This is a genomic window from Streptomyces sp. NBC_01428 (assembly GCF_036231965.1).
Lineage (GTDB): Bacteria > Actinomycetota > Actinomycetes > Streptomycetales > Streptomycetaceae > Streptomyces.
In genome coordinates, this window is record NZ_CP109499.1 from 3,715,222 (window position 1) to 3,828,291 (window position 113,070).

Sequence of the window (113,070 nt, forward strand, 5' to 3'; positions counted from 1 at the left end):
TCGGTGCGGGTCATCCCCGGTTCGGGGGGCTCGGTCAGGCCCTCCAGGAAGGAGTCGATCTGCCACTCGGCCAGACGGGCGGTGGTCTGCCCGGTGGAGCGGGCGACCTGGACGGCCATGGCCTCGCTCAGCAGGCCGGCCTCGACGAGACCGGCGAGCCGGCGCAGCGCGAGGACGTCCGCCTCCGTGAGCGCCTTGGCCTGGCCGATGTCGGCGAAGCCCATCGCCCGCCAGAAACGGGACGCCAGCTCCATGGAGACGCCCGCGCTGCGGGCCGCCTGGAACGGGGTGTAGCGCCGCTCGGCGCCCAGGATGAGGCCCTCCAGGCGCAGCGCGAGGGGGTCCTCCTCGGAGTCCGGGTCGGTCGGCGCGTCCACCCGGCCGTTCGCCTCGTGCCGGGCGTCGGACCTGAGCTCGGGCCGTCCGTCGGGCCTGGCCTGCGCGCGCGTGTCGGTGGCGTCGTCCTCGCGGACGCCGCTCACCTCGCCGCGGTGGCCGTCGCCACGGGGGCCGGGATCCTCGCTCGTACGGTCGTCCGGCCGGGCCTCCTGTCCGGTCCCGCCGCTCGCGGCGGCCCGTGCGGAGGTCGCGTCCGTGACCGGCTCGGCGGTACGGCCCGGCTCGCCGTCCGGGGCAGGGTGAGCACCCGTGCCGGAGCCGGTGTCGTCGACGGTCACGCCTGCTGCCCTTCCGATCTGCCGAGGTCAGGTATCGACCGCGCTCAACTCTACGGCAGGTGTGCGCTGGCTCACTCCCGATGGCACGACCTGGCCGGAGCGGGTCCCCGAAGGGGCCGTACGGGCACTTTTCGCACCCCGCGACGAGCCCCGCGCACGCGCCGTACAGCACCGGTGACCCCCGGTACCTCCGACCCCGCGGGGTCGGCGCCCGTGGGCCCCTCGCCCCGCAGCCCTCAGACAGCCCGCAGGTGGATCACGTCGCCCGCGCCGACCGGTTCCTGCACTCCGTCCTCCGTGCCGATGACGATGCGGCCGTCCCCGTCGACGGCGACGGCCTCGCCGACGATCGAGCGGCCGCCGGGCAGCTCGGCGCGGACCACGCGGCCGAGGGTCGCGCAGCCGGCGGCGTACGCCTCCTGGAGACCGGAGGCGGCGGGGTCCCCGGACGCGTCGCGCCAGCGTCGGTACCACTCCTCCAGTGAGCGCAGCACCGCCCGCAGCACGGTGTCGCGGTCGGTGGTCGTCGCGCCCGCCAGCGCCAGCGACCCGGCGCCCGGCACGGGCAACTCCTCCGCGCGGAGCGTGACGTTGATGCCGATGCCGACCACGACCGCGTCGGCGCCCGCGCGCTCGGCGAGGATGCCACCGGCCTTGCGCTCCTCGCCGTCCACGGTGACCAGCAGGTCGTTGGGCCACTTCAGGGCGGTGTCGACTCCGGCCGTGCGGGAGAGAGCGGTGGCGACGGCGACTCCGGTGAGCAGCGGCAGCCAGCCCCAGCGTTCGACGGGGACGCCCGCCGGCTTGAGCACCACGGAGAAGAAGAGGCCGGAGCGGGCGGGCGCCGTCCAGCGGCGGTCCAGCCGGCCGCGACCGGCGTTCTGCTCCTCGGCGACGAGGACCACGCCCTCGTCGGCGTTCCCCTTGACGACGAGACCGGCCAGGTCGGTGTTGGTGGACCCGGTGCGCTGCACGACCTCCACGTCCGTCCACAGGCCGTCGTCGCGGACCAGCGCCCGCCGCAGGGCTGTGCCGTTGAGCGGCGGTCGGCCCAGGTCGGACCAGCGGTTGTCGTGCGCGTCTGAAGCATCTCGCGGCGTCATGCAACCCAGCCTAGGTGTGGTAAACGCCGCACTGCCGAACGGTAGCCACAGCACTACGCTACGGATGAGTAGCAAGTCCCCCTTCTGAGCACCGCCCCTCACGTCCCCTTAGAGCAGGCAGGGAGCCGCATCCCGATGTCCGAGCCGGAAGAGCTGCACCACCCCGACATCCACACCACCGCGGGCAAACTCGCGGACCTGCAGCGCCGCATCCAGGAGGCGACGCACGCCGGCTCGGAGCGCGCCGTCGAAAAGCAGCACGCCAAGGGCAAACTGACGGCCCGTGAGCGCATCGACCTGCTGATGGACGAGGACTCCTTCGTGGAGTTCGACGAGTTCGCCCGGCACCGCTCCACCGACTTCGGCCTGGAGCAGAACCGTCCGTACGGCGACGGCGTCGTCACGGGCTACGGCACGGTCGACGGCCGCCCGGTCGCCGTGTTCTCGCAGGACTTCACCGTCTTCGGCGGTGCCCTCGGCGAGGTCTACGGGCAGAAGATCATGAAGGTCATGGACTTCGCCCTGAAGACCGGCTGTCCGGTCATCGGCATCAACGACTCGGGCGGCGCGCGGATCCAGGAAGGCGTCAGCGCGCTGGGCATGTACGGCGAGATCTTCCGCCGGAACACCCACGCGTCGGGCGTGATTCCGCAGATCAGCCTGGTCGTCGGCCCCTGTGCGGGCGGTGCGGTGTACTCCCCCGCCATCACCGACTTCACGGTCATGGTCGACCAGACCTCGCACATGTTCATCACAGGTCCCGACGTCATCAAGACGGTGACGGGCGAGGACGTCGGCTTCGAGGAACTGGGCGGCGCCCGCACCCACAACGCCGTGTCGGGCGTGGCCCATCACATGGCGGGTGACGAGAAGGACGCCATCGAGTACGTCAAGCAGCTGCTGTCGTACCTGCCGTCCAACAACCTCAGCGAGGCGCCGGCGTTCCCGGAGGAGGCGGACCTCACCCTCACGGACGAGGACCGTGAGCTGGACACCATCGTGCCGGACAGCGCGAACCAGCCGTACGACATGCACACGGTGATCGAACACGTCCTGGACGACGCCGAGTTCTTCGAGACGCAGCCGCTGTTCGCGCCGAACATCCTGACCGGCTTCGGCCGGGTCGAGGGCCGTCCGGTGGGCATCGTCGCGAACCAGCCGATGCAGTTCGCCGGCTGTCTGGACATCGACGCGAGCGAGAAGGCGGCGCGGTTCGTCCGCACCTGCGACGCGTTCAACGTGCCCGTCCTCACGTTCGTGGACGTGCCCGGCTTCCTCCCGGGTGTCGACCAGGAGCACACGGGCATCATCCGGCGCGGCGCCAAGCTGATCTACGCCTACGCGGAGGCGACCGTCCCGCTGATCACGGTCATCACCCGCAAGGCGTTCGGCGGCGCGTACGACGTCATGGGCTCCAAGCACCTGGGCGCCGACCTCAACCTGGCGTGGCCGACCGCGCAGATCGCGGTGATGGGCGCGCAGGGCGCGGTGAACATCCTGCACCGCCGCACGATCGCCGCCGCCGAGGACCAGGACGGCACCCGTGCCCGGCTGATCCAGGAGTACGAGGACGCGCTGCTGAACCCGTACACGGCGGCCGAGCGCGGTTACATCGACGGCGTGATCATGCCGTCGCAGACCCGTGCGCACGTCGTCCGCGGCCTGCGTCAGCTGCGGACGAAGCGGGCATCACTTCCTCCGAAGAAGCACGGCAACATCCCGCTCTAGACCGCCGCACGCCCCGACCCCTGGGAGCAGACATGACGATCAAGGTCGTACGGGGCAATCCGACCCCGGAGGAGCTGGCCGCCACTCTGGCGGTGGTCCGCGCGCGCGCCGCGGCGGCGGCCGCCGAGCCGTCGGGCGCGCCCCGGCCGCGCGACTCCTGGTCCGACCCGGCCCGGGTCGCCGCGCACCGGCTCCCGCAGCCGGGCGCGACGGCCTGGGGGCGGACGTACTGGCCCGGCTAGGGCAGGACAGTCAGAGGACCTTCGCGACGGCGTCGGCCATCACCGCGTACCCGGCGTCGCCCGGGTGCAGGTGGTCGCCGAAGTCGTACGCGGGGTGCAGCCGGTCCGGGTCCGCCGGGTCGGCCAGGGCGCGGTTCAGGTCGACGACCGCGTCCCACTCGCCGTGCGCCGGGTCGCGCATCCACGCGTTGACCTCGTGGGCGACCTTCGCCGCGTGCTCGCCCCAGTGGTCGGAGCCGCCGAAGGGCAGCAGGGTCGCGCCGATCACCCGGAGGCCGCGGGCGCGGGCTCGGTGGATCACCTCGCGATACCCGGCGATGAGTTCGTCGGCCTCGACGACCGGGGCGGGCCGGTAGGTCGGCTGGTCGTCCGTCTCGCTGAAGCCGATGTCGTTGACGCCCTGGAGGACGACGAGGGTGTCCACGCCCGGGTGTCCGAGGACGTCCCGGTCGAGCCGGTGGACGCCCTTCTCGCCGTACCAGGCCGAGTCGTTGAGCAGCAGGTTGCCGCCGATACCGGCGTTCAGGACGGGCCGGCCGGTGCGTTCGGCGAGCCGGTCGGACCAGCGCCGGTCCGCGCCCGGCGTGGAGCCGAAGCCGTCCACGATGGAGTCGCCGAAGAGGGCGACCCCGTCTCCGCGTCCGCCCGCGTCGACCTCGACGGCGGACAGGAAGTACCAGGACTCGGTGGCCTCCGTGAAGCCGTGCCCTTCGACGTCGTGGAGTCGATCCCCGGTACCCCGGTGACTGGTCGCGAAGGCCTGGGCGTGGAAGGTGGCGGGCCCGGTCACTGCGTCGAGGTGCAGGGTGACGGTCACCGACTCCAGCCGCTCCAGGGGCAGTTCGGCGGGATCGCTGAGGAGGTCGGCGCGGGCCGGGACCGCGGCGCCGGCCGCCCCCGCGAAGGTGAGCCGGCGCACCGAGCCCGGCTCGACGGCGGCTCCGCGGGCGGTGCGGGCGACGGTGGCGCCCGCTATGCGCAGGGGCGAGGTGCCGTACGTGTTGGAGAGCCGTACGCGCAGCCGGTCGCCTCCCGCGGTGAGGCGGACGGCCTGGCGCAGCGACTGGCGCCAGAAGCCCTCGCGCGACCAGTTCGGGGTGAAGCCTTCCGCGGGGAGCTGGGGCGGTGCGGTCCAGGCGGTGGTGAACATGACGGTTCCCTCTCCCGAGACACCCAAAGGGGACTGGAGTCCCTTTAGCTAGGACCCCGACCGTATCAGCATCGGCGACACTAAGGGAACTGGAGAACCGTTTACGTGCGGCGTGCGCAAGTTGAGTACGCGTACTCAGGCGCCCGGCGGCGCGGCCGTCGCACGATCGAGGACATGCTGTGGTCCGACCCGGAGAACGAGCCGCCCAAGGAGCTCCGCGACATGCAGACCATGTTGCGGCGCCTGGGGGTTCTCATGGCGCTGGCCATGGTGGTCGCGATGATCGTGCTGGGGGTGCGCTGAACGCTCCGGGGCCGATCAACGGCGGCCGGCGCACGGGCCGATCGGCGCCGATACCCTGAACGGCATGACCGATCAGCCGCGCCGCCGTCTCGTGCTCGCTTCGCAGTCCCCCGCCCGGCTCAACCTGCTGCGGCAGGCCGGACTCGCCCCCGAGGTGATCGTGAGCGGGGTCGACGAGGACGCCGTCACCGCGCCCACCCCCGCCGAACTCGCCCGCGCGCTGGCCGAGGCGAAGGCCTCCGTCGTGGCGGCCCGCCCGGAGGTCCAGGGCGCGCTGGTGATCGGCTGCGACTCGGTGCTGGACCTGGACGGCGAGGCGCTCGGCAAGCCCGCCGACGCCGAGGAGGCGACGGCCCGCTGGAAGGCGATGCGCGGCCGGGCGGGCACGCTCCAGACGGGGCACTGCGTCTGGGACACGGCGAGCAAGCGCTGGGTGTCCGCCACGGCGTCCACGGTCGTCCGCTTCGGCGAGCCGACGGACGCGGAAGTCGCCGCGTACGTCGCGTCGGGCGAACCCCTGTACGTGGCGGGCGCGTTCACGCTCGACGGCCGGTCGGCCCCCTTCATCGAGGGCATCGACGGCGACCACGGCAACGTGATCGGCATCTCGCTGCCGCTGGTGCGCAAGCTGCTCGCCGAACTGGGCGTGGGCATCACGGAGTTGTGGGCACCGTAGGACGAACAGGGGCTCCCCGCCGGGCGGGGAGCCTCCGCTCAGGAGGCCGAGGGAGCGGGCGGCGGGACGACGGTGGTTCCCCCGTCGCCGTGCCTGCTGTCCCCGTGCCCGCCGTCGCCGGCGTCCTTCCCCAGGTCGACGGTCCCTCCCTGGGCGGCACCCTGTCCGGCGCCCTGCCCGGCACCGTCCTCGCGCCGGAGGCCCTCGCCGTCCCCTCCGCCACCGGGCGGTACGGCGTCGACCGGGCCCGCCTCGCGGCGGTCGTACGCCAGGAGGGTGAACACGATCAGGCCGAGCACGACCATCATGAAGACGAAGGCACCCCAGCCGACCAGGCCCACCGTGAAGGCGCCCAGCAGGGCGTGCACCACCGCGGCGCTGATCAGCAGGACACGCCCGACGAGACCGGGCGCGCGGTCGCGTACGCCGACCAGCAGCGCGGACACGGCACACGCCACGAAGTACAGGCCGAAGACCAGGCCGCCGATCTTCGACGAGACCGCCATCGTGTCGGAGTCGAGCCCCGCCAAGGACATGTCCTGACGGTCCACGACCACGCCGAGGAACCAGTTGAGGAGCGCGACGCCGATCGCCTCCGCGAAGAGCACGAGCGCCGTCACCCATGCCACCGGTCTGCGCACCACCGGTCCCACCCACTTCCGCGTGCTGTTACCCCAAGTACGTTCGAGACATCCCGAACGCTACTAACGGGTAAACCTCGGGACAAGGGTTCTGCCGAGGGCAAAGAATCGTTGGGCCATTCGTAGGGACTCCACAAAGAATCGTTGTGGGCCGCAGCACGGAGCCACAGAGACCTTGGCCACATCGGAGGGCTAGGGTTCTGCCAAGGACTCCTGCGTGCTGCGGTGCCACAAGGGATTTCGCGGGTAGGGCGAGCCTCGTATCACGCTCCGTGTGGGCAAGCTCACCACCGGGGACGGGTCGAAACGTCGTGTTGGCTGTCCCTAAACTCGGCTTGTTTCAAGGAGGGAGCCATCGTGCGCAAGGTGCTCATCGCCAACCGTGGCGAAATCGCTGTCCGCGTGGCCCGGGCGTGCCGGGATGCCGGGATCGCGAGCGTTGCCGTGTATGCGGAACCGGACCGGGACGCTCTGCATGTCCGTGCGGCGGACGAGGCGTTCGCGTTGGGCGGTGACACCCCGGCCACCAGTTACCTGGACATCGCCAAGGTGCTGCAGGCCGCCAAGGACTCGGGTGCGGACGCCATCCACCCCGGATACGGATTTCTCTCCGAGAACGCCGAGTTCGCCCAGGCCGTTCTCGACGCGGGTCTGATCTGGATCGGTCCGCCGCCGCAGGCCATCCGCGACCTCGGTGACAAGGTCGCCGCCCGGCACATCGCGCAGCGTGCCGGCGCCCCGCTGGTGGCCGGCACCCCGGACCCGGTGGCGGGCGCCGAGGAGGTCGTCGCGTTCGCCGAGCAGCACGGCCTGCCGATCGCCATCAAGGCCGCCTTCGGTGGTGGCGGGCGCGGCCTGAAGGTCGCCCGCACCCTCGAAGAGGTGCCGGAGCTCTACGAGTCGGCCGTCCGCGAGGCCGTCGCGGCGTTCGGCCGGGGCGAGTGCTTCGTCGAGCGCTACCTCGACAAGCCGCGGCACGTGGAGACGCAGTGCCTGGCCGACACCCACGGCAACGTGGTCGTCGTGTCGACGCGTGACTGCTCCCTCCAGCGCCGCCACCAGAAGCTGGTCGAGGAGGCCCCGGCCCCCTTCCTCTCGGACGCCCAGGTGCAGGAGCTGTACGACTCCTCGAAGGCGATCCTGAAGGAGGCCGGCTACGTCGGCGCGGGAACCGTCGAGTTCCTCGTCGGCCAGGACGGCACGATCTCCTTCCTGGAGGTCAACACCCGTCTCCAGGTGGAGCACCCGGTCACCGAGGAGGTCGCGGGCATCGACCTGGTCCGCGAGATGTTCCGTATCGCCGACGGCGAGGCGCTCGGTTACGGCGACCCCGAACTGCGGGGTCACTCTTTCGAGTTCCGTATCAACGGCGAGGACCCGGGCCGCAACTTCCTTCCGGCGCCCGGTACGGTCACGACCTTCGCTCCTCCGTCGGGCCCCGGTGTCCGGCTGGACGCGGGCGTCGAGTCCGGGTCGGTCATCGGCCCGGCCTGGGACTCCCTGCTCGCCAAGCTGATCGTCACCGGCGCCACCCGTGAGCAGGCGCTCCAGCGGGCCTCGCGCGCGCTCGCCGAGTTCGACGTCGAGGGCATGGCGACGGCGATCCCGTTCCACCGCGCGGTCGTCACGGACCCGGCGTTCGCTCCCGAACTCACCGGCTCCAGCGACCCGTTCACGATCCACACCCGCTGGATCGAGACCGAGTTCGTCAACGAGATCAAGCCGTTCGCCGCTCCGGCCGACGGCGAGACCGACGACGAGCCCGGCCGCGAGACGGTCGTCGTCGAGGTCGGCGGCAAGCGTCTCGAGGTCTCGCTGCCCGTCTCCCTCGGCATGTCCCTGGCCCGTACGGGTCTCGCCGCGGGCGCCAAGCCCAAGCGCCGCGCCGCGAAGAAGTCCGGCCCGGCCGCCTCGGGCGACACGCTCGCCTCTCCGATGCAGGGCACCATCGTGAAGGTGGCCGTCGAGGAGGGCCAGGAGGTCAAGGAGGGCGACCTCGTCGTCGTCCTGGAGGCCATGAAGATGGAGCAGCCGCTGAACGCGCACCGCTCCGGCACCATCAAGGGCCTGCTCGCGGAGGTCGGCTCGTCCATCACCTCCGGTGCCGCGATCTGCGAGATCAAGGACTGACCGACACGGCTCGGGCCACCTGCCCGACCCACTCCACTGCGCCCGGCACCGCACCTGCGGCCCGCCGGGCGCAGTGCGTTGCGCGACACCGCCCCAAGAACGCGGGGTGCCGTCCAGCGGTCCGGGGTTCCTCCAGGGGCGCGGGGAACTGCGCGACCAGCCCCCACCGGCGGGCGGCGACAACCACGACCGGGTGCCGGCCCGGGGCGATGGGGCTCTGACCCCGGGGACCCTCCAGGGGCGCGGGGAACTGCGCGACAAGCCCCCACCGGACGGACACCGGACCAACGGCCGGGAGCCGGGGCGGGGGCGAAGCCCCGGGACACCGGGTACTGCCCGAGCCCACCCGGTCGACGACCAGTGGCATCCTGGGGACCGGCCGGGCGAGGGAGTCGGCCCCGGCGAGAGAGGTCAGATGGCAGCGACGGTGAACGCGACCGCACAGGAGCGAGCCGACACGTCCGACCCCGCCCGGGACCCGAACCCGGCGACGCCACCCACGTACCCGGGGCCGCGCCCCGCCGACTCGGAACCGCCACGCGCCATGCGCGCGGACGCCCGCCGCAACTACGACCGTCTGGTGAAGGAAGCACGAACCACGTTCGCCGAACACGGCACGGACGCGTCCCTGGAGGACGTGGCCCGCAGCGCGGGCGTCGGCATCGGCACGCTCTACCGCCACTTCCCGAACCGGCACGCGCTGCTGAGCGCGGTCTTCGAGGAGGCCGTGAGCGACCTGCTGAGCCGCTCACGCGAGCTGCTGGACGCCCCGCAGCCGTGCACCGCCCTGGTGGACTGGCTGCGCGCGATCGTCACCCACGCGAGTGAGTACCGCGGGCTCGCGCGCGCCCTCATGTCGGCGGCGCGGGACGACGGTTCACATCTGGCCCGGTGCAGCGGCCCGATGCGGGAGGCGGGCAGCGCCCTGCTGCTCCGCGCCCAGGAGTCGGGCGCCGTACGCGACGACGTGTCGATCGGTGACCTCCTCCAGCTGACCAACGCGATCGCGCTGGCGGCGGAGGAAACCCCGGACGACTCCGGACTGGCCGACCGTCTGCTGAATCTGACCCTGCGTGGTCTGCGGCCCTGAGCCGGGCGGGGCGCGAAAGGTGCCCCGCTGTCCGTTCCACGGACCGCCGGCACCGCTCAGCGGCGTCGAAGGTCGGCCACCCGTGCCCTTTCGGCCGGGGGCTGGTCCCCCATTACCGTCGCGCTGCGTAGCTGTGGTCCCGAGCCCGGTACGACCTGGCCGCGGCGCGGGCCCGGGAGGGGTACGTCCCGGCGTTGCTGGCGCCCCGCCGGGTGCGGGTCCCCTCCTGCACCGCCCGATGCCGATGACCCGGCCACCGCGATCTGGACACCCTGATCGGCCAGGGCCTGCAGTTCGGTGGCCGCGCGGTCGTCGTGCGCGGGCGGCTCGTCCGTGACCAGACGGGTGATCAGGTCGGTCGGCACGGTCTGGAACATGGTGTCCGCGCCGAGCTTCGTGTGGTCGGCGAGGACCACGACCTCCGCGGCCGCCTGGACCAGAGCGCGGTCCACGGACGCCGAGAGCATGTTGGACGTGGAGAGCCCGCGCTCCGCGGTCAGACCGCTCCCGGAGAGGAACGCCCGGGAGACGCGCAGCCCTTGGAGGGACTGCTCGGCACCCGATCCGACCAGGGCGTAGTTGGAACCGCGCAGCGTGCCACCGGTCATGACGACCTCGACACGGTTGGCATGGGCCAACGCCTGGGCCACCAGCAGGGAGTTGGTGACGACGGTCAGGCCGGGGATGCGCGCGAGCCGGCGGGCCAGCTCCTGCGTGGTGGTGCCCGCCCCCACCACGATGGCCTCGCCCTCTTCGACGAGACCCGCGGCAAGATCGGCGATGGCCGTCTTCTCGGCGGTCGCGAGATGTGATTTCTGCGGAAAGCCGGACTCTCGCGTGAACCCGCCCGGCAATACCGCACCGCCGTGCCGGCGGTCGAGGAGTCCTTCTGCCTCCAGTGCGCGCACGTCCCGCCGTACGGTCACTTCGGAGGTCTGGACGACGCGGGCGAGCTCACGGAGCGACACGGCCCCATTCGCTCGCACCATTTCGAGGATCAATTGGCGACGTTCTGCAGCGAACACGAAACTGACAGTAACCCCAACGACCGTCTGCTTTCAGCAGTTTGCGCCGAATAACAGAAGTTGTTCGCATGGCAGTGCACGGAGTGGTATACGCGCCTAATCGGTCCGCCTATGCCGCCGGAATGCGCCCCGACTCCCTGTGACCAGCGAAGAGCCGCCCCGCGGGGTCAGCCCTCGCCCGCGGTCTTACGGGTGTGCAACTGACGGGCGACCTCGGCGATCGAGCCCGACAGGGACGGATACACGGTGAAGGCGTTCGCGATCTGTTCGACCGTCAGATTGTTGTCGACCGCGATCGAGATGGGGTGGATCAGTTCCGAGGCCCGCGGGGCGACCACCACACCGCCGACCACGATGCCGGTGCCGGGGCGGCAGAAGATCTTGACGAAGCCGTCGCGGATGCCCTGCATCTTGGCGCGCGGGTTGCGCAGCAGCGGCAGCTTGACGCCCCGGGCGTCGATCTTGCCCGCGTCGACGTCGGCCTGCGTGTAGCCGACCGTGGCGATCTCGGGGTCGGTGAAGACGTTCGAGGACACCGTCTTCAGGTTCAGCGGGGCCACCGCGTCGCCGAGGAAGTGGTACATCGCGATCCGGCCCTGCATGGCGGCGACGGAGGCGAGGGCGAAGACGCCGGTCACGTCACCGGCCGCGTACACGCCGGGGGCGGTGGTGCGCGAGACCTTGTCGGTCCAGATGTGCCCGGAGTCGCGGACCTTGACGCCGGCCTCCTCCAGGCCCATCCCGCTGCTGTTCGGGATGGCGCCGACCGCCATCAGGCAGTGCGTGCCGCTGATCACGCGGCCGTCGGAGAGGGTGACCTCGACGCGGTCGCCGACCCGCTTGGCGGACTCGGCGCGGGAGCGGGCCATCACGTTCATGCCGCGACGGCGGAAGACGTCCTCCAGGACGGCGGCGGCGTCGGGGTCCTCGCCCGGCAGCACGCGGTCGCGGCTGGAGACGAGGGTGACGCGGGAGCCGAGCGCCTGGTAGGCGCCGGCGAACTCGGCGCCGGTGACACCGGAACCGACCACGATGAGCTCCTCGGGCAGCTCGTCGAGGTCGTAGACCTGCGTCCAGTTCAGGATGCGCTCGCCGTCGGGCTGCGCGTCGGGCAGCTCGCGGGGGTGACCGCCGGTGGCGATGAGGACGGCGTCGGCGGTGAGGGTCTCCTCGTTGCCGTCGGCGGCGCGGACGACGACCTTGCGGGAGCCGTCCAGTGCCTGCATGCCCTCCAGCCGGCCGCGACCGCGCAATACGCGGGCGCCGGCCCGGGTCACCGAGGCCGTGATGTCGTGCGACTGGGCGAGCGCGAGGCGCTTCACACGGCGGTTGACCTTGCCGAGGTCCACGCCGACCACCCGGGCCGCCTGCTCCTCGGGCGGGGTGTCGTCGGCGACGATGATGCCCAGCTCCTCGTACGAGGAGTCGAAGGTCGTCATCACCTCGGCCGTGGCGATCAGGGTCTTCGACGGTACGCAGTCGGTGAGCACCGACGCCCCGCCCAGACCGTCGCAGTCGACGACGGTCACCTCCGCGCCGAGTTGCGCTGCCACCAGGGCAGCTTCATATCCGCCGGGTCCGCCACCGATGATCACGATCCGAGTCACGTACTCCATTGTCCCGCACGCTTCAAGGTGCTTCCGCCCAGGGGGTCCCGGAGCGGGCATCCGGGTCACTTTGTTACGCGAGAGACGGACGTTTCGCTGCCGTACCCTCGACCCCATGTCGCTCTACGCCGCGTACGCCGGCAATCTCGACCCGCGGCTCATGACGCGCCGCGCCCCGCATTCGCCGCTGCGCGCCACGGGCTGGCTGAACGGCTGGCGGCTGACGTTCGGCGGCGAGCACATGGGCTGGGAGGGCGCGCTGGCCACGATCGTCGAGGCTCCGCGGTCCCAGGTCTTCGTGGCGCTGTACGACATCGCGCCGCTGGACGAGGACTCCATGGACCGCTGGGAGGGCGTCGGCCTCGACGTCTACCGGCGGATGCGCGTACGGGTGCACACCCTGGAGGGCGAGGAGCCCGCCTGGGTGTACGTACTGAACGGGTACGAGGGGGGACTCCCCTCGGCGCGGTATCTGGGTGAGCTGGCGGACGCCGCCGAGTCCGCCGGAGCGCCGCACGACTACGTCATGGAGATCCGCAAGCGCCCCTGCTGAGCGCGGCCCTCTTCCCCGGCGTCTGTCCGGGGACCGGCGCCACCGCGGGCACTCCCTCCCCTGTTTTCGTCGGAAACGACAAGACAACGATCGCAAGACCGTGAGCTCTGTCATCTACGCGCGTAGGCCCGGACCGGCTACCCTCATGCGCGTGAACGCATCTCTTCTTCCGGACGACATCCAGGGCGACCCTCATGCCGCCGCTGACGCCGCCGCCACGCGCCTGCGCGAGCTGACCGGCGCCGACACCCATGACGTCGCCCTCGTGATGGGCTCCGGCTGGGCTCCGGCCGTGGACGCCCTCGGCACACCCGAGGCCGAGTTCCAGGTCACCGAGCTGCCCGGCTTCCCGGCCCCGGCCGTCGAGGGTCACGGCGGCAAGGTCCGCTCGTACGCGATCGGTGACAAGCGCGCCCTGGTCTTCCTCGGCCGCACCCACTTCTACGAGGGCCGCGGGGTCGCCGCCGTCGCGCACGGCGTCCGTACCGCCGTCGCCGCCGGCTGCAAGACCATCGTGCTGACCAACGGCTGCGGCGGCCTGCGCGAGGGCATGCGCCCCGGCCAGCCCGTGCTGATCAGCGACCACATCAACCTGACGGCCACCTCGCCGATCATCGGCGCGAACTTCGTCGACCTCACCGACCTGTACTCGCCGCGGCTGCGCGCGCTGTGCAAGGAGGTCGACTCCTCGCTCGAAGAGGGCGTCTACGCCCAGTTCCCCGGCCCGCACTACGAGACGCCGGCCGAGATCCGGATGGCCCGGACCATCGGCGCAGACCTGGTGGGCATGTCCACCACCCTCGAAGCCATCGCCGCGCGCGAGGCGGGTGCCGAGGTCCTCGGCATCTCGCTCGTGACCAACCTCGCCGCCGGTATGACGGGCGAGCCCCTCAACCACGAGGAAGTCCTCCAGGCGGGCCGCGACTCGGCCGTGCGCATGGGGGCACTCCTGACCCAGGTGCTGGACCGCCTGTAGGCGGCGGGAGGTCCGTCCCCGGCTCCGGGGGCGGAACGACCGGGCAGACGGAACCGTACGACCGAAGAGAGGTGCACCCGAGGTGCAGGACGAACTCATCGCGCGGGCCAAGGCGTGGCTGGCCGAGGACCCCGACGCGGAGACCCGTGAGGAACTCGCCAAGCTCGTCGACGCCGAGGACGTCACCGAGCTCGCCGCCCGCTTCGCCGGCACCCTGCAGTTCGGCACCGCGGGCCTGCGCGGTGAACTCGGCGCGGGGCCGATGCGGATGAACCGCTCCGTGGTCATCAGGGCGGCGGCGGGACTCGCCGCGTACCTGAAGGCCAAGGGCGAGACCGGCGGGCTCGTCGTGATCGGCTACGACGCCCGGCACAAGTCCGCCGACTTCGCCCGGGACACCGCGGCCGTGATGACCGGCGCCGGCCTGCGCGCCGCCGTCCTGCCCCGGCCGCTGCCCACCCCCGTCCTCGCCTACGCCATACGCCACCTCGGCGCGGTCGCGGGCGTGGAGGTCACCGCCAGCCACAACCCGCCCCGCGACAACGGCTACAAGGTGTACCTGGGCGACGGTTCGCAGATCGTGCCGCCGGCCGACGCGGAGATCGCCGCCGAGATCGACGCGGTGCGGGCGCTCGCCGACGTGCCGCGTCCCGAGTCCGGCTGGGAGATCCTCGACGAGGGCGTCCTGGACGCCTATCTGGCCCGTACGGACGCCGTCCTGACCGCGGGGTCGCCGCGCACCGCGCGCACCGTCTACACGCCGATGCACGGCGTCGGCAAGGAGGTGCTCCTCGCGGCGTTCGCGCGGGCCGGCTTCCCGGAGCCGGTGCTCGTCGCGGAACAGGCCGAACCCGACCCGGACTTCCCGACGGTCGCCTTCCCCAACCCGGAGGAGCCGGGGGCGATGGACCTGGCCTTCGCCCAGGCCCGCGCGAGCGGCCCGGACATCATCGTCGCCAACGACCCGGACGCCGACCGCTGCGCCGTGGCCGTCCCGGCCGGCGGGGACTGGCGGATGCTGCGCGGTGACGAGGTCGGCGCACTGCTCGCCGAGCACCTGGTCCGGCGCGGCGCGCGCGGCACGTTCGCCGAGTCGATCGTCTCCTCCTCGCTGCTCGGCCGGATCGCCGAGGGCGCGGGCCTGCCGTACGAGGAGACCCTCACCGGGTTCAAGTGGATCGCCCGCGTCGAGGGTCTGCGCTACGGCTACGAGGAGGCGCTCGGTTACTGCGTCGACCCCGACGGCGTACGCGACAAGGACGGCATCACCGCCGCCCTGCTCATCACCGAGCTGGCCTCCGAGCTGAAGGAACAGGGCCGGACCCTGCTCGACCTGCTCGACGACCTCGCCGTCACCCACGGACTGCACGCCACCGACCAGCTCTCGGTGCGCGTGGAGGACCTGTCGGTCATCGCGGACGCCATGCGCCGGCTGCGCGAGCAGCCGCCCACCGAGCTGGCGGGCCTCTCGATCACGAAGGCCGAGGACCTGTCCGAGGGCACGGAGCTGCTGCCGCCCACGGACGGGCTGCGCTACACCCTGGACGGCGCCCGGGTCGTCGTCCGCCCGAGCGGCACGGAACCCAAGCTGAAGTGCTACCTGGAGGTCGTGGTGCCCGTCGCCGGTCACGCCGCCCTCCCGGCGGCCCACGCGAGGGCCGCCGACCTGCTCGCCACGATCAAGCGGGACCTGTCGGCGGCGGCCGGCATCTGACAGCGGGGCACCGGCCGGTTCGGGCGCCCGTACGCCGAAGGGGGCGCCGCGTCTCAGGACGCGGCGCCCCCTTCGTGCTGCCCGGAGCAACGGGACGCCGGACGGACGCCCGCCGAGGGACGGCCGGGAGCGGCCCGGCGCCCGGTGGGCTCAGCCGGTGGCGATCAGGATGGCCAGGACGACCGCGCCCGCGATCGCGGGGCCGATCACCTCGTACGCCCAGCGCACCGTGACCTCGCCCTGCGCCTCGGGCTCGTGCGCCCGTGCCTCCGCGAGTCCGCGCAGGTCGTCCATGGCCTGGTCGGTCTGCGACCGGGTCGGCGCGTCGGCGACGGCGCCGCGGCCGAACGGCGACGGACGGCCCATCCCCGCCATGCGCCCCTCGACACCACGGCTCCCGGTGGCGGCCCGCCCCTGGTGCTTGGCGACCTTCTTGCGGGCGCGCAGCGACACCGGCACGGCCCAGAGCTGGTACTTGGTGCCGTCCGTGTCGACGACCTCGTTCGAGTAGGACGAGCGCAGCGAGGCGACCTTGCTCCAGGGCAGCACGATCACGCGGAGCGGGTTGCGGATGCGGAGCCTGTCCTCGTTCGCGTAGACCGCGGGGCGCAGGGTGAAGGCGGCCACCAGCGGGACGACCAGGATCAGCGCGGCGAGAGCCAGCCAGGGGGTGCGGCCGGTTCCGGAGACCAGGGCGTCGACGCCGAGCCAGCCCGCGATGAACAGCAGCAGGGCGCCGCCCGCGATCCCGGCGGGCGACCGGTAGATCCGGTCCTTGGCCTCGGGTCGCGAGGCGTCCGGGAGGGGTGACTGGTGGTCCGGGGTGCTCATGGCCCCGATTGTGCCCGACGAGCGCTGCGCGCTTGAGCTCGGTGGGGTCTCACTATGGTCGCGAACTCTCCTCTCCCCCTTGACGCGCCGGGCGGGTCCACCAGCCGCCCCACCTCGGCGCGGAGGCGTCCCGGCCGGGATCGGAGAGCCGGACGCGTCAGGGTCCCAATACGGCCTCGGGGTGTCCGACGTCACGGCCGCGAGGTGCGTGTGACGGCCCGCGACGGCGGCGGTGCGTCGTCAGGCGTCCGGCGTGTTCCTCCGGGGCACCGCCCGCGCGGGGGCCGCCCCGGCGGCGGCGCTGCGCAGGATGCGCCGGAACGTGGGGCACTCCAGATGGCTCGGGGCCGGGCAGACGGCGGCGTGTCGCAGGGAGTCGCTGAGGACGCCGAGTTCGCGGATCGTCCGGTCCAGTTCGTCGGCCTTGTCGGCGAGCATCCGGCGGTCGATGCGCGGCTGCCCGTCGGGGGCGAACATCCGGCCGATCTCGTCGAGCGAGAAACCGGCGGACCGGCCGAGCGCGATCAGTGCCAGCCGCTCCAGCACGCCGGGGTCGAACTGCCGCCGCAGGCCGCGCCGGCCCGTGGAGGAGATCAACCCCTTCTCCTCGTAGTAGCGCAGGGTGGAGGCGGGCACGGCGGCGCGGCGCGCCACTTCGGCGATGTCCAGGTCCGGCATCCTCTTGACCTCAAGTCGACTTGAAGTAGGACGGTGTCATCTCCCTGCCGTGAGGGCAACCACAGGAGGCGGTCATGGAAGCCAAGGGCAAACCGGACGACGAGCAGGCGGCGCGCTGGAACGGCCCGTCGGGCAACGCCTGGGTCGAGGCCCAGGACGTGGTGGACGCGTTGTACCGGCCGCTGCAGGACCTGCTCGTCGAGGCGGTCCCGGAGGGACGCGGGGGCAGGGTGCTCGACGTCGGCTGCGGCACGGGCGGCACCACGGTGGCCCTCGCGCGGCGGCTGGGGCCCGCGGGGACGTGCGTGGGCGTGGACATCTCCGGGCCGATGCTGGACGCGGCCGGGGCGCGTGCCGAGCGGGAGGACGTACCGGTCTCGTTCGTCCGCGCCGACGCGCAGGACCACGCCTTCGAGGCCGGGGCCTTCGACGCGGTCGTCTCACGCTTCGGGGTGATGTTCTTCGAGGACTCGGTACGGGCCTTCGCGAACCTGCGCCGGGCCGCGCGGGCCGGGGCCGGACTGCGGTTCATCGCCTGGCGCGACATGGAGGAGAACCCGTTCATGACGACGGCCGAACGGGCCGCGGCCCCCCTCCTGCCCGACCTCCCGGCACGGCAGCCCGACGCGCCGGGCCAGTTCGCCTTCGCGGACGCGGACCGGGTCCGCCGGCTGCTGGAGGAGGGCGGCTGGGAGGACATCGACATCCGTCCCGTCGACGCGACCTGCGTGCTCCCCGCCGAGAAGCTGGTGTGGTGGTTCACCCGGTTCGGTCCCGTCGGCACGGCCCTGCGCGCGGTGGACGAGGCGACGCGCGAGCGGGTCGTCGAGACGGTCCGCCCGGCCTTCGCGCCGTTCGTCCAGGGCGACGAGATCCGCTTCACGGCCGCCTGCTGGCAGATCGACGCGAAGGCCCCGGGCGGAGCGCCCGCGATCTGACCCACCCCTCCGAGCCCGGGGCCGCCCCCGCCGGCCGGCGCCCACGGCATCCGGGGCGCCGCCCACGGAACGGGGTTCCCCGCGCGCCGGGGCCCGCGGAACCGGGTTCCCGCGCGCAGGGGCGGCACGGGCCTGCCGCACGGGCAGGCCCGGCAGCGGCCCCGGAGAGGAAGCACTCCCCCGCCGCGCCGCACGCCCCGGCCGCGTCCGCAGAGCCGCCTCCCTGCCAGCGCCGCTTCCCTGCCAGAGCCCCCACCGGCTTCGACGACGGCCCCCACGCGCCCGGCGCTGGCCCTTTCCCGCAGCGGCCCCACCGGCTCAGACGACGCACCCGGCCGCCCCGGGTGACCGTCGCTCCCGATCCCGTCCTCGGGGCTGTACAGCCGCTACGCGCGTAGATATGCTCGTCTGGTGACCATGCCCACCTCTGCACCCGCTGCCCTCGCCGACGTGACCGCGTCCGACAGCACACTGCGCCGCTTCCTCCACGGGCTGCCCGGCGTAGACGCGGTCGGCCTGGAGGCGCGCGCCGCCTCGCTCGGCACCCGTTCCATCAAGACCACCGCGAAGGCGTACGCGATCGACCTCGCCATCTCGATGGTCGACCTGACGACGCTGGAAGGCGCGGACACCCCGGGCAAGGTCCGGGCGCTCGGCGCGAAGGCGGTGCTCCCGGACCCGACGGACCGCACCGCGCCCACCACCGCCGCGGTCTGCGTCTACCCCGACATGGTGGCCGTCGCGAAGGAGGCCGTCGCCGGCTCCGGCGTGCTGGTCGCCTCCGTCGCCACCGCGTTCCCGGCCGGCCGTGCCGCGCTCGACGTGAAGCTGGCCGACGTGCGGGACGCGGTCGCCGCGGGCGCCGACGAGATCGACATGGTCATCGACCGCGGGGCGTTCCTCGCGGGCCACTACATGAAGGTGTACGACGAGATCGTCGCCGTGAAGGAGGCCTCGGGCGCCGCCCGCCTGAAGGTCATCTTCGAGACCGGCGAGCTGTCGACGTACGACAACATCCGCCGCGCGAGCTGGCTCGGCATGCTGGCCGGGGCCGACTTCATCAAGACGTCCACCGGCAAGGTCGCGGTGAACGCGACGCCCTCGAACACGCTGCTCATGCTGGAGGCCGTCCGCGACTTCCGCGCCCAGACCGGGGTGCAGGTCGGCGTGAAGCCGGCCGGCGGCATCCGCACCACCAAGGACGCGGTCAAGTTCCTCGTCCTGGTGAACGAGACGGCGGGCGAGGACTGGCTGGACAACCACTGGTTCCGCTTCGGCGCGTCCTCCCTCCTGAACGACCTGCTGATGCAGCGTCAGAAGCTGGCCACCGGCCGCTACTCCGGCCCCGACTACGTGACGGTGGACTGATCCATCATGGCTTCCGCATTCGAATACGCCCCGGCGCCCGAGTCCCGCTCCGTCGTCGACATCGCCCCGTCCTACGGCCTGTTCATCGACGGTGAGTTCACCGAGGCCGCCGACGGCAAGGTGTTCAAGACCGTCTCCCCCGCCTCCGAGGAGGTCCTCTCCGAGATCGCCCAGGCGGGCGAGGCGGACGTGGACCGCGCGGTGAAGGCCGCCCGCAAGGCGTTCGTGAAGTGGTCGGCGCTGCCGGGCTCCGAGCGCGCCAAGTACCTGTTCCGCATCGCCCGGATCATCCAGGAGCGCAGCCGCGAGCTGGCCGTCCTGGAGACGCTGGACAACGGCAAGCCGATCAAGGAGACCCGCGACGCGGACCTCCCCCTGGTCGCCGCGCACTTCTTCTACTACGCGGGCTGGGCCGACAAGCTCGACCACGCCGGTCTCGGCGCGAACCCGCGCCCGCTGGGCGTCGCCGGCCAGGTCATCCCGTGGAACTTCCCGCTGCTGATGCTGGCGTGGAAGATCGCCCCGGCGCTGGCGGCCGGCAACACGGTGGTGCTGAAGCCCGCCGAGACCACGCCGCTGTCGGCGCTGTTCTTCGCGGACATCTGCCGCCAGGTGGGCCTGCCCAGGGGCGTCGTCAACATCCTTCCCGGGTACGGCGACGCGGGCGCGGCCCTGGTCGCGCACCCGGACGTGGACAAGGTGGCGTTCACCGGTTCCACCGCCGTCGGCAAGGCGATCGCCCGGCAGGTCGCGGGCTCGGACAAGAAGGTCACGCTCGAACTGGGCGGCAAGGGCGCGAACATCGTCTTCGACGACGCGCCGATCGACCAGGCCGTCGAGGGCATCGTCACCGGCATCTTCTTCAACCAGGGCCAGGTCTGCTGCGCGGGATCGCGGCTGCTGGTCCAGGAGTCGATCCACGACGAGCTGCTCGACTCGCTCAAGCGCCGGCTGTCGACGCTGCGCCTCGGCGACCCGCTGGACAAGAACACCGACATCGGCGCGATCAACTCCGCGGAGCAGCTCGCGCGGATCACCTCGCTCGTCGAGCAGGGTGAGGCCGAGGGCGCCGACCGCTGGTCCCCGGCCTGCGAACTCCCCTCGTCCGGCTACTGGTTCGCCCCGACGCTCTTCACGAACGTCACGCAGGCGCACACCGTGGCCCGCGACGAGATCTTCGGCCCGGTGCTGTCCGTCCTCACGTTCCGCACCCCGGACGAGGCGGTCGCCAAGGCCAACAACACGCAGTACGGCCTGTCGGCGGGCATCTGGACCGAGAAGGGCTCCCGCATCCTCGCCGTCGCGAGCAAGCTGCGCGCGGGCGTGATCTGGTCCAACACGTTCAACAAGTTCGACCCCACCTCGCCGTTCGGCGGATACAAGGAGTCGGGCTACGGCCGCGAGGGCGGCCGGCACGGCCTGGAGGCGTACCTCGCCCCGTCGAGCCAGGAGGGCGAGCGATAAATGAGCGCAGTCGAGAAGTCCGAGCAGCGGCGTCTGAGCGTGTTCAAGACCTACAAGCTGTACGTGGGGGGCAAGTTCCCGCGTTCCGAGAGCGGCCGGGTGTACGAGGTGACCGACTCGAAGGGCACGTGGCTGGCCAACGCCCCGCAGTCCTCGCGCAAGGACGCCCGGGACGCGGTCGTCGCCGCGCGCAAGGCGTTCGGCGGCTGGTCCGGCGCCACGGCGTACAACCGCGGCCAGGTCCTCTACCGCGTCGCGGAGATGCTGGAGGGCCGCCGGGAGCAGTTCGCCCGTGAGGTGGCGGAGGCCGAGGGCCTGTCGAAGGCGAAGGCGGCGGCCGTCGTCGACGCGGCGATCGACCGGTGGGTCTGGTACGCGGGCTGGACGGACAAGATCGCCCAGGTCGTGGGCGGCGCGAACCCGGTGGCGGGCCCGTACTTCAACCTGTCGTCCCCGGAGCCGACCGGTGTCGTCACGGTGCTGGCACCGCAGGAGTCGTCGTTCCTCGGCCTGGTCTCGGTGATCGCCCCGGTGATCGCCACCGGCAACACGGTGATCGTGATCGCGAGCGAGACGTCCCCGCTCCCGGCGCTGTCGCTGGGTGAGGTGCTGGCCACCTCCGACGTGCCCGGCGGTGTCGTGAACATCCTGTCCGGCAGGACCGCGGAGATCGCGGCCCCGCTGGCCGCGCACCAGGACGTCAACGCGATCGACCTGGCCGGAGCGGACGAGGAACTGGCCAAGGAGCTGGAGATCGCCGCCGCGGACAACCTGAAGCGCGTCCTCCGTCCACAGGCTGTGGATTACGCGCGCACTCCCGGCACCGAGCGCCTGACGGCGTTCCTGGAGACGAAGACGGTCTGGCACCCGACGGGCGCCCTGGGCGTCTCGGGTTCCTCGTACTGATCCGTGGCCGCCCGCACGGCCACGCGATGACGTCATGAGGCGACGTCCGCGCCGCCGGGGCCCCGATCCGTGTCCCTGGGGCTCCGGGCAACGAAGAGCCGCGCTCCCCCTCCGTCCGGGGGGAGCGCGGCTCTCTCCTGTCCGCAGGGCCGCCGGAACGCCGCCCGGGGCCGCATCGGGTCAGTGCAGCAGCCCGGTCACCTGGCCGAGCACCGGAATGCTGCCGACCGACGGGGCCTGCGCCAGCGGTCCCGTCAGGGCCTTCGAGGACAGCGGCTTGAAGTCGGCGAGCTGGGTGCCCACGCCGTTGTCGAGCGGGTCGACGCCCGTGCCGGCCAGCGGGTTGGGCTTCAACCCCTCGACCGGGCCCGTGACATAGCCCACGGTTCCGGTCAGCGCCTGGAGTCCGGCCTGCGGGTCGATGCTGCCGAGCGAGGTGGGCCGGGTGCGCATGACGTCCACGACGGGGGCCGAGTCCGCGACGGCCGGGGAGGCCGCGGCGGCACCGGCGGCCACCACACCGACCGCCGCGGCGATCCGCGCGGTCGTACGGGCCAGGGAGGTCGGCTGGGCTGCGTGTCGCACCATCAGGGTTTTCCTCTGTGACTAGCGGAGAGCGGGAGTTCTCTGACTGAAGCTCTCTGGCGGAGGGCAACGGGATCGACACGCAGAGTAGTTGACGGGGCTCCCGTCGCGGGCGGTACGGGCGCCGGATTAGCCCCTAGGGGTCAACAGGCATATCACCGCCAGTCGGTGAAGGAACTCCGGTACCCGTCGGCCGTGGCGCCGAAGCCGGGGATAATGTCCGGGAGCCGCGCCGTCGCGCGGCGCCGCCGGACCTGTCACAGAAGGTGCAGAGAATTGGGCTCCCACCCCCCGATACCCACCCGCGTGGTGCTGCTCTGCGGTCCCTCCGGCTCCGGGAAGTCCCTTCTCGCAGCCGACTCCGGGCTCCCCGTGCTGCGTCTCGACGACTTCTACAAGGAAGCCACGGACCCGACACTGCCCCAGGTCGAGGGCAGCGAGGACATCGACTGGGACCACCCGCTGTCCTGGGACGCCGACACCGCGGTCGCCGCCATCGAGGAACTGTGCCGCACGGGACGTACGGACATCCCCGTGTACGACATCTCGCTGAGCGCCCGGACCGGCGCCGAGACCCTGCGCATGGAGCGCACCCCGGTGTTCATCGCGGAGGGGATCTTCGCCGCCGAGATCGTCGAGCGCTGCCGTGAACTCGGCGTCCTCGCCGACGCGCTGTGCCTGTCGCGGGGCGCTGTGACCACGTTCCGGCGCCGCTTCGTGCGGGACCTCAGGGAGGGCCGCAAGTCGGTGCCGTTCCTGGTGCGCCGCGGCTGGCGGCTGATGCGCACGGAGCGTTCCATCGTGGCCCGCCAGGCGGCGCTGGGCGCGCACCCCTGCGACAAGGCAGAGGCACTGGGCCGGCTGACCGCCGCGGCGGCCGGACGCCGGACGCCCTCGCACCGCACGGCGGCCTAGGCACCAGGGCCCCGAGCCCCTCCGCGCGGGACGACGAAGCACGCGGGACGACGAAAAACGAAAGAGGTCCAGGCGGACCCCCGTCCGCCTGGACCTTCCTCGTCTCCCCCGTGGTCCCCCGTGACCCCGTTGGATCCCCCCACGACCGTCGTCGGCTCCCCCCGGAACCGACGCCCCCCGGTCTGTTACCGCTCCCCCCGTACCTTCAGGCGACAAGCTCCCCGAAGGACTCCTCCTCGTCACGGCCGAAGCTGAGGACCTCGTCCTCGCGCATCCGGCGCAGCGAGCGCCAGATGCTGGACTTCACCGTGCCGACACTGATGTCGAGGATCTCCGCGATCTCCGGGTCGGTGCGGCCCTCGTAGTAACGGAGGACCAGCATCGTGCGCTGGAGTTCGGGCAGCCGGGCGAGCGCCTGCCACAGGACGGCGCGCAGTTCGGTGCCGCGCATCGCGTCCGTGTCGCCGGGCGTCTCCGGCAGTTCCTCGGTCGGGTACTCGTTCAGCTTGCGGCGGCGCCACGCGCTGATGTGCAGGTTCGTCATCGTGCGGCGGAGGTAGCCCCCGACCGCGGCCTTGTCGGTGATCCGGTCCCAGGCCCGGTACGTCGAGAACAGCGCGCTCTGCAGCAGGTCCTCGGCCTCGAAGCGGTCACCGGTCAGGTGGTAGGCGGTTGCGTACAGGGAGGCGCGGCGCTCCTGGACGTAAGCGGTGAACTCCGCTTCCGACAGCGAGTGACGCTCCCCCGAGACCTCCCCGTACGCGGCTCCCCCGTGAGCCTTCCCCCCGGTCGTGCCCACGGCGGTGGCCGCCGTGGTGTTCTCCCCCGTGCGGGCGTCAACCACCTTCATGTGCACGGTGTGCTGACGCCCGGCGCCGCGATCGCACCCCCGCCCGATCACGGCGCCGGACTTCTCCGCAGCCCGGTTGACGTCGTGGAGCCGCGTGACAACCGCGCCAGTAATCGTGCTGTGCAGTGTGTTCATCTCGCGCCCCCCGTCGTGGAGTACCGGTGCTTCGGTCGTTCTGTGGTGCGTCCTGCCTTGTGACGAAAAGCTTGCCCGGGCCACTTCATGGCCGTGTCCGCCGACTGTCACAGACCTGTCACAGGGGTCCCGCGCAGGCACGGCACAGGCCGGTCACAGAGAAGAGCGGTACGACTACGCAGACGGATCCGTGGTGCCGTCGGCCGGTCCGGCGCGGGGCAGGTATCGGGGAGGAGAGGAGTGGGAGCGCTCCAACGGTCGATACCCGGCCATGACATGGGCCAGAATGACGTCCGTGCCTTCCCTGTTGCTGATCGAGGACGACGACGCCATCCGTACGGCCCTGGAGCTCTCTTTGACGCGCCAGGGACACCGTGTGGCCACCGCTGCCACCGGAGAGGACGGGCTGAAGCTGTTGCGCGAGCAGCGGCCGGACCTGATCGTGCTGGACGTGATGCTGCCCGGCATCGACGGCTTCGAGGTGTGCCGTCGCATCCGGCGCACCGACCAGCTGCCGATCATCCTGCTGACCGCACGCAGCGACGACATCGACGTCGTGGTCGGGCTGGAGTCCGGTGCCGACGACTACGTGGTCAAGCCGGTGCAGGGACGGGTGCTCGACGCCCGGATCCGTGCCGTGCTGCGCCGTGGCGAGCGGGAGGCGAACGACTCGGCGTCGTTCGGCTCGCTGGTCATCGACCGCGCCGCCATGACGGTCACGAAGAACGGTGAGGACCTGCAACTGACGCCCACCGAGCTGCGGTTGCTCCTGGAGCTGAGCCGCAGGCCCGGACAGGCGCTGTCCCGCCAGCAGCTGCTGCGGCTGGTGTGGGAGCACGACTACCTGGGCGACTCCCGGCTGGTCGACGCCTGTGTGCAGCGGCTGCGCGCCAAGGTGGAGGACGTGCCCTCGTCGCCCACCCTGATCCGTACCGTGCGGGGCGTCGGCTACCGGCTGGACAATCCTCAGTGACGAAACCGCACGACAAGCTCCGCGGCTGGGCCGCGGCGCGCAAGGCACTCCTGTCCGGCCTGCGCTTCACCAGTCTGCGACTGCGGCTGGTCGTGGTGTTCGGGCTGGTGGCGCTCACCGCCGCGGTCTCGGCGTCCGGCATCGCGTACTGGCTGAACCGCGAGGCCGTCCTGACGCGTACGCAGGACGCCGTGCTGCGCGACTTCCAGCAGGAGATGCGCAACCACGCGAGCATGCTGCCGGTACACCCCGGCCAGGACGAACTGCAGCGCACGGCCGTGCAGATGGCGAACAGCAGTCAGCGGTTCAGCGTGCTGCTGGTCGCCGAGGACGAGACCGGGAAGACGGTCGTCGGCAACTCCGAGCTGGACACCTTCACCCTGGAGGACGTGCCCGCGTCCCTCCAGAAGGCGGTGGACAAGAAGCAGTCGCTCTCCTCGAACAACACGTCGGCCTACCACCTGTACTGGCAGCGGATCACGGACCACGACAAGCCGTACCTGGTGGGCGGCGCGCGGGTGATCGGCGGCACCACGACCGGTTACATGCTCAAGTCGCTGGAGCCGGAGGCGAAGGACCTCAATTCGCTGGCCTGGTCCCTGGGGATCGCGACGGGGCTGGCGCTGATCGGCTCGGCGCTGCTCGCCCAGGCCGCCGCGACCACGGTCCTCAAGCCGGTGCACCGGCTGGGCATCGCGGCCCGCCGGCTCGGCGAGGGCAAGCTGGACACCCGGCTGCGGGTCTCCGGCACGGACGAACTCGCCGATCTGTCACGGACGTTCAACCACACGGCGGAGGCGCTGGAGAAACGCGTGGCGGACATGAGCGCGCGGGACGAGGCGTCCCGGCGCTTCGTCGCCGACATGTCCCACGAACTGCGCACCCCGCTCACCGCGATCACCGCCGTCACGGAGATCCTCGAAGAGGAGCTGGACGCGGAGACCGGCAGCGTGGACCCGATGATCGAGCCGGCCGTCCGGCTGGTCGTCAGCGAGACCCGGCGTCTCGGCGACCTCGTGGAGAACCTCATGGAGGTGACCCGCTTCGACGCGGGCACCGCCCGGCTCGTCCTGGACTACGTGGACATCGCCGACCAGATCACCGCGTGCATCGACGCCCGCGCCTGGCTGGACGCGGTCGAACTGGACGCGGAGCGCGGCATCATGGCGCGGGTCGACCCACGCCGCCTCGACGTGATCCTCGCGAACCTGATCGGCAACGCGCTCAAGCACGGCGGCTCGCCGGTCCGGGTGGCGGTACGGGTGGAGGGCGAGCAGCTGGTCATCGCGGTGCGGGACCACGGCCCCGGCATCCCCGAGGACGTCCTGCCGCATGTCTTCGACCGGTTCTACAAGGCCAGCGCGTCCCGGCCGCGTTCGGAGGGCAGCGGTCTCGGCCTGTCCATCGCGCTGGAGAACGCGCACATCCACGGCGGTGAGATCACCGCGGCGAACTCTCCCGAGGGCGGGGCGGTGTTCACCCTGCGGCTGCCGCACGACGCGTCGCAGCTCCTCGACGACGACCCGGGCGAGCAGTCCGAGGACCCCGCGCACGGCAACGGCACGGAAGGCACCGCCGGATGACCCCCGCACGCGCCCACGCCCCCGACGACGCCCCGCACCCGGCCCGGCGGCCCCTGCCGGGGCGGATGCGGCCCTGGCTGGCGCTGCCGCTGCTGGCCGTGCTGCTCACCGGGTGCGGAATCCGCTCCACGCAGGTCCCCACCGACTTCGGACCCGCTCCCTCCCGTGTCCCCTGTGCGCTGTCCGGCCAGGACACGGCCACCCCGTCCTCGGGCGGTGTGCCCGTCCAGGTGTTCCTGATCTGCTCGGCGCAGCTGGTCACCGTCGACCGGTCGGTGCGCATCCCCGACGGTACGGCGGAGGCGGCGCGCCGCGTCCTGGTGGCCCAGGGCCTGCTCGACGAACTCGCCGAGACACCGTCGACGCCGGAACAGCAGGCGCGGTACTCGACGGACGTACGGGGCGGGATGACGGTCGGCGGGCCGCACGGCCGGGACCCCGAGGACACGTTGCGGCTGAGCACCTCCCCCGCGGACCTCACGCCGACGGCGCTCGCACAGATCGTCTGCACGTTCTCGGACTCGGCCGCGGCGCGGGACGACGGCACCGTCGTCCTCGGCGGTCCGGCGCCCGACCCGCTGCGCACGTACACCTGCACGCCCGAGGTGCGTTCCTCGCCGGGCACCGAGACCCCGGGGTCGACGGCGGTCGACGGTTCGTGAGCGGGGGCCGGGGTGAAAATCCCGGCCCCGGAACCGATCGTGCCGGACCCGGCGTCTTGGGGGACGTGCAGCGTCTTGGTTCAGACGGCGACCGTGCCGTCACCCGCGTCCGTGTGGCAGGAGGTGTCCTCCTCGTCGCACACCTCGCCCTCGTCGCCTGGATCACCCTGCGCCCGCTGGACGTCCCCTGGGTGAGTGCCGCCAATCTGCGGCCGTTCGCCGGCATCAGAGCCGACCTGGCGCTCGACCCGGAGGCCGCGGCCCGCCGGATCGCCGCGGGGCTCGGACTGCTCGCCCCGCTGGGGGTGCTGCTGCCGCTGGCGAGTGGCAGGCTCGCGGTCTCCACGCTCGGCTCGCTGCTGCGGACGGTCGCCGCGGGCACCCTGCTGTCGCTGGGCATAGAGCTGCTCCAGACCGGGGTTCCCGGCCAGGTCGTGGACATCGACTCGATCCTGCTGAACACCCTCGGGGTGGCCCTCGCGCACCTCGCGGTCGTACCCGCCGTGCGCGCCGGGATCCGTCGCCGGGCGGAGACGCGGCACCGGGCGACCGTTCTCCGGGAGGACCCCGCTCAGGGTCTGACCCCGACGATTCCCAGGGTCGGCATCGCTCCGTAGAGCGACGCTTCGCCCCCCTTCGTCCCCGTACTGTCGAAGACATCGGTGAACGCGCCGATGACGACGGAGACCGGCCCGCCGGGACTCCACGACGGTTCGCGAAGGAGCCACCATGACCGCCCTTGCCCGCCCCACGAACGGCCGCATGATCGGCGGAGTCTGTGCTGCGCTGGCACGGCGCTTCGGCACCTCCGCGACCACGATGCGCGTCATCTTCGTGGTGTCCTGCCTGCTCCCCGGCCCGCAGTTCCTGCTCTACATCGCGCTGTGGATCCTCTTCCCCTCCGAGGACAAGGCCTCCCGCACCGCCTGGTGACCCGCCGCCCGGTGATCCGGGCGGCACCCGGCCCTTCGTACGGCGAACGCCGGTGGGGCGCACCCGTCTCGGGTGCGCCCCACCGGCGTTCGCGCAGCAGAAAGACCCCGGGTCGGCGGGGAAGGGGGCCGGATCTGCCGGGGGCTCAGCCCAGCGGGATCCCGTTCACCGGCAGGCCGTGCGTGGGCAGGCCCTGCACCGGCAGGCCACCGAGCAGTCCGGCCACCGGCGCGGCGGGGCCGTCGGCGAGCAGTCGCGCGGCGGCGGGCTGCGCGGCGGCGACGCCCGCGCCGAGCGCGTTCTGACCCTGGGCGAGCGCCTCACCGGCACCGGGGAGCGCCTTGGCGACGTTCTCGGCGGGGAGCGTCCGGGTGACGGTGTCCAGCGCCGAGGAGGCGTCCGGCACGGCCGGGGCGGCGTTCGCGGCACCCGCGCCGGCGGCGGCGAACGCGGCACCGAGAGCGGCGACACCGAGGGTCTTGGCTGCAGACTGCTTCATATTGAATGCGTCCTTGAAGACGGGGATGTGAGCGGTCCAGAACCGTAAACACGCGAACCCGCCGTCCGCAAACATCGAAAAGCGGCCGAGTCATGGAGAAGAAGTGAAGACCCGGCCGCTTTCCACTCGCTCCGATCAGGCCTGATCCCCGACAGAACCGCTGGTCGAGGCGGTCTGCCGGAACAGCCATTCGGACTTGAGTTCTGCATATCCGGGCTTGATCACGTCATTGATCATGGCAAGTCGTTCATCGAAAGGAATGAATGCTGACTTCATAGCATTGACCGAGAACCACTGCATGTCTTCGAGCGAATAACCGAACGCTTCGACAAGGTGCTCGAATTCCCGGCTCATGCTCGTCCCGGACATCAGCCTGTTGTCCGTATTGACCGTGGCCCGGAAATGCAGCCGCCGCAGCAGCCCGATCGGGTGCTCGGCGTACGAGTCGGCGGCGCCGGTCTGGAGGTTGGAGCTCGGGCACAGCTCCAGCGGGATGCGCTTGTCCCGGACGTAGGAGGCGAGCCGCCCGAGCTCGACCGAACCGTCCTCGCGCACCGTGATGTCGTCGATGATGCGGACGCCGTGGCCGAGCCGGTCGGCGCCGCACCACTGGAGGGCCTGCCAGATGGACGGCAGTCCGAACGCCTCACCGGCGTGGATCGTGAAGTGGTTGTTCTCGCGCTTGAGGTACTCGAAGGCGTCGAGGTGCCGGGTGGGCGGGAACCCGGCCTCGGCACCCGCGATGTCGAAGCCGACGACGCCCAGATCGCGGTAGCGGTTGGCGAGTTCGGCGATCTCCAGGGCGCGGGCCGCGTGCCGCATCGCGGTGAGCAGCGCGCCGACCCGGATGCGGTGGCCGTTCTCCCGGGCCAGCCGCTCCCCCTCCCGGAAACCCTCGTTGACCGCCTCGACGACCTCTTCGAGGCTGAGCCCGCCCTCCAGGTGCTGCTCGGGCGCGTACCGCACCTCGGCGTAGACGACACCGTCCTCGGCGAGATCCTCGGCGCACTCGCGGGCCACCCGGACCAGTGCCTCGCGGGTCTGCATGACGGCGCAGGTGTGGGCGAAGGTCTCCAGGTACCGCTCCAGCGAACCGGAGTCGGCGGCCTCGCGGAACCAGAGGCCGAGCTTGTCGGCATCGGTCTCGGGGAGGTTCGAGTAGCCCGATTCCCGGGCGAGTTCGACGATCGTCCCGGGGCGCAGGCCCCCGTCGAGATGATCGTGCAGCAGGACCTTGGGCGCCCGGCGGATCTGTTCCGAGCTCGGGGTGTTCCGGATCTGGCTCGTCATTTTCGCACTGTAGCCCCTACGCGCGTAGAACTCCTGGTGCACAGATCCGTCGATACGTAACGGTGACCGTGCGGACGGGTGGCGTACACCGATGCTTCTGACACTGTTCTGTCATGGCACAGCAAGCGACGCCGGTTCGGATGGCCCGGCTGGGGAGGGCGCCCGGCCCGGAGCCGACGGCGGTCAGCGGGGTTGTTCTGCTGCTGCCGGGCGGCGAGCAGACCTCGGCCCGCAGACCCTCCCCCATGATGGCGGCCGCCTCCGTTCGCGCGCTGGGCCGCAGGCTGACCCGCGCCGGGCGGACGGAAGGCCTGGTCACGCACGTGGTGCACTACCGGGTCCGCGGCTGGAACGGCAGCGAGGCCCACCTCGCGGGCGACGCGTCCTGGGCCACGGACGAGGTCGTACGCCGCTACGGGGACGTCCCCGTGTGCCTGGCCGGCATCGACATGGGTGCCCGGGCCGCTCTGCGCGCGGGCGGCCACACCGCCGTCAACTCCGTGCTGGCGCTGGCCCCCTGGCTGCCGGAGGAGGATGTCGCGGCACCACCCGAACCGGTGAAACAGCTGGCCGGGCGACGGGTACTGATCGTGCACGGCACCAACGACGAGCGCACCGACCCGGAGTTGTCCTTCCGGCTCGCGGCACGCGCGAAGAAGGCCAACCGCGACATCTGCCGCTTCGAGGTCCACTCCGACGGCCACGCGCTGCACCAGCACCGGCACGAAGTCCTCTCCCTGGCCGAGGACTTCGTGCTGGGGTCGCTGTTCGGCCACTCCTTCTCCCGGCCCGTCGAGGACGCGTTCGCCGCGCCGCCGCCGCTGGGCCTGCGGATGCCGCTCGCGGCGGGCTTCGGACAGTCGCTGCGCCGCTAGGGCGGGTCAGTCGGGCAGCAGGCGGCCCCTGCGGGACAGCAGGAACTTCTTGAAGGCGGCCACCGGCGGGGTGTCCGGGTGCCCGTCGAGCCAGGCCACACCGATCTCGCGGACGGCCCGCGGCGCGGTGACCGTCAGTTCGACAACTCCCGGGCGGGCGACGGCCGGTGGCGGCAGCAGGGCGACACCGAGGCCGGCGGCGACGAGGCCGCGGAGGGTCTCCGCCTCCTCCCCCTCGAAGGCGATGCGCGGCCGGAACCCGGCCTCCTGGCACAGGTCGTCGGTGATCCGGCGCATCCCGTAGCCGGGTTCCAGGGTCACGAAGCTCTCGTCGGCCGCCTCGGCGAGGCGCACGCGCCTGCGGCCGGCCAGCGGATGATCGGCCGGCACGACGAGCCGGAGCTTCTGCTCGTCGAGACGGCGGCCCACCAGGTCCGGCGCGTCCGGCACCGGCGAGGTGAGACACAGGTCCAGTTCGCCGGAGCGCAGCCGCTCCAGCATGGCCTCCCCGTAGTTCTGCACGAGACTGAAGCGCACCCGCGGATGGTCGGCGCGGAAGGCCCGGATCAGGCCGGGCACCGTCTCGGAGCCCATGGTGTGCAGGAAGCCGAAGGCGACCTTGCCGGTGGCCGGGTCGGCGTCGGCGCGGACCTCGTCGGCGGCGCGCTCGATCTCCGCGAGGGCGCGCTCCACCGAGGACAGGAACGTGCGGCCCGCGGGGGTCAGCGACAGGGTTCGGCCGCGGCGGGCGAACAGGTCGACGCCCAGGTCCTGTTCGAGCCGGACCAGCGACCGGGAGAGCGTGGACTGGGGGACCTGCATCTCCTGCGCGGCGCGGGTGACGTGCTCGGTGCGCGCGACACCCGCGAAGTGCGCGAGCCGCGGAGCGAGCACGGCGGCCATGTTCCCGATGTCTTCTGTGTCACTGAACGGTGACAGGTGAGCCTCTGACCTCTGCTGATGCGCCATGGGAACGATTATGGCGATTCCATGCATTGGACGGATGAACGCCGGGTCCTTACGTTCGAGGCATGCCTTCCGCCAGTACCGGGGCGTCCACCGCGGTGGCCGCCACCTCGTCAGTCCCCGACACCGACACCACCGATTCCCGTATGGCCCCGGGCGGGCCCGGCTACCGCCGGATGAGCTTCGCGCTCTTCCTCGCGGGCGTCGCGACCTTCGCGCTCCTCTACTCCACGCAGGCCCTCCTCCCGCTCGTCTCCGCGGACTTCGCGGTGAGCGCGAGCGAGGCGAGCTGGACGGTGTCGGCGGCGACCGGCGGACTGGCCCTGTTCGTCCTCCCGATGAGCGCCCTGTCGGAGCGCTTCGGACGCCGTACGGTGATGACGGCCTCCCTGGCGGTGGCGGTGGCCGTCGGTCTTCTCGTGCCCTTCGCGCCGTCGATCGGCGCGCTGGTGGCCCTGCGGGCGGTACAGGGCGCGGCCCTCGCGGGCCTCCCGGCCTCGGCGACCGCGTATCTGGCGGAGGAGGTCCGCCCCAAGGCGCTGATCACCGCGATCGGCCTGTTCGTCGCGGGCAACAGCGTCGGCGGGATGAGCGGCCGGGTGATCACCGGCTGGGTCGCCCAGGAGTGGGGCTGGCGGGTGGCCGTCGGTGTGATCGGGCTGATCGCCGTGGCCTGCGCGGTCGCCTTCCGGATGCTGCTGCCCGCACCCCGGCACTTCGCGCAGGGCTCGCTGCGGCCCCGGGTGCTGGCCCGCACGGTGCGCGACCACCTCGCGAACCCGCTGCTGCGCCGGCTGTACGCGATCGGCGCGCTGTTCATGATGGTGTTCGGCGGGGTCTACACGGTCATCGGCTACCGCCTGACGGAGGCGCCCTTCTCGCTCCCCCAGGGCATCGTCGGTTCGATCTTCCTGGTGTACCTGGTCGGCACGGTGTCCGCGTCGACGGCGGGCCGGCTGGTCGGCCGGGTCGGCCGGCGCGGCTCCCTGTACCTGGCGGGCGGCACCACGACGGCCGGGCTGCTGCTCTCCCTCGGGGACTCGCTGGTCCTGGTCCTGCTGGGCCTCGTACTGATCACGGCGGGCTTCTTCGCGGGCCACGCGGTCGCGTCCTCGTCGGTGAGCCACACCGCGCAGCACGGCCGGGCGCAGGCGTCGGCTCTCTACCAGTCCGCGTACTACATCGGCTCCAGCGCGGGCAGCACGCTCGGCGCGGTCGCCTTCCACGCCGGCGGCTGGGCGGGCACGGTGGTCATGGGGCTCCTCGCGGTGCTCGGCGTCGTCTCGATCACCCTGGCCGGCTCGCACGCGGCACGCGCCGCGGCCCGCAGGACGCCCGCGCTCGCCCACTGAGAGGGCGCCGCGCGCGGGCTCGCGCGCGACGAGACCCTGCCGCGCGCCGTTCCGCGCCCGCGCAGGCACGGAATCGGTCTCCCGCACCACCCCTTCGACCTGCGGGTTTTCCCGCTCCGCACGCCATTGTCAGTGGGCTGCGGTAGCTTCCGAAGTGCCGGCGCAATGACGCGCGGGACGGAGAACAGGCCACAGGGGTGGGTTGGCTATGAGCGAGGGCACGGCGACGACGGCAGACCTGGACGTCCGGCTGGAGAAGCACCGGGTCGAGCTGACCGGGTACTGCTACCGGATGCTCGGCTCCTCCTTCGAGGCCGAGGACGCGGTGCAGGACACGATGGTCCGCGCCTGGCGCAGCTACGACAAGTTCGAGGGCCGCTCCTCGATGCGGTCCTGGCTGTACCGCATCGCGACGAACGTCTGCCTGGACATGCTCAACGCGGGCAACCGCAGGGCCCGCCCGATGGACCTCACGGGCCCCTCACCGCTCGCCCAGGCGGCCCTCACCCCCCGCGCGGACAACACCTGGCTGGAGCCGATGCCCGACGCCCGTGTGCTGCCCACCACCGGTGACCCGGCGGAGGCCGCGGTCGCCAAGGAGTCGGTGCGCCTCGCCTTCATGGCGGCCCTCCAGCAGCTCCCGCCCAAGCAGCGCGCGGTGCTCATCCTGCGCGAGGTCCTCGCGTGGCGGGCGAGCGAGGTCGCCGAGCTGCTCGGCACGACGGTCGCGTCGGTCAACAGCGCGCTCCAGCGGGCCCGCGCCACCCTCGCCGAGAGCGAGGGGGAGGGCGCGGACGCCGCCACCTCGGACCCGCTCGACGAGGAGCAGCAGAAGCTCCTGGAGCGCTATGTGGCGGCGTTCGAGGGCTATGACATGACGGCGTTGACGGCGCTCCTCCACGAGGACGCGATCATGACGATGCCGCCGTTCGACCTGTGGCTGCGCGGCACGTCGGACATCACCGGTTTCATGACGACGCTGGGTGCCGCCTGCGCGAACTCGCGGCTGATCCCGGTCGAGGTGAACGGCCTGCCGGGCTTCGCGCACTACAAGCCGGACGAGGAAGCCGGGGGCTACGTGCCCTGGGCGGTCCAGGCGCTGGAGATCTCAAAGGGCCGCATCACCGGGTTCCACTGCTTCCTCGACACCGCGCGCTGGTTCCCGTTGTTCGGGCTCCCGCCGCACCTGGACGGTCCCGAGGAGGTCGCGGCACTCGCGGCCTCCGGGGTCCGGGGCGGCACCGGTGGAGGTGTCGAAGCGGAGGCCGACGAGGTCGAGTAGGGCGCGCAGCGCGGGGTCGGGGTCCTTCAGCCGTATCCGGCCCCCGGCCCGCCGGGCCGTGAGCTCCAGCCGGGCCAGCGCGTCGACGGCGGCGAGTCCGGGCGGTCCGAGGCCCGCGACATCGCAGACCACGACGCCTCCCCCGGTCGCTTCCAGGCGGGCGCGGACGTCGGCGCAGAGCCGGGGCACCTCGTCGCGGGTGACGAGTCCTGGCAGCACGAGTACGGCGGGTGTCGCGGAATCCACAGTCAGTAGACCGTCCGGGGGCTCGGAACTCATCGCGGGCGCGGCGGCACGTCCCGGCAGCCCCGCGGCGGGCGTGCTGCGCTGCGCCCCGCACAGATCACCTTGACCTGCGCCCAGCCTTCCCCGTTGGGTTGGGTGTATGTCCCACGAACCGGCGCCTCCCGCGATACCCGACGGCCTCCTCCACACGAAGGAGGCGCCGTGCAAGGGGTGTTGACGGGCTTCGCCGTGATCGCCGTGGTCATCGGCGTCGGGTACGTGATCGGGCGGCGCGGCTACCTCGGGGACAACGGGCGGGAGGTGCTGACGAAGCTCGCCTTCCATGTGGCGTCGCCCGCGCTGCTGTTCACGACGCTCGCGCAGGCCGACCTGTCGGTCGTCTTCTCCGGCCGGCTGCTGGTGACGGCGATGAGCACGGCCGTGGCGGCCGGGGTGTTCGTCGCGGTGGGGGTCGTACGTCACTGGGGTCTCGGCCGGACGACGATCGGCGCGCTCTGTTCCAGCTACGTCAACTCCGGGAACCTCGGTATCCCGATCGCCGTGTACGTGCTGGGCGACGCCTCACTGGTGGCGCCCGTGCTGCTGTTCCAGCAGATCATGGTGACGCCGATCGCCCTGACCGTGCTCGACCTGTCCGGAGAGGGCGACAAGGGGCCGGTGTGGCGGCGGCTGATCACCCCGCTGCGCAACCCCATCGCGGTCGGCTCGCTGAGCGGTGTCGTGGTGTCGGCGACGGGTCTGCGGGTGCCCGGGCCGGTCCTGGATCCGTTGCAGCTGATCGGCGGGATGTCGGTGCCGGCCGTGCTGCTGGCCTTCGGGATCTCGCTGTGCGGCAGCAGTCTGCCGGGCCGTGGCGCCGACCGGGCCCCGGTGCTCCTGTCGGTGGCCCTGAAGGCGGTGGGCCAGCCGCTGGCCGCCTGGGCGCTGGCCGTCACCGTGTTCGGCCTGCACGGCGCCCCGCTGCTGGACGTCGTGGTCACCTCGGCCCTCCCCGCCGCCCAGAACCTCTTCACGTACGCCTCCCGCTACCGGGTCGGCGAGACCCTGGCCCGCGAGTCGGTCCTGCTCTCGACGGTCGCGGCGGTGCCGGTGCTCGTGCTGGTGGCGGCGCTGCTGGGGTGAGACGGGGTGCCCGCCGGGTGCCCGCGCAGTCCGCTCAGCTCTCGGGGAACTCGCTGGTCTCGATGACGAGGTCGAACGGCGTGGGGAGCTTGATGGGTTCGCCGAACTTGACGGTACTGAGGGGCCGGTAGACCTCGCCCTTCGGGTCTCCGAAAAGCGTCACGGCGGCGCCTTCGGGTGCCCACGGATCGACCAGGAGGTAGAGCGGAATACCCGCGGCGGCGTAGGCGGCCGGCTTGCTGACGCGATCGTGACGGGCGTTGGACTTCGAGGTGATCTCCACGACCAGTTCTGCCATCGCCGCCGGAATGTGGGTGTCCGTGTCGGCGCACATCGGGACCGGCGCCACCACGATGTCCGGGATGAGCATGCCGAGGCGGGACGGCACGGCGATGGCCAGGGTCTGGAAGACCTCCCAGTCCTCGGGGATCACCGAGTAGAGGCGACGGTGGATACGAGCCGCAATCACGTTGTGTCGTGCGGCGGGAGCAGGTGACACGGTGATGATCCCCTCGATGATCTCCACCTTGCTGCCCTCGGGCCATTCCATCTCCTCCCAGAACCGGACGAGGTCGTCCCAGCTCTGGTCGGGGTCCTGGCTCACGGTGAGTGCCCTCATGGCGGTCTCCTTCGGTGCGTCACCGACTACAGCATGCCGAACGGGACCGGTGGAGGTCCACCGATCCCGTTCACCCGAAAGAGGAAACCGCAGGTCAGGCGATACGTTCCAGCACGACCGGGGACGCCTTGAAGTCCGTGCCCGCCGCGGCGATGTCGTACGAGCCCTCGGTCGCCTGGAGCGCGTAGTCGAAGCGGTCCGGGGTGTCCGTGTGGAGGGTGAAGAGGGGCTGGCCCGCGGTCACCGTGTCACCGGGCTTGGCGTGCAGCTCGACGCCGGCACCGGCCTGCACCGGGTCCTCCTTGCGGGCGCGTCCGGCACCGAGGCGCCAGGCGGCGATGCCGATGTCGTACGCGTCGAGGCGGGTCAGGACACCGGAGGCCGGGGCCGTCACGACGTGCTGCTCGCGGGCGACGGGCAGCGCGGCGTCCGGGTCACCGCCCTGCGCGGCGATCATGCGGCGCCACACGTCCATCGCGGAGCCGTCGGCGAGCGCCTTCGCCGGGTCGGCGTCCTTCACGCCGGCCGCGTCGAGCATCTCGCGCGCCAGGGCGATGGTGAGCTCGACGACGTCGGCGGGCCCGCCGCCGGCGAGCACCTCGACCGACTCGCGGACCTCCAGCGCGTTGCCGGCAGTGAGGCCGAGCGGCGTGGACATGTCGGTGAGCAGCGCGACCGTCTTCACGCCGTGGTCGGTACCGAGGCCGACCATCGTGGAGGCGAGTTCGCGGGCGTCCTCGATGGTCTTCATGAAGGCGCCAGAGCCGACCTTCACGTCGAGGACCAGCGAGCCGGTGCCCTCGGCGATCTTCTTGGACATGATCGAGGACGCGATCAGCGGGATCGCCTCGACGGTGCCGGTGACGTCGCGCAGCGCGTAGAGCTTCTTGTCGGCCGGGGCGAGCCCGTCACCGGCGGCGCAGATGACCGCGCCGGTGGTGTCGAGGACGTGCAGCATCTCCTCGTTGGAGAGCAGGGCGCGCCAGCCCGGGATCGCCTCCAGCTTGTCCAGGGTGCCGCCGGTGTGGCCGAGGCCGCGCCCGGACAGCTGCGGCACGGCCGCGCCGCACGCGGCGACGAGCGGGGCCAGCGGGAGGGTGATCTTGTCGCCGACGCCGCCCGTGGAGTGCTTGTCGGCGGTCGGGCGGGACAGGGACGAGAAGTCCATGCGCTCGCCCGACGCGATCATCGCGGCCGTCCAGCGGGCGATCTCACGGCGGTTCATGCCGTTGAGCAGGATCGCCATGTTGAGGGCGGCCATCTGATAGTCGGCGACCTCGCCGCGGGTGTACGCGTCGATGACCCAGTCGATCTGCGTATCACTGAGTTCGGCACGGTCGCGCTTGGTGCGGATGACGGAGACGGCGTCCATGGACATGGCGGACATGGCTTTCCTTCCGGAAGATGAGCGGCCCCACCCCTGCGACGGTCGGTCGCGGAGGGAGGGGCCGCACGGCGTTACTGGCGGAGATGGGCGGGGCCGAAGGCCTGCGGCAGCATCTCGGAGAGGGGCAGGAGTCCGGCCGGCGTCTCCAGCACGAGGTCGGGCCCGCCGAACTCGAACAGCAGCTGACGGCAGCGACCGCACGGGACGAGGACCTCGCCCCGCCCGTCGACGCACGTGAAGTGCGTCAGCCGGCCGCCGCCCGTGTTGCGCAGCTCGGAGACCAGACCGCACTCGGCGCACAGCGAGAGGCCGTAGGAGGCGTTCTCGACGTTGCAGCCGGAGACGGTACGGCCGTCGTCGACGCGGGCGGCGGCGCCGACCGGGTAGCCCGAGTAGGGGGCGTACGCGCGGTTCATCGCCGCGCGGGCCACCTCCCGCAGCTGCTCCCAGTCGACGGGCGCGGGGTCCGCGCCGGCGGTGGTCACTTGCCCTGCCCCTTGCGGTACGGCAGACCGTCCGCCTTCGGCATGCGCAGGCGCTGGGCCGAGAGGGAGAGGACGAGCAGGGTGATGACGTACGGCGTGGCGGAGACGATCTGGTTCGGCACCTCGTCGGTCAGGGAGTACCAGAGGAAGACGAGGACGCCGACGACCAGGGTGACGACCGCGGAGACGTACTTCTTCTTCACGGCCAGCCAGATCGCGCCGATGAGGAGCAGGATCGCGCCGAGCAGCAGCAGGGCGTGGACGTTCTCCGAGCCGCCGCGCAGGTTGAGGCTGTCGGTGTAGCCGAACAGGCCGGCGCCGAGGGCGAGGCCGCCGGGCATCCAGTTGCCGAAGATCATCGCGGCGAGACCGATGTAGCCGCGTCCGCTGGTCTGGCCCTCCAGGTAGAAGGGGTTGGCGACGATGGAGAGGAAGACGCCGCCGAGACCGGCCAGACCGCCGGAGATGATCACGGCGAGGTACTTGTACTTGTAGACGTTCACGCCGAGCGACTCGGCCGCGACCGGGTTCTCGCCGCAGGACCGCAGGCGCAGGCCGAAGGAGGTGCGCCACAGGATCCACCAGGTCCCGGGGATCAGGGCGATGGCGATCAGGGTCAGCCAGGACACGTTGGTGACCAGGCCGCCGAGCAGACCGGCGATGTCCGAGATGAAGAACCAGCCCTTGGAGTTCAGGGTGGTCAGCCAGTCGGAGAGCCCTGGCACGGTGAAGTGGCCGAGTGAGTCGACCGGCGGGGACTGCTTGGCCGAACCGCCCTGCTTGCCCTCGAAGGCGAGCGGGGAGAGGTAGCGGGTGACACCGAGCGCCAGGATGTTGATGGCCACACCGGAGACGATGTGGTTGACGTTGAAGGTGACCGTGATGATCGCGTGCAGCAGGCCGCCGAGGCAGCCGCCGATGATGCCGACCAGGACACCGGTCCACGGGCCCCACTGGTAGCCGGCCCAGGCGCCGAACCAGGTGCCGAGGATCATCATGCCTTCGAGGCCGATGTTGACGACGCCGGAGCGCTCGGCCCACAGACCGCCGAGACCGGCGAGGCCGATCGGGACGGCCAGCTGCAGGGCGGTCGACATCTGGCTGACGTTGGTGATGCCGTCGGCGCCCGTGATGATGCGGACGATCGAGGTCAGCGCCAGGCCGCCCGCGATGACCAGCAGGAGGACGGGAAGCGACATCCGGCGGCCGGTGGGAGCCGCGGGCTGCTGCGTGGGCTGGTTGACGTCGGTTGCGGTGGTCATCGGCCAGCCACCTCCTTCTGGGTGTTGTCGGTGGCGAGGGCGTGGCCCGCGGCGAGTTCCGCGCCGACGCGGCGCTGCTGGCGGCGCAGACCCCACTCGCGCACGGACTCGTAGGAGACGACGACGGCGATCACGATCAGGCCCTGCATGATGACCGCGATCTCCTTGTCGTACCCGTGGAAGTCGAGTTCGGGAGAGGCCTTGTCGAGCCAGGCCCACAGCAGGGCCGCGAAGGCGATGCCGACGGGGCTGTTGCGCCCGAGGAGCGCGATGCCGATGCCGAGGAAGCCGATACCGGTCGGGAAGTTGAGGCTGTACGTGTGGGTGTCGCCGAGGAGGATCGGCAGGCCCGCGAGACCGGCGATGCCGCCGGAGACGAGCATGGCGGTGAGCACCATGCGCTTGGGGTCGACGCCGCTGGCCGCGGCGGCGGACTCGGAGGCGCCGGAGGCGCGCAGGTCGAAGCCGAAGCGGGTGCGGTTGAGGACGATCCAGTAGCCGATGCCGAGGACCGCCGCGAGGATGACGAGACCGTAGATCTCGCCCGACTCGCCCATGTCGAACCCGGGGACCCAGCCGGACTTGTGCATCTCGCCGGTGGTGTTGTTGTTGCCGAGCTTGACGCCGAAGACGTCGGGCAGCCACAGGTAGGCGATGACCGAGGTCGCGATCGCGTTGAGCATGATCGTCGCGACGACCTCGCTGACCCCGCGGGTCACCTTGAGGACACCGGCGATGCCGGCCCAGAAGGCGCCGGTGCAGACGGCGGTCAGGATCAGCAGCGGCACCTGGAGCGCGGCCGGCAGCGCGACGTGCGCGCCGACGATCGCGGCCATCATGGCGGCGAGCTGGTACTGGCCGTCGACACCGATGTTGAACAGGTTCATCCGGAAGCCGATGGCCACCGCCAGCGCCGCGATGTAGTACAGCGACGCCTGGTTGATGATCAGGACCTGGATGTCGGAGAACGTCGCCTGCTCGAACATGATCGAGTACGGCTCGAACGGGCTCTTGCCCGAGGCGAGCAGCACGATCGAGGTCAGTGCCACGGCGACGACGAGCGCGATGACCGGCCCGGCCACTGCGAGGAGCAGGCGCTCCTTGTCGAACTTCTTCATCAGCGGGCCTCGTCTTCCGGGGCGTCTGCCGGAGTGTCGGTGTGCTCGTCGAGCTCGGCCGCTTCGGCGAGCTCCTCGTTCTCCAGGTGGCCGGAGGCGGCGCCGGTCATGGCCGAGCCGAGCTCCTCCGGGGTGATGGTGGCGGGGTCGGCGTCGGCGACCAGCTTGCCGTTGTAGATCACCCGGAGGGTGTCGGACAGGCCGATCAGCTCGTCCAGGTCGGCGGAGATCAGCAGGACGGCGAGGCCCTCGCGGCGTGCCGCGCGGATCTGGTCCCAGATCTGCGCCTGCGCGCCGACGTCCACACCGCGGGTGGGGTGGGCGGCGATCAGGAACTTCGGCTTGTGGCTCATCTCGCGGCCGACGATCAGCTTCTGCTGGTTGCCGCCGGACAGCGAGGCCGCGGTGACGTCGATGCCGGGGGTGCGCACGTCGTACTGCTCGACGATGCGGCGGGTGTCCTTCTGGGCGCCCTTGATGTCGAGCCAGATGCCCTTGGCGTTGGGCTTCTCGGTGACGTGGCCGAGGATGCGGTTCTCCCACAGCGGCGCTTCCAGGAGGAGGCCGTGGCGGTGGCGGTCCTCGGGGATGTAGCCGATGCCGCCCTCGCGGCGCTTGCGGGTCGACCAGGAGGTGACGTCGTCGCCGGTGAAGCGGATGACACCGGAGTCGGCGGCCTTGAGGCCGATCAGCGCGTCGATGAGCTCGGTCTGGCCGTTGCCCTCGACACCGGCGATGCCCATCACCTCACCGGCGTGGATGGTGAAGGAGACGTGGTCGAGGACGAGCCGGACGGTGCCGCGCTCCACCTCGTCCATGAGCAGGCTCGCCGAGCCCTTGCCGAGCGACACGGAGCCCTTGGCGAGGACGGTCAGGTCCTCGACCTGGATGACGGCCTTGTCGGTGACGGTCGACTCGGAGGTCTCCGGGGTGGGCAGCTCGCTGCCGACCATCAGCTCGGCGAGCTGGCGCGGGGACGTCTCGGACGGGACGGCGGTGCCGACCGTCGTGCCGCGCCGGATGACGGTGATGTCGTCGGCGACGGAGAGGACCTCGCCCAGCTTGTGCGAGATGAAGATGACCGACAGACCCTCGGACTTGAGCTCGCGGAGGTTGTCGAAGAGCGCGTCGACCTCCTGCGGCACGAGGACCGCGGTCGGCTCGTCCAGGATGAGGATGCGGGCGCCGCGGTAGAGGACCTTGAGGATCTCCACGCGCTGACGGTCGGCGACGCCGAGTTCCTCGACGAGGACGTCGGGGCGGACGCCGAGGCCGTAGCGCTCGGAGAGCTCCACGATCTTGCGGCGGGCCTTGCCGCCGATCCCGTACAGCTTCTCGCTGCCGAGGACGACGTTCTCCAGGACCGTGAGGTTGTCGGCCAGCATGAAGTGCTGGTGGACCATGCCGATGCCGCGGACGATGGCGTCGGCGGGCGAGGAGAACGTGACCTGCTCGCCGTCGACGGCGATGGTGCCCTCGTCCGGCTTCTGCATGCCGTAGAGGATCTTCATCAGCGTCGACTTGCCGGCGCCGTTCTCGCCCACCAGGGCGTGCACGGTGCCCTTGCGGACGCTGAGGTGGATGTCGTGGTTGGCCACGACGCCCGGGAACCGCTTGGTGATCCCGGCGAGTTCGACGGCGGTCGCCTGACCGTCGACCGCGTCGGCCGGAGGGCTGCTGGACGCGTTGATGGCGCACTCTCCTGAGGGAAAGGGGGTCGTCTACGCGCGTAGCGCCCCTACGGCAACGAAAGGGGCCACGCTCCGCGAGAACGGGATACGGGGAGCCAGACTCCTCGTATCCCGTTGAGCGGACGTAACCCCACGGTTACCAAGCGGGTCCGGGGCGGTACGGGCCTCGCCCCGTGTCCGACGACACGGAGGCGTACCCACACCTTCCCGGGACCGCATTGGCTGCTCCTGAGGTCTTGCTCGTCAGCTGGACTTGACCTTGATCTCGCCGCTGATGATCTTCTCCTGGGCCGCCTTGACGGCGTCCTGGATCGCGCTGTTGCTCTTGAACTCCGGGTTGGAGTCGGCCAGACCGACCTCACCCGACTTCAGATCGCCCCGTACGATACCGCTCTCCGGCTTACCGTCCTTGACCGACTTAGCCACGTTGTAGACCGCCTTGGCGACGTCCTTGGTGGCCGAGGTCAGGATCGAGTCCTTGTACTTGGCGAGCGCTTCCTGGCGGTACTGGTCGGAGTCGACACCGATCGCCCAGACCTTCTTGGCGGAGGCGGCCTCGATGACACCCTGACCGGACAGACCGGCCGCCGCGTAGACGACGTCGGCCTTCTTCTCTATCTGGCCCTCCGCGGCCGTCTTGCCCTTGTCGGGGCTGGAGAAGCCACCCTCCTGGGCGGTCTGGGTCAGGTACTGCGAGAGGACCTTCACGCCGGGCTTGGTGTCCTTGACGCCCTGCTCGAAGCCGGCCTCGAACTTGTGGATCAGCGGAACGTCCACGCCGCCCACGAAGCCCACGGTGTTGGTCTTGGTGGCCTTGGCCGCCGCGACACCGGCGAGGTAGGACGCCTCCTGCTCGGAGAAGACCAGGTCCGCGACGTTCTTCGCCGTGACGGTGGAGTCGTCGACGATGCCGAAGGTGGTCTTCGGGTACTTCGCGGCGGCGGCCTTGACGGCCGGGCCGTAGGCGTAGCCGATGCCGACGACCGGGTTGTAGCCCTGCTTGGCCAGCGAGACGAGGCGCTGCTCCTTGTCCGCGTCCGTCTCGCCGTCCGTGGGCTCGACGTCGGCGGTCTTGTACTTGAACTCGGCCTTGGCCTGCTTCAGACCCTCGAACGCGGCGTCGTTGAAGGACTGGTCGCCCTTGCCACCGACGTCGTACGCGATGGCGAGGCCCTTGTCGCCCTTGCTGTCCGAGGACGAGCTGGAGGTCGAGGTGCCGCCACAGGCGGAGAGGGCGAGGGCGAGAGAGGCGGTCGCAGTACCTGCGAGCGCGATGCGGGTAACCCGGCGCATTCGTTGTGCTCCTGTCGTACAAGCGCCTGACGGTTCAGCTTCGGCGCTGGCTTCGCCGCAGATTAACGCGCGTAGACCAACTAGAAAACCCCTTCTGTCCACCTTGTTATGCGGCTGTGCCCGACGCCACCCGCCGACGGGCCCGGGGCTTGCCGACCGCAAAGACACGGTGGCTATGGGTGACCCCGCGAACGGACGACGGAGCGGGCGGGCACCTGGGGTGCCCGCCCGCTCCGTCATGACGCGTCCGGGTGATGCCGGGTGACGCCGGCGGGTCAGGCCCGCCGCGCCTCAGCCCGCCTCCGGGACGACTACGAGGTCTTGACCTTGATGGTGCCGTCGACGATGGCCGCCTTGGCCTTGGCCACCGCGTCGGTGAGGCCGGGGATCTCCGCCATCTTCGGGTTGCTGTCGGCGAGGCCGACACCGTTCACCTTGAGGTCGAAGGTCTGCGTACCGGTCAGCGGCTTGCCGTCGTGGACCGACTTGGCCAGCGTGTAGACCGAACCGCCGACGTCCTTGAGCGCGGAGGTCAGGATGGCGCCCTTGTACTTGGCGAGGGCCTCCTGCTTGTACTGGTCGGAGTCGACGCCGATCGCGTACTTGCCGGCCTTCGAGGCGGCCTCGATGACACCCTGACCGGACAGGCCGGCCGCGGCGTAGATGACGTCGGCGCCCTTCTCCAGCTGGCCCTCGGCGGCGGCCTTGCCCTTGTCGGGGCTGGAGAAGCCGCCCTCCTCGGCGGTCTGCGTCAGGTACTGCGAGAGGACCTTCACGCTCGGCTTGGTGTCCTTGACGCCCTGCGTGTAGCCGGCCTCGAACTTGTGGATGAGGGGAACGTCCACGCCGCCCACGAAGCCCACGGTGTTGCTCTTGGTGGCCTTGGCCGCCGCGACACCGGCGAGGTAGGAGGCCTCCTGCTCGGAGAAGACCAGGGAGGCGACGTTCTTGCCCTCCACGACCGAGTCGACGATGCCGAAGGTGGTCTTCGGGTACTTCTTGGCGACGGCCTCCAGCGCGGGACCGTAGGCGAAGCCGATGCCGATGACCGGGTTGTAGCCCTGCTTGGCGAGCGACGACAGGCGCTGCTCCTTGTCGGCGTCCGTCTCACCGTCGGTGGGCTCGATGTCGGCCGTCTTGTAGCCGAACTCCTTCTGGGCCTTCTCCAGGCCGGAGAACGCCGCGTCGTTGAAGGACTGGTCGCCCTTGCCGCCGACGTCGTACGCGATGGCGAGGCCCTTGGCGTCCTTGCTGCTGTCGCTGCTGTCGCCGCTGTCGTTGCTGGTGCCGCCGCAGGCCGTGGCGGCGAGTGCGAGTGACGCGACCCCCACCGCGACGCGGGTCAGGCTGGCTATCCGACGCATCTGAAGCTCCCCATTCTCCAAAGCCCCGCAGTGGGTGCTGAGTTCGGCGCACATTAACGCGCGTAGACCATCCAGGGAACGGGGTTCCGCGTGGCCGTTATCCATTCGTGCCGATGGCCGGTTACGTCCTTGTGAACCACGGGACCGAAAGGTGCGTTCGGGGATGCACCGCCCACGGTCCGACGGTCCACATGTGACCGGCCGCCACGCGCTGTCACGTGGCGGGACACCACGCTACGACGGGGGGCACGAGGGCGCGACCGGAGTCGCCGGACGCGCCCGCCGGCCTCAGACCAGCTCGTCCAGGAGAGCCGCCGCGGTGAACATCTCGACCCCGACCGTGATCGCGTGCTCGTCCGCGTCGAAGTCGCCGCGGTGCAGGTCGCGGGTGGTGCGGTCGCCGGGGGTGCGGACCCCGAGGCGGGCCATCGCGCCCGGCACGTGCTCCAGGTACCAGGAGAAGTCCTCGCCGCCGAGGCTCTGCTCGGTGTCCTCGACGGACTGAGCGCCGCGCCGGGCGGTCATCGCGTCGCGGAGCAGGTCCGTGACGGCCGGGTCGTTCACCACCGGAGGCACGCCCCGGATGTAGTTGATCTCGGACTTCGCCCGGTAGAGGTTGGCGATCTCGTCGATGGCCGCGTGCACGAGGTCGGGCGCGGCCCGCCAGGCGTCGAGATCCAGGCAGCGCACGGTTCCGGACAGCTCGGCGTGCTGCGGGATCACGTTGCAGGCGTGGCCCGACTCGATGCGCCCCCAGGTCACCGCGAGCCCGCTGCGGGCGTCCACGCGCTTGCCGACGAGCGCCGGCACGTCGGTGACCACGCGGGCGGCGGCGGTGACGAGGTCCGTGGTCAGGTGGGGGCGTGCGGTGTGTCCGCCCGCGCCGTCCAGGGACACTTCGAGCCGGTCGCACGCCGAGGTGATGGCGCCGTGCCGCAGTCCGATGCGCCCCGCGTCGACCTTCGGGTCGCAGTGCACGCCGACGATCCGGCCCACGCCGTCGAGGACCCCCGAGTCGATCGCGTCCGGGGCGCCGCCCGGCAGCACCTCCTCGGCGGGCTGGAAGATCAGCCGCACGGGGCGGGGCAGCAGGCCCTGGGCGTGCAGGTCGGCGAGGACGAGGCCGGCGCCGAGCACGACCGTGGTGTGGACGTCGTGACCGCAGGCGTGGGCGCGGTCGGGAACCGTGGAGCGGTACGCGCAGTCACTCTTCGTGTCCGGAATGGGGAGCGCGTCGATGTCGGCGCGCAGCGCCAGCCGGGGGCGTACGTCGTCCGGGTCTCCGATGTCACAGATGAGGCCGGTCCCGATGGCGAGGACGCGCGGCGCGAGGCCCGCCTGCTCCAGGCGCGCCTTGATCGCCGCGGTGGTGCGGAACTCCTGGTTGCCGAGCTCGGGGTGCATGTGCAAGTCGCGTCGGAACGCCACGAGTTCGGCGCGCAGTGCCTCGGGCAGCGCGCCGGGGAGCAACGGTTCCCCGGGGAGATCGGCCTCGGACTCTCGGGTCATCAGTTGGTTCACCCTTTGAAGGGTAAGGCGATCGGGCGGCCAACTAACCCACGATCAACAAAAGTTCAGCCCGTTAGGGGAAGAAAAACTGGCCGCGCCACGCATGGCTGTCTTCGGGGATGGGTAAACTCGTCCGGCTTTTCGGACGTTTGGATCGTGGACGGGGCTGGTGACCGGCCGTGATCCGACTCGGCCGGGGGTCGCCCGCCGATCCGTACGGAGAACACCCGGCGTGCCCGGGTCCCTTCCCGCACCTGTCCTCCACGGTCTCACACGAGCGCGACCGATTTCCGGAGGCATGGTCGAGGCACCCTCGTGCCGTCACGCTGTGTCACTCCTCGCGCCCGGGAGGGTGACGGACGCGAGGAGCCCGGCGCGGTGGGCGCCGGGCTCGGGGTGAGGTGTTGTGCGGACCGGAGCCGGGCCCCGGTCCTGCGGTCAGACGGCGGACACCGCCGAGAGGCGGTGGACGTCGCGGGCCGTTCCCGTGACGCCCGAGAGGAAGCCCTGGGCGCGAGGCGACGCGTTCTCCGTGAGCCAGCTCGGGTCGATGTCGCAGACCGCGACCCGCACGTCGGTGCCGACCAGGGCCAGCGGCAGCGTGTGCACGACCGTCGAGGGGAAGCTCAGGACGGTCCGCCCTATGGGGCCGCGGCGGGCGATCAGTTCCAGCGGCAGGTCGGGGCGGACGATCTCCAGTCCCGTCTCCACCGCCAGCCGGTGGAGCTTGTCGGTGCTCTCCCGGCGGTGCGCGAAGTAGCGGGTGGCGCCGTGCGCCTTCGCGAGCCCGCGGACCGCGTCCAGGTAGCGGTCCGGGTCGACGACGCCCGTCTCGACGAGCGAGGTGCCGACCAGGTCCGCGCCCTTGGTGATGCGCGGCGGCCCGAACCGGGACCGGGTCCAGGAGAAGTCGTTGGCGGTGATCCGGACGCCGTCCGGTGCCGAGTCGATCGGCATCGAGGAGAACACCTCGACACTGCGCCGGTCGTTCGGCGTGAGCTTGCGGCGGGCCGCTCCGGACACGGGGGCGAAGAGGATGTCCCGCGGTCCGGGCCGGCCACCGCGCCGGTGCCAGCGCACCAGCCGTTCCCCGCCCGCGAGTTGGGCGACGAACTCCATCGTCGCCGTGCCGTCGTCGACCACGACCAGGTCCTGTGCCCTGGTGATGGTCAGCAACAGCTGCACGTACCGGGAGAACGGGTCCCCCATGACGATCCGCCGGGCGCGGCGCAGCATGGGCGCCAGTCCCCCGATGGTGTGGAAGGGGGCCGTGGTGCCGCCGCGGGCCTCCTCCCAGCGGACCGTGTGACCCTCGTCGCGGGCCAGCTCCGCCATGCGACGGAGCTGCCCGCGGGTCATCGGGTCGTTGGGAGAGAGGACGACGAGGGTGAACCCCGCGCCGGGTGCCGCGGCGTCGTGGGCCTGGGTGTGCGCCCACTCCAGCACGTTCAGGAGCTGTACCGGGCTCTCGACGAAGGCGAGAGTGTGGGAGCCGATGGATCCGGCGCGGGGGCTCATCGTCGTACGACCGTCCCGTCGTAAGGAGTTCAGGGCGTTCAGACCGAGACGGGCTCGCCCGCGGCCGCGGCGATCTCGGCCTCGGCGACGACGCCCGGGACACGGCGCAGCTTCTTCATCGGGCCGAGCTCCGACTCGTAGACCTTCTTGACGCCGTCACCGAGGGAGGCCTCGATGGTGCGGATGTCGCGGACGAGGCGGGTGAGGCCCTGCGGCTCGACGGAGGCGGCCTGGTCGGAGCCCCACATCGCGCGGTCGAGGGTGATGTGGCGCTCGACGAAGGTGGCGCCGAGGGCGACCGCGGCGAGGGTGGTCTGCAGGCCCGTCTCGTGACCGGAGTAGCCGATCGGGACGTTCGGGAACTCGGCCTGGAGCGTGTTGATGACGCGGAGGTTGAGCTCCTCGGCCTGCGCCGGGTAGGTCGACGTGGCGTGGCACATCAGGATGTTGTCGCTGCCGAGGACCTCGACCGCGTGACGGATCTGCTTCGGCGTCGACATGCCGGTGGAGAGGATGACCGTGCGGCCGGTGCCGCGCAGGGCGCGGAGCAGCTCGTCGTCGGTCAGCGAGGCGGAGGCGACCTTGTGGGCCGGGACGTCGAACTTCTCCAGGAAGGCGACGGCCTCGGTGTCCCACGGGGAGGCGAACCAGTCGATGTTCTTGCTCTTGGCGTACTCGTCGATCTGGCGGTACTCGTCCTCACCGAACTCCACACGGTGGCGGTAGTCGATGTAGGTCATGCGGCCCCAGGGGGTGTCGCGCTCGATGTCCCACTGGTCGCGCGGGGTGCAGATCTCCGGGGTGCGCTTCTGGAACTTGACGGCGTCGCAGCCGGCTTCGGCGGCCGCGTCGATGAGCTTGAAGGCGTTCTCCAGCTCACCGTTGTGGTTGATGCCGATCTCACCCACGACGTAGACGGGGTGGCCCGGGCCGGCGGTCTTCGAACCGAAGCTGCGCAGACGGGAGTTGCTCATGGTGAAACGTTCCTTACTTGTCGAGGGAGTCGAGAGAAGGGCCGAGGATCCAGCTGGCGATCTCTCGGATCGCGCCGTCGCCGCCAGGGACGGTGGTGACCGCGCGTGCGGCGCCGCGCACGACGTCGTGGGCGCTCGCGACCGCCACCGGCCAGCCCACGAGGGCGAAGCAGGGGAGGTCGTTGACGTCGTTGCCGACGTAGAGCACGCGCTCAGGCGCGATGCCCTGCTCCTCGCACCACTGCTTCAGTGCGAGGTCTTTCCGGTCGATGCCGTGCAGGACCGGGATCTTGAGCTTCCTGGCCCGGGCGGCGACGACCGGGTTCTGTTCCGTGGACAGGATCAGCATCGTCAGTCCGCTTCTGCGGAGGGCGGCGATACCGAGTCCGTCCCCGCGGTGCACGGAGACGAACTCCCGTCCGTCGGAGTCGATCAGCACCCTGTCGTCGGTCTGGGTGCCGTCGAAGTCGAGGACGACCGCGTCGATGTCGGCGGCGGTCGGGAGGGAGCCGGGCCTGGTCGCGTCGAAGAGCGGCGCGAGGGCCCGGGCGCGGGCGAGGTCGTGCGGGTCGTCGATCTCCAGCACGCGGGCCGGGTCGGTGCGCACGAGTTCGGTGCGGCCGAAGAAGCGGTGCCGGGCCACGCGGAAGCCGGTGGCCTCCATGGCGTAGACGGCGCCGGTCTCCAGCAGGTCCTGGGGGCGGTCCTGGCGGCGCGGCCGGAAGGACTTGTCGTGGTTGATGCCGTAGCCGCCGCTGACGGCGGTGTCGGCCACGAGGGTGTCGGTGCCGCCCGCGACGGCCGCGCGGCCGTTGTCGGCAGCCACCGGGGCGGCGGGGTCGTCGTCGGCGTCCCGCCACACGAAGCCGTGGAAGGGCGCCACGGTCAGGGCGGTGTCGGCGCCCTCCGCGAGGATCGCGTTCACGACACCGTCGACGTCCTCGCGGATGATGAACGGGCTGGTGCACTGGACGAGCAGCACCACGTCGACCGGGGAGCCGTGCAGCGCCTCGTGGGCGTCCATGGCGTGCAGGACGGCGGCCTCGGAGGTGGCGGTGTCGCCGGCGATGGCGGCGGGCCGCAGCACGACCTCGGCGCCGGCCTCGCGGGCGGCGGCGGCGATCGCCTGGTCGTCGGTGGAGACCACGACGTCCGTCACGAGGCGGGCGGCACGGCACTCGCGCACCGCTCGGGCCACCAGCGGGACGCCGCCGACCGGGAGGAGGTTCTTCGCGGGCACGCCCTTGGAGCCGCCGCGCGCGGGGATCACCGCGAGCACGCGGCGCACCGGCGCGGGGTGGCCCGCTTCCGAGTTGGTCATGCGCTGTTCTCCTTGACGGGGGAGGCGAGAGAGGCGTGGAGGGCGGGGCGCCGGGCGCCGCCGGGTTCCGGGGCGGTCACAGGTCGCCCATCCGCCGGATGACGGGGGCGACGCGCTGGACGCCGTGGCGGTAGGCGCCGCGGGCGGCCCGGCGCACGATCTGCCGTACGGGGCTGGGCTCCCGGTCCGCCGCGGGGGCGCCGGGCAGCGGGCTGCCGTCCGGGCCGAGGTGGTGGCGGGCGAGGATGCCGGGCAGGTAGCCGGGCGCGGTGACGGGCGTGTAGTAGGGGGCGAGCGGCGGCAGCTTCTCCGCCGCGACCAGCTCGGTGATGCGGGTCCTGGCGGCGTCGAAGGCGGTCTCGTACGAGCCCTCGGCCGCGACGCCCTGCCGGGCGACCCAGGCCTCGTCGGGCACCGGGCGGTGCCCCTCGTCGAGCTGGTCCCAGGAGGCGAGGCAGCCGGAGCCCACGAAGTGGTGGTTTCCGAGCGCCTCACGCACCCCGAGGTCGCTGAGGACGACGGTGGGGATGCGGCGGTGCAGGGATTCCAGGGCCGCCGTCGAGCTGATGGTGACCAGCAGGTCGGTGCGGTCGAGGACCTCACCCATGTGCCCGTAGACCAGCCGGAAGTTGGCCGGCGGGTCCGCCTTCTGCACCAGCTTCTGGTAGGGCAGTTCCTCGATGTGCGTGGTGTGTTCGCCCGGCTTGGATCGCAGCTTGAGCAGGACCTCGCGGTCCGGGTGCAGCCGTGCGTGCCGGATCAGCCGGTCGAGCAGGTACGTACGGTCCTTGCGGTTCTCCGGTACGGAGGGCTGGGCGGCGAAGACGACCGTGTAGGGGTCGTTCTCCGTGTAGGCGGCCCCGCCGAGGAAGGGCAGCGCGACCTCGGTCACCGACCCGGCGTCGGCGCCGACCCCCTCGTACACGTCCCGGAAACGGTCCGCGTCCTGACGGGAGTTGGCGAGGACCAGGTCCGCGCCGTGCCGCAGCAGGAGTCCGTCGGCAAGCTTCTCGTAGACGACGCCGACGTAGCCGGTGACGACCAGAGGCCGCTTCGCCCGCCCCTCCCAGGCGCGGGCCAGGCCGTGCAGCACCGCCTGGACGGCACCGCCGACCAGGGCGAGGACGACCACGTCGTAGGCGTGGTCCTCGTCGCTCTCCTTGCCCAGCTCACGCAGGAACTCGACGGCGGTGACCTCGCGGAGGGAGTCCGCTCGGACGCCGACCTCTTCGAGCTGGCGGGCGGTCGGGGTGGCACGGCCGCGCAGGAGGAATCCGTCGAGGCGGACGTCCGACTCGGCCGGGGCGATGCGGGTCGCGGTGAGCGAACCCCATTTCCACCGGGTGTCGGAATCCGCGAGGACGGCCACCCGCAGGGACTTCGTGGTACTTGCTGGCACGTCCTAGACGCTAGGAAGCCATTTCGAGGAGCGGCCCAACCCGAATGCAACAAACGGTTAACAGCACACCGACGAATGGCGAATCAGCCCGCGAACGCCCCGGAAAACGACGTGGTTCACGGTTCCGCCACGCGTCGTTCACCTCGTATCCCACCAACGGTCAAGACGAATGCCGGGCCGCCCCCTAACGTCACAGGGGTGGTCAAGCTCTCCGTCATCGTGCCGTTCTACAACGTGCAGCAATACGCGCCAGACACTCTGAAGAGCCTGCGTGCGAACGCACGACAGGACTTCGAATTCATTCTCGTCGACGACTGCTCGCGCGACGAGACACCGGACATTCTCGCGCGCGCGGAGCGCGAGCTCCCGGGCGCGGTGTATGTCAGACACGAGAAGAACGGAGGACTGGCCACCGCGCGCAACACCGGGATCGACAGAGCGCGTGGCGAGTACCTCACGTTCCTCGACGGGGACGACTGGCTCGCCCCCGGTTACTACGAACAACTCCTGTCCTCCATCGAGGACCTGGGCTGCGACTTCGTGCGCACGGACCATGTCCAGTGCACGGCGCGGGCCCGCTCGGTGCACCGTGTCCCGCACGGCCGCCGTGGAGTCGTCCTGAACCCGCGCGACGCCATCCTCCCCGCCGACCGGTCCACCTCCGTCGACTACGCCTACGCCTGGGCGGGCATCTACCACCGCCGGCTCGTCGACCGCGGGCTGCTCCACTTCACCGACGGGCTGCGCACGGCCGAGGACCGGCCGTGGATCTGGAAGCTGCACCGGGAGGCCGAATCCTTCGCCACCGTGGGGCTGCTGGGCGTGTTCTACCGGCGTGGTGTCGCCTCCTCGCTCACCCAGATCGGTGATGTGCGCCAACTCGATTTCATTCGCGCGTTCGACCAGGTGGTGGCCGAAACAGCCCAGGACCGGGACGCGGACAAACTGCTGCCGAAAGCCGTGCGCACCTATTGCGCGATCATTTCCCATCACCTGGGATCCATCGAAAGGTTCGAGCCGGCGGTGGCACGGAAATTGAAGTCCATGAGCGCCGTCACACTGCGGCGCATGCCGCAGGACGTGCTCGACGAGGCCCTCGACTCCATGGACGTGCAGCGCGCCACGCGGCTGCGCCGACTGCGCCGGCGCCCCGCGCCGACCGCGGGGGTGGCCGCGTGACCACCCAGATCTTCATGGCGTCCACGCTGTACGGAACGGCCACGCTCGCCGCGGCCCTCGACACCGACAGCTTCGGGCCCGCCGAGCGGCGCATCCTGCTCGTCTCGAACAACGCGGCGACGCCCGAGACGACGCCCGGCGTCGACGAGATGCCCGGCTTCGAGCAGCTGCGCGGCCGCTTCGACGACGTCATCTCCTGGAACGAGACCATCTCCCCGTTCCACCCCGGCGGTTGGGCCCCGCGCCCGGACGACGTACCGCTGTGGGAGCGGCACCTGCGGCTCGCCTGGAACCTCGGCGACGACGACGTCGAGCTGGCCGTGGAGTCGATCCAGGTCAACCCGGCGCTCGGCATCTCGCAGATCTTCATGGGGGCGCCCGTCACCGTCTACGCCGACGGTCTGATGAGCTACGGGCCCACCCGCAACAAGATCGACCCGCTGGTCGGCACCCGGGTGACCCGGCTGCTGCACCTGGATCTGGTCCCCGGCCTCACGCCGCTGCTGCTCACCGAGTTCGGCGTCGAGCCGGAGATCGTGCCCACGGACGCGTTCGTGAAGGTGCTCGCGCAGCTCGTGGACACCGGCGACGCGCTGCCCGCCCTCGACGAACCGGCGCTGCTGCTCGGCCAGTACCTCTCCGCACTCGGCATCCTCACCGCCGAGGAAGAAGAGGACCTCCACGTACGGATGCTGAAGGGCGCGATCGCCCTCGGCCACACCCGTGTGGTGTTCAAGCCGCACCCGACGGCGCCGGCCCGCTGGTCGCGCCTGCTGGAGCGCGAGGCGGAGCGGCTCGGGGCGGACCTCACGGTGGTCGACATCCCGGTCCTCGCCGAGGTCCTGTACCAGCGCATGCGGCCCGCCCTGGTCGTCGGCTGCTTCTCGACGGCACTGCTCACGGCGTCCGCGCTGTACGGCCTGCCGGTCGCCCGGGTCGGCACCGGCTCGCTGCTGGACCGCCTCACCCCGTACGAGAACAGCAACCGGGTCCCGGTCACGATCGTCGACGCGCTGCTGCCCGAGCTGTCGGACCGGGCGGCCGTGACGGGACAGCGCCCCGGCATGGACGTGGCGGACCTGACGAAGCTGCTGCGGGCCGTGGGCTTCGCGATGCAGCCCAAGATCTACCCCGATCTGCGTCCGGCGGCCGAGAGCTACCTGACACGGCATCTGGACCAGCACACCTGGCGCTACTTCAAGCGCAAGCGCCTCACCTCGCTGGCCCTGCCGGGCGCGGTCCCGGCACAGCTCGCGTTCATCCCGCGCAACGCCACGGTCCGCCGGGTCGCCCGGCGGGCCCGCTCGCTGAAGCGGGCCGTGGGGCGCTGAGGCGGGTCGTACGGCGCTGAGCCGGGCCGTACGGCGCTGAGCCGGGCCTGCGGCCCCGGCCCCGGCGGAGGCCGCCACCGGAGCGCCTGACGGCATCCGGAGCGGCCGGGAAAGCACCGGGGTCCGGTGACGGAGGAGCGGGGAGCGAGGAACGGCCCGATGCGGCCGGCCTCGCTCCCCGCTCTCCCGTTCCGGCCCTGTTCCGGACCGCCGCCGTTCCCCGACACGTGTTCGGCGGCACCTTTGAGCGCCTGGGCTATTTGTGACGATTCGGAAGAGTTGTCAACGCCGGGGTATCGCACAGGTGAACGCCTGTGGGCGGGACGACGAACCGGCCTCGCCACGGCGCAAGCATCCCCGACTATCGGACTAACGTGCTGTGGGCCAGCTGAGTCCCATGGAGGGGAACCTTGTGATCGACACGCCCGAGGAGGCCCGCGGGACGTCAACCGGCACCGTGGTCCGCACGGTGCTGCCTCCTGCCGAGACGTCTCCCGCGCCCAAGCCCGCGGCCCGCCGGGAGAACCGGCTGCGCGCCCTGGACGGCCTGCGGCTGATCGCGGCCCTGATGGTGGCGTGCTACCACTACGGCGGCCGGGACGGCGAGGTCACGCAGGCCTGGGGCACCTCGCCGAAGCACCAGTTCCCCGCCCTGCACCAGCTGTTCGCCTATGGCTGCCTCGGCGTGCAGGTCTTCTTCGTCATCAGCGGCTTCGTCATCTGCATGAGCGGCTGGGGCCGGCCCCTGCGCTCCTTCTTCGCGTCCCGCGCCTCCCGGCTGCTGCCCGCGTACTGGGCCGCCATCATCATCGTGACCGCGGTGTTCGCGCTGCCCGCCGTCGCGTACAAGGCGGTCGCGCCGAGCGACGCGCTGCTCAATCTGACGATGCTCCAGCAGCCGCTGGGCGTGGACCGGGTGCTGGGCGTCTGCTGGACCCTGTGGGCGGAGGTCCGCTTCTACGCCCTCTTCGCGCTCTGCATCGTGCTGCCCGGCGCGAACCGGCGGCGCGTGATCCTGTTCTGCGCGGGCTGGACGCTGGCGGCGGCCGTCGCGCAGGGCGTGAACGAACCCCTCCTCAACATGGTCCTGATGCCGGAGTACGCCCCGTACTTCATCGGCGGCGTCGGCCTCTACCTCGTCCACCGCGACCGCCGGGACGCGTACGCCTGGGGCATCGTCGGGGTGAGCTGGCTGATCGGCCAGCACTACGCCGTCGACCGCCTGTGGCACGCCCCGAACCCGCAGTTCTTCTCCGACCGTTCGGCCCTCGGCATCATCCTGGTCGTCACCTTCGGCTACGTCGCCGTCGCCGCGATCGCGCTGGGCTGGCTGAACTGGGCGAACTGGCGCTGGCTGACGGTCGCGGGCGCGCTCACGTACCCGTTCTACCTCGTGCACGAACACCTGGGCTGGGTCGCCATCGAGGCCTATCACCGCACCCTGCACCTGCCGTCCTACGCCACGTTCCTGGCGACGGTCGTCACGATGCTGCTCCTGGCCTGGCTGCTGAACCGCTTCGTGGAGAACCGGCTCACTCCGAGGCTGCGCTCGGCCCTGGCGAAACCGCGCCCGCAGCCGGCCCTCCGGTGACGCCTTCTCAGCCGATCCCGTAGAGCGTCTCGATGCCGGCCACGACCAGCTCCAGGCCCTCCTCGAAGTGCCGTTCGTAGTTCTCGAAGATCTCCGCGCCCGCCGCGGCCGACAGAGGGAAGTCGGCCATGCGGCGGGCGCGTTCCTGTACGTCGTAGCCCTCGCGCCGCTCGCCCGGCAGGGGCTGGACGCCCTGCTCCTCGGTGACGTAGCCGAGCGTGTAGAGATACGCGGTGGTGGTCGCGCGCACCGCCTGGTCGAGGGTGAAGCCCGCGGCGGTGAAGAGCCTCAGCGTGCGCTCCATCTCGACCGCGTGCACGGTGCCGTTGAAGCGTGATCCGCTGAAGACCTTCGCGCCGTCGCGGTAGCTCAGCAGGGCCGCGCGCAGTCCGCGGTTGGCGGCGAGCAGCCGCTCCCGCCAGCCGCCCTCCGGGTCCTCCCCCACGTCCGCGGCCATCCGGCGGTACATCTCGGTGGCCATCTCGTCGAGCAGTTCCTGTTTGTTCCTGAAGTGCCAGTAGAGCGCGGGCGCCTGCACGTCCAGCTCCTTGGCGATCGCCCGCAGGGTCAGGCCGTCGAGGCCCGTCGTGTTGAGCAGCCGCAGGGCGGTCTCGACGACCTGCTTCTTGTCCAGCCGGGGGCGCTGGGTCCTCGGAGTTCTCTCGGTGGCCACGCTTGACAGTTTAACGCCGTTAAGCGCATGCTCCGAAGCATGGAACTTAACGACGTTAAGGAGTGGATAGGCGTGCGCACCGACAAGGACACCGTGGACGTACTCGTCATCGGCGCGGGCCCGACCGGCCTCGCCCTCGGCGCGGATCTCGCCCGGCGCGGGGTGGACGCCCTGGTCGTCGAGCGGGCCGAAGCGCTCTTCCCCGGCTCACGCGGCAAGGGGATCCAGCCGCGCACCATGGAGGTCTTCGACGACCTCGGCGTGCTCGACGCGATCCGTGCGGCGGGCGGCGAGTACCCGGTGGGGATGATCTGGCAGGACGGCCGACGCGCCGGCGAGCACCGGATGTTCGACCCGGCCGACACGACCGACGACTCGCCGTACTCGACACCGTGGATGGTGCCGCAGTGGCGTACGCAGGAGATCCTCTTCGCGCGTCTGGAGGAACTCGGCGGACGGGTCGCCTTCGGCCGCGAGGTCGTCGGGGTCGAGGAGACCGAGGGGTCCGGTGGCGACGCGGCCGGCGACGACGGGGCCGGTGTGACCGTGGAGTTCGCCTCCGGGGCGCCGGTCCGCGCCCGGTACGTCGTCGCCGCGGACGGGGGCCGCTCCGTCGTGCGGCGCGCGCTCGGGATCGCCATGACCGGGGAGACCGTCGACCCGCATCCCCTGCTCGTCGCGGACGTCCGGATCACCGGCCTCGACCGCGACAACTGGCACGTCTTCCCGCCGAGCGCGGACACCGGCGGCTTCCTGGCGATCTGCCCGCTGGCCGGCACGGAGGACTTCCAGGCCGTGGCGCAGTTCCCGGAGGGCACGGACGTCGACCTGTCCCTGGAGGGCATCCGGAAGACCGTCGCCGCGCGCTCCCATCTCGCGCCCGAGGACGTGACCGAGGTGCGCTGGGCCTCGGACTTCCGGCCGCGCGCCGCCCTCGCGGACCGCTTCCGGGCGGGCCGGGTCTTCCTCACCGGGGACGCGGCGCACGTGCACTCGCCGGCCGGCGGGCAGGGGCTCAACACCAGCGTCCAGGACGCCTACAACCTGGGCTGGAAGCTGGGCGCGGTGCTGAGCGGCGCGGCACCGGCCGCCCTCCTCGACACCTACGAGGCGGAACGGCGGCCCGTCGCCGCCGACATGCTCGGCCTGTCGACGCGGGTGCACCGCGGCGAGACCCGGCGCGGGGCGGCGACCCGTCAGCTCGGCCTCGGCTACCGGGGCTCGTCCCTCGCGGTGGAGACCCGCACGGAGCTGCCGGACGGAGCACTGCGGGCAGGCGACCGCGCCCCCGACGCGACGGTCGGCGGCGTCCGGCTCTTCGACGTGTTCCGGGGACCGCACTGGACGCTGCTGACGGTCGGCACGGACGAGGAACCACGGGCGCTGCCGGGCGTCCGTACGGCTCGCGTCGACGCGAGCGAGAAGTACGGCAGCGGCGTCTTCCTCGTCCGTCCCGACGGCTACGTCGGCTGGGCCGGCAGCACGACGAGGACGCTGCCGGCGTACGCGGCCACGGTGGGCCTGCCCCTCGGCTGAGGGCGGGTCTCAGGCGCTGGCGAGCGTGAGCTTGACCGCGAAGCCGAGGAAGAGGGCGCCGGCCGCGGTGGTGGCGCCCGCGGAGAGGCGCCGACGGCGGCGGAAGGCGGCCGCGAGTCGCGTACCGCTGAAGATCAGCGCGGTCAGGTAGAGGAAGCTCGCGAGCTGGGCGAAGGCGCCGAGCACGACGAAGGAGAGCGCCGGGTAGGCGTAGCCGGGGTCGACGAACTGCACGAAGAAGGCGACGAAGAAGAGGATCGCCTTCGGGTTGAAGAGGCTGATCACGACCGCTCGCCGGAACGGCCGCTCCCCGGCCACCGGTTCGGCCTCCGCGCTCTCGACGGCGGCCTCCCGGCGGGCCCGCCACATCGCCCACGCGGCCCGCAGCATCCCGAACGCCAGCCAGGTCAGATAGCCGGCGCCCGCGTACTTCACGATCCCGAACAGCACCTCGTTCGCCTGCAGCAGCGACGCGACACCGGCCGCCGAGAGCGTCATGAGCACGGTGTCCCCGCACCACACACCCGCGGCGGCCCTGTACCCCGTACGGACGCCCTTCCGGGCGGCGACCGACAGCACGTACAACGAGTTCGGTCCCGGCAACAGGACAATCAGCACAAGCCCCGCCAGATAGGTGGGGAGATCGATGACACCAAGCATGAAAGTGAGTGTCGCACGCACCTACGACTCCGCACCGCCCCGTCTCACACGTCCGTCATGGCCGGGGCCGGGCGGGTCGTTCGCCGTCGGGGAGCGTGTCCGGCGCGGCCCGGGGCGGGCGGAGTCCGTTCCCGCTCACCCATACGGAGGAATCGCCCAGGTCGGAACGTCCTCGACCGCATGTGCGTCCGTGGGGGCGGGGGGTTCTCGTGTTCGCTGCCCCCATGCCGCCTGGTTCGTGGCCGGTCACCCGCGGGGAGCATCTCAGGGGGCGCGGGGCGAGAGGGGGGCCTGATGTGCACGACAGGACGGGTGGAACAGGGGTCCGGATGCGTACCACAGGGATGAAGAGACCGTTGGCCGCGCTGGTGGCGCTGGCCGCGCTGAGCGGCTGCACGGCGCAGGGTGTGGACGCGTCGGGGAAGACCGCGGCGCCCGTGCGGATCGACGGTTCGCTCGCGCCCGGCAAGGGCGACGACGACAAGCCGACGACCGGCGCCAAGGGCAGGGCCGGCACTCCGGCCGCCTCGAAGGGGGTCCCCGCCAAGGTCCTCTGGTCGAGCGGCGACCGGGGTGACGACATCCGCTCGGCGCAGGCCCGGCTGCACCAGGTCGCCTGGCTGATCACCCCGCCGACGGGGACGTACGACGACCGTACGGTCGCGGCGGTCAAGGGGTTCCAGAGCAAGCGGGGGCTGCCGAGCACCGGGCAGCTGGACGCCGTCACCTGGCAGCGGCTGAAGAAGATGACGCACGATCCGGCCGACTGGGAGCTGTATCCGTACGGCGGCCAGCCGGCCGCGAAGCCCGATCCGCGCTGTCTGACGGGGCGGGTGCTGTGCGTCAGCAAGACGAGCCGCACCCTGCGCTGGATGGTCGACGGCAGGACCGTCTCGGAGATGGACGTGCGGTTCGGCTCGCAGTACACGCCGACCCGCGAGGGCGTGTTCACCGTCTACTTCAAGTCACGCCACCACGTGTCGACGCTCTACCACACGTCCATGCCGTACGCGATGTTCTTCAGCGGCGGCCAGGCCGTGCACTACTCCTCGGACTTCGCCGCGCGCGGCTACTACGGCGCCTCGCACGGCTGCGTCAACGTCCGTGACCAGAGCAAGGTGTCGGCCCTGTTCGCGCAGGTCCGGAACGGCGACAAGGTCGTCGTCTACTGGTGACGGAGCGCTGCGGGGGTGGGGCGGGAAAGGAGTGGGGCGCGGGCGGGACCGGGGGAACGTGTCCCGCCCGCGCCAGGTGCACGGAGCCGTGGGTACGGGGGGAACCCCGGCTCCGTGCGACGGCCGATGACCAGTCGGCTCACCCCTTACTGCGTCACGGCGGCTGAAAACGTCACACCGGGCCGGAGAAAAAGTTCAAGGAAAAACGAAACTGCAGGTCAGCGGCGTACCACCCGGTCGGGCGGAGGCCGGACTCCTGGAAGCGGCGCCCCGAGGGGCGGCCGGAACGGGCCCCGCGCCTCACGGAGAGGGGGCGGGCAGCGGCGTCGCCGCAGGCCGGGGGGCCGGGGACGTCCCGGGCCTGACCGGCAGGCGCCGGACCGGAGCGGGGTGCCCGGGCCGTACGGGGGCGACGACGCCTCCGTTGCCCCGGGGGTCGTTGCCGCGCCCTATGTGGTGTCCGTCGTCGTCGCCCTGGTCCCCGCGGTCGTCCCGACCGTCCTCGCCGGACCCGCGGCCCGGGCCCTGCTTGCCGTCGTCCCCGGCGCTCTTGCCGTCGCCGGCGCCGGCACGGCGGCCGAGCAGGCCCGCGCAGTACAGCTTGACCTGGCGGCCGCCTCCGGCCGCGTGCTCCAGGAGCTGGCGGCGCCCCCCGGCGAGGTCCTTGCCGTCGAGCACGTCACGGCAGTAGGTACGCGCCCGGTTCAGCCACGCGGGATCGCGGTCGGCACTCTCGGTGGCGTCGTCGCCGGGACGGCCCGACGCGTCAGCGGTGTCCGGCCGCGCGGTCGTCGGGGCGTCGCCCGACGGCCGGTTCGAGGGGCCATCGGGAGTCGGCACCACGGAACCGATGCCGCCGGAGACGGTGGGCCCGGGTGAGCCGAGCGGACGGTCGGGAGTCCGGATCGCCGTGACCGACGCGGCGGGGTCCGGGTGTTGGTGGGTGAACGGCGTCGGCAACGCTCCGGTTCCGGCCGCGACGGCGACCCCGCCGACCATCCCGGCGGCGAGCACGGCGGCGAGCCCGATCCGGGTGGGGCGCCCCCACCGGGTGCGCCGTCCGTGCGCGGCCGGCCGCCCGATCCGTACGAGACCGGCGTCGGCGGCATGGGCTGCGGAGCGCGCGAGATCGCGCCGGCCGAGCGGCGCGGCGGCTCCGTCGGCGTTCTCGCGCGCCTTGCGGAACGCGGCCAACGCGGCCGCCTCGCCGGGGAGTTCGTCGCTGTTCGGTGCGGGTTCGGCGATCAGGGCGTCGAGTGCTCCGGCGAGCCGCTCCACCTGCTCGCGCGTGCCCGCGTCGACGGCTTCCAGCGGCTCTCCGCGCAGCAGACGCTCCGCGGCGTCGGCGTCCAGCCACCTGTACTGCTCGTCGGCCATCACATGTCCTTCTGCGTCCGCGAACGCGTATGCGTCACACCGGCGGACGTCACCGCGCGGGTGCGCGATCCTCTTTGCTGGGGAACGGCGTCGAGCGCGCCGGTGGATTCCGCATCCGCGTCGAGCAGCTCCGCGAGCCGCTTCAGACCGCGGTGCGCCGCCGTGCGGACGGCGCCCGGACGCTTGCCCAGCGTCTCGGCCGCGGACTTGGCGTCGAGGCCGACCACGACCCGCAGGACGACGGCTTCCGCCTGGTCCTGGGGGAGCTGGGCGATGAGCGAGAGGGTGCTGTCGGTGGCCAGCGACTCGATGGCCTCGGTCGCGGTGTCGGACTCGGCGGGCCGGCTGGCCAGTTCGGTCTCGTCGCCGGCCGTCGCGGGGCGGCGTCCGCGCATCCGTATGTGGTCCAGGGCGCGGTTGCGGGCTATCCGCGCCGCCCAGCCGCGGAACCGGTCCGCGTCTCCGCTGAACCGCTCCAGGTCGCGGGCGATCTGGAGCCAGGCCTCGGACGTGACGTCCTCCGCGTCCGGTTCTCCGACCAGCGTCCGCACGTAGCCGAGCAGCCGTGGGTGCACGGCGCGGTACACAGTCCGGAACGCGGTCTCGTCCCCGTCCTGCGCAGCACGCACCGCGGCGGTCAGCTCCGCGTCGTCCCCCAGCACCCCCGCGCCCCTCTGTGCGCCCCGTCCGGTGCCGCTCTCGCGGACCGGTTCTCTCGCCGTCGTGCTTCCTCGATGCATGGTTGCGGTCCCGGGTCCCACGTGGTTCTGGTCACAGGCCCACGCGGCCCGCGGTCTCCGGTCCCCGTGGTCACGGTCCCGTCGGTCGTCCGCACCCGGCGCGAATGGAACGTTACGGCCTGAAACAGCTCCCCGTCCATGTTCGTACAACGTGCAACTACCTGGTGACGGAGCGAGGTGTGACACAAAACGCAGTCGCGGCGCTGTACTGAGTACGGGCCGCCGCGCGGTCCGTGCCGCGCGACGGTCGGGGCCTCTCCTGTGGGGGGTGGCGGCCCCGGCCGTTGCCATCGGCACCACTCCTCGGCACATGCGCCGACTCCGCCCGGCCCGGCCGTGGCTCAATCCGTACGGTCCCCGGTCTGCCGCGGAACCCCGGCCGCCGCCGTCGCTCCAAGCGCCCTTCCGGTCGCCTCCACCGTCGCCTCCACCGCGTCCGCCGGGACCGTCGCCGTCTCCCGCGCTCCCGCGTCCGAGGTGTTCGCCGCCTCCCCCGCGCTCCTCCGGTGGCGCCAGTCGTCCCGTCGGCGGGTGGGGGCGGCGTGCGCTCCGCCGTCACGGGCGGCGCGGAAGGCGGCGACAGCGTGCGCCTCCGCCTCGCCGTCGTCCGAGCGACCGCGCATGGCGGCGGCGAGCAGCGACCCGACGGCGGCCCGGACCCCGAGGGCGACACCACGCCCGCCTCCGCCGCCCCGTGAAGCGACCCGTCCACCGGCGTCGGCGCCGGGGCCCGTGGCGTCGGCGACCCGACGGCCGGGGGAACCGTCGTCGCCGTGCCGTTCACTCCCGCCGGGCCCCGTGGGGTCCGCCGCTTTCCTGGGTTCCACAGGCACTCCGTCCGGTCCCATGCCGGTTCCCTCTCAGCCCGCCGTTCCGAGGTTCATCCCGCATCCCCCAGCGTCGGGGGCGCCTCGTCCGTCACACCCTCGGCCGCGAGCAGGCGCGCGAGCCGCTTCAGACCCCGGTGGGCGGAGGTGCGCACCGCGCCCGGGCGTTTGCCGAGCACCCGCGCCGCGGCCGGTCCGTCGAGGCCGACGACGACGCGCAGCAGGACCGCCTCGGCCTGGTCGCGCGGCAGCCCCGCGACCAGTTCCAGCGCGTACTCCGTGGACAGCGTCTCCAACGCCTCGTCATGCGTGCTGTGTCCGCCGGGCAGTTCCAGCACGTCCTGCTCGATGGGCGTGCCCCGGGGCCGTGCCTTCAGCCGTCGCAGATGGTCCAGCGCGCGGTGCCGCGCGATGGTCGCGGTCCAGCCGCGGAACCCGGCGCCGTCACCGCGGAACCGCCCCAGGTCCCGGGCGATCTCCAGCCAGGCCTCGGACGCCACGTCCTCCGCGTCGTCCCCGACGATCCCGCGCAGGTATCCGAGCAGTCCGGGCTGCACGGTCCGGTACGCGACGGCGAAGGCGGCCTCGTCACCCTCCTGCGCCCGCGCGACGGCCACGCCCAGTTCCGCGTCGTACGGCCGCGCGCGGCGGGGTTCCCCTCCCTGGCCCAACACTGTCCTCGTTCACGCCGAGTTCGCCCGAGTGTGTTCTGCCGACACGGCCGACCGCGCCGACACCCTCATGGTCATCAGCGCCGGTCCCCACGGAAATGTCACAGCACGTCAGCTGCCCCGGGCCGCTCCTCGGCGGCGCCCGCGCCGGGCGGCCGGCTACCGCCGCGTGGCCTCGCGGCACAGCAGACGCAGGGAGCCGTCGCCCACGTAGGCGCGACGGGCCTCGTCGATCGGGTCCCAGAGGCGGCCGTCGGGGGTGCGCAGCCAGTGTTCGCCACCGGTCTCCCACCACTCGGCGCCCGTACGGCGGGCGACGACCTCACCGGCGTACGCGCCGAACCCGCGCAGCACGCTCTCGACGGCGGCGTACGGCGCTCCCTCCCGGCGTATCTCGTCGATCATGCGGTCGACCCGCCACAGGCTCTGCGCGGAGTAGTCGAGGCGCAGACGGGCGCCCTCCCGCATGGTCGCGACCGAGTCGGCCGCCCAGCGAACGGGCTTCGTCGCAGCTGAAGGCCTGGTTGTCCGAGGAGCGTTCACATTCGGTAGAGCGTGGCGGCGGCCTGATTCGTCACCCGGATCGGCGGGGGTTCGCGACACCGTCCCAGGACCGCCATCTCCACCCCAGGACACTCACAGGAACCCCCCAGGCACGCAGGTTTGACGGCCGCCCGCCGGGGCCGTCCCGAGTTGCGCGGGCACCGCGGACACCGAGACGGCCTAGGCCGCCGCAGGCCCGGCCCGGCCCCGCACCGGTCCGAGCGGCACGGTTCCGGGTCCGCCGACGTCCGGGTGCGGACGCCGGGACCGCGGGCCCGGGGTCCTCCCGGCCGCCGCTGGCCCGGAGTTCCCCCGACCGCCGCCGGCCGTCGCCCCCTTCTCCGCGTGTCCTACGCCCGTCCCCGCGCCCTGCGCGCCACCACCGCCCGCAGGACGCGCCGGGCCTCGACCGACGTGTCCAGCACGAACCGCAGTCCGCCCGTGCCGTGTTCGGCGAGGAGTTCCAGGACGGCGGTCTGGCGGCGCAGTTCGGCGGAGACGAGCGGGGACAGCCCCTCCGTGCGGCCCTCCTCGCGCACCGTCGGCCAGGACGTGGTGTCGTCGGCGTGGTCGAGACGGCGATGCGCCCGCAGCGCCGTCAGCGAGCAGACGTCCGCCCAGGCGCGCAACTCGCCCTCCGAGGGCCGCTCGGGAACGGTGTCGAGCATCAGGCGGGTGAGGAGGGCCGCGTGGTCCTCGTCGGTGACGGGCGGCTCGGGCACCCCCGGGTCCAGCTTGACGCGCGCCTGCTCCAGACGCGTGCCCCACTCGGCCCAGGCGTCCGCGTCGGCGAGGCACGCCCACAGGGGGCGCAGGACGTCGTCGTCACCGCCCAGCAGCGGAACGCACCGATCCAAACAAGCCAGACCGCTCGCTGCCAGACTTCTCTCGTCGGCCTGAGCGATCAGTTCCACCAGACTCATCACGACTCCCTCGAAATGCCTCAACAGGGCGCCCTCGCTTTACGGAGCCCGCACTTCCCCTTACTGCGTGCAACGGTCCAGGAGTGTCACAGTGGCACCACACCGAGCCGGTCGAGGAGCTGGAAGAGCAGGTTTTCGGCCACCTCTCCCGACTCCGCTCCGGGGCCCTCCGGCCCGGCTCCCGGCTCCGCCTCCAGGACGGCGAGCAGTGCGTCGGCGGTCACCGAGTGGCCCGCCCCGGCCGCCCAGGCGGCCGCCCGTGCGGCCGCGTCGGCGGGCTCCAGGAAGTAGTCGTCCACGCCCAGTCCGCCGTCGGCGCCGGCGAGATGGCCGGCCATGACGTTCCGGGCCAGGCAGGCGCTCCACGCGTCGCCGGACGGCGTCGCCGCCTCCACCGCCACGCAGGCGCTGTCCATCACGTACCCGAAGAGCGCGGGTGCGCCGGTCTCGCGGGCGAGCACCTTCATGCTCCCGATCCCGGTCCCCGCGCCCGGGTACTCCCAGACCTGCCAGCCGCCGGGCGCCGTCGTCCGGGACAGCAGGCCGGGCACCCCGGCCAGCGCGGCGGTCCGGGAGAGCGGCTGCTCGCTTCTGCCCACGACGAAATAGCCCCAGTACCCCATACCGGTCCCCCCGGGTGTCTCGGTTCGGCGGCTGGGGCCGAATACACCACAGGGGTGCCGGGGTTGACCAGAGAAAGGGACGAACCGGTGCCCGTCGGACGCGTGTCAGCCGGCGTACGCGGCGGGGCCCTGGAGCGCCTTCAGGTGCTGCATGCGGGTCAGCCTCAGCACGACGAGGATCGCCAGGGCGGCGGCCACGATGTCGACGACGTCGCAGAACAGGACCTGGGCGGCGGCGTCGTGGATCTCCCCGGCGGTGCCGGCCTTGGTGTACGACCTGCTGGACACCCGGTCGGTGAGCAGCACCAGGACCCAGAAGGTCCACCACACGTTGACGAGAGCGTGGCCGCTCCGGGACCCGGCGGGAGCGCTCGCGTCCCAGATGTCCAGCGTCACGCGGCGCGGGAACCACAGGCTGACCACGGGGACGAACCATCCCCAGCCGGCCCACGCCCGGGACTTGCTGTGCCCGTGCGGGCTGAACACCTCGGCGTTGCTGCGGACCCGCAGGAACCAGAGGAGGAAGACGACGACGGACCCCACCATCGTGGCCGACTGGGCGTAGCCCGACGTCGCGACCAGCGTGTCCGCGTCAGCGGCCCGCTCCTGGACGCCGTCGCCGAAGTCGCCGCCGGCGAGGGTCCCGGACACGTCGTACATCGTCCAGTCCGCCCAGACCGCGAAGAGGTCGGCGGCGATCACCAGCGCGAGCAGCGCGACGGCGGCTCTGCCGAGGCCGACCGGTGAGCGCAGCCAGGCCGGTCCGTTCGGGGACGGAAGGGGCGGCAGCGGCGGGAGCGGCCGCGCCGCGGGCATCGGCGAGACGGGCCTCGGTGGCACGGAGTGCGACGGCGGCATGGTCATGAGAACCCCCCGGGTGCACGGCACGACGGGGTGCCGACACGACGAGCCGGGCGCGCCCCTCCCCAGGGTCCCGCCCGGCACACGAATACGTATCCGGAAGATACGGTTCTGCAGAGCCGCGCGTCCAGCCGATCGCGACCGGCCCCCACCGTGCCGAAAACTGCCCGGACCAGTGCTTTCGATCCACGACGGCGAGCAGCGGCCCGGCGTCGCGCGCCCCGGCCGACCCTTCCGGCCGACCGCCCTGGGCCGACCGCTCGGCCCAGGCGCTCAGCCCAGCCGCTTCGCGAGCGCCGAGAACTCCGTCCACGACAGCTCGGGCCTGCCCGGATCCCACAGCTTCTGGACCGTGGCGCGCAGCGGCATCCGGATGCCGGCCGCGATCTGGTCCTGCGTCTGCGAGTTCGCGAGGTCGCACCAGACGGCGAAGGACCCGCCGAGGATCTGGGGGTCGTACTTCGCCGGGACCGCCGCTGTGCCGCGCAGGACGAGCGGCGTCCACTGCTCGTAGATGCGCTGTCCGGTCGGATAGACGAAGGTCTGCGGCTCGCCGAGGACGTAGTAGAGGTACTCGTCGTTGTAGTTGATGACCTTGCGGCCCGCCGACAGGTACTCGGCCGGGGGCCGGGCCCCGATCTCCTTGCCGGTCCAGTACGCCACCTGGAGATCGCCGTCGGCCTGGACGGTGCCGCCCCGGAAGAAGCCGTCGTTCCAGGCGCGTGCCGTCCTGTCGTGCCCCTGGACCACGGCGGCGCGGTCGTTCAGCCAGCCGGTCGCGAGGTCGGCGACGCTCGCGCCCGCGCCGTACTTGGCGCGCGCGGCGGTGGCGAGCTGCGGGAAGGACGCGGCCGGGTTCGACACGGTCAGGGCCTGGTACTCGTCGCCGCCGATGTGCCAGTAGGCGCCGGGGAAGAGGTCCGCGTACTCGTTGAGCAGGTCGTCGACGATGTCCGCCGCGGCGGGCTTGGAGATGTCGACGGCTCCGCGTGTGGCGGACCCGGAGACGTTGCGGAGCTGGAGGTCGGGGTGCGCGGCGATGACCGCGCCGAGGTGTCCGGGCGAGTCGATCTCGGGGACGACGGTGATGTGCCGGCTCGCGGCGAGGGCGATGATCCGGCGGACCTCGGCCTTGCTCAGGTGCTCCTTCGACACGATCTCGGGGTGCGTGTCGGACTCGATGCGGAAGCCCTGGTCGTCGGAGAAGTGCAGGCCGAGCTGGTTGAACTTCAGGTCGCCGAGCTCGCGCACCCGGTCCTCGATCCAGCCCGCCGTGAAGTGCTTGCGGGCGATGTCGAGCATGAACCCGCGCTGCGGTTTCGCGGGCCGGTCGTTCACCACGCCCTCCGGTGCCGTGCCGCCGCCGTGCACCTCCTGCTTGAGGGTGCGCGTTCCGTAGAAGACGCCGGCCTCCGCGGGGCCCTTGATCGTGACCCGGTGGTTCTTCACGGTGAGGGTGTACGACTCCGGGCCCGCGGTGCCGTCGTTCAGACCCAGCTCGACGTCGCCGTCCCTCGGGTCGTCCTGGCCCGCGTACGTCAGCTCGAGTTCCCCGGCCAGCAGCTTGCCCTCGTCTGCGAGACCGGAGTCGTCCACGACGACCCGGCCACCGGAGGCGGGGCGCCAGCCGGGGCCGTGGGCCGCGGTGTGCTCCCGTACGGCGGGAATGGTGCGCGGGGCCCGGGAGAGGGGGTAGCTCCTGCTCGGCGAGGGGCTGGGGCTGGGCGACACGCCGGCGGTCGCGGCCTTTGAGGCCTCGCCCGCACCGGCCGGTTCCCCGCTGTCGCCGCCCGGCCAGACGATCACGGCGACCGCGACGACGCCGGCGACCGCGAGACCGCCCGCGGCGATCTGGGCGCGGCGGCCCTGCCACCCTGCCTGCCGCCGCGGCGCACGCCGCCTGCCTCCACTCACGCCGCCACCCTCATTCCGTCACCGAGGCCGCTCCCCCAAAAGATCCACTCCTCCGACCAGGTGTACTCCCCCGTCGGGATGTCCACCTGCCCACTCCACCGTGAACTCTGCCCCGGCCGCCACCGCTACCGTCCACCGAGCGCTCCGAAACTCTCCCGTCCGGGTGAAATTCGGGCATCCGTCGGACAGCCTTTGCCACACCTCGATAGCGTGAGCGGCACAGGTTTCACTTCTCCCCCTGCCGAAACACACGTATCGCGCGCACGTCACGCTCACGGGACGTCGCCCCTCCTCCCCTCACCGCCGAGGATCCACGCTGACGTCTCACCGTCTCCCACGCCTCCCCGGCCAGGTCGCCCTGCCCGAACAGAAGAGCGCGGCTCCGTCCCCGGCCCGCCTCGACGGGTTCAACTCCGCGCCGGCCGAAGCGGTCACCCGGGCCCTGCTCACCTGCTGCCGCAGCCTTCGCTGGGCGCACCGGCTCGCCGCCCACCGGCCCTACCCGGATCTCGCCGCGCTTCTCGCCGCCTCCGACGAGGCGGCGTACGACCTGACCCCGGCCGACCTGGCCGAAGCCCTGGCCGGCGAGTCGCTGACGCTGCTCCCGGACGGGGCCTACTCCGCCGCCCACACCGCGCTCAGCGCCGCGCACGCGGCCTACGAGAGCCGGTTCGGGCATGTGTTCGTCATCTGTCTGGACGGCTTTCCCCCGGGCGAGGCGCTCGACCAGGTGCTCGCGGGCATCCGGTCACGGCTGACGAACGATCCCGAGGAGGAGCGGGTCACCACCGCCGAGGAGCTGCGGCGACTGGCCCGCGGCCGGCTCTCCCGCCTCGCCGTCCAGTTCGCCGCCGCGGACGCTCCCCGGCCGGGCCACGCCGATGCCGGGCGCCCGTAATAGCCCGAACGTGGCTGATTGATTGCCAGTTTGATCACATTGATAGGGCCGCTGTAAGCGTTCCGACAACACGTCGCTACGATGGCCGGGGCCGGTGGACCGTACCCGGCCGGGCCCGTCCGACACAGAAGCCGGCGCGGCCCCAATCCCCGCTCCCGGAGGGTTCTTCCGTGCCGGCTGGAACGCTGTACCGCGGCCGGGAAGGAATGTGGTCCTGGGTGGCTCATCGAGTCACCGGCGTCCTCATCTTCTTCTTCCTGTTCGTACACGTGCTGGACACCGCTCTCGTCCGTGTGTCCCCCGAGGACTACGACAAGGTCGTGTCCACGTACAAGACCCCGATCGTCGCGCTGCTGGAGTACGGCCTCGTCGCCGCCATCCTGTTCCACGCGCTGAACGGCCTGCGTGTCATCGCCGTCGACTTCTGGTCGAAGGGCCCGCGCTACCAGAAGCAGATGCTCTGGTCCGTCGTCGGTGTCTGGGTCGTGCTGATGGCCGGGGCGCTCTACCCCGTGCTCGGGCACGCATTCCGCGAAGTCTTCGGGAGCTGACGCAGATGTCCACTACTGACACCGCCGCTTCCGGCATCGGCCCCGTCGAGGGTGCCGGAGAGTTCTCGACGTACAGCGTCGACAACCCGGCCCCGTTCATCGAGGCCCCCCGCAAGCGCACCAAGAAGACCCCGAAGTCCACCCGTGGCAACTTCGAGATGTACGGCTGGCTCTTCATGCGCCTGTCCGGCATCGTCCTGGTCGTCCTGGTCATCGGCCACCTGCTCATCCAGCTCGTCCTGGACGGCGGCGTCTCCAAGATCGGCTTCGCCTTCGTGGCCGGCCGGTGGGCGAACCCCTGGTGGCAGGTCTGGGACCTGGCCATGCTGTGGCTCGCCATGCTGCACGGCGCCAACGGCCTGCGTACCGTCATCAACGACTACGCGGAGCGCGCGAACACGCGCCTGTGGCTGAAGGGCCTGCTGTACACCGCCACGGTGTTCACGATCCTGCTGGGCACGCTGGTGATCTTCACCTTCGACCCGAACATCCGCTAGGCACGGGGCTGAGGCAACCACTCATGAAGATCCACAAGTACGACACCGTCATCGTCGGCGCCGGCGGCGCCGGTATGCGCGCCGCCATCGAGTCGACGAAGCGCAGCCGCACCGCCGTGCTGACGAAGCTCTACCCCACCCGCTCCCACACCGGCGCGGCGCAGGGCGGCATGGCCGCAGCGCTCGCCAACGTGGAGGAGGACAACTGGGAGTGGCACACCTTCGACACGGTCAAGGGTGGCGACTACCTGGTCGACCAGGACGCCGCCGAGATCCTGGCGAAGGAGGCCATCGACTCGGTCCTCGACCTGGAGAAGATGGGCCTGCCCTTCAACCGGACGCCCGACGGGACGATCGACCAGCGCCGCTTCGGCGGTCACTCCCGCAACCACGGCGAGGCCCCGGTCCGCCGGTCCTGCTACGCCGCGGACCGCACCGGCCACATGATCCTCCAGACGCTGTACCAGAACTGCGTCAAGGAGGGCGTGGAGTTCTTCAACGAGTTCTACGTCCTCGACCAGCTGATCACCGAGGTCGACGGCGTCAAGCACTCGGCGGGCGTCGTCGCCTACGAGCTCGCGACCGGCGAGATCCACGTCTTCCAGGCGAAGTCCGTGATCTACGCCTCCGGCGGCACCGGCAAGTTCTTCAAGGTGACCTCCAACGCGCACACGCTGACCGGCGACGGCCAGGCCGCCGTCTACCGTCGGGGGCTGCCGCTGGAGGACATGGAGTTCTTCCAGTTCCACCCGACCGGCATCTGGCGCATGGGCATCCTGCTGACGGAGGGCGCCCGCGGTGAGGGCGGCATCCTCCGCAACAAGGACGGCGAGCGCTTCATGGAGAAGTACGCGCCGGTCATGAAGGACCTCGCGTCCCGTGACGTCGTCTCGCGCTCCATCTACACGGAGATCCGTGAGGGCCGCGGCTGCGGTCCCGAGGGCGACCACGTCTACCTCGACCTCACGCACCTCCCGCCGGAGCAGCTGGACGCCAAGCTGCCCGACATCACGGAGTTCGCGCGCACCTACCTCGGCATCGAGCCCTACACGGACCCGATCCCGATCCAGCCCACCGCGCACTACGCCATGGGCGGCATCCCCACGAACGTCCAGGGTGAGGTCCTCTCGGACAACACCACGGTCGTCCCGGGCCTGTACGCCGCCGGTGAGGTCGCCTGTGTCTCCGTGCACGGCGCCAACCGTCTCGGCACCAACTCGCTGCTCGACATCAACGTCTTCGGACGCCGTGCCGGCATCGCCGCCGCGGAGTACGCGGAGAAGACGGGCTACGTCGAGCTGCCCGAGGACCCGGCCGCCCAGGTCGTGGCCCAGGTCGAGCGTCTGCGCGACTCCACGGGCACCGAGCGGGTCGCCGCGATCCGCCTGGAGCTGCAGGAGTGCATGGACGCCAACGTGATGGTGTTCCGCACCGAGCAGACGATCAAGACGGCCGTCGAGAAGATCGCGGAGCTGCGCGAGCGCTACCTGAACGTCTCGATCCAGGACAAGGGCCGCCGGTTCAACACGGACCTCCTCGAAGCCATCGAGCTGGGCAACCTGCTCGACCTGGCCGAGGTCATGGCCGTCTCGGCGCTCGCGCGCAAGGAGTCCCGCGGCGGTCACTACCGCGAGGACTACCCGAGCCGCGACGACGTCAACTTCATGCGCCACACCATGGCGTACCGCGAGGTCGGCGACGACGGCACCGAGTCCATCCGTCTCGACTACAAGCCGGTCGTCCAGACCCGCTACCAGCCGATGGAGCGTAAGTACTGATGGCTACTCCCACCCTGGACAAGGCGGACGCGGCCGGCACGCCCGAGCCCGGTTTCGCCGACTCCCCGTACATCACCGCCACGTTCCGCATCCGGCGCTTCAACCCGGAGATCTCGGCCGAGGCGGTCTGGGAAGACTTCCAGCTGGAGATCGACCCCAAGGAGCGTGTCCTCGACGCGCTGCACAAGATCAAGTGGGAGCAGGACGGCACGCTCACGTTCCGCCGGTCCTGCGCGCACGGCATCTGCGGCTCGGACGCCATGCGGATCAACGGCAAGAACCGCCTGGCCTGCAAGACGCTGATCAAGGACCTGAACCCCGACAAGCCGATCACCGTCGAGGCCATCAAGGGCCTGACGGTGCTGAAGGACCTCGTGGTCGACATGGACCCGTTCTTCCAGGCGTACCGCGACGTGATGCCGTTCCTCATCACGAAGGACACCAACGAGCCGACGCGCGAGCGTCTGCAGTCCGCCGAGGACCGCGAGCGGTTCGACGACACCACCAAGTGCATCCTGTGCGCGGCGTGCACGTCGTCCTGCCCGGTGTTCTGGAACGACGGCCAGTACTTCGGTCCGGCCGCCATCGTGAACGCCCACCGCTTCATCTTCGACTCGCGTGACGAGGCCGGCGAGCAGCGGCTGGAGATCCTCAACGACAAGGACGGCGTGTGGCGTTGCCGCACGACGTTCAACTGCACGGACGCCTGCCCCCGAGGCATCGAGGTCACGAAGGCGATCCAGGAGGTCAAGCGCGCGCTGATCACGCGTCGCTTCTGACCGTTCCCCGCACGGCCGAAGGGCCCCGCTCCCCACTCGGGAGCGGGGCCCTTCCGCATGCCGTCAGCCGCGCAGGACGCGGCCCTGCTTGTCGGTGCGGTCGTTGCTCGTGAAGAACAGGATCGCGTCGATCAGGGCCCAGACGCCGAGGCCGCCGCAGGTGAAGAGCTGGGCGATGGCGACACCGGTGGAGCCGACGTAGAAACGGCCGGCGCCGAGGCCGCCCAGGAACAGCTGGAGAACTCCGGCGATCACCTTGGACTTGTCGGAGTAGGGACGGCCCTGCGGGTCGTAGCCGTAGGGCGCGTCAGGGGTGGGGACGGTCATGAGTACTGCTCCTGGATCACTGAAGACGGCCGGAGCGGTTCGCTCCGGTGAGCGCCCAGGAGGGGTCCCATGGCGAAGTCCGCGCATGGATGGCGTGCACGTCATCCCCCCTGTGCCGTCGGAGCGTACGGAGATTCATGCACGTCATGGGAGAGAAATTGATCAATCTTGCCCATTCCGTGATCATGATCCGTTCGCTGCCGAGGGAGAGCGACCGCACCTCGGCTAGACGACGTTGCGGAGCACCGTCCAGGCGACCGCCGTCAGAAGCACCAACAGCTGCGTGCGCGGCTTCAGTTGGGGGCTCCACCGGCGTCCGCGCAGACCCTCGACCATCCAGCGCGCCAGCAGGGCGAGGGCGAACGGCGCGGCGAGGAGCAGCATCCGGTTGTCGTGCCAGGCGGTGGCGAGGTGACCGTGCATCAGGTCGTAGACCATGCGCGTGCCGCCGCAGGCGGGGCAGAGCAGACCGGTGAGATACCGGAACGGGCAGCCGGGCAGCAGGTGGCCCGGCTCGTGCGGATCGGTGACGTACAGATAGCCGGCCCCGGCCGTCCCGGCGGCGAGCACCGCGAGAGGTGCCGCCGCCGGGTGCCGCAGCGCGACCCGGCGCGCCGCGACGGAGTCAGCCACGCAGGACCCGGCCGTCGGAGTCGGTGGCGCTGTTGCCGACGAGCAGCATGATGCCGTCGATCAGGGCCCAGACACCGAGGCCGCCGCAGGTGAGGAGCTGGGCTATGCCGATGCCGACGTTGCCCATGTAGAAACGCCCGATGCCGAGGCTGCCCAGGGCGAGCTGGAGGACACCGGCGACGATCTTCGACTTCTCGGAGTACGGGCGGCCGTAGGGGTCGTAGCCGTACGGGGCGTTCGGGTCGCCGGTGTAGGTGCCGGGCGGGACCGGACCACCGGGGTAGCCGCCCGGCCCCGGGTACCCGCCCGGTCCCGCGTAGCCGCCCGGTCCCGGGTACCCGCCGGGCCCGGGGTAGCCGTACTGCCCCGGGTTGTCGTACGGGCCCTGCTGGCCGTACGGGCCGGGCTGCCCGGCGCCGTAGGGGCCGGTACCGCCGGGCGGGGTCGCTCCGGCGTTCGGGTAGCCGTAGCCGGGCGGCTGGTTCGGGGGCTGCGGCGGCTGGTGCGGCTGGTCGGTCAAGGTGCTGACTCCTGGTGTGCCCGCACGGGACGGCGCGGGACTGGGGTTCGAAGGCGACGATCGGTCAGGCCATCTTGCAGGAGGGGGCCCACGGCGGAGAAGTGGGTCCGCCCCACGGACTCCGCTCCCCGTCGGAGCCGGCCGAGGATCGCCCGACCGGTGACCCTCCGGCCCCCGCCCCGCCGCCGCCGTCGGCGGTGGCGGTGGCGTGGATCGCCTCAACGGGTGATCACATGGTCGGCCCCCGGTCCGGCCCGCGATGACCGTCCCCGCCCCTCCCTAACCTGATGGCATGTCAGATGACGTGTCATACGAGCTGCTCGGACTCGACAACGTACTGCTCCCCGTAGGGAACCTCGGCGAGGCGGTGAGCTTCTACGAGCGGGCCGGCTTCCCGCTCGCCTTCCAGCTCGACGAGGCGGGCATCGCCCTGCTGAAGATCGGCAAGGAGACGCCCGGGGTGCTGCTGCGCCTCGACGACGAACTGAGCCACCGGCCGCCGCCGTGGGCGTCGCCGCGCCTGTGGCTGGAGGTGCCCGACGCCCGGTCCGCGGCCCGCGCCCTGGCGGCGGCGGGCATCCCGCCGCTCGACGAGCCCTTCTCCGTCGCCACCGGCTGGACCGTCGAGTTCGCCGACCCCTGGGGCAACGTCATCGGCCTGACGGACTACACCAAGCGCCCGGAACTCGCGCGCAGGGCCTGAGAGTCGGGGCGGCGGCACGCGGCCGGGCCCGGTGCCGAAGTCTGCCCGGATCCGACTTGAACATGTTCAAAAGCAGGTCTACATTCATCCCTGACAGCGTTTTGAACGCGTTCAAGAAGGGGTGGGGACATGGACCTCACAGTCGTCGCGTACGTCATCTATCTGCTCGTCAGCATCGCGCTGACGGTCTGGGTGGCGCGCACGCTGAGCACCAACGGGCGGATCTTCCTGTCGGACGTCCTGCGCGGGAACGAGAAGCTCGCCGACGCCGTCAACCACCTGCTGGTGGTGGGCTTCTACCTGGTCAACCTGGGCTTCGTCGCGCTCTACCTGCACCAGAGCGACGAGATCTCCAACGCCCGCGAGATCTTCGAGGCCCTCTCGACCAAGCTGGGCGTCGTCCTGCTGGTCCTCGGTGTGATGCACCTGGGCAACGTGTACGTGCTCAACAAGATCCGCCGCCGGGGCGTCATGGAGCGGGAGCAGACCCCGCCGGTGCAGCCGACCGACTGGGCCGCGCCCGCGGCCGGGATGTGAGAGCGGTGACCGGCATCCAGGCCGGCCCGGGCCGGGACGCCCCGCGCGTCCCGGTCCGCGGGCTCACCGTCCTGCACGACCCGCGCTGCTCGCTGTGCGCCTTCCTGACCCACTGGCTCGCCCGGCAGGCGCAGCTGGTCCCCCTGCGCTTCGTGCCGGTCGGCTCCGAAGAGGCCCGGCGGCGCTTCCCCGGGCTCGACCACCGCGCCACCCTGAGCGAGATCACCGTCGTGGGCGACGCGGGCCAGGTCTACCAGGGGGCGCCCGCCTGGATCGTCACCCTGTGGGCGCTGCGCGAGTACCGGGCGCTGGCCCACCGGCTGAGCACCCCCACCGGGGCGAAGTTCGCCCGGGGCGCCGTCCTCGCCGCCGCCAAGTGGCGTGAGGCGCAGCGGTCCGAGCGGTGGGGCGGCGGGGCCTACCACTGGGGCGACGGGTGGAGTTACGACCCGGCGGCGGGCTGGACGTACGCGCCGCCCTGCGACAGCGGCGGATGTTCCCCCGCTCCCACTGGTTAGGCTCGTCCCGTGCCAGCACCGACAGACAGCCCCGGCCCCAGCGAGTCCTCCGTACCCTCCGCCTCCCCGGCCCCGGCGGCCAAGGACGCGGGCAGGAGCCCCGGCAAGAGCGAGCAGACCCGGGCCCTGATCCTGGAGACCGCGATGCGGCTGTTCCAGGAGCGGGGCTACGACAAGACGACCATGCGGGCCATCGCCCAGGAGGCCGGGGTCTCGGTCGGGAACGCGTACTACTACTTCGCCGGCAAGGAGCACCTGATCCAGGGCTTCTACGACCGGATCGCGAGCGAGCACCAGGAGGCCGTCCGCGAGGTGCTGGACCGCGAGACCGACCTGGAGGCCCGGCTGGGCGGCGTGCTGAAGGTGTGGCTGGACATCGCCACGCCCTTCCACGAGTTCGCGGTGCAGTTCTTCAAGAACGCCGCGGACCCGGACAGCCCGCTCAGCCCCTTCTCCCCCGAGTCGGAGCACGCGCGCGCGGAGGCCATCAGCGTCCACAAGGAGGTGCTGGCCGGGGCGAAGACGAAGGTGCCCGAGGAGCTGCGCGAGATCCTCCCGGAGCTGATGTGGCTCTCCCAGATGGGGCTCGTCCTGTACTGGGTCTTCGACCGTACGGAGGGCCGCGAGCGCAGCTACCGGCTCGCCGAGCGCGGTGCGCGGCTGACCGCGCGCGGTGTCTCGCTGGCCCGGTTCCGGCTGCTGCGTCCCCTCGTCCACGAGGTGCACGAGCTGTTCACGGACTTCCTGCCCGGGATGACGAAGGCGCTGCCCGACCCGGCGAAGAAGGCGGACAGGCCCGCGAAGAGGACGGACAAGAAGGAGGCGTAAGGGGCGCCCGTCCATGGCGGGAGCCCCTTACGTCGTCGGTTCGCTCCTGTCGTGGCCTCAGTTGACCGCGTCGGCGTCCACCTCGCCCGCCGTCAGCTCCACGTCGTGCACCAGCGGCTGGTCGGCCACCACGACGTGCCGGGCCCGCGCCCCGTACGAACGGGCCGTCGCCGAGAGCAGATACGTGCCCGGCGCCGGGACCGAGACGATGTACGAACCGTCGGCCAGCGAGGTCACGCGGTCGAGCTGACGGCCGCCCTTGGACAGCAGGGTGAGGACCGCGCCGTCGACGGGCACACCCTCCGCGTCACGGACGAGACCGTGGACGACGGTCGCGCCGCCCTCGACGGGGGCGGGCTCCTCGGCGGGCGGCGCCTCGGCCGGTTCGACCGCCAGGTGCGGCAGCCGCTTCTCCAGCCCCGCGGGCAGCCACCAGTTGGAGTCGCCGAGCAGGTGCATCGCGGCCGGCACCAGGGCCGTACGCAGGATGAAGGCGTCCAGCGCGACGGCGGCGGCCAGCCCGACGCCCGCCATCGCGGCTCCGGAGTCGCCGCTCAGGACGAAGGCCAGGAAGACGCAGACCATGATCAGCGCGGCGGAGTTGATGACCCGGCTGGTCTCGGCGAGACCGACCCGCACCGCCCGGGCGTTGTCCTTGGTGTGCACCCATTCCTCGTGCATGCGGCTCACCAGGAACACCTGGTAGTCCATGGACAGTCCGAAGAGGAGCGAGAGCATGATGACGGGCAGGAAGGCGTTGATCGGGCCCTCCTTGCCGAGGCCGAGGAGTTCCAGGCCCCAGCCCCACTGGAAGACCGCGGTGAGGACGCCGAAGGACGCGGCGGCGGCGATCAGGTTCATCAGCGCGGCCGTCAGCGGGACCACCAGCGAGCGGAAGGCGACCAGCAGGAGCAGGAAGCCGAGGCCGATGATCGTGGCGACGAAGTACGGGAGCCGGTCGCCGGTGATCGTGGCGAAGTCCTTCGACACGGCGGTGACACCTCCGACGTGCGCCGTCGCGCCCGCGTCCGGGATGACCCGGTCCCGCAGGGTGTCGATGAGCTCGTCGGTCCTCTGCGACTGCGGTGACGTCGTCGGCACCACCTGGACGACGGTCACGCCGTGCGCGGGCGGCAGCGCCGCGACCCTGGCCACGCCGGGCGTGCCGTCGATGCCCTTCACCAGGGCGTCCGTGTCACCGGCGGTGACCACCACCTGCAAGGGGCCGTTGAAGCCGGGCCCGAAGCCCTCCGCGAGCAGGTCGTAGGCCTTCCTGGTGGTGGTCGTGGCGTCGTCGTTGCCCTGGTCGGTGGCGCCGAGGCGCAGCGACAGGACGGGGATCGCGAGGATCGCCATGACGGCCAGCGCGACGGCGGCGATCGCCTTGGGCCGGCGCTGCACGGTCGAGGACCAGCGGGCCGCTGCGCCGCTCGTCCGCTCCGGCTCGGGGCCCCGCTCGGCGAGCCTGCGCCGCTGGCGGCGGCTGAGCACCCGTACCCCGAGCATTCCCAGCAGGGCCGGCAGCAGGGTGGTGGCCGCGAGGACGCTGAACACGACGGTGAGGGACGTCCCGATGACCACCCCGTCCAGGAAGCGCAGGTTCGTCACGAGCATGCCGGCGAGCGCGATGCACACCGTGCCGCCCGCGAACAGCACCGCCCGGCCCGAGGTGTTGAGGGCGGTGACCGCCGACTCCTCGGGCTCCATGCCGCGCAGGATGCCCCGCCGGTGGCGGGTGACGATGAACAGCGCGTAGTCGATGCCGACACCGAGGCCGATCAGGGTCGCCAACAGCGGTGCCAGGTCGGGGATGTCGGTGCTGTGGCTGAGCAACTGCGTGGAGAACAGGCCCGTACCGACACCGAAGACGGCGATGCCGATGGGCAGCAGCATCGCGTAGAACGAGCCGAACGCGAGGAAGAGGACGACGGCCGCGGCCAGGATGCCGACCATCTCGGCCAGTCCGGTGGGCGGTTCCTGCACCCGCTGGATCGCCTGACCGCCCAACTCGACCTGAAGCCCGTCCCGTCCGGCGTCCCGGGCGGTGTCGAGGACGTCCTGGACCAGTTCCTTGGGTACGGCGTTCGCCTGCTCGGTGAAGGTGATCTGGGCGTACGCGATCCTGCCGTTCCGGCTGATCTGCGCGGCGCCCCGCTCCCCCTCGTACGGTCCCGCGACGGCGCCGACGCCCTTCATGCCGGCGATCTCGTCCAGCGCGGGCTGGATCCGGGAACGGACGGACGCATCCCCGACCGTCCCCTCCTCGACCTTCCACACCACCGTGTCGGTGTCCCCCGCGCTCTCCGGGAAGGCCTTCTCCATCTGGTCGTACGCGCGCTTGGAGTCCGTGTTCGGGAGCGAGAACACGTTCGCGTAGTCCGTGCCCGCGGTGGTCGCCGCGAAGCCCAGACCGAACAGTGCGCCCACCCACAGCAACAGGACCACCAGCCGATGCCGATAGCACCAACGTGCCAATGCCGCCACGCTCAACGCTCCTTGTCCGCTTGGTCGATCGGTCGGTCCCCCAGGTCCTGCACACCAGGATCGACGGCGCCGCGCACCCCGCGACACGACGCGCCCATGACTCTCAAGGAACTCCAAAGGGGGAACTGCCCCCGCCGTCGACGGCCCCGCCGATACTGGGGGCATGAGCGCACACGAGGGATCCACCGTCCTCGTCGTCGAGGACGAGCCGAGCATCGCCGACGTCCTGACCATCGCGCTGCGCTACCACCGGTTCGAGGTGATGGCCGCCGGGACCGTCCGCGAGGCCCTCGAACTCGCCGAGCGCACCCGCCCCGACGCGGCCCTGCTCGACATCATGCTGCCGGACGGCGACGGCCGGGCCCTCGGCCGTGAACTGCGGGCGCGCCGGCCCGGACTGGCCATCGTGTTCCTCACCGCGCGGGACGCGCCCGCCGAGATCGTCGGCGCCCTCGGCTTCGGCGACGACTACATCACCAAGCCGTTCAACATCGACGAGGTCGTCGCCCGTATCACCGCCGTGCTGCGCCGGACACGGCCCGACGACGTCCTGCCGCAGCGCCCGCCGCTGCGGTACGGCGATCTGGAGCTGGACGAGACGACGTACCGCGTGCACCGCGCGGGCACCACCGTCGAGCTCACCCCCACGGAGTACGCCCTGCTGCGCTTCCTCGTCCGCAACGGCGGACGGATCGTGCCCAAGGAGCAACTCCTGCGCCACGTCTGGCAGTACGAGCATCCGGCCGAGTCCACCGTCGTGGAGACGTACATCAGCTATCTGCGGCGCAAGCTCGAACCGCTGGGGCCACCGGTGATCCAGACCCGGCGGGGCGTCGGGTACGGGCTCGCGTGAGGCCGCCCGCCCGGTCCTCGCTCCCCCGCCCGCGCCGCCGGCACGGCGTCCACTCGCTCCGCGGCCAGCTCACCCTCGCGAACGTCGCGCTCCTCGCCCTCGGCATCGTGACGGCGACCGCGGTGAGCCTGATGGGCATGCGGCACTATCTCCTCGACCAGGTGGACACCCAACTCGTGAAGACCCGCGAGTCGCTCGGCGTCTCCCGGCTCACCATGACCCAGATCGACTCGCTGACCGCCCTGACCTTCGTCCGGGACCGGATCGGGCCGGCCGTGGACGGATCGCCCAAGCCCGACTCCCTCTTCGCCGCCGTCGACCGGCGGGGCCGGGCCGTCGAGGTCGCCGGCTTCGAACCCACCGACACGCAGAGTGCGTTCGCCGCCGCCGTGGACGACCCCGGAGCGCTCGCCCACGACGACGACCCGCACGACATCACCGTCCACGGCGCCGACTACAGGGCGACCGGAGCCCGCCTCGCCGACGGCACGTACGTCCTGTTCGCCACCTCGACAGACGGGCTGCACAAGGGCATCGCGAAGGCCCTCAAGCTCGATCTGACCGTCGGCACCCTGCTGTTGGCGCTCCTCGCCTGCCTCACCATGTTCAGCGTGCGCCGCAGGATGCTGCCGCTGGAGGCCATGGTGGAGACCTCGTCGGCCATCGCCGACGGCGACCTCACCCGGCGCGTGCCCTCCAGCCACCGCCCGACCCAGGAGGTCGAACAGCTGCGGCTCGCCCTCAACTCCATGCTCCAGCAGGTCGAGTCGGCCCACCGGACCCGTGAACGCAGCACCGCCCAGCTGCGCCGGTTCGTCGGCGACGCCTCGCACGAACTACGCACCCCGCTGGCGGCGATACGCGGCTACCTCCAGCTCTACGACAAGGGGATGCTCACCGACCCCGTCGAGCGCCGCCGGGCCTGGGACCGGATGAACGGCGAGGCCGACCGCATGGGCCGCCTCGTCGACGAACTCCTCACCCTGGCCCGCCTCGACCAGCGGCCCGAACTGCGCTTCCGCAGCGTCGACCTGAGCCGGCTGGTGCGGGACGCCGCCGAGGACCTGCGTGCTCAGCAGCCCGGCCGTCCGGTGACCGTGGACGCCGACGGCACCCTGCTGGTGCAGGCCGACGAGTCCGGGCTGCGCCAGGTGCTGGGCAACCTCGTGGGCAACGTGCGCACCCACACCCCCGCCGACGTGCCGGTGCGGATCGGCCTGGAGCGCGCGGACGGTGTCGTACGGCTGTGTGTCGCGGACAAGGGTCCGGGGCTCGCCGAGGAGGACGCGACGCGCGTCTTCGACCGCTTCTTCCGGACGGGTCGCGGCGCGGGCAGCGGACTCGGCATGGCCATCGTGCACGGCGTGGTGACGGCTCACGGGGGCGGCGTGGCCGTGCGGACGGCACCCGGCGAGGGCCTCGACGTGACGGTCACCCTGCCCGTGCGGTGAGGCGGCGGGTCCGCGGGCGTCTCGGTCCGGCCCGCGGACCCGCCGAGGCTGAGGCGCCCCTCTGGTGCCGCTGTGACCTGCGGGAACGGACTTGGGGAGATGCTGACCCGGGCGATTGAACACCGGCCCGCACGGTCCCGTACACCTCGATGAAGGCGGCATCGGTCTCCACGCCCCGGTCCGTCACGCCACCACCGCGCCGCGCACGGAAGGACCGCCGGGTTGTCGTTCACATCGAGCTCTCGACAGCTGCCGAACACGGACGAGACGCCGGAACGGGAGACGCCCGAACCGGACGCGCCCTCCTCCGGAATCGAGCAGCCCGGCCCGGCCCCCCAGGATGCGTCGGAGGGCGCCCCCGATCACGCGCGGGACACCACCGACGCGGAGCCCGGGCAGAATGTGCCCTCCTCCGGGCCCGAGCAGCCCGCTCCCACCGCCGAGCGACAGCCGGCCGTCGGCATCGCGCACGACACGACGGACCCGGAGCCCGAGCGCGGCGCGACCGATGCGGAACCGGAGCCGGTCGTGCGGGCGCCGGAGGGCGAGGTCCCGGCCGGGAGCGGCGCCGGGTCGTCGTCCGACGAGGACGACGGCGGGGACGACGGCGGGGACGACGGCGAGGAACCGGTCCCGGTCTCCCCGCCCCCGTCGGCCGGCCACGCGGACGAGGGCACGGACGGGAGCACGGACGAGGGCGGGGACGAGGGCGGGGACGAGGGCGGGGACGAGGGCGGGCAGACAGGCCCCGCGGCCCCCTCGGCCGGAGGCGTCGGAGAGGCGGCTCCCCCGAGCGGACGGGTGCGTGGGTGGCGGGGGCGGTATCCGGTCGCCGCGACCGTCCTCGCGTGGACGGTGACCGGTCTCGCCGCCGTGCTCGTGCTGTTCGCGCTGCTCATGCCCGGCAAGGCGGACCAGTTCCACCCGGCACAGTTCCTGCGCGTGCCGGTGGAGGCCGTGTTCGGCGCCGCCCTGGTGCTCGTTCTGCCGCGCAGGCCGCGGATCGCCGTCTCGGCGGTCGCCGGGCTCGCCCTCGGCGTCCTGACCGTCCTGAACCTCCTCGACGTCGGCTTCAACGAATACCTGGGCCGTGGCTTCAACGTCGTCCTCGACTGGGCCCTGTTCAGCGACGCGCAGGCCTACCTCCAGGACACCTTCGGCGGGGGCGGCGCGCTCGGCATCGCGATCCTGGCCGTGGTGCTCGTGATCACCGTTCTGGCACTCGTCACGCTGTCGGTGGTCCGGCTGGGCAGCCTGGTGGCCCGCAACTCCGAGGTGGCGACGCGCGCCACGCTGGTGGCGGCCATCGTCTGGGTGACGTGCGCGGCGCTCGGCGTGCAGGTCACCGGCGTGCCCATCGCCTCCGAGCATGTCGCGCTGGCGGTCCAGGACCGGGCCCACCGGGTCCGCGACACGATCAGGGACGAGGCCGAGTTCCAGAAGATCGCGAAGAAGGACACCTTCGCGAACACGCCGCCCGACCAGCTCCTGACGGACCTGCGCGGCAAGGACATGATGATCACCTTCATCGAGAGCTACGGGCGCAGCGCCATCGAGGACCCGGTGATGGCTCCGGGCGTCGACGCGACGCTGACCGCGGAGAACAAGAAGCTCACCGGGGCCGGGTTCGCGGCGAAGAGCGGCTGGCTCACGTCGGCGACGTACGGCGGAAGCAGCTGGCTCGGCCACTCGACGTTCCTGTCGGGCCTGTGGATCAACAACCAGCAGCGCTACCGCACCGTCACCGCGGGAGATCACCTGACGCTCCCCGGCGCCTTCAAGAAGACGGGCGACTGGGACACCGTGGGCGTGATGCCGGGCGTCCAGAAGGCCTGGCCCGAGCAGAAGTTCTACGGCATCGACAAGCTCTACGACTCCCGCGACCTCGGCTACCGGGGCCCGAAGTTCAGCTGGTCCACGATGCCCGACCAGTACGCGCTGACCGCGTTCGAGCGCCTGGTGCACGGCAAGAAGCACGACAAGCCGCTCATGTCGACGATCATCCTGACGTCGAGTCACCAGCCGTGGGCACCCATCCCCAGGACCGTCCCGCAGGACCAGGTCGGCGACGGATCGGTCTACGACGCGATCGAGAAGGCCGGCAAGCGGCCCGGGGACATCATCACCGACGCGCGGAAGTCGAAGGAGGAGTACGGCAAGTCCATCCAGTACTCGGTGACGAGCCTCATCGACTACCTGGTGAAGTACGGCGACAAGAACACCGTCCTGATCTTCCTCGGCGACCACCAGCCGATCGCCCGGGTCAGCGGCGACCACGCCAGCCGCGACGTACCCGTCTCGATCGTCGCCAAGGACCCGAAGGTGCTCGACCGGATCGCCGACTGGGGCTGGACGGACGGCCTCCGGCCCGAGCACAACGCACCGGTCTGGAAGATGAGCGCGTTCCGGGACCGCTTCCTGACGGCGTACGGATCGACTCCGCACTCCTGACGGCCGTCCCGTGGCGCCGCCGACGGCGCCACGGGGGCCGACGGGTCCGTCAGATCCAGACCAGCCTCCAGAGCCGGAAGACGCCGGTTCCGTCGGACAGGTACTGGCCACCGCCGACGTCCTCGCTGCTGAGGACGTAGTCCTTGCGCTGCCACAGCGGGATCAGCGGAACGTCCTGCGCGACGGACTCCTGGATGCGCTGGAACGAGTCGGTCGTCCTGCTGCGGTCCTTGTCCTGCTGCGTCTCCCGGATCAGCCGGTCGACGTCCTTGCTGCTGTAGCCGTTCTTCATGGAGTTGCCGGTGCCGACGAGGGGCGCGCCGAAGGTGTCGGGGTCGGGGTAGTCCGCGACCCAGCCGACCGCCCAGGCGTCCAGGGCGCCCTCGGCGTACCGCTTCTGGAAGTCCGTCCACTCGTAGCCCTTGGTCGTCACCTTGAACAGTCCGCCGGCCTCCAGCTGCCGCTTGAGTTCGGTGGCCTCCTCGCCCGCCGCGCCCCGGCCCTCGGCGAATCCGTAGGTGAAGCGCACGGGCAGGGTGACCCCGGCCTCGGTCAGCAGGGCGCGCGCCTTCTTGGCGTCCGGCTTCGGGTAGGCGTCGAAGAAGGACGTCGAGTGGCCGGTGATCCCCGCGGGGATCAGCCCGTACAGCGCCTCGGTGGTCCCCCTGTACGTCCGGTCGACGAGCTGCTCGCGGTCGATCAGCGAGGCGACCGCCTGCCGGACCCGCGCGTCGTGCAGCGGCGAGGACGCGCGGACGTTCAGGACGAGGTTGCGGGTCTCGGCGCTCGCCGCCTCCGTGACCCGCTGCTTCGGGTCGCTCGGCGAGAGACGGGCGAGCATGGCGGGCGGCAGCTGGCGTGCGGCGACGTCGAACTTCTTCGCCTTCCAGGCGGCCTGCAGGGCCTGCGAGTCGGGGTAGTAGCTCAGGACGACGGGCCTGCCGAGGTCCTTGACGGCGCCTTCGTAACGGGAGTTGGGCGCGAGGACGGCCCGCTGGTCCTTCGCGTACTTCTTCAGCGTGTACGGTCCTGTGCCGTCCGCGTCGGTGCCGGTGCGCAGGGCGCGCTTCGGGTAGCGGGTGTGGTCGACGATCGAGCCCGCGCCGGTCGCCACCTTGAACGGGAAGGTCGCGTCCGGCGACGACAGGTGGAAGGTGACGGTCTGCCCGCTCGCGTCCACCGTGCCGAGCGTCGACAGCAGGGAGGCGGGCCCCACCTCGGAGTTGATGCGCTTGACCCGCTCGAAGGAGAACTTCACGTCCTCGCCGGTCATCCTGCGTCCGCTCGGGAACGCCACGTCGTCGCGGAGCGTGCAGCGATAGGTCCGCAGGCCGGAGTCCGAGAACGCGCAGCTCTTCGCGGCGTCCGGTACGGGTTCGGCGCCGCCGGGCTCGAACGTCAGCAGCGACTGGAACAGATTGCTGAACAGCGCCCAGGACCCGGCGTCGTAGGCGCCGGCCGGGTCGAGCGAGGTGACGGCGTCCGTCGTGCCGACCGTGATGGTGCGGTCGGTGTTCTCCTTCTTCGGCAGTAACTGCCAGCCCGCCACACCCACGCCCGCCAGGACGAGTAGTACGGCCAGAACTCTTACGCGAACCGATCGCATCGGTGCCCTCCCCAAGGCCCACCGCAGGCCACTCCCCTGGTGACGCGGATCACCTAATCACAGGAGTTTCAGGAGAGGAGGCGGTTTCGGGAGAGTGTTCGACAACGATGCGGACAGCCTCGCCGGCCGCCTCACAGCGGGCTCTCAGGCTTCTCGCGAGGCCAGCTCCACGACCGTGATGTCCGAGGGCGCGCCCACCCTGGTCGGCGGCCCCCAGGCGCCCGCGCCCCGGGAGACGTAGAGCTGGGTGTCGCCGTAGCGCTCCAGCCCCGCGACGGTCGGGTTGGCCGCGGCCGCGACGAGGTTCCCGGGCCACAACTGTCCGCCGTGGGTGTGTCCGGACAACTGGAGGTCGACGCCGTGCCGTACCGCGTCGTGGATCTGCACCGGCTGGTGGGCGAGCAGGACACAGGCCCGCGCGGTGTCCCGGTCGCCGAGCGCCCGGTCGAAGTCGGGACCGTGTCCCTCGCTCTCGCCCTGGACGTCGTTGACGCCGGCGAGGTCGAATCCGGCCAGTTCGGTACGGGCGTTCTCCAGCGGGTGGATGCCCAGCTCGCGTACCTCCCGGACCCACTGCGCGGCCCCGGAGAAGTACTCGTGGTTCCCGGTGACGAAGTAGGCGCCGTGCCGGGCCCGCAGTCCGGCGAGCGGGGCGGCCGCGGGGCCGAGGTTCTTGACGCTGCCGTCGACCAGGTCACCGACGACGGCGATCAGGTCCGGCTGCGTGGAGTTGATGGTGTCGACGACCTTCTGCGCGAAGCCGCGCCCGAGCACCGGTCCGAGGTGGATGTCGCTCACGACGGCGATCCGGTACCCGTGGGCGGACCGCGGCAGCTTGGCGAGCGGCACAGTGACCCGCTTCACCGCGGGACCGCGCAGCACGCCGTACGTGCCGTATCCGACGGTTCCCACCGCGGCGGCGGCGACGGCACCGCCCACGACGCGGGAGACGAAGAGGCGGCGCGACGGAGCCGCGAGCGGCCCGCCCACGGGGGCGGCCGTGCCCAGCGGCTCTCCGGAGCCTCGCGGCTCTCCCGGCTGTCCCGGAGCGGCGGGCTCGGTGTGCTTCGCCGCGGACGGTTCCTTCGGGGCCGGTTCCGTCGAGGCCGACACGCCCGGGGTGCGATGCACGCCGACCGTCGTTCCGTGGGCGACGGCTTCGGTGCCGGCTTCGGTGCCGGAATCGGTGCCGGAATCGGTGCCGGAATCGGTGCCGGAATCGGTGCCGGAATCGGTGCCGGAATCGGTGCCGGAATCGGCGACGGCTTCCGTTCCCGCGGTCCGTCGTGTCGCGGCGCGGTGGTCGAGGGCCCGTCGGAGGAGAGGCCGTACGAGTTCGCCGGCCAGCAGCGCGAGCAGCAGGTAGAGCGCGAGGGCCATCCACAGGAACCCGGGCCATCCCAGGGTCCGCTGCAGCCAGAAGGGGGCGCCGGCGCGCTCGCTCACCACGGCGGCGAGCATCAGCAGCGGTCCGGCGACGAAGAGGGCGGCGCCCACGCGGCGGGCCGTTCCGGGGCCTGCCGTGGTGTCCCGCACCAGGCGGCGCCAGGCATACCAGTGGAACCCACCGAGCACGGCCAGTGCGGCCACACCCACCAGCACGAACACGATGACCATGGCGCCCGGCTCCGTTACGACGTCCGGCGCGCGGCGCGTACGCCGCGCAACCCGATGACCCCGACGACCGTCCCCAAGACAAAGGAGACGACGGCCAGCGTGAGATGCACCCAGAAGTAGGCCGTCGGATCACCCGCGTCGTCGAACGCGAGCCCGCTGCCGTCCTTGTACAGGTTCTTGATGAAAGTGACCCAAATGACCCAACTCCACACCCCGAAGGCGAGCAGGAACCAGGAGATGGGGCGGCTGAGCTTCATGGGTTCAGTATCGCCGTCGCCGACCGCGACCCGGCGCCGGGGTGTGGAGGGCGCGCACACCTCCCCGGGCGGCGGGAGGACTTCCCGCCCTCGGCCCTGTAATTTCTCGACCGTGCCCGAGTCGAAAAAGACCATCAAGCGATCCCTGTTGGTCACTTCAGCCACCTTGTTGACCTTGTCCCTCACCGCGCCCGCTTTCGCGGACGCCGACACGAGCCCCAAGGCGTCCCCGTCGACCTCGCCGTCCGCCACTCCCCCGGCGAACATGTCGACCGTCGGCGGCGCGCAGCTAGGCCTCCCCGGCAGCCAGGTGAACCTCGGCAGCGGTGTGCCGGTGCTGCCCAAGGACGTCACCGCCCGCTCCTGGATCGTCGCCGACGCGGAGTCCGGTGACGTCCTCGCCTCGCACAACGCGCACTGGCGGCTGCCCCCGGCGAGCACGCTGAAGATGCTGTTCGCCGACACGCTGCTGCCCAAGTTCCCGAGGAGCACCGCGCACAAGGTGGTCTCCTCCGACCTGGCGGGCATCGGTGCGGGCTCCAGCATGGTGGGGATAAAGGAGAACGAGACCTATTCGGTCCACGACCTGTGGCTGGGTGTCTTCCTGCGGTCCGGCAACGACGCCGTGCACGTCCTGTCCGCGATGAACGGCGGCGTCGACCAGACGGTCCGCGACATGCAGGAGCACGCCGACGACCTCCAGGCGCTCGACACGAACGTGGTGAGCCCGGACGGCTACGACGCGAGCCGCCAGGTGTCGTCGGCGTACGACCTGACGCTGTTCGCCCGTTCGGGTCTGCAGAAGAAGGACTTCCGGGAGTACTGCTCGACGGTGCGCGCGAAGTTCCCCGGCGGGACGGCGAAGAACGCGAAGGGCCGGACGACCCGCGAGTCCTTCGAGATCCAGAACACCAACCGGCTGCTGACGGGGGACAGCGATGTCACCACGTACCAGGGCATCGCCGGCGTGAAGAACGGCAACACGACCAACGCGGGCGCCACCTTCACCGGGGTCGCCGAGCGGGACGGCAAGGTGCTGCTCGTCACGGTCATGAACCCGGAGAAGAGCGAGCACAACGAGGTCTACAAGGAGGCGGCGCGGCTCCTGGACTGGGGCTTCCAGGCCTCGGGCAAGGCCCAGCCGGTGGGTGAACTCGTGCCGCCCAAGGGCGTCGACACCTCCGCGCAGCCGGGCGCGACGGCCTCGGGCAGCGCCACCCCCGACGCCTCGAAGAAGCCCGTGACGGCCTCCTCCGCCTCCGCGAAGGGCGGTTCGAGCGGGGTCGGCATCGCGCTCGCCATCACGGGCGGCGTCCTCGTCCTGCTCGCCGCGGGCGTCTACCTCGTGAACCGCCGCTGGCCCGGCCGCTCCAAGAGCTGACCGCCGGCGCCGCCGACCGCGCTGTACGGAGAAGTCCCGGCACCTGTGAGGTGCCGGGACTTCTCCGTACAGACAGCGGCTTCAGGAAAACGTCCCCGGGGATCAGGCCGTGCGGCGGCCCTCCGAGCCGGACGGCGCGCGGGGACCGGCCCCCGGGTCGCCCTGACCGGCCGGCGCGTCCGCGGCGCCCGCTCCCCTCGCGGCGTCGGCGTCGGCCGCGGCGACCTCCGCGTCCTCTTCGGACGTCGTCGGCGTGTCGGCCTCCCCGGGCTGCCCCAGCTCCTCCTCCTTGCTCCCCGTCGCCGTCCAGGCGGCACAGAACAGGAGCAGTTTCGAGGTGAAGTTGATCCACAGGAGCAGCGCGATCGGCACCCCGAAGGCGCCGTACATGCTCTTCGAGGCCACACCCCGCATATAGCCGCTGAGCAGCAGCTTGAGCAGTTCGAAGCCGATCGCGCCGATCAGCGAGGCGACGATCAGCCGGCGGCGGGGCGGCTGGACGCCGGGCAGCAGGGTGAGCACGTACAGCAGGACGAGGAAGTCGGCGAGGACGGCCACCGCGAAGGCGATGACCTGGAGCAGCACGCTCCCCCAGCCGTTCTCGTCGATACCGATCTGCCGCGACGACCAGCCCACCGCCGTGGACGCGAGCGTGGAGACGACGACCGTCAGGAGCACGGCGCCGCCCAGGCCGACGAGCACACCGCCGTCCTTGCCCTTGCGAAGCAAGGGGTTCTCCTCGGTGTCCGGCAGCTCCCAGACCGCGCGCAGGCACTCCCGCATCGAACCGACCCAGCCGATACCGGTGACCAGCAGCAAGGCACCCGCGATGAGCCCGATGGCGCCGGCGTTCTGGACGAGGCTGTTGATGTCGAGCTGGTCGGAGATGCCCGGCACCTGCTCGGCGAGCTTGTCCTGAAGGTCCTTCTGCTGCTGGGTGCTCAGCGTCGCGGCACCGATCGCGGCGGCGACGGTCAGCAGCGGGAAGAGCGCCACGAAGCTGATGAAGGTCATCGCCGCGGCGAGCCGCGTCCACTTCACCCGGTCCAGCCGCTCGTACGAGCGCCACGCGTGCGTGGTCATCAGGCGTACGACCAGAGGTCCCACGCCGGGAAGTTTTTTCAGCCAGTCCATGATCCGACTCTGCCCTCGCCTCGGAAAACCAATGTGCGGGTACCCCAAAAACGCAGGACAGTGGCGATCGCCATGCCGATTCCCGCACCGGAGACGGTGTCGGCGCGCTGTGAGGTGAACCCGAGCCCGTAGTGACTGACGGCGATGCACAGCAGCTGCACCAGCGCGCCCGCGATGTTCACGGCGAAGAAGACCGCGTACTGGCGGGGCCCCCGAGCCGCGTGCCGGTAGGTGCCGAGCGCGTTCCCGGCGTACGCGACTGAACAGCCCGCCAGGAAGGAGAGCGCCTTGGCGGTCAGCGGATCCAGGCCCGCGGGACCGCGCAGCCAGAGGAAGAGGCCGAGGTCGGCGGCGTACGCGAGGAGGCCCGCGGCGGCGAACCCGGCGACCTCGCGGAGGAACCGCGCGCGGGGCCCGGGCCCGAAATGGGCGACTCCTCGGACGACCGGTTCCGTGAGGACTGCCCCGGACGCGGCGGGACCGGGGACAGGCCCCGGGCCGGCGGGGTGCTCGGTGACGCTCACCAGTTCGCCACGGCGAGCCCGTACATCGCGAGCCAGACGAGGCCGATGACGGCGAGCGCCCGGTCGTGCAGGACGACGTCCTCCGGCTCACCCGCCGTGCCCCGGTCGGCGAAGACGGCGTAGCGCAGGACGGCGAAGATGAAGGCGACCATGGACAACTGGCGCCAGGGCAGCACGCCGGTGCTGGGCACGCTTCCCTCCTCCAGGGCCCACAGGCAGTAGCCGAGGACGGACACTCCGGCGGCCAGCTGCCACACGAAGCGCAGGTAGCCGGTCGTGTACTCGGTGAGCAACGCGCGCGTGGCGCCCGCTTTGCCCGCCATCTGCACGGCCTCGGAGTAACGCTTCGCCGACACCATGAACAGCGCCCCGAAGCCCGTGGTGATCAGGAACCAGCGCGACAGCGGGATGCCGAGGGCCAGGCCGCCGACCATCGCCCGCATCAGGAACCCGGTCGTGACGACGACGAGGTCCACGACGAGCACGTGCTTGAGGCTGACGCAGTACGCCAGCTGCATCCCGATGTACGCGGTCAGCAGCGCGCAGACGGCCGGTGAGCAGAGCCAGGCGGCGAGGGCGGGCGCGAGGGCCGCGAGGATGCCGCCGGCGGCGTAGGCGACCGGCACGGGGACCTGGCCCGCGGCGACCGGACGGTGGCGCTTCACGGGGTGGGCGCGGTCGGCGGCGGCGTCCCGGGCGTCGTTGATCAGGTACACGGCGGCGGCGGAGGCCGTGAACAGGGCGAAGACGATGGCGAGTTGGCCGAGCGCGTGGCGGGAGAACAGCTGGCCCGCGGCGGCCGGGGCGGCCACGACGAGCACGTTCTTCACCCACTGCCGGGGGCGCGCGGTCCTGACGAGGCCCCGGACGAGTCCGGTCAGGCTTCTCGGGGGCGGCGCGAGGGCGGGGGCGCGCTCCAGGAGCGCCGTGCGCTCAGCCATGGCGCACCCCGATCCACCGGGCGCCCAGTCCGGCCGTCGCGGCTCCCAGGGCGGCGCCCGCGGCGACGTCGGTCGGGTAGTGGACACCGACCACGAGACGCGAGAGGCACATCGCGGCGGCCAGCGGCACGGCGACCGGCGCGCCGAGTGCGCCGAGTGCGCCGAACGAGACCGCGGCGGCCGCCGCCGAAGTGGCGTGCGAGCTGGGGAAGGAGTGCCGTCCCGCCGTGCGCACCAGCGGTCTCACATGGGTGGGGCGGGGGCGGCGCACGATCCGCTTCACCCCCATGCTCGCGAGGTGCGCGGTGGCGGTGAGGACGGTCGCGCGCAGCCAGGCGCCTCGGCGCTCCCGGTCGACGGCCGCCCCGGCGAGTCCGGCGGCGAGCCAGAGCGCGCCGTGTTCACCGCTCCGGGACAGAGCACGGGCGGTGGCCGCGATACGTGGGTGGTCGCCGTAGGCGTGGACCATGGACAGCAGCCGCCGGTCCATGCCGTCGAGGCTCCGGTCCGCACGGCCGCCGCGCCGGTCCCTGCCGGCTGGGCTGCCGCGGTCCATGCCGACTGCGGCGCGGTCCATGCTGTCGTCGTCGCAGTCCATGTCGTCACGCGAGCGGTCAACGTCTTCGTGATGACGACCGATGCGCTCAATGCCGTCAATGCCGTCAAGGTCGTCCATGCGATCAAGGTCGTCAGGCCGGCGATCGTCGGTGTCACGCTGTCGGTCCATGCGGTCGGGCTCGTCATGGTCGTGGCGTGGTCGGTCTCTCTCGCCACCACGGTGGCCATGGCCGTCAAGCCGCCGATCCAAGTCGTCACGGTCGTCAAGTTCGTCCATGTGATCTCACTCTTCTAGTGAGGAGCCGCAGAATTACGGCAATCTAGGACGACATCCCATTAATCACCCATTTCGGTGAGGAGCCGTGAGGGGCTGGGGAGATTGCCCCGGTGTGCACCCTTGGCGGCGCTACGGTCACGGGCATGCCTGCCGACACCGTCTCCGTCACGGGTTGGGGCCGCACCGCCCCGACCGCCGCCCGACTGGTCCGCCCGCGCAGCTACGAGGAGGCGGCGTCCGCCGTCCGGGAGTGCGGCACCCGGGGCGGGATCGCCCGGGGGCTCGGACGGGCGTACGGCGACGCCGCGCAGAACGCGGGCGGGGCCGTGCTCGACATGACGGGCCTCGACCGGATCCACGCCATCGACGTGAGCGGCGGCACGGTCCTGTGCGACGCCGGGGTGTCCCTGCACCGGCTGATGGAGGTGCTGCTCCCCCTCGGGTGGTTCGTCCCGGTCACCCCCGGGACCCGCTACGTGACGGTGGGCGGGGCGATCGGCGCGGACATCCACGGCAAGAACCACCACGGATCCGGCTCGTTCGCCCGGCACGTGCTCTCCTTCGAGCTGCTGACCGCGGACGGGGAGATCCGGACGGTCGCACAGGGCGAGCCCCTCTTCGACGCCACGGCGGGCGGCATGGGCCTGACCGGCGTGATCCTCACGGCGACGGTCCGCCTCCAGCCGGTGGAGACCGCGCTGATGTCCGTCGACACCGAGCGTGCGGTCGACCTGGACGACCTCATGGCCCGGCTGACCGCCACCGACCATCTCTACCGCTACTCGGTCGCCTGGATCGACCTCCTCGCGCGCGGGGCGAACATGGGCCGCTCGGTCCTGACCCGCGGCGACCACGCCCCGCTGAACGCGTTGCCCCCGCGGGCGCGCCGGCACCCGCTGGCGTTCCGCCCCTCACGACTGCCGGCGCCACCCGCCTTCGTACCGGAGGGCCTCCTCGGCCGGACGACGGTGGGCCTCTTCAACGAGCTCTGGTACCGCAAGGCGCCCCGCGCGCGTACCGGCGAACTCCAGCGCATCCCGACCTTCTTCCACCCCCTCGACGGGGTACCGCACTGGAACCGCGTCTACGGCCGCGGCGGGTTCGTGCAGTACCAGTTCGTCGTCGGACACGGCCAGGAGGAGGCCCTGCGGCGCATCGTGGGGCGGATCTCCGAGCACCGCTGCCCGTCGTTCCTCGCCGTCCTGAAGCGCTTCGGGGAGGGCGATCCGGGCTGGCTGTCCTTCCCGATGTCCGGCTGGACCCTCGCTCTCGACATCCCGGCGAACCTGCCGGGCCTCGGCGCCTTCCTCGACGAACTCGACGAGCAGGTGGCGGGAGCCGGCGGGCGGGTCTACCTCGCCAAGGACGCGCGGCTCCGGCCCGAACTGCTGGCCGCGATGTACCCCCGGCTGGACGCGTTCCGCTCGCTGCGCCGAGAACTGGACCCCCGGGGCGTCTTCACCTCGGACCTGTCCCGCCGCCTGGACCTGTAGAGCGCGTTCCCGGCCACCCCGCCCCCCGGCGCCTGTCCCGCCCTCGTCGTTTCGTCCCCGTCTCAAGGAGCTGTCATGAAGGACGCCTTCGGTATCCCCCAGTCCCTGCTGATCCTCGGCGGCACGTCCGAGATCGCGCTGGCCACCGCGCGCCGGATGATCGTCCGGCGCACCCGCACGGTGTGGCTGGCCGGACGGCCGACGCCCGCCCTGGAGGAGGCCGCCGAACAGCTGCGCGCGCTCGGCGCGGACGCCCGTACGGTCGCCTTCGACGCCTTGGACCCCGAGTCCCACGAGGAGGCGCTCGGCAAGGTCTTCGCCGAGGGCGACATCGACATGGTCCTGATGGCCGTCGGGGTCCTCGGCGATCAGGCGCTGGACGAGCGTGAGCCCGTCGCGGCGGCGCGGGTCGCGATGACCAACTACACGGGGGCCGTCTCGTCGGGCCTGGTGTGCGCGCGGGCCCTCCAGACGCAGGGGCACGGCTCCCTGGTGGTGCTGTCCTCGGTCGCGGGTGAGCGCGCCCGCCGCTCGAACTTCATCTACGGCTCCAGCAAGGCCGGTCTGGACGCGTTCGCGCAGGGGCTCGGCGACGCCCTCCACGGCACGGGCGTGCACGTGATGATCGTCCGTCCCGGGTTCGTCCGCACCCGGATGACGGCCGGCCTGCCGGAAGCGCCGCTGGCGACCACGCCGGAGGCGGTGGCCGCCGCGATCGAGCTGGGGCTCCGGCGCCGGTCGGAGACGGTGTGGGTACCGGGGGCGCTGCGGGTGGTCATGTCCGCCCTGCGACACGCGCCGCGCGGGTTGTTCCGTCGCCTGCCGCTCTGAGGCAGTGCCGACACGCCGTGCCCCTGGAGCCCTGAGCCCGGGGGCACGCGCGCGTGAGGACCGGCCTCAGTGAGGACCGGCGCAGAGGACCGACGTCAGAGCGCGGGCAGGGTCGTGTTGGTGCCGCGCTCCGAGGGGCAGGCCTGCGGGGGGACCACGGCGCCGCCGAAGACGTACTCGCGGAGCTTGCGCCACACCGCGTCCGGGCCCTGCTCGTAGAGCGCGAACCCGGTGCAGGGCCACTGGGCCTCGTAGCCGGAGAGTGCCTCGAAGGCGCGGTCCATCGCCTCGTCGTCGATGCCGTGGGCCACGGTGACGTGCGGGTGGTACGGGAACTGGAGCTCCCGGGCGCAGGGGCCGGAGGCGTCCCGGACCTGCTTCTGGAGCCAGGTGCAGGCCTCCGTGCCCTCGGCCACCCGGACGTAGACGACCGGTGACAGGGGGCGGAAGGTGCCCGTGCCGGACAGCCGCATGGGGAACGGGCGCCCGGCCGCGGCGACGTCGAGGAGGTGCGCCTCGATCGCGGGCAGGGCGGACTCCTCCACCTCGGTCGGCGGCAGCAGGGTGACGTGCGTGGGGATGCCGGAAGCCGCGGGGTCGCCGAAGCCCGCGCGCCGCTCCTGGAGCAGGCTGCCGTGAGGCTCCGGGACCGCGATCGACACGCCGATCGTTACGGTCCCCACGTCGTCTCCTGTCGTCGTTCCATGGTCCGGTCGGTGGTGGTGCGGGGCGGACAGGGGCCGTGGTACGGCCTGTCCGGCTATCGACTGTACGGCGGTGAGGCCCTCTATTGGCGGCCGTACGAGTGTCGCGCTCGTCTCGTACTGACTGCCGAAGGCGCTGTGGTAGGGGCCGCCGTACGGGCCGGGGCCCCGGCGACGCGGCGGCCCCGTCCGTCAGTGCTTGGCGGGCAGGAAGCCGACCTTGTCGTACGCCTGGGAGAGCGTCTCCGCGGCGACGGCACGGGCCTTCTCCGCGCCCTTGGCGAGGATCGAGTCGAGGGTCTCCGGGTCGTCCAGGTACTGCTGGGTGCGCTCACGGAACGGCGTCACGAAGTCGACCATGACCTCGGCGAGGTCCGTTTTCAGCGCACCGTAGCCCTTGCCCGTGTACTTCTGCTCCAGTTCGGCGATACCGGTCCCGGTGAGGGTCGAGTAGATGGTCAGCAGGTTGCTGATACCCGGTTTCTCCGCCGGGTCATACCTGATGACCGTGTCCGTGTCGGTGACCGCGCTCTTGACCTTCTTGGCCGTCGCCTTCGGGTCGTCGAGCAGGTTGATGAGGCCCTTGGGCGTGGACGCCGACTTGCTCATCTTGATCGCCGGGTCCTGGAGATCGAAGATCTTCGCCGTCTCCTTGAGGATGTACGGCTTCGGGACCGTGAACGTCGCGCCGAAGCGGCCGTTGAAGCGCTCGGCGAGGTCACGGGTCAGCTCGATGTGCTGTCGCTGGTCCTCACCGACCGGCACCTCGTTGGCCTGGTAGAGCAGGATGTCCGCGACCTGGAGGATCGGGTACGTGAACAGGCCGACGCTGGCCCGGTCGGCGCCCTGCTTGGCGGACTTGTCCTTGAACTGCGTCATGCGGGAGGCCTCACCGAAGCCGGTCAGGCAGTTCATGATCCACGCGAGCTGCGCGTGCTCGGGCACGTGGCTCTGCACGAAGAGCGTGCAGCGCTCCGGGTCGAGGCCCGCGGCGAGGAGCTGGGCCGCGGCGAGCCGGGTGTTGGCCCGCAGGTCCGCGGGGTCCTGCGGAATCGTGATCGCGTGCAGGTCGACGACCATGTAGAACGCGTCGTGGGACTCCTGCAGGGCCACCCACTGGCGGACCGCGCCGAGGTAGTTGCCGAGGTGGAACGAGCCTGCCGTGGGCTGGATTCCGGAGAGCACGCGAGGACTGTCAGAGGCCATGCTCACCATTCTCTCAGGTACCGGGACCCGCTCCGGAACTGGCCGGAAACAGCAGGGACACGAGGGGGAACCGATGGGCCCCGAGCGGTGTACCAAGAGTGTGAGGACGCGGGAGGGGGGCCGCATCGTCGTCGACGAGGCCGAGGTCATCGCCCGCGTACGCGCCGGAGAGCCGGAGGCGTACGCGGAGCTGGTCCGTGCCCACACGAGTATCGCGATCAGGGCGGCCAGAGCACTCGGCGCGGGGGCGGACGCGGAGGACGTGGTGCAGCAGGCCTTCATCAAGGCGTACTGCTCGCTGGAGCGCTTTCGGGAGGGCTCGGCGTTCAAGCCGTGGCTGCTGTCGATCGTGGCCAACGAAGCGAGGAACACCGTGCGCACGGCGGTGCGCCAGCGCACCCTGGCCGGCCGGGAGGCCGCGCTGACCGAGGCGGAACCGCTGATACCGGAATCGACGGACCCGGCCCTCGCGGCCCTGGAGACGGAGCGCCGGGCGGCGCTGCTGGCCGGCCTGGACCAGCTGAGCGAGGAGCACCGCCTCGTCGTCACCTACCGCTATCTCCTGGAGATGGACGAGCCGGAGACGGCCCAGGCGCTCGGCTGGCCCCGGGGCACGGTGAAGTCCCGGCTCAACCGCGCCCTGCGCAAACTGGGCCGGCTCCTGCCCGCCCTCGAACCCCGCGAGCCGCTACTGCCCCGCCAGCCGGGGCAGCCCCGAGAGCCCCGAGAGCCCCGACAAGGGGGTGCCGACCATGCGTGAGCCGTACAAGGACGCGGACGCGGACGAGGGCGAGGATGCCGCCGGTGCGGGACCGGGCCTCGGCCGCGGGAGGCGGGAGCACGCCGACGCCGCCCGGCTGCGGGACGAGCTGCTGGCGCTCGGAAGGACGCTGGACGGGCCGGGGACCGGCGGCGCCGATCGCGGTGAGTCGATGGCCGAGCGGGTGCTGTCGGAGCTGCTCGCGATGGAGGCGTCCCCGGCCTCGACGCGGCGGTACGACGCGACCCCGTCCGCGGTGACCGGCCGGCCGTCGCGATCCGGCGCGCGGCTGCGGTTGGTGCGTCGCTGGGCGCGGGAGCGTTGGCGCGTTCTGACGGCGGGTCTGTGCGGTGTGCTGACGGTGCTCGTCCTCACCCCTCCGGTGCGCGCCGCGGTCGTCGACTGGTTCGACTTCGGCGGCATCGAGGTGCGGTACGACCCGTCGGTCGCGCCCTCGGCCGGTGCCCGGGTGCCGGGCTGCCCCGGCCCCTCCCTGACGTCGGCTCAGGCGGCGCGGCGAGCCGGGTTCACCCCACCCGTGCCCGGCGCGCTCGGGACGCCGGACACGATCACGGTGACACCGGAGCCGAAGGGGCGCCTGCTGATGAACCTGTGCTGGCGCGAGCACGGGCACACGGTCCGGATCGACGCGTTTCCGGCCCGGCTGGACATCGGTTTCACCAAGACGGTGCGGGAGCCGCCGCAGTGGCTGAGCCTGGGCGACGGGGAGACGCTCGGCAGTCCCGCGCTGTGGTTCGCGCGCCCGCACGTTCTGAGCTTCCGGCTCCTCGACGCGGACGGCGAGGGCTTCGACCACGCCGAGCGGACCGCCGGGCCGACGCTGCTGTGGACGCACCACGGCGAGGTGACGCTCCGGCTGGAGGGGGTGCCGTCCAAGGCGCGGGCGCTGGAGATCGCGCGCTCGCTGAAATAGCCCACCCGCCGGCCGCGAGACCGCTCCGAGGTCGGCGGGCCCCGAGAGGGAACCCCGAGGGGTCGAGCGGTGTACCAGGAGTGAGACGTCTCGTGCGGGCCCCACCGGCTGAGGGTGGGCGCGCCGAGCGAGACGGCGGGTGCGATGCCGAGAGGACGAGCGGCCAAGGAACGAGAAGCCGAGGAACGAGAGGCCGAGGGAACGAGGGGCTGGCGACATGGGGGGACGGATGACGTGCAGGGGTCGGTGGGATCGAAGGGGCAGGGCGAGGGTGTGGGGGCGGTTCCTCGTGTCGGTGGCGGTGGCCCTGTCGGCGTCGCTGACGGTCGGCGCCGCGCCGTCCCGGGCCGCGGTCGGTTCCGAGGGCCTCGGTACAGCGGCCGGTTCCGAGGGCCTCGGTACAGCGGCCGGTTCCGAGGGCCTCGGTAAAGGTGACAGCCCGGACCTGGCTCTGGTGATCGCCGGCGACACCGGGCGGACGGTGACGCTGCACTCCGGGGACCGGGACTTCGGGCGGCTGTGGCGGCTGCTGGCGCCCCGGTTCACGGGGACGGAGCAGGTGCCCGACGCGTGGGCCCACGGCGACTATCCGGCGGTGCGGGCCACGGTCGTCTGGGGGCTGACCGGTGTCGGGGGCTGGCCCCAGACAGCTCGTGCGCCCGGCGGGGACGTCGCCGTCGAGCGGCAGGACCAGGTGTTCCTCGCGCGGGACGGCACACCGTGGGTGCGCACGGACGTCTCACCCGACGTGGTCGACGACGACATCCGCTGGCATCGGGCGCCGCGCTCACTGTTCGGGCAGCTGGCGCGGGACGGAAAGCTGTTCGGTCCGCAGCGGGCGGCGCCGGTGTCCACGGGACGGGCGGCGCGGGAGCGGGCGGAGTGGGCGCTGGCCGGAGTCGCCGCGGGGCTACTGATGGGCGCCGGGATCCCCTGGTGCAGACGCCGCGCGGCGACCCGGCGCGAGAACGCCGGATCGCCGCGGGAGCCACGACAGGAGCTGGTCGACCTGTAGGAGCCGGCCGGTGGGCGGCTGTCAGCCGAGGTCGATCTCCGGGTAGAGCGGGAACGGCGCCAGCAGGTCGGTGGCGCGGTGGGCGATCTCGTCGGAGATCTTCGCGTCGAGGACGTGCTGGGCCTTGGACGGAGCGCCCTTGGCGGTGGTGCCGGCCTCGGCGGCGGTGAGGACGCGGTCGATCAGACCGGCGATCTCGTCCATCTCGGCCGCACCGAGACCACGGGTGGTCAGCGCGGGCGTGCCGATGCGGATACCGGAGGTGTACCAGGCGCCGTTCGGGTCGGCGGGAATGGAGTTCCGGTTGGTGACGATGCCCGAGTCGAGCAGGGCCGACTCGGCCTGACGGCCGGTGAGGCCGTAGGAGGAGGCCACGTCGATGAGGTTGAGGTGGTTGTCGGTACCGCCGGTGACCAGCGTGGCGCCGCGGCGCATCAGGCCCTCGGCGAGGGCACGGGCGTTGTCGACGACGGCCTGCGCGTAGTCGCGGAACTCGGGGCGGCGGGCCTCCGCGAGTGCGACGGCCTTGGCGGCCATGACGTGCGGGAGGGGGCCGCCGAGCACCATCGGACAGCCGCGGTCGACCTGCTCGGCGAGGGTCTCGTCGCACAGGACCATGCCGCCGCGCGGGCCGCGGAGCGACTTGTGCGTGGTCGTGGTGACGATCTGGGCGTGCGGCACCGGGTCGAAGTCGCCGGTGAGGACCTTGCCGGCGACGAGGCCGGCGAAGTGGGCCATGTCGACCATGAGGGTGGCGCCGACCTCGTCGGCGATCTCCCGCATGATGCGGAAGTTCACCAGGCGGGGGTAGGCGGAGTAACCGGCGACGATGATCAGCGGCTTGAACTCGCGGGCGGAGGTGCGCAGGGCCTCGTAGTCGATGAGGCCGGTCGCGGGGTCGGTGCCGTAGGAGCGCTGGTCGAACATCTTGCCGGAGATGTTCGGGCGGAAGCCGTGGGTGAGGTGGCCGCCGGCGTCGAGGGACATGCCGAGCATGCGCTGGTTGCCGAAGGCCTGGCGCAGTTCGGCCCAGTCGGCCTCGGTGAGGTCGTTGACGTTGCGGACGCCTGCCTTGGCAAGGGCGGGGGCCTCGACGCGGGCGGCGAGGACGGCCCAGAAGGCGACGAGGTTGGCGTCGATGCCGGAGTGCGGCTGGGCGTAGGCGTGCTCGGCGCCGAAGAGTTCGCGGGCGTGCTCGGCGGCGAGGGCCTCGACAGTGTCGACGTTGCGGCAGCCGGCGTAGAAGCGGCGGCCGACGGTGCCCTCGGCGTACTTGTCGCTGAACCAGTTGCCCATGGCGAGCAGGGTGGCCGGGGAGGCGTAGTTCTCGGACGCGATGAGCTTCAGCATGTCGCGCTGGTCGGCGACTTCCTGGCCGATGGCGTCGGCGACGCGGGGCTCGACGGCCCTGATCACGTCGAGGGCGCTGCGGAAGGCGGTGGACTCGGTGGAAAGGGGCTCTGGCATGACGGCCTCCGGACGTGGCGTTCAGCGTTCACGGGTCGGCCCAGGCGCACGGCACTCGGTTGCCGGGGCTTCCGCCCGGACACGGTCCGGTCCCCTCGTGCGGCCGGATGCAGCGGCCGGAGGGCCGGGACGGGTCCCGGAGAAGTCACAGCGTGGGTGCCGCTCCCCGATGGTCGGTCCCATCCCAGCGCGCCAGTCACGGCCCCGCCGGTCAGCCTACCGGGCGCGCCGGATCACCGGGTTCCCCCGTCCACCATGCGAGCGACGATAGGAAGGAGGCCACAAGCCCACCCTTCGCGGGTCGGAGAACGGAGTTCCGGTGAGCGCCATGGATGCCCTGGAGACGACGGAGGCGTTCATCGCCTCGGCCGACGCGCACAGCGCGCACAACTACCACCCGTTGCCCGTCGTCGTGACGACGGCGGACGGAGCGTGGATGACGGATGTCGAGGGGCGTCGCTTCCTCGACCTGCTGGCCGGCTACTCCGCGCTCAACTTCGGCCACGGCAACCGGCGGCTGGTCGAGGCGGCGAAGGCGCAGCTGGACCGGGTGACGCTGACGTCGCGGGCGTTCCACCACGACCGGTTCGCGGACTTCTGCCGGGAGCTGGCGTCGCTGTGCGGCATGGAGATGGTGCTGCCGATGAACACGGGCGCGGAGGCCGTGGAGACCGCGGTGAAGACGGCCCGGAAGTGGGGGTACCGGGTCAAGGGTGTGCCCGAGGGGCGGGCGAAGATCGTCGTCGCGGGCAACAACTTCCACGGGCGGACGACGACGGTCATCAGCTTCTCGACGGACCAGGAGGCGCGGGCGGACTTCGGGCCGTACACGCCGGGGTTCGAGATCGTGCCGTACGGCGATCTGACGGCGATGCGGGCGGCGGTGTCGGAGAACACGGTGGCGGTCCTGCTCGAACCGATCCAGGGGGAGGCCGGGGTGCTGGTGCCGCCGCCGGGCTATCTGCCGGCGGTGCGGGAGCTGACGCGGGAGCGGGGTGTGCTGTTCGTCGCGGACGAGATCCAGTCGGGACTCGGGCGCACGGGACGGACGTTCGCGTGCGAGCACGAGGATGTGGTGCCGGACATGTACGTCCTCGGGAAGGCGCTCGGCGGCGGGGTGGTGCCGGTGTCGGCCGTCGTGTCGAGCGCGGAGGTGCTGGGCGTGTTCCGGCCCGGGGAGCACGGGTCGACGTTCGGCGGGAATCCGCTGGCCTGCGCGGTGGCGCTGGAGGTGATCGCGATGCTGCGGACGGGCGAGTACCAGCAGCGGGCCGCCGAGCTCGGCGCGCATCTGCACCGCGAGCTGGCGCGGCTCACCGACTCGGGGCATGTGACCGCGGTGCGCGGGCGGGGGCTGTGGGCGGGCGTCGACATCGCCCCGGAGTTCGGCTCGGGGCGGGAGATCTCCGAGAAGCTGATGGACCGGGGTGTGCTGGTCAAGGACACCCATGGCGTCACCGTCCGGATCGCCCCGCCGCTGGTCATCGGCAAGGAGGACCTGGACTGGGGGCTGGGGCAGCTGCGGGACGTACTGGGGGCGTAGGGCGAGCCTCGCCGTCCCGGCGGCCGGGGTGACGGGCTCTAGAGGATCACGTGGGGCAGGAAGCGGGCGTACTCGTCGGTGATGAGGCCGGAGGACTCGCGGATGCCGAGGCCCGCCGCCGCGTCCTCGACGACCCAGGCGCCGAGGACGACGCGGTTGCCGTCGAAGGAGGGCAGCGGCGCCAGTTCCTGGTAGCAGCAGGCCTCTTCGCGGACGACGGGGTCGGCGCCGGGCTCGTGGATCGTCACGCCCTCGCCCTCGCGGCCGAGGAGGGGCTTGGCGACGTAGCCGTTCGTGCGGGCCAGTTCGCGGGGGCCGTCGAGGTAGGCGGGGAGGAGGTTGGGGTGGCCCGGGTACAGCTCCCAGAGGATCGCGAGGAGCGCCTTGTTGGAGAGGAGCATCTTCCAGGCGGGCTCGATCCAGAGGGTGCTCCCCGTGCCGCCGCCGTTGTCGAGGGTGTCCAGGACGTGGTCGGCGAACCGGTCGGCGGTGAGCCATTCCCAGGGATAGAGCTTGAAGCAGCTGCGGATGAAGCGGAGCCGGTTGTCGACGAAGCGGCCGGAGAGGGAGTCCCAGCCGATCTCCTCCATGGAGATCCAGTCAGTGGCGAGGCCCGCCTGTTCGGCGGTCTCCTTCAGGTAGGCGACCGTCATCAGGTCCTCGCCGAGTTCGTCGGCGGCGGAGTGCGCGAAGTGGAGCGGGCTGCCCGGCGGCAACAGGGCTCCCTGCTTCTTCCACGCGGCGACGAGGCGTTCGTGCAGGGAGTTCCACTGGTCGGCACCGGGGAAGCGGTCCTCCATCCAGAACCACTGGGGGCTCGCGGCCTCCACGAGTGAGGTCGGGGTGTCGGCGTTGTACTCCAGGAGCTTCGCCGGACCGGTGCCGTCGTAGCGGAGGTCGAACCGCCCGTAGACGGAGGGAAGTTCGGCGCGCCGGTGCCAGGACTCGGCGACGGCCGCCGCGACCCGCGGGTCGTCGATGCCGAGGTCGGCGAAGCGGCCCCGCTCGACGATGTGCGCGGCGGCCGCGAGGCACATGCCGTGCAGTTCCTCGACGACCTCCTCCAGCGCCTCGATCTCGGGCAGCGAGAAGACGTAGTGGGCGCTCTCGTCCCAGTAGGGGCGCAGCGAGTCGTCGGGGTGGCGGGTGAGCGGGTAGACGAGTCCCTGCTCCTCGACGGTCTGCTGCCAGCCGGGGCGGGGGCTGATGGTGCGGCGTTCCATGGGGTCGGGTCTCTGTTCGGGGTCTGTGTTCGGGGTCTGTGTTCGGCGCGAGCGCGAGGCGAGCTGGTGCTGCGGGGCTGAGGTTGGGGGTGCGGGGCGGATCCGCGTACGGGTGCGGGGGCGGGTGCTTTTCAAACGCCGTGCACTGTGCAGCCCGCGATGATCAGCCGCCCGAGCCGCCCTTGCCGCCGCCGAAGCCGCCGCGGTCGACGCCGCCTCCGTGGCTGCCTCCGCTCGAACTGCCGGATCCCTTGCTGGGCTTGGTGAAGGAGCCGCCGTCGATCCGGCCGCTCTTGTTCGTACCGCCGTAGTACCAGGTGCCGTGGGTCGAGGACTTGGTGGAGGTGCAGTTCTTGTCGGAGACGACCTCGTAGCCCTTGCCGAGCCGGTAGCTGTCGCGGTCGACACAGCGCTTGTCGGGGGCGTCCGAGGAGCAGGCGGTGAGAGCCGCCGCGAGGAGTCCCATGCCGCCGAGGACGACCGTGCCCGATCGCAGCCGGCGCTGTACGTCTGCCATTCCGTTCCCCCGTTGTTCTGTGCAGATTGGTCGGAGTCCAGATTAGAGATGGCGCACGCCGAGCCCGCGTCGGCCCCCCGCGCCGCGCTGTCCCCTACAGTCGCTTCGTGCTCTTTGGAATGGTGTGCGCCCTTGGTGCCTCGGTCTGTTTCGGTACGGCGACGGTTCTCCAGGCGATGGCCGCCCGCGCCGCCGGTGTGGGAGGGACCGACAGCGGGGCCGCGGGTGCGGCGACGCTGCTGCTGCGGGCCTTGCGGCAGTGGCGCTATCTCGCCGGACTCGCCCTGGACGGCGTCGGGTTCCTGCTGCAGATCGCCGCGCTGCGGTCCCTTCCCATCTACGCGGTCGGGGCGGCGCTCGCCGCGAGCCTCGCCGTGACCGCGGTGGTGGCCTCGTGGCTGATCCATGTGCGGCTGAGCCGTGTCGAGTGGGGCGCGGTGGCGGTGGTGTGCGCGGGTCTCGCGATGCTGGGCCTGGCGTCCGGGGCGGAGGGCGACCGGACGGGGTCCCTCGGACTGAAGTACGCGATGCTGGGGATCTCCGTGGTGGTCCTGCTGCTGGGGCTCGTCGGCGGCCGGCTGCCCGACCGGGGACGGGCGCTCACGCTGGGTCTGGGGGCGGGGTTCGGGTTCGGTGTCGTCGAGGTGGCGGTGCGGCTGATCGAGGATCTCGACCCGGGGAGCCTGCTGAGCAACCCGGCGACGTACGCGCTGCTCGTCGGTGGCGGAGCGGCCTTCCTGCTGCTGACCACCGCCCTGCAGCGGGGGTCGGTGACGACGGCCACCGCGGGACTCGTCATCGGGGAGACGATCGGGCCCGCGCTGGTGGGCGTGATCTGGCTCGGTGACCGGACGCGGGAGGGGCTGACCTGGCTGGCGGTCCTCGGGTTCGCGGTGGCCGTGGCGGGCGCACTGGCCCTGGCCCGGTTCGGTGAGGCGCCGGGCACGGAGACGGGTACGGAGCACGAGTCCACGGACGCCGGGTCGCCTCAGGGGTGAGGGCGGGCGCCCGCGAACGGTACGGGCCCCGCGGCACCACCCGGCACAACGCGCGGCGTCACGGCAGGCCCCAGGACAGCGCGTGGGCCCCGGCACCGCCCGGCACAACGCACCGCCGCCTCACCGCGCCACCCCCGCATCGCCGCCTCACCGCCCCACCCCGCCCAGCGCACCGCCTCGCCCCGCACCCGCTCCACCTCGCCGAGCTCATCGCCTCACGGCAGGGCGCGGCACAGGGCGTCCAGGGCGCCGGACCAGGCGTGGTCGGGCGGGGTGCCGTAGCCGACGACCAGGGCGTCCAGCGGGGGGACGGAGGCGTCGGGGTGCCGGTGGCGGGCGAGGCCGTGCACGGCGAGCCCCTGCCAGGCGGTGGCCTGGACGACCGACCGCTCGATGCCGGGCGGGAGTTGGAGCACCGCGTGCAGGCCGGCCGCGATGCCGGTGGCACGGACGGCGGGCGCGCGGGCGGCGAGCGCGGCGACGAGGGCGTCGCGGCGGCGCCGGTATCTGAGCCGGGCGGCGCGCACGTGACGGTCGTACGCGCCGGAGGTGATGAACTCCGCGAGGGTCAGCTGGTCCAGCACGCCGGTGGACCAACCGCCCCCCGCCCTCAGGGAGACGACCTCGTTCACGAGCGACGGCGGCAGGACGAGCCAGCCGAGGCGGAGCCCGGGCGCCAGGGACTTGCTCGCGGTGCCCATGTGGATCACGTGGTCGGGGTCCAGTCCCTGGAGCGCGCCGACGGGCTGCCGGTCGTAGCGGAACTCGCCGTCGTAGTCGTCCTCCAGGACCAGTCCCCCGGTGCGGCGGGCCCAGTCGACGACGGCGGCCCGGCGGTCCGGGTGCAGGGGCACACCCATCGGGAACTGGTGGGCGGGCGTGAGCAGGACGGCGCGCGCACCGGCCATGTCCCGTGTGTCCGTGCCGAGTTCGTCGAACGGGAGCGGGGTCGTGCGCAGGCCCGAGCGGTGCAGGAGGTTCCAGTGCGCGTCGAGCCCGTACGACTCGACGGCGACCGATCGCAGGCCGCGCTGCCGCAGGACGGTTCCGAGCAGGGTCAGCGCGTCCGCGAAGCCCGAGCAGACGAGGATCCGGTCCGGGTCGGCGCGGACGCCCCGGGCGCGGGAGAGGTAGCCCGCGAGGGCGGCGCGCAGTTCGGGGCGGCCGCGCGGGTCGCCGTAGCCGAGGGCCTCGTGGGGGGCGTCGGTCAGGGCGCGCCGGGCGGCCTTGAGCCAGGCGGTGCGCGGGAAGGAGGCGAGGTCGGGGCTGCCGGGGACGAGGTCGTAGGCGGGGCCGCTCGGTTCGCGGCGGCGCTGCGCGGGCTCGGGCCCCCGCGGTGCGACGGTCCGTTCGGCCACCCGGGTCCCGGATCCCTGGCGTGCGGTGAGCCAGCCTTCGGCGACGAGGTCGGCGTAGGCGTCGGCGACCGTGTTGCGGGCGATTCCGAGGTCGGCGGCGAGCGAGCGGGAGGACGGGAGGCGGGTTCCGGGGGCGAGCCTGCCGCCCCGGACGGCCTCGCGCAGCGCGTCCGTCAGCCCCTTGCGGACACCGGATCCGGTGGGTTCCACATGGAGGTCGACGCCCAGAGTGGCCCATGATTTCGCCATGGGAATGGACCATACTCCTGGGCTACTCCCCTCGTAGTGTCGGTGACACGACGACGCGGTGCCCGACCGCGCGGACCACCGGGAGGAACGCCATGACCAGCGGCACGACGACGGAGACCACCACCACGGCCGGCGAGGGAGCGCCGTACGCGCCCGAGCACACGCCGCGGCTGAACTGGGCCCAGCTCGCGCCCGACGTCTACAAGGCGATGGTCAGGCTGGACGCGGCGGCCCGGCGCGGGGTGGATCCCGTGCTCCTGGAGCTTGTGAAGATCCGCGCCTCGCAGCTGAACCACTGCGCCTTCTGCCTCGACATGCACACCAAGGACGCGCTCGCGGCCGGTGAGAGCGTGGAGCGGATCGTGCAGCTCGGCGCGTGGGAGGAGTCGCGGCACTTCTACACGGAGCGGGAGCTCGCGGCCGTCGAGCTGACCGAGGCCGTCACGGTGCTCACGGACGGTTTCGTGCCGGACGCGGTCTACGAGCGGGCGGCGCAGCAGTTCGACGAGGCCGAGCTGGCCCAGCTGATCGCCTGCATCACGGTCATCAACTCCTGGAACCGGTTCGGTGTGACCTGCCGCATGGTGCCCGGTCACTACCGGGCCGGGCAGCACACGTGACCGCCGCCGGAGCGCGGACCGTCGCGGTTCCGGCCGTGACCACCGCGTGGTGAGCGGGGTGGAGCGGTTCCGGGCGCTGCATCACGGTCGCGTGCCGGACGATCCGCTGGTGCTGCCCGGACCGTGGGACGCGGCGAGCGCGCGGGTGTTCGCCGAGGCGGGCTTCCCGGCGCTGGCGACCCCGAGCGCCGGCGTCGCCGCCTCGCTCGGGTACGCGGACGGGCAGACACCGGCCGCCGAGATGTTCGCGGCGGTCGCCCGGATCGCCCGGGCGGTGGACGTGCCGGTGTCGGCGGACGTGGAGGGCGGCTACGGGCTCGCGCCGAAGGAGCTGGTGGAGCGGCTCCTGGAGGCGGGCGCCGTCGGCTGCAATCTGGAGGACTCCGAGGGCGGTGCCCTCAAGGACGCGGAACGGCACGCCGCATGGCTGGCGGAGGTGCGGAGCGCGGCGGCGGACCAGCTGTTCGTGAACGCCCGCGTCGATGTCTTCGAGTACGGCGACGGTGATCCGGAGCGGGTCATCGAGCGGGCCGCGCTGTACGTGTCCGCGGGGGCGGACTGCGTGTACCCGATCGGGGCGCCGGCCGGCGTGCTGCCGCTGCTGCGGTCCGGCATCCGCGGTCCGCTGAACGTGTTCGCCCGGCTCGACGGCGTTCCGGCGGCCGAACTCGGTGAACTCGGCGCCACCCGGGTCACGTTCGGGCCGGGGCTGCAGCGCAGGGCCGCCAGGGCGCTGGGGGACATCGCGGCGGAGCTGAGGTAGTCCGCGAGGGGCCGGCGGCGGATCGGCGCGATGGGTGGGGGGCGGCGCCGTATCGGTCGGCCCCGCCCCCATCCCGCGCGCTCCGGCTACGAGGACAGCCAGGCCCGCCACGTCGACCTGTGCTGGTCGACCCACTTCTTCGCGGCCTCCTGCGGCGTCAACTTGTCGTTGGCGATCATCAGGGAGACCTCGTTCTGGTCCTCGGTGGTCCACTTGAACTTCTTCAGGAAGGCGGCGGCCTTCCCGCCGGTCTTCGCGAAGTCGGCGTTGAGGTACTTCTGCAGCGGGGTGTGCGGATAGGCGCAGGCGACCTTCGCCGCGTCCGCGTCACAGCCCTCCTTGTAGGCGGGCAGCTTCACCTCGGTCATCGGGACCTTCTCGAACAGCCACTGCGGGGAGTACCAGTACGTGAGGAAGGGCTTCTTCTCCTTCGCGAACTGCTTCATCTGCGTGATCTGCGCGGCTTCCGAACCGGCGAACACGACCTGGTAGTTCAGCTTCAGGTTGTTCACCAGCGCCTTGTCGTTGGTGACGTACGACGGGGAGCCGTCGAGGAGCTGTCCCTTGCCGCCGCTCTCCGGGGTGCGGAGCTGGTCGGCGTACTTGTTGAGGTTCTTCCAGTTCGTGACGTCGGGGTGCTGCTTGGCGAAGTACGTCGGGACGTACCAGCCGATGTGCCCGGTCACGCCGAGGTCGCCGCCGGGGGCGATGAGCTTCTTGTCGGTGACGTAGCGCTTCTCCTGGTCCGGGTGGCCCCAGTCCTCCAGGATGGCGTCGACGCGGCCCTGGCTGAGGGCGTCCCAGGCGGGCACCTCGTCGACCTGGACGGTGTCGACGCGGTACCCCAGCTCGTGTTCGAGCAGGTACTGCGCCACGCCCACGTTGGCCTGGGCGCCGACCCAGGACTGCACGGACAGGGTCACCGTCTTGGCGCCCTGGGCGTTCGCGAACGGCGAGGCCTGTTTGGTCATGTCGGCGGCGCCGCAGCCGGTGAGCAGCAGCAGGGCCGATGTACCGGCCAGGGCCGCGGATGTCGTACGGAGTCGCATGTCAGGCTCCCTTCCTCACGCGGCGTTCGGTGGGCTGGGTCACCCGGTCGAGCATCAGGCCGAGGCAGACGATCGCGGCGCCGGCGACCAGGCCGGTGGCGAGGTCGCCCTGGGCGAGGCCGAACACGACGTCGTAGCCGAGCGCGCCACCGCCGACCAGGCCGCCGATGATGACGACGGCGAGGACCAGGACGACGCCCTGGTTGACGGCGAGTTGCAGCGCCGGGCGCGCGAGCGGGAGCTGGACCTGGCGCAGTTGCTGCGCGGGGGTCGCGCCGAGCGAGCGCGAGGCCTCCATGGCCGCCGGGTCGACGGCGCGCAGTCCCTGCGTCGTGATGCGGACGACGGCGGGCAGCGCGTAGACCACGGCCGCGGCGACGGCGGGTGCGCGGCCGACGCCGAACAGCGCGACGACGGGGATGAGGTACACGAACTGCGGCATGGTCTGGAAGACGTCGAGGACCGGCCGGAGCAGTCGCTCGAAGCGTTCGCTGCGGGCCGCGGCGATGCCGACGGCGAAGCCGATCACGAGGGTGACGGCGACGGCGGCGAGCACCTGCGACAGCGTGTCGAGGGACGGCTTCCACACACCGAGGACGCCGATGGCGGCCATGGCGAGGACGGCGGTGAGCGCGGTGCGCCAGGTGCCGATGAGCCAGGCCAGGGCGGCGACGATCAGCAGCACCGACCACCAGGGCAGCCACTGGAGGCCGTCCCGGACGGGGTCGAGGACCCAGGTGGTGAAGTGGCCGGCCCAGTCGGCGGTGCCGCCGATGTAGGGGACGCCCGAGTAGAGGTGGTCGGTCATCCAGTCGACGGCGTTGTTCACCGGCTCGGCGATGTTGACGACCCAGGCGTCGGGCCAGTCCAGCCGGCCGGCGAGTCGCCCGGCGACGGCCACGACCACCGCGGCCGCCGCTCCGTACAGCCAGGGGGTGCTCGTGCGGGCCTCGCCGAGGCGTTCGCCGGCCGCGCCGGTGACGCGGTCGAGGACGACGGCGAGGAGCACGATCGGGATGCCGGCGGAGAGGGCGGCGCCCACGTCGACGGAGGCGAGGGCCTGGTAGACGCGGTCACCGAGACCGCCGGCGCCGATGACGGACGCGATGACGGCCATGGACAGCGCCATCATGATCGTCTGGTTGAGGCCGAGGAGGAGTTCCTTGCGGGCCAGCGGGAGGCGGGCGGTGAGCAGGCGCTGGCGGGCCGTGGCGCCGAGCGAGGCGACGGCCTCCATCACGCCCTCGTCGGCGTCGCGCAGTCCGAGCGCGGTGAGGCGGGCCATGGGCGGCGCGGCGTAGACGACGGTGGCGAGGACGGCCGCGGGGACGCCGATGCCGAAGACCAGCACGACCGGCAGCAGGTACGCGAAGGCCGGGAGCACCTGCATGGTGTCCAGGACGGGGCGCAGCGCGCGGTGGGTGCGGTCGGAGAGCCCGGCGGCGAGGCCGAGCAGGGCGCCGAGGACGACGGAGGCGAGGACGGCGACCACCATGACCGCGAGGGTCTGCATGGTGGGCACCCACATGCCGAGCAGTCCGCAGGCGAGGAACGCGGCGCCGGTGCCGAGCGCGAGCCGGACCCCGGCGGCGCGCCAGGCCACCACGGCGGCGACGGCGGTCACTCCGGCCCAGCCGGCCGCGAGGAGCAGCAGGTAGACGCCGCGTACGGAGAGGACGACGGCGTTGCTGACGTAGCCGAAGAAGTAGAGGAACAGCGGGTGGCTGTCGCGGTTGTCGATGATCCAGTCGCTGGCCTTGCCGAGCGGTTCGGTCAGGTCGACGGTGAGGGCGTGCGGCCAGCTGCCGCTGGCCCAGCGGGCGTCGGCGAGCGGCACGAGGACCGCGGCGACGACGGCGAGGAGCAGGAGTTTGCCGACGGCGGGGTGCCGGAGGCGGGCGGGCAGGACGGTGCGGGGGGCGGACGCGGTGACTGTGGCCATCACACCGCCTCCTTCCGCAGGTCCGCCCCGGCGCGTGGGTCCGCGCCGGTCCGGGTGTCCGTGCCGGCGTTCAGGTCGGAGCCGGCGACGACGGCGAGCAGCCGTTCGTGGTCGACGACGCCGAGGCAGCGGCCGTCCTGGACGACGCAGGCGGCGCGTCCGCTGCCGGAGACCGTCTTGATGGCGTCGGCGACGACGGTGCCGGGGGCGAGGGCGCCGGGGTGGTCGGCCGCGCCGCAGTCGCCGGGCCGCATGGCGGTGCGGACGGTCATGACCTGCTCGCGGGGTACGTCCCGGACGAACTCGCGGACGTAGTCGTCGGCCGGGGAGCCGACGATCTCCTCGGGGGTGCCGAGCTGGACGATCCGTCCGTCGCGCATCAGGGCGATGCGGTCACCGAGGCGCAGTGCCTCGGAGAGGTCGTGGGTGATGAAGACCATCGTGCGGCCCTCCTCGTGGTGCAGCCGGACGACCTCCTCCTGCATGTCCCGCCGGATCATCGGGTCGAGCGCGCTGAACGGCTCGTCGAAGAGCAGGACCTCGGGGTCGACGGCGAGTGCGCGGGCCAGCCCGACGCGCTGCTGCTGACCGCCGGAGAGCTGTCCGGGCCTGCGCTGTTCCATGCCTTCCAGGCCGACCTTGGCGACGACCTCGGCGGCCTTCGCGCGGCGTTCCTCACGCGGCACGCCCTGGATCTCCAGGCCGTAGGCGACGTTGTCGAGGACGGAGCGGTGCGGCAGCAGGCCGAAGTGCTGGAAGACCATGGCGGCGCGGTGGCGGCGCAGTTCGCGCAGCCGGCCCTTGTCCATGGCGAGGACGTCCTCGCCGTCGATGGCGAGACGGCCCGAGGTCGGCTCGATGAGCCGGGTGAGGCAGCGGACGAGGGTGGACTTGCCCGAGCCGGACAGGCCCATGACGACGAAGACCTCGCCCTTGCGGACGTCGAAGCTGACGTCGCGGACGGCGGCGGTGCAGCCGGTGGCCTCGCGGAGTTCGGCGGCGTCGAGCGAGGCGAGTTCGGGGTCGCCGGGGACGCGGTCGGCCTTGGGGCCGAACACCTTCCACAGGTTCTGTACGGAGAAGACGGGCTGGGTCTCGTCGCCGCTCATCTCGACTCCTTCGCCGGGCCGGGTGGTTGGGGTGCCGACTGCCGTGCTGTCGTCCTCGGCGGACGGGTTCACGTCGGTGGTCGTACTCATCACGCACCGCCTCCGATCAGTTCGGCGGCCTTCTCGCCGACCATGAGCACCCCGATCATCGGGTTCACGGCGGGCATGGTCGGGAAGACGGAGGCGTCGGCGATCCGGATGCCGTCGAGGCCGCGGACCCTCAACTCGGGGTCGACGACCGCGTGTTCGTCGGACGCCTCGCCCATCCGGCAGGTGCCCGCCGGGTGGTAGACGGTGTGCGCGACCTGGCGTGCGTACGCGCTGAGTTCCTCGTCGTCCGTGACGGCGGGGCCGGGGCAGACCTCGCGCTTGAGCCAGCCGGCGAGCGGCTCGGCCTTGGCTATCTCGCGGGCGATCTTGATGCCGTCGACGAGGGTGCGGCCGTCGTAGTCGTCCTCGTCCGTGAAGTACCGGAAGTCGAGGGCGGGCTTGACGGCCGGGTCGGCGCTCGTCAGGTAGAGGCGGCCGCGGCTGCGCGGCTTGGGGATGTTGGG

109 protein-coding genes and 1 pseudogene (2 of these 110 cut by a window edge) are annotated in these 113,070 nt (G+C 71.8%); 51 read left to right on the forward strand and 59 right to left on the reverse strand.

Features of this window, described 5'->3' with window-relative positions; genetic code table 11:
• Both OG406_RS15975 and OG406_RS15980 read right to left on the reverse strand, forming a co-directional pair.
• Positions 1–677: the beginning of an adenylate/guanylate cyclase domain-containing protein gene (locus tag OG406_RS15975; protein ID WP_443067082.1), read on the reverse strand. 706 nt of this gene lie to the left of the window's left edge; only the first 677 of its 1,383 coding nucleotides appear in the window; its start codon is at positions 675–677; its stop codon lies off the left edge, out of view.
• A gap of 236 nt (positions 678–913) precedes the next feature.
• Positions 914–1,780 (reverse strand): biotin--[acetyl-CoA-carboxylase] ligase, encoded by an 867-nt coding sequence (locus OG406_RS15980; RefSeq protein ID WP_329186323.1) that lies wholly within the window; start codon positions 1,778–1,780, stop codon positions 914–916.
• Between the two features lie 135 nt (positions 1,781–1,915).
• Between OG406_RS15980 and OG406_RS15985 the strand changes: the two genes are divergently transcribed.
• Complete coding sequence (locus tag OG406_RS15985) at positions 1,916–3,508, forward strand: acyl-CoA carboxylase subunit beta (protein WP_164374076.1); 1,593 nt, start codon at positions 1,916–1,918, stop codon at positions 3,506–3,508.
• Between the two features lie 32 nt (positions 3,509–3,540).
• Positions 3,541–3,750 (forward strand): acyl-CoA carboxylase subunit epsilon, encoded by a 210-nt coding sequence (locus tag OG406_RS15990; protein ID WP_081219074.1) that lies wholly within the window; start codon positions 3,541–3,543, stop codon positions 3,748–3,750.
• Between the two features lie 10 nt (positions 3,751–3,760).
• Here OG406_RS15990 and OG406_RS15995 read toward each other — a convergent pair whose 3' ends face one another.
• Positions 3,761–4,900, reverse strand: a complete 1,140-nt coding sequence (locus OG406_RS15995; protein WP_329186324.1) for an SGNH/GDSL hydrolase family protein — start codon at positions 4,898–4,900, stop codon at positions 3,761–3,763.
• 174 nt (positions 4,901–5,074) lie between these two features.
• Here OG406_RS15995 and mmpB point away from each other — a divergent pair, with 174 nt between their 5' ends.
• Together mmpB and OG406_RS16005 are read left to right on the forward strand one after the other, a co-directional pair.
• Entirely contained in the window at positions 5,075–5,203 is a 129-nt protein-coding gene (gene mmpB, locus OG406_RS16000) for a morphogenic membrane protein MmpB (RefSeq protein WP_266616068.1), read from the forward strand.
• Between the two features lie 64 nt (positions 5,204–5,267).
• Positions 5,268–5,879 (forward strand): Maf family protein, encoded by a 612-nt coding sequence (locus tag OG406_RS16005; protein WP_164369429.1) that lies wholly within the window; start codon positions 5,268–5,270, stop codon positions 5,877–5,879.
• A 38-nt stretch (positions 5,880–5,917) separates the two neighbouring features.
• Here the strand turns inward: OG406_RS16005 and OG406_RS16010 are convergent, their stop codons facing one another.
• Entirely contained in the window at positions 5,918–6,523 is a 606-nt protein-coding gene (locus tag OG406_RS16010; protein WP_329186327.1) for a hypothetical protein, read from the reverse strand.
• A 354-nt stretch (positions 6,524–6,877) separates the two neighbouring features.
• On the opposite strand from OG406_RS16010, the gene OG406_RS16015 reads away from it, so the two are divergent.
• Together OG406_RS16015 and OG406_RS16020 are read left to right on the forward strand one after the other, a co-directional pair.
• Complete coding sequence (locus tag OG406_RS16015; protein WP_164369427.1) at positions 6,878–8,650, forward strand: acetyl/propionyl/methylcrotonyl-CoA carboxylase subunit alpha; 1,773 nt, start codon at positions 6,878–6,880, stop codon at positions 8,648–8,650.
• A gap of 544 nt (positions 8,651–9,194) precedes the next feature.
• Positions 9,195–9,740, forward strand: a complete 546-nt coding sequence (locus tag OG406_RS16020; protein ID WP_239154665.1) for a TetR/AcrR family transcriptional regulator — start codon at positions 9,195–9,197, stop codon at positions 9,738–9,740.
• Between the two features lie 56 nt (positions 9,741–9,796).
• Here the strand turns inward: OG406_RS16020 and OG406_RS16025 are convergent, their stop codons facing one another.
• Entirely contained in the window at positions 9,797–10,729 is a 933-nt protein-coding gene (locus OG406_RS16025) for a DeoR/GlpR family DNA-binding transcription regulator (RefSeq protein ID WP_239154653.1), read from the reverse strand.
• Between the two features lie 203 nt (positions 10,730–10,932).
• On the reverse strand, positions 10,933–12,381 hold the full coding sequence (locus tag OG406_RS16030; protein ID WP_081219068.1) for an NAD(P)H-quinone dehydrogenase: 1,449 nt from the start codon (positions 12,379–12,381) through the stop codon (positions 10,933–10,935).
• A 106-nt stretch (positions 12,382–12,487) separates the two neighbouring features.
• Between OG406_RS16030 and OG406_RS16035 the strand changes: the two genes are divergently transcribed.
• The 3 genes from OG406_RS16035 to OG406_RS16045 all read left to right on the forward strand — a co-directional run bounded on the left by OG406_RS16035 (position 12,488) and on the right by OG406_RS16045 (position 15,615).
• Positions 12,488–12,925 carry a gamma-glutamylcyclotransferase gene (locus OG406_RS16035; protein WP_164369425.1) on the forward strand — a complete coding sequence of 146 codons (438 nt, stop codon included), beginning with the start codon at positions 12,488–12,490 and terminating at the stop codon, positions 12,923–12,925.
• Positions 12,926–13,076: 151 nt separating this feature from the next.
• Entirely contained in the window at positions 13,077–13,901 is an 825-nt protein-coding gene (locus tag OG406_RS16040) for a purine-nucleoside phosphorylase (RefSeq protein ID WP_164369424.1), read from the forward strand.
• 82 nt (positions 13,902–13,983) lie between these two features.
• The gene (locus OG406_RS16045; RefSeq protein ID WP_329186331.1) at positions 13,984–15,615 is read left to right on the forward strand and encodes a phospho-sugar mutase; all 1,632 of its coding nucleotides are present in this window, start codon (positions 13,984–13,986) and stop codon (positions 15,613–15,615) included.
• A gap of 150 nt (positions 15,616–15,765) precedes the next feature.
• Here the strand turns inward: OG406_RS16045 and OG406_RS16050 are convergent, their stop codons facing one another.
• Both OG406_RS16050 and OG406_RS16055 read right to left on the reverse strand, forming a co-directional pair.
• Positions 15,766–16,446 carry a PH domain-containing protein gene (locus OG406_RS16050; protein WP_266616061.1) on the reverse strand — a complete coding sequence of 227 codons (681 nt, stop codon included), beginning with the start codon at positions 16,444–16,446 and terminating at the stop codon, positions 15,766–15,768.
• Between the two features lie 240 nt (positions 16,447–16,686).
• Positions 16,687–17,124, reverse strand: a complete 438-nt coding sequence (locus OG406_RS16055; RefSeq protein WP_266616059.1) for a helix-turn-helix domain-containing protein — start codon at positions 17,122–17,124, stop codon at positions 16,687–16,689.
• 74 nt (positions 17,125–17,198) lie between these two features.
• Here OG406_RS16055 and OG406_RS16060 point away from each other — a divergent pair, with 74 nt between their 5' ends.
• The 4 genes from OG406_RS16060 (at position 17,199) to OG406_RS16075 (ending at position 21,800) form a co-directional block, all read left to right on the forward strand.
• Complete coding sequence (locus OG406_RS16060) at positions 17,199–18,062, forward strand: class I SAM-dependent methyltransferase (RefSeq protein WP_329186333.1); 864 nt, start codon at positions 17,199–17,201, stop codon at positions 18,060–18,062.
• A 417-nt stretch (positions 18,063–18,479) separates the two neighbouring features.
• Entirely contained in the window at positions 18,480–19,430 is a 951-nt protein-coding gene (gene deoC, locus OG406_RS16065; RefSeq protein WP_267049994.1) for a deoxyribose-phosphate aldolase, read from the forward strand.
• A gap of 6 nt (positions 19,431–19,436) precedes the next feature.
• Positions 19,437–20,894, forward strand: a complete 1,458-nt coding sequence (locus tag OG406_RS16070) for an aldehyde dehydrogenase family protein (RefSeq protein WP_329186336.1) — start codon at positions 19,437–19,439, stop codon at positions 20,892–20,894.
• Positions 20,895–21,800, forward strand: coding sequence for an aldehyde dehydrogenase family protein (locus OG406_RS16075; protein WP_329186338.1), 906 nt, complete (start codon positions 20,895–20,897; stop codon positions 21,798–21,800).
• 180 nt (positions 21,801–21,980) lie between these two features.
• On the opposite strand, the gene OG406_RS16080 is transcribed toward OG406_RS16075, so the two are convergent.
• The gene (locus tag OG406_RS16080) at positions 21,981–22,388 is read right to left on the reverse strand and encodes a hypothetical protein (RefSeq protein ID WP_081219059.1); all 408 of its coding nucleotides are present in this window, start codon (positions 22,386–22,388) and stop codon (positions 21,981–21,983) included.
• Between the two features lie 273 nt (positions 22,389–22,661).
• Between OG406_RS16080 and OG406_RS16085 the strand changes: the two genes are divergently transcribed.
• Positions 22,662–23,300, forward strand: a complete 639-nt coding sequence (locus OG406_RS16085; protein WP_266616052.1) for a uridine kinase family protein — start codon at positions 22,662–22,664, stop codon at positions 23,298–23,300.
• Positions 23,301–23,505: 205 nt separating this feature from the next.
• On the opposite strand, the gene OG406_RS16090 is transcribed toward OG406_RS16085, so the two are convergent.
• A complete protein-coding gene (locus OG406_RS16090) occupies positions 23,506–24,285 on the reverse strand; it encodes a SigE family RNA polymerase sigma factor (RefSeq protein WP_164369416.1) in 780 nt (259 codons plus the stop codon).
• Positions 24,286–24,580: 295 nt separating this feature from the next.
• On the opposite strand from OG406_RS16090, the gene afsQ1 reads away from it, so the two are divergent.
• The 5 genes from afsQ1 to OG406_RS16115 all read left to right on the forward strand — a co-directional run bounded on the left by afsQ1 (position 24,581) and on the right by OG406_RS16115 (position 28,436).
• Complete coding sequence (gene afsQ1, locus OG406_RS16095; RefSeq protein WP_037625670.1) at positions 24,581–25,258, forward strand: two-component system response regulator AfsQ1; 678 nt, start codon at positions 24,581–24,583, stop codon at positions 25,256–25,258.
• Positions 25,255–26,841 carry a sensor histidine kinase gene (locus OG406_RS16100; RefSeq protein ID WP_164369415.1) on the forward strand — a complete coding sequence of 529 codons (1,587 nt, stop codon included), beginning with the start codon at positions 25,255–25,257 and terminating at the stop codon, positions 26,839–26,841. Before afsQ1 ends, OG406_RS16100 begins: the two co-directional genes overlap by 4 nt.
• Positions 26,842–26,906: 65 nt before the next feature.
• A complete protein-coding gene (locus OG406_RS16105; RefSeq protein WP_329190825.1) occupies positions 26,907–27,503 on the forward strand; it encodes a hypothetical protein in 597 nt (198 codons plus the stop codon).
• A gap of 65 nt (positions 27,504–27,568) precedes the next feature.
• A complete protein-coding gene (locus tag OG406_RS16110; RefSeq protein WP_081219054.1) occupies positions 27,569–28,120 on the forward strand; it encodes a VanZ family protein in 552 nt (183 codons plus the stop codon).
• Between the two features lie 112 nt (positions 28,121–28,232).
• Positions 28,233–28,436 (forward strand): PspC domain-containing protein, encoded by a 204-nt coding sequence (locus OG406_RS16115; protein WP_081219053.1) that lies wholly within the window; start codon positions 28,233–28,235, stop codon positions 28,434–28,436.
• Between the two features lie 145 nt (positions 28,437–28,581).
• Here OG406_RS16115 and OG406_RS16120 read toward each other — a convergent pair whose 3' ends face one another.
• On the reverse strand, positions 28,582–28,935 hold the full coding sequence (locus tag OG406_RS16120; protein ID WP_164369414.1) for an ATP-binding protein: 354 nt from the start codon (positions 28,933–28,935) through the stop codon (positions 28,582–28,584).
• Positions 28,936–29,070: 135 nt separating this feature from the next.
• Positions 29,071–30,225: an adenosine deaminase gene (locus OG406_RS16125; RefSeq protein ID WP_329186343.1), complete on the reverse strand. Its 1,155-nt coding sequence runs from the start codon at positions 30,223–30,225 to the stop codon at positions 29,071–29,073.
• Positions 30,226–30,338: 113 nt separating this feature from the next.
• On the opposite strand from OG406_RS16125, the gene OG406_RS16130 reads away from it, so the two are divergent.
• Positions 30,339–31,100, forward strand: a complete 762-nt coding sequence (locus OG406_RS16130) for an alpha/beta hydrolase (RefSeq protein WP_329186345.1) — start codon at positions 30,339–30,341, stop codon at positions 31,098–31,100.
• Between the two features lie 6 nt (positions 31,101–31,106).
• Here the strand turns inward: OG406_RS16130 and OG406_RS16135 are convergent, their stop codons facing one another.
• Positions 31,107–32,069, reverse strand: a complete 963-nt coding sequence (locus tag OG406_RS16135; RefSeq protein WP_081219049.1) for a LysR family transcriptional regulator — start codon at positions 32,067–32,069, stop codon at positions 31,107–31,109.
• A 62-nt stretch (positions 32,070–32,131) separates the two neighbouring features.
• Here OG406_RS16135 and OG406_RS16140 point away from each other — a divergent pair, with 62 nt between their 5' ends.
• Together OG406_RS16140 and OG406_RS16145 are read left to right on the forward strand one after the other, a co-directional pair.
• Positions 32,132–33,418: an MFS transporter gene (locus OG406_RS16140; RefSeq protein WP_266847291.1), complete on the forward strand. Its 1,287-nt coding sequence runs from the start codon at positions 32,132–32,134 to the stop codon at positions 33,416–33,418.
• Positions 33,419–33,626: 208 nt separating this feature from the next.
• The gene (locus tag OG406_RS16145; RefSeq protein ID WP_266616040.1) at positions 33,627–34,700 is read left to right on the forward strand and encodes a sigma-70 family RNA polymerase sigma factor; all 1,074 of its coding nucleotides are present in this window, start codon (positions 33,627–33,629) and stop codon (positions 34,698–34,700) included.
• On the opposite strand, the pseudogene OG406_RS16150 reads toward OG406_RS16145, so the two are convergent.
• Positions 34,674–34,979, reverse strand: a pseudogene (locus OG406_RS16150) (STAS domain-containing protein); the annotation flags it as partial. The gene OG406_RS16145 and the pseudogene OG406_RS16150 sit on opposite strands and share 27 nt — an antisense overlap.
• A 168-nt stretch (positions 34,980–35,147) precedes the next feature.
• Here OG406_RS16150 and OG406_RS16155 point away from each other — a divergent pair.
• On the forward strand, positions 35,148–36,068 hold the full coding sequence (locus OG406_RS16155; protein ID WP_327409071.1) for an AEC family transporter: 921 nt from the start codon (positions 35,148–35,150) through the stop codon (positions 36,066–36,068).
• A 34-nt stretch (positions 36,069–36,102) separates the two neighbouring features.
• On the opposite strand, the gene OG406_RS16160 is transcribed toward OG406_RS16155, so the two are convergent.
• The 13 genes from OG406_RS16160 to OG406_RS16220 all read right to left on the reverse strand — a co-directional run bounded on the left by OG406_RS16160 (position 36,103) and on the right by OG406_RS16220 (position 52,008).
• Positions 36,103–36,687 carry a Uma2 family endonuclease gene (locus OG406_RS16160; RefSeq protein ID WP_164369406.1) on the reverse strand — a complete coding sequence of 195 codons (585 nt, stop codon included), beginning with the start codon at positions 36,685–36,687 and terminating at the stop codon, positions 36,103–36,105.
• A 94-nt stretch (positions 36,688–36,781) separates the two neighbouring features.
• Complete coding sequence (locus OG406_RS16165; protein ID WP_266849433.1) at positions 36,782–38,065, reverse strand: thymidine phosphorylase; 1,284 nt, start codon at positions 38,063–38,065, stop codon at positions 36,782–36,784.
• Between the two features lie 80 nt (positions 38,066–38,145).
• Positions 38,146–38,559 (reverse strand): cytidine deaminase, encoded by a 414-nt coding sequence (locus tag OG406_RS16170; protein ID WP_164369405.1) that lies wholly within the window; start codon positions 38,557–38,559, stop codon positions 38,146–38,148.
• Positions 38,556–39,821, reverse strand: coding sequence for an ABC transporter permease (locus tag OG406_RS16175; protein ID WP_164369404.1), 1,266 nt, complete (start codon positions 39,819–39,821; stop codon positions 38,556–38,558). Before OG406_RS16175 ends, OG406_RS16170 begins: the two co-directional genes overlap by 4 nt.
• Complete coding sequence (locus tag OG406_RS16180) at positions 39,818–40,939, reverse strand: ABC transporter permease (protein ID WP_081219042.1); 1,122 nt, start codon at positions 40,937–40,939, stop codon at positions 39,818–39,820. Before OG406_RS16180 ends, OG406_RS16175 begins: the two co-directional genes overlap by 4 nt.
• A complete protein-coding gene (locus OG406_RS16185) occupies positions 40,939–42,630 on the reverse strand; it encodes an ABC transporter ATP-binding protein (RefSeq protein ID WP_164369443.1) in 1,692 nt (563 codons plus the stop codon). Before OG406_RS16185 ends, OG406_RS16180 begins: the two co-directional genes overlap by 1 nt.
• Positions 42,631–42,873: 243 nt before the next feature.
• A complete protein-coding gene (locus tag OG406_RS16190; RefSeq protein WP_164369403.1) occupies positions 42,874–43,923 on the reverse strand; it encodes a BMP family lipoprotein in 1,050 nt (349 codons plus the stop codon).
• A gap of 311 nt (positions 43,924–44,234) precedes the next feature.
• Positions 44,235–45,287: a BMP family lipoprotein gene (locus OG406_RS16195; RefSeq protein WP_164369402.1), complete on the reverse strand. Its 1,053-nt coding sequence runs from the start codon at positions 45,285–45,287 to the stop codon at positions 44,235–44,237.
• Positions 45,288–45,575: 288 nt separating this feature from the next.
• Entirely contained in the window at positions 45,576–46,796 is a 1,221-nt protein-coding gene (locus tag OG406_RS16200; RefSeq protein ID WP_164369442.1) for a M20 family metallopeptidase, read from the reverse strand.
• A 438-nt stretch (positions 46,797–47,234) separates the two neighbouring features.
• Positions 47,235–48,314: a hypothetical protein gene (locus OG406_RS16205; RefSeq protein ID WP_164369401.1), complete on the reverse strand. Its 1,080-nt coding sequence runs from the start codon at positions 48,312–48,314 to the stop codon at positions 47,235–47,237.
• Positions 48,315–48,352: 38 nt separating this feature from the next.
• Positions 48,353–49,288, reverse strand: a complete 936-nt coding sequence (locus OG406_RS16210; protein ID WP_164369400.1) for an N-acetylneuraminate synthase family protein — start codon at positions 49,286–49,288, stop codon at positions 48,353–48,355.
• 13 nt (positions 49,289–49,301) lie between these two features.
• Positions 49,302–50,609, reverse strand: a complete 1,308-nt coding sequence (locus tag OG406_RS16215) for an N-acylneuraminate cytidylyltransferase (RefSeq protein ID WP_266616027.1) — start codon at positions 50,607–50,609, stop codon at positions 49,302–49,304.
• 76 nt (positions 50,610–50,685) lie between these two features.
• Positions 50,686–52,008, reverse strand: a complete 1,323-nt coding sequence (locus OG406_RS16220; RefSeq protein ID WP_329186354.1) for a DUF6716 putative glycosyltransferase — start codon at positions 52,006–52,008, stop codon at positions 50,686–50,688.
• A gap of 198 nt (positions 52,009–52,206) precedes the next feature.
• Between OG406_RS16220 and OG406_RS16225 the strand changes: the two genes are divergently transcribed.
• The 3 genes from OG406_RS16225 (at position 52,207) to OG406_RS16235 (ending at position 56,109) form a co-directional block, all read left to right on the forward strand.
• Positions 52,207–53,187: a glycosyltransferase family 2 protein gene (locus tag OG406_RS16225; RefSeq protein ID WP_164369441.1), complete on the forward strand. Its 981-nt coding sequence runs from the start codon at positions 52,207–52,209 to the stop codon at positions 53,185–53,187.
• The gene (locus OG406_RS16230; protein ID WP_326842487.1) at positions 53,184–54,518 is read left to right on the forward strand and encodes an alpha-2,8-polysialyltransferase family protein; all 1,335 of its coding nucleotides are present in this window, start codon (positions 53,184–53,186) and stop codon (positions 54,516–54,518) included. Before OG406_RS16225 ends, OG406_RS16230 begins: the two co-directional genes overlap by 4 nt.
• A gap of 412 nt (positions 54,519–54,930) precedes the next feature.
• Complete coding sequence (locus OG406_RS16235) at positions 54,931–56,109, forward strand: acyltransferase family protein (protein ID WP_385391529.1); 1,179 nt, start codon at positions 54,931–54,933, stop codon at positions 56,107–56,109.
• 7 nt (positions 56,110–56,116) lie between these two features.
• On the opposite strand, the gene OG406_RS16240 is transcribed toward OG406_RS16235, so the two are convergent.
• Positions 56,117–56,782 (reverse strand): TetR/AcrR family transcriptional regulator, encoded by a 666-nt coding sequence (locus OG406_RS16240; RefSeq protein WP_266616022.1) that lies wholly within the window; start codon positions 56,780–56,782, stop codon positions 56,117–56,119.
• A 39-nt stretch (positions 56,783–56,821) separates the two neighbouring features.
• Here OG406_RS16240 and OG406_RS16245 point away from each other — a divergent pair, with 39 nt between their 5' ends.
• Positions 56,822–58,318: an FAD-dependent oxidoreductase gene (locus OG406_RS16245; protein WP_329186356.1), complete on the forward strand. Its 1,497-nt coding sequence runs from the start codon at positions 56,822–56,824 to the stop codon at positions 58,316–58,318.
• Between the two features lie 9 nt (positions 58,319–58,327).
• Here the strand turns inward: OG406_RS16245 and leuE are convergent, their stop codons facing one another.
• Entirely contained in the window at positions 58,328–58,978 is a 651-nt protein-coding gene (gene leuE / locus OG406_RS16250; protein WP_164369393.1) for a leucine efflux protein LeuE, read from the reverse strand.
• Between the two features lie 344 nt (positions 58,979–59,322).
• On the opposite strand from leuE, the gene OG406_RS16255 reads away from it, so the two are divergent.
• Entirely contained in the window at positions 59,323–60,153 is an 831-nt protein-coding gene (locus OG406_RS16255; protein ID WP_382754068.1) for a L,D-transpeptidase family protein, read from the forward strand.
• 300 nt (positions 60,154–60,453) lie between these two features.
• On the opposite strand, the gene OG406_RS16260 is transcribed toward OG406_RS16255, so the two are convergent.
• From OG406_RS16260 to OG406_RS16300, 9 genes are all read right to left on the reverse strand, one after another.
• Positions 60,454–61,530, reverse strand: a complete 1,077-nt coding sequence (locus tag OG406_RS16260) for a hypothetical protein (RefSeq protein WP_329186361.1) — start codon at positions 61,528–61,530, stop codon at positions 60,454–60,456.
• The gene (locus tag OG406_RS16265; protein ID WP_329190830.1) at positions 61,530–62,192 is read right to left on the reverse strand and encodes an RNA polymerase sigma factor; all 663 of its coding nucleotides are present in this window, start codon (positions 62,190–62,192) and stop codon (positions 61,530–61,532) included. Before OG406_RS16265 ends, OG406_RS16260 begins: the two co-directional genes overlap by 1 nt.
• A gap of 419 nt (positions 62,193–62,611) precedes the next feature.
• Positions 62,612–63,097 (reverse strand): hypothetical protein, encoded by a 486-nt coding sequence (locus tag OG406_RS16270; protein WP_329186362.1) that lies wholly within the window; start codon positions 63,095–63,097, stop codon positions 62,612–62,614.
• Positions 63,098–63,150: 53 nt separating this feature from the next.
• Complete coding sequence (locus OG406_RS16275) at positions 63,151–63,768, reverse strand: RNA polymerase sigma factor (RefSeq protein WP_164369390.1); 618 nt, start codon at positions 63,766–63,768, stop codon at positions 63,151–63,153.
• Between the two features lie 159 nt (positions 63,769–63,927).
• Entirely contained in the window at positions 63,928–64,311 is a 384-nt protein-coding gene (locus OG406_RS16280; RefSeq protein WP_081219022.1) for a hypothetical protein, read from the reverse strand.
• A gap of 350 nt (positions 64,312–64,661) precedes the next feature.
• Positions 64,662–65,234 carry a hypothetical protein gene (locus tag OG406_RS16285; protein ID WP_164369388.1) on the reverse strand — a complete coding sequence of 191 codons (573 nt, stop codon included), beginning with the start codon at positions 65,232–65,234 and terminating at the stop codon, positions 64,662–64,664.
• 86 nt (positions 65,235–65,320) lie between these two features.
• Positions 65,321–65,857: a hypothetical protein gene (locus OG406_RS16290; RefSeq protein ID WP_329186364.1), complete on the reverse strand. Its 537-nt coding sequence runs from the start codon at positions 65,855–65,857 to the stop codon at positions 65,321–65,323.
• Between the two features lie 105 nt (positions 65,858–65,962).
• Positions 65,963–66,721 (reverse strand): DUF4328 domain-containing protein, encoded by a 759-nt coding sequence (locus OG406_RS16295; RefSeq protein WP_327409078.1) that lies wholly within the window; start codon positions 66,719–66,721, stop codon positions 65,963–65,965.
• Positions 66,722–66,991: 270 nt separating this feature from the next.
• Positions 66,992–68,524, reverse strand: a complete 1,533-nt coding sequence (locus tag OG406_RS16300; protein WP_329190832.1) for a beta-N-acetylhexosaminidase — start codon at positions 68,522–68,524, stop codon at positions 66,992–66,994.
• Positions 68,525–68,948: 424 nt separating this feature from the next.
• On the opposite strand from OG406_RS16300, the gene OG406_RS16305 reads away from it, so the two are divergent.
• The 5 genes from OG406_RS16305 to OG406_RS16325 all read left to right on the forward strand — a co-directional run bounded on the left by OG406_RS16305 (position 68,949) and on the right by OG406_RS16325 (position 73,135).
• Positions 68,949–69,530, forward strand: coding sequence for a 2-oxo-4-hydroxy-4-carboxy-5-ureidoimidazoline decarboxylase (locus tag OG406_RS16305; protein WP_164369438.1), 582 nt, complete (start codon positions 68,949–68,951; stop codon positions 69,528–69,530).
• 170 nt (positions 69,531–69,700) lie between these two features.
• Positions 69,701–70,081, forward strand: coding sequence for a succinate dehydrogenase, cytochrome b556 subunit (gene sdhC / locus OG406_RS16310; RefSeq protein ID WP_081219016.1), 381 nt, complete (start codon positions 69,701–69,703; stop codon positions 70,079–70,081).
• 5 nt (positions 70,082–70,086) lie between these two features.
• A complete protein-coding gene (locus OG406_RS16315; RefSeq protein ID WP_164369385.1) occupies positions 70,087–70,578 on the forward strand; it encodes a succinate dehydrogenase hydrophobic membrane anchor subunit in 492 nt (163 codons plus the stop codon).
• 23 nt (positions 70,579–70,601) lie between these two features.
• On the forward strand, positions 70,602–72,356 hold the full coding sequence (gene sdhA / locus OG406_RS16320) for a succinate dehydrogenase flavoprotein subunit (protein WP_164369384.1): 1,755 nt from the start codon (positions 70,602–70,604) through the stop codon (positions 72,354–72,356).
• The gene (locus OG406_RS16325; protein WP_329186368.1) at positions 72,356–73,135 is read left to right on the forward strand and encodes a succinate dehydrogenase iron-sulfur subunit; all 780 of its coding nucleotides are present in this window, start codon (positions 72,356–72,358) and stop codon (positions 73,133–73,135) included. Before sdhA ends, OG406_RS16325 begins: the two co-directional genes overlap by 1 nt.
• A 63-nt stretch (positions 73,136–73,198) precedes the next feature.
• Here OG406_RS16325 and OG406_RS16330 read toward each other — a convergent pair whose 3' ends face one another.
• The 3 genes from OG406_RS16330 to OG406_RS16340 form a co-directional block, all read right to left on the reverse strand.
• Positions 73,199–73,462 (reverse strand): TM2 domain-containing protein, encoded by a 264-nt coding sequence (locus OG406_RS16330; RefSeq protein ID WP_164369382.1) that lies wholly within the window; start codon positions 73,460–73,462, stop codon positions 73,199–73,201.
• A gap of 225 nt (positions 73,463–73,687) precedes the next feature.
• Complete coding sequence (locus OG406_RS16335) at positions 73,688–74,095, reverse strand: DUF2752 domain-containing protein (RefSeq protein ID WP_164369381.1); 408 nt, start codon at positions 74,093–74,095, stop codon at positions 73,688–73,690.
• Positions 74,088–74,615: a TM2 domain-containing protein gene (locus OG406_RS16340; protein WP_164369380.1), complete on the reverse strand. Its 528-nt coding sequence runs from the start codon at positions 74,613–74,615 to the stop codon at positions 74,088–74,090. Before OG406_RS16340 ends, OG406_RS16335 begins: the two co-directional genes overlap by 8 nt.
• Before the next feature lie 292 nt (positions 74,616–74,907).
• Here OG406_RS16340 and OG406_RS16345 point away from each other — a divergent pair, with 292 nt between their 5' ends.
• The 4 genes from OG406_RS16345 (at position 74,908) to OG406_RS16360 (ending at position 77,201) form a co-directional block, all read left to right on the forward strand.
• Positions 74,908–75,318: a VOC family protein gene (locus OG406_RS16345; RefSeq protein WP_327409080.1), complete on the forward strand. Its 411-nt coding sequence runs from the start codon at positions 74,908–74,910 to the stop codon at positions 75,316–75,318.
• Positions 75,319–75,447: 129 nt separating this feature from the next.
• Entirely contained in the window at positions 75,448–75,855 is a 408-nt protein-coding gene (locus tag OG406_RS16350) for a hypothetical protein (protein WP_239154644.1), read from the forward strand.
• 5 nt (positions 75,856–75,860) lie between these two features.
• The gene (locus tag OG406_RS16355) at positions 75,861–76,373 is read left to right on the forward strand and encodes a thiol-disulfide oxidoreductase DCC family protein (protein ID WP_266847325.1); all 513 of its coding nucleotides are present in this window, start codon (positions 75,861–75,863) and stop codon (positions 76,371–76,373) included.
• 9 nt (positions 76,374–76,382) lie between these two features.
• A complete protein-coding gene (locus OG406_RS16360; RefSeq protein WP_329186373.1) occupies positions 76,383–77,201 on the forward strand; it encodes a TetR/AcrR family transcriptional regulator in 819 nt (272 codons plus the stop codon).
• Positions 77,202–77,258: 57 nt separating this feature from the next.
• On the opposite strand, the gene OG406_RS16365 is transcribed toward OG406_RS16360, so the two are convergent.
• Positions 77,259–79,676, reverse strand: a complete 2,418-nt coding sequence (locus tag OG406_RS16365) for an MMPL family transporter (protein WP_164369436.1) — start codon at positions 79,674–79,676, stop codon at positions 77,259–77,261.
• A 172-nt stretch (positions 79,677–79,848) separates the two neighbouring features.
• On the opposite strand from OG406_RS16365, the gene OG406_RS16370 reads away from it, so the two are divergent.
• The 3 genes from OG406_RS16370 (at position 79,849) to OG406_RS16380 (ending at position 84,440) form a co-directional block, all read left to right on the forward strand.
• The gene (locus OG406_RS16370) at positions 79,849–80,538 is read left to right on the forward strand and encodes a response regulator transcription factor (protein WP_081219006.1); all 690 of its coding nucleotides are present in this window, start codon (positions 79,849–79,851) and stop codon (positions 80,536–80,538) included.
• On the forward strand, positions 80,535–81,989 hold the full coding sequence (locus OG406_RS16375; RefSeq protein WP_329186376.1) for a sensor histidine kinase: 1,455 nt from the start codon (positions 80,535–80,537) through the stop codon (positions 81,987–81,989). Before OG406_RS16370 ends, OG406_RS16375 begins: the two co-directional genes overlap by 4 nt.
• Before the next feature lie 222 nt (positions 81,990–82,211).
• A complete protein-coding gene (locus OG406_RS16380) occupies positions 82,212–84,440 on the forward strand; it encodes a sulfatase-like hydrolase/transferase (protein WP_329186377.1) in 2,229 nt (742 codons plus the stop codon).
• A 49-nt stretch (positions 84,441–84,489) separates the two neighbouring features.
• On the opposite strand, the gene OG406_RS16385 is transcribed toward OG406_RS16380, so the two are convergent.
• The 3 genes from OG406_RS16385 to OG406_RS16395 form a co-directional block, all read right to left on the reverse strand.
• On the reverse strand, positions 84,490–86,046 hold the full coding sequence (locus tag OG406_RS16385) for an ABC transporter substrate-binding protein (RefSeq protein ID WP_329186379.1): 1,557 nt from the start codon (positions 86,044–86,046) through the stop codon (positions 84,490–84,492).
• 144 nt (positions 86,047–86,190) lie between these two features.
• Positions 86,191–87,663 (reverse strand): metallophosphoesterase, encoded by a 1,473-nt coding sequence (locus OG406_RS16390; protein ID WP_329186380.1) that lies wholly within the window; start codon positions 87,661–87,663, stop codon positions 86,191–86,193.
• 14 nt (positions 87,664–87,677) lie between these two features.
• Positions 87,678–87,920, reverse strand: coding sequence for an SCO4848 family membrane protein (locus OG406_RS16395; protein ID WP_081219002.1), 243 nt, complete (start codon positions 87,918–87,920; stop codon positions 87,678–87,680).
• Positions 87,921–88,032: 112 nt separating this feature from the next.
• Here OG406_RS16395 and OG406_RS16400 point away from each other — a divergent pair, with 112 nt between their 5' ends.
• Entirely contained in the window at positions 88,033–89,301 is a 1,269-nt protein-coding gene (locus tag OG406_RS16400) for a D-alanyl-D-alanine carboxypeptidase family protein (protein WP_327409085.1), read from the forward strand.
• A gap of 102 nt (positions 89,302–89,403) precedes the next feature.
• Here OG406_RS16400 and OG406_RS16405 read toward each other — a convergent pair whose 3' ends face one another.
• From OG406_RS16405 to OG406_RS16420, 4 genes are read right to left on the reverse strand one after another with little or no spacing between them, the layout of a single operon-like run.
• Positions 89,404–90,435 (reverse strand): YihY/virulence factor BrkB family protein, encoded by a 1,032-nt coding sequence (locus OG406_RS16405; RefSeq protein WP_329186382.1) that lies wholly within the window; start codon positions 90,433–90,435, stop codon positions 89,404–89,406.
• Positions 90,423–90,959 carry a GtrA family protein gene (locus OG406_RS16410; protein WP_267048358.1) on the reverse strand — a complete coding sequence of 179 codons (537 nt, stop codon included), beginning with the start codon at positions 90,957–90,959 and terminating at the stop codon, positions 90,423–90,425. Before OG406_RS16410 ends, OG406_RS16405 begins: the two co-directional genes overlap by 13 nt.
• On the reverse strand, positions 90,956–91,900 hold the full coding sequence (locus OG406_RS16415; RefSeq protein WP_267048357.1) for a decaprenyl-phosphate phosphoribosyltransferase: 945 nt from the start codon (positions 91,898–91,900) through the stop codon (positions 90,956–90,958). The genes OG406_RS16410 and OG406_RS16415 overlap by 4 nt, the downstream gene beginning before the upstream one ends.
• Positions 91,893–92,390 carry a phosphatase PAP2 family protein gene (locus OG406_RS16420; RefSeq protein ID WP_329190835.1) on the reverse strand — a complete coding sequence of 166 codons (498 nt, stop codon included), beginning with the start codon at positions 92,388–92,390 and terminating at the stop codon, positions 91,893–91,895. The genes OG406_RS16415 and OG406_RS16420 overlap by 8 nt, the downstream gene beginning before the upstream one ends.
• Positions 92,391–92,528: 138 nt before the next feature.
• Between OG406_RS16420 and OG406_RS16425 the strand changes: the two genes are divergently transcribed.
• The 3 genes from OG406_RS16425 to OG406_RS16435 all read left to right on the forward strand — a co-directional run bounded on the left by OG406_RS16425 (position 92,529) and on the right by OG406_RS16435 (position 95,059).
• Positions 92,529–92,753 carry a hypothetical protein gene (locus OG406_RS16425; protein WP_329186384.1) on the forward strand — a complete coding sequence of 75 codons (225 nt, stop codon included), beginning with the start codon at positions 92,529–92,531 and terminating at the stop codon, positions 92,751–92,753.
• A gap of 125 nt (positions 92,754–92,878) precedes the next feature.
• Positions 92,879–94,228, forward strand: coding sequence for an FAD-binding oxidoreductase (locus OG406_RS16430; protein ID WP_329186385.1), 1,350 nt, complete (start codon positions 92,879–92,881; stop codon positions 94,226–94,228).
• 75 nt (positions 94,229–94,303) lie between these two features.
• Positions 94,304–95,059, forward strand: coding sequence for a decaprenylphospho-beta-D-erythro-pentofuranosid-2-ulose 2-reductase (locus OG406_RS16435; protein WP_164369367.1), 756 nt, complete (start codon positions 94,304–94,306; stop codon positions 95,057–95,059).
• A gap of 95 nt (positions 95,060–95,154) precedes the next feature.
• Here OG406_RS16435 and OG406_RS16440 read toward each other — a convergent pair whose 3' ends face one another.
• Both OG406_RS16440 and trpS read right to left on the reverse strand, forming a co-directional pair.
• Positions 95,155–95,742: a 2'-5' RNA ligase family protein gene (locus tag OG406_RS16440; RefSeq protein ID WP_164369366.1), complete on the reverse strand. Its 588-nt coding sequence runs from the start codon at positions 95,740–95,742 to the stop codon at positions 95,155–95,157.
• Positions 95,743–95,955: 213 nt separating this feature from the next.
• Positions 95,956–96,969 (reverse strand): tryptophan--tRNA ligase, encoded by a 1,014-nt coding sequence (gene trpS / locus OG406_RS16445; RefSeq protein WP_164369365.1) that lies wholly within the window; start codon positions 96,967–96,969, stop codon positions 95,956–95,958.
• Between the two features lie 100 nt (positions 96,970–97,069).
• On the opposite strand from trpS, the gene OG406_RS16450 reads away from it, so the two are divergent.
• The 3 genes from OG406_RS16450 to OG406_RS16460 all read left to right on the forward strand — a co-directional run bounded on the left by OG406_RS16450 (position 97,070) and on the right by OG406_RS16460 (position 99,678).
• The gene (locus tag OG406_RS16450; protein WP_329186388.1) at positions 97,070–97,729 is read left to right on the forward strand and encodes an RNA polymerase sigma factor; all 660 of its coding nucleotides are present in this window, start codon (positions 97,070–97,072) and stop codon (positions 97,727–97,729) included.
• Entirely contained in the window at positions 97,722–98,663 is a 942-nt protein-coding gene (locus OG406_RS16455; RefSeq protein ID WP_329186389.1) for a hypothetical protein, read from the forward strand. Before OG406_RS16450 ends, OG406_RS16455 begins: the two co-directional genes overlap by 8 nt.
• Before the next feature lie 271 nt (positions 98,664–98,934).
• Entirely contained in the window at positions 98,935–99,678 is a 744-nt protein-coding gene (locus tag OG406_RS16460; RefSeq protein WP_329186392.1) for a hypothetical protein, read from the forward strand.
• A 21-nt stretch (positions 99,679–99,699) separates the two neighbouring features.
• On the opposite strand, the gene OG406_RS16465 is transcribed toward OG406_RS16460, so the two are convergent.
• Positions 99,700–101,145, reverse strand: coding sequence for a glycine hydroxymethyltransferase (locus OG406_RS16465; protein WP_164369362.1), 1,446 nt, complete (start codon positions 101,143–101,145; stop codon positions 99,700–99,702).
• Positions 101,146–101,473: 328 nt separating this feature from the next.
• On the opposite strand from OG406_RS16465, the gene rocD reads away from it, so the two are divergent.
• Positions 101,474–102,688, forward strand: a complete 1,215-nt coding sequence (rocD, locus tag OG406_RS16470; RefSeq protein ID WP_267049990.1) for an ornithine--oxo-acid transaminase — start codon at positions 101,474–101,476, stop codon at positions 102,686–102,688.
• Positions 102,689–102,726: 38 nt separating this feature from the next.
• On the opposite strand, the gene OG406_RS16475 is transcribed toward rocD, so the two are convergent.
• Positions 102,727–103,911 carry a glutathionylspermidine synthase family protein gene (locus OG406_RS16475; protein WP_329186393.1) on the reverse strand — a complete coding sequence of 395 codons (1,185 nt, stop codon included), beginning with the start codon at positions 103,909–103,911 and terminating at the stop codon, positions 102,727–102,729.
• A gap of 163 nt (positions 103,912–104,074) precedes the next feature.
• A complete protein-coding gene (locus OG406_RS16480) occupies positions 104,075–104,428 on the reverse strand; it encodes a hypothetical protein (RefSeq protein ID WP_164369360.1) in 354 nt (117 codons plus the stop codon).
• Between the two features lie 119 nt (positions 104,429–104,547).
• On the opposite strand from OG406_RS16480, the gene OG406_RS16485 reads away from it, so the two are divergent.
• Positions 104,548–105,426 carry a hypothetical protein gene (locus OG406_RS16485; RefSeq protein WP_329190837.1) on the forward strand — a complete coding sequence of 293 codons (879 nt, stop codon included), beginning with the start codon at positions 104,548–104,550 and terminating at the stop codon, positions 105,424–105,426.
• A gap of 215 nt (positions 105,427–105,641) precedes the next feature.
• Here the strand turns inward: OG406_RS16485 and pdxR are convergent, their stop codons facing one another.
• A complete protein-coding gene (gene pdxR, locus OG406_RS16490; protein ID WP_329186394.1) occupies positions 105,642–107,033 on the reverse strand; it encodes a MocR-like pyridoxine biosynthesis transcription factor PdxR in 1,392 nt (463 codons plus the stop codon).
• Positions 107,034–107,125: 92 nt separating this feature from the next.
• Between pdxR and OG406_RS16495 the strand changes: the two genes are divergently transcribed.
• A complete protein-coding gene (locus OG406_RS16495) occupies positions 107,126–107,653 on the forward strand; it encodes a carboxymuconolactone decarboxylase family protein (protein WP_164369358.1) in 528 nt (175 codons plus the stop codon).
• 49 nt (positions 107,654–107,702) lie between these two features.
• The gene (locus tag OG406_RS16500) at positions 107,703–108,416 is read left to right on the forward strand and encodes an isocitrate lyase/PEP mutase family protein (protein ID WP_164369357.1); all 714 of its coding nucleotides are present in this window, start codon (positions 107,703–107,705) and stop codon (positions 108,414–108,416) included.
• 86 nt (positions 108,417–108,502) lie between these two features.
• Here OG406_RS16500 and OG406_RS16505 read toward each other — a convergent pair whose 3' ends face one another.
• The 4 genes from OG406_RS16505 to OG406_RS16520 all read right to left on the reverse strand — a co-directional run.
• Positions 108,503–109,465, reverse strand: a complete 963-nt coding sequence (locus OG406_RS16505) for an ABC transporter substrate-binding protein (protein ID WP_329186396.1) — start codon at positions 109,463–109,465, stop codon at positions 108,503–108,505.
• A 1-nt stretch (position 109,466) separates the two neighbouring features.
• On the reverse strand, positions 109,467–111,407 hold the full coding sequence (locus OG406_RS16510; protein ID WP_329186398.1) for an ABC transporter permease: 1,941 nt from the start codon (positions 111,405–111,407) through the stop codon (positions 109,467–109,469).
• Complete coding sequence (locus OG406_RS16515) at positions 111,407–112,516, reverse strand: quaternary amine ABC transporter ATP-binding protein (protein ID WP_266620190.1); 1,110 nt, start codon at positions 112,514–112,516, stop codon at positions 111,407–111,409. Before OG406_RS16515 ends, OG406_RS16510 begins: the two co-directional genes overlap by 1 nt.
• 89 nt (positions 112,517–112,605) lie before the next feature.
• A protein-coding gene (locus tag OG406_RS16520; RefSeq protein ID WP_266615952.1) for a GMC family oxidoreductase crosses the window boundary here: on the reverse strand, positions 112,606–113,070 show its final stretch. 1,065 nt of this gene lie beyond the right edge of the window; the window shows 465 of its 1,530 coding nt (coding positions 1,066–1,530); its start codon lies off the right edge, out of view; it ends in the stop codon at positions 112,606–112,608.

Coding starts and splice junctions, on each gene's coding strand:
- OG406_RS16035 (WP_164369425.1), top strand. CDS start 12,488: ATGTCGCTCTACGCCGCGTACGCCGGCAATCTCGACCCGCGGCTCATG.
- OG406_RS16205 (WP_164369401.1), bottom strand. CDS start 48,314: ATGAGCCCCCGCGCCGGATCCATCGGCTCCCACACTCTCGCCTTCGTC.
- OG406_RS16050 (WP_266616061.1), bottom strand. CDS start 16,446: ATGAGCACCCCGGACCACCAGTCACCCCTCCCGGACGCCTCGCGACCC.
- OG406_RS16195 (WP_164369402.1), bottom strand. CDS start 45,287: ATGCGTCGGATAGCCAGCCTGACCCGCGTCGCGGTGGGGGTCGCGTCA.
- OG406_RS15980 (WP_329186323.1), bottom strand. CDS start 1,780: ATGACGCCGCGAGATGCTTCAGACGCGCACGACAACCGCTGGTCCGAC.
- OG406_RS16285 (WP_164369388.1), bottom strand. CDS start 65,234: ATGAGTCTGGTGGAACTGATCGCTCAGGCCGACGAGAGAAGTCTGGCA.
- sdhA (WP_164369384.1), top strand. CDS start 70,602: ATGAAGATCCACAAGTACGACACCGTCATCGTCGGCGCCGGCGGCGCC.
- OG406_RS16060 (WP_329186333.1), top strand. CDS start 17,199: ATGGAAGCCAAGGGCAAACCGGACGACGAGCAGGCGGCGCGCTGGAAC.
- OG406_RS16115 (WP_081219053.1), top strand. CDS start 28,233: ATGACCGCCCTTGCCCGCCCCACGAACGGCCGCATGATCGGCGGAGTC.
- OG406_RS16260 (WP_329186361.1), bottom strand. CDS start 61,530: ATGGCCGACGAGCAGTACAGGTGGCTGGACGCCGACGCCGCGGAGCGT.
- OG406_RS16350 (WP_239154644.1), top strand. CDS start 75,448: ATGGACCTCACAGTCGTCGCGTACGTCATCTATCTGCTCGTCAGCATC.
- OG406_RS16180 (WP_081219042.1), bottom strand. CDS start 40,939: ATGAAGAAGTTCGACAAGGAGCGCCTGCTCCTCGCAGTGGCCGGGCCG.
- OG406_RS16295 (WP_327409078.1), bottom strand. CDS start 66,721: ATGACCATGCCGCCGTCGCACTCCGTGCCACCGAGGCCCGTCTCGCCG.
- OG406_RS16465 (WP_164369362.1), bottom strand. CDS start 101,145: ATGCCAGAGCCCCTTTCCACCGAGTCCACCGCCTTCCGCAGCGCCCTC.
- OG406_RS16455 (WP_329186389.1), top strand. CDS start 97,722: ATGCGTGAGCCGTACAAGGACGCGGACGCGGACGAGGGCGAGGATGCC.
- OG406_RS16090 (WP_164369416.1), bottom strand. CDS start 24,285: ATGAACACACTGCACAGCACGATTACTGGCGCGGTTGTCACGCGGCTC.
- OG406_RS16510 (WP_329186398.1), bottom strand. CDS start 111,407: ATGGCCACAGTCACCGCGTCCGCCCCCCGCACCGTCCTGCCCGCCCGC.
- OG406_RS16005 (WP_164369429.1), top strand. CDS start 5,268: ATGACCGATCAGCCGCGCCGCCGTCTCGTGCTCGCTTCGCAGTCCCCC.
- deoC (WP_267049994.1), top strand. CDS start 18,480: ATGCCCACCTCTGCACCCGCTGCCCTCGCCGACGTGACCGCGTCCGAC.
- OG406_RS15995 (WP_329186324.1), bottom strand. CDS start 4,900: ATGTTCACCACCGCCTGGACCGCACCGCCCCAGCTCCCCGCGGAAGGC.
- OG406_RS16495 (WP_164369358.1), top strand. CDS start 107,126: ATGACCAGCGGCACGACGACGGAGACCACCACCACGGCCGGCGAGGGA.
- OG406_RS16315 (WP_164369385.1), top strand. CDS start 70,087: ATGTCCACTACTGACACCGCCGCTTCCGGCATCGGCCCCGTCGAGGGT.
- OG406_RS16430 (WP_329186385.1), top strand. CDS start 92,879: ATGCCTGCCGACACCGTCTCCGTCACGGGTTGGGGCCGCACCGCCCCG.
- OG406_RS16405 (WP_329186382.1), bottom strand. CDS start 90,435: ATGGACTGGCTGAAAAAACTTCCCGGCGTGGGACCTCTGGTCGTACGC.
- OG406_RS16030 (WP_081219068.1), bottom strand. CDS start 12,381: ATGGAGTACGTGACTCGGATCGTGATCATCGGTGGCGGACCCGGCGGA.
- OG406_RS16055 (WP_266616059.1), bottom strand. CDS start 17,124: ATGCCGGACCTGGACATCGCCGAAGTGGCGCGCCGCGCCGCCGTGCCC.
- OG406_RS16165 (WP_266849433.1), bottom strand. CDS start 38,065: ATGTCCATGGACGCCGTCTCCGTCATCCGCACCAAGCGCGACCGTGCC.
- OG406_RS16425 (WP_329186384.1), top strand. CDS start 92,529: ATGACGACCGATGCGCTCAATGCCGTCAATGCCGTCAAGGTCGTCCAT.
- OG406_RS16135 (WP_081219049.1), bottom strand. CDS start 32,069: ATGGCGCATCAGCAGAGGTCAGAGGCTCACCTGTCACCGTTCAGTGAC.
- OG406_RS16200 (WP_164369442.1), bottom strand. CDS start 46,796: ATGACCCGAGAGTCCGAGGCCGATCTCCCCGGGGAACCGTTGCTCCCC.
- OG406_RS16435 (WP_164369367.1), top strand. CDS start 94,304: ATGAAGGACGCCTTCGGTATCCCCCAGTCCCTGCTGATCCTCGGCGGC.
- OG406_RS16385 (WP_329186379.1), bottom strand. CDS start 86,046: ATGCGATCGGTTCGCGTAAGAGTTCTGGCCGTACTACTCGTCCTGGCG.
- OG406_RS16485 (WP_329190837.1), top strand. CDS start 104,548: ATGGTGTGCGCCCTTGGTGCCTCGGTCTGTTTCGGTACGGCGACGGTT.
- OG406_RS16130 (WP_329186345.1), top strand. CDS start 30,339: ATGGCACAGCAAGCGACGCCGGTTCGGATGGCCCGGCTGGGGAGGGCG.
- OG406_RS16125 (WP_329186343.1), bottom strand. CDS start 30,225: ATGACGAGCCAGATCCGGAACACCCCGAGCTCGGAACAGATCCGCCGG.
- OG406_RS16120 (WP_164369414.1), bottom strand. CDS start 28,935: ATGAAGCAGTCTGCAGCCAAGACCCTCGGTGTCGCCGCTCTCGGTGCC.
- OG406_RS16025 (WP_239154653.1), bottom strand. CDS start 10,729: ATGGTGCGAGCGAATGGGGCCGTGTCGCTCCGTGAGCTCGCCCGCGTC.
- OG406_RS16480 (WP_164369360.1), bottom strand. CDS start 104,428: ATGGCAGACGTACAGCGCCGGCTGCGATCGGGCACGGTCGTCCTCGGC.
- OG406_RS16505 (WP_329186396.1), bottom strand. CDS start 109,465: ATGCGACTCCGTACGACATCCGCGGCCCTGGCCGGTACATCGGCCCTG.
- OG406_RS16290 (WP_329186364.1), bottom strand. CDS start 65,857: ATGGGGTACTGGGGCTATTTCGTCGTGGGCAGAAGCGAGCAGCCGCTC.
- pdxR (WP_329186394.1), bottom strand. CDS start 107,033: ATGGCGAAATCATGGGCCACTCTGGGCGTCGACCTCCATGTGGAACCC.
- OG406_RS16255 (WP_382754068.1), top strand. CDS start 59,323: ATGAAGAGACCGTTGGCCGCGCTGGTGGCGCTGGCCGCGCTGAGCGGC.
- OG406_RS16345 (WP_327409080.1), top strand. CDS start 74,908: ATGTCAGATGACGTGTCATACGAGCTGCTCGGACTCGACAACGTACTG.
- OG406_RS16415 (WP_267048357.1), bottom strand. CDS start 91,900: ATGGCTGAGCGCACGGCGCTCCTGGAGCGCGCCCCCGCCCTCGCGCCG.
- OG406_RS16210 (WP_164369400.1), bottom strand. CDS start 49,288: ATGAGCAACTCCCGTCTGCGCAGCTTCGGTTCGAAGACCGCCGGCCCG.
- OG406_RS16070 (WP_329186336.1), top strand. CDS start 19,437: ATGGCTTCCGCATTCGAATACGCCCCGGCGCCCGAGTCCCGCTCCGTC.
- OG406_RS16420 (WP_329190835.1), bottom strand. CDS start 92,390: ATGGACCGGCGGCTGCTGTCCATGGTCCACGCCTACGGCGACCACCCA.
- OG406_RS16515 (WP_266620190.1), bottom strand. CDS start 112,516: ATGAGCGGCGACGAGACCCAGCCCGTCTTCTCCGTACAGAACCTGTGG.
- OG406_RS16175 (WP_164369404.1), bottom strand. CDS start 39,821: ATGACCACCGCAACCGACGTCAACCAGCCCACGCAGCAGCCCGCGGCT.
- leuE (WP_164369393.1), bottom strand. CDS start 58,978: ATGCTTGGTGTCATCGATCTCCCCACCTATCTGGCGGGGCTTGTGCTG.
- OG406_RS16020 (WP_239154665.1), top strand. CDS start 9,195: ATGCGCGCGGACGCCCGCCGCAACTACGACCGTCTGGTGAAGGAAGCA.
- OG406_RS15990 (WP_081219074.1), top strand. CDS start 3,541: ATGACGATCAAGGTCGTACGGGGCAATCCGACCCCGGAGGAGCTGGCC.
- OG406_RS16075 (WP_329186338.1), top strand. CDS start 20,895: ATGAGCGCAGTCGAGAAGTCCGAGCAGCGGCGTCTGAGCGTGTTCAAG.
- mmpB (WP_266616068.1), top strand. CDS start 5,075: ATGCTGTGGTCCGACCCGGAGAACGAGCCGCCCAAGGAGCTCCGCGAC.
- OG406_RS16330 (WP_164369382.1), bottom strand. CDS start 73,462: ATGACCGTCCCCACCCCTGACGCGCCCTACGGCTACGACCCGCAGGGC.
- OG406_RS16190 (WP_164369403.1), bottom strand. CDS start 43,923: ATGCGCCGGGTTACCCGCATCGCGCTCGCAGGTACTGCGACCGCCTCT.
- trpS (WP_164369365.1), bottom strand. CDS start 96,969: ATGGCCTCTGACAGTCCTCGCGTGCTCTCCGGAATCCAGCCCACGGCA.
- OG406_RS16105 (WP_329190825.1), top strand. CDS start 26,907: ATGCGGCCCTGGCTGGCGCTGCCGCTGCTGGCCGTGCTGCTCACCGGG.
- OG406_RS16370 (WP_081219006.1), top strand. CDS start 79,849: ATGAGCGCACACGAGGGATCCACCGTCCTCGTCGTCGAGGACGAGCCG.
- OG406_RS15985 (WP_164374076.1), top strand. CDS start 1,916: ATGTCCGAGCCGGAAGAGCTGCACCACCCCGACATCCACACCACCGCG.
- OG406_RS16145 (WP_266616040.1), top strand. CDS start 33,627: ATGAGCGAGGGCACGGCGACGACGGCAGACCTGGACGTCCGGCTGGAG.
- rocD (WP_267049990.1), top strand. CDS start 101,474: ATGGATGCCCTGGAGACGACGGAGGCGTTCATCGCCTCGGCCGACGCG.
- OG406_RS16140 (WP_266847291.1), top strand. CDS start 32,132: ATGCCTTCCGCCAGTACCGGGGCGTCCACCGCGGTGGCCGCCACCTCG.
- OG406_RS16245 (WP_329186356.1), top strand. CDS start 56,822: ATGGAACTTAACGACGTTAAGGAGTGGATAGGCGTGCGCACCGACAAG.
- OG406_RS16160 (WP_164369406.1), bottom strand. CDS start 36,687: ATGAGGGCACTCACCGTGAGCCAGGACCCCGACCAGAGCTGGGACGAC.
- OG406_RS16215 (WP_266616027.1), bottom strand. CDS start 50,609: ATGACCAACTCGGAAGCGGGCCACCCCGCGCCGGTGCGCCGCGTGCTC.
- OG406_RS16325 (WP_329186368.1), top strand. CDS start 72,356: ATGGCTACTCCCACCCTGGACAAGGCGGACGCGGCCGGCACGCCCGAG.
- OG406_RS16395 (WP_081219002.1), bottom strand. CDS start 87,920: ATGAAGCTCAGCCGCCCCATCTCCTGGTTCCTGCTCGCCTTCGGGGTG.
- OG406_RS16390 (WP_329186380.1), bottom strand. CDS start 87,663: ATGGTCATCGTGTTCGTGCTGGTGGGTGTGGCCGCACTGGCCGTGCTC.
- OG406_RS16080 (WP_081219059.1), bottom strand. CDS start 22,388: ATGGTGCGACACGCAGCCCAGCCGACCTCCCTGGCCCGTACGACCGCG.
- OG406_RS16475 (WP_329186393.1), bottom strand. CDS start 103,911: ATGGAACGCCGCACCATCAGCCCCCGCCCCGGCTGGCAGCAGACCGTC.